Source organism: Klebsiella sp. PCX (assembly GCF_021869705.1).
Taxonomy (GTDB): domain Bacteria; phylum Pseudomonadota; class Gammaproteobacteria; order Enterobacterales; family Enterobacteriaceae; genus Klebsiella; species Klebsiella quasipneumoniae.
Genome location: NZ_CP091527.1, coordinates 57,672 through 173,014, shown reverse-complemented (window position 1 = coordinate 173,014; position 115,343 = coordinate 57,672). Strand labels below are relative to the sequence as shown.

Annotated in this window: 101 protein-coding genes, 7 tRNA genes, 3 rRNA genes and 1 riboswitch (2 of these 112 cut by a window edge); of the genes, 42 read left to right on the top strand and 69 right to left on the bottom strand. The window is 57.9% G+C overall.

The genetic code is table 11. From position 1 onward, the window contains the following. From uvrD to GQR96_RS00790, 6 genes are all read right to left on the bottom strand, one after another. A protein-coding gene (gene uvrD / locus GQR96_RS00815; protein ID WP_004886784.1) for a DNA helicase II crosses the window boundary here: on the bottom strand, positions 1 to 533 show its 5' end (the start). The gene continues 1,630 nt to the left of window position 1, outside the view; only the first 533 of its 2,163 coding nucleotides appear in the window; it begins with the start codon at positions 531 to 533; the stop codon falls past the left edge of the window. 63 nt (positions 534 to 596) lie between these two features. Further along, the gene (yigB, locus tag GQR96_RS00810) at positions 597 to 1,313 is read right to left on the bottom strand and encodes a 5-amino-6-(5-phospho-D-ribitylamino)uracil phosphatase YigB (RefSeq protein ID WP_004886786.1); all 717 of its coding nucleotides are present in this window, start codon (positions 1,311 to 1,313) and stop codon (positions 597 to 599) included. Continuing rightward, positions 1,313 to 2,215 carry a tyrosine recombinase XerC gene (gene xerC / locus GQR96_RS00805; RefSeq protein ID WP_069734377.1) on the bottom strand — a complete coding sequence of 301 codons (903 nt, stop codon included), beginning with the start codon at positions 2,213 to 2,215 and terminating at the stop codon, positions 1,313 to 1,315. The genes yigB and xerC overlap by 1 nt, the downstream gene beginning before the upstream one ends. After that, on the bottom strand, positions 2,212 to 2,919 hold the full coding sequence (locus tag GQR96_RS00800) for a DUF484 domain-containing protein (RefSeq protein ID WP_004886790.1): 708 nt from the start codon (positions 2,917 to 2,919) through the stop codon (positions 2,212 to 2,214). The genes xerC and GQR96_RS00800 overlap by 4 nt, the downstream gene beginning before the upstream one ends. Then, positions 2,916 to 3,740 carry a diaminopimelate epimerase gene (gene dapF / locus GQR96_RS00795; RefSeq protein ID WP_002883394.1) on the bottom strand — a complete coding sequence of 275 codons (825 nt, stop codon included), beginning with the start codon at positions 3,738 to 3,740 and terminating at the stop codon, positions 2,916 to 2,918. Before dapF ends, GQR96_RS00800 begins: the two co-directional genes overlap by 4 nt. A gap of 35 nt (positions 3,741 to 3,775) precedes the next feature. Next, entirely contained in the window at positions 3,776 to 3,979 is a 204-nt protein-coding gene (locus GQR96_RS00790; protein WP_004886794.1) for an LPS translocon maturation chaperone LptM, read from the bottom strand. Positions 3,980 to 4,125: 146 nt separating this feature from the next. On the opposite strand from GQR96_RS00790, the gene cyaY reads away from it, so the two are divergent. Then, a complete protein-coding gene (gene cyaY, locus GQR96_RS00785; RefSeq protein ID WP_004886799.1) occupies positions 4,126 to 4,446 on the top strand; it encodes an iron donor protein CyaY in 321 nt (106 codons plus the stop codon). A gap of 48 nt (positions 4,447 to 4,494) precedes the next feature. Here cyaY and cyaA read toward each other — a convergent pair whose 3' ends face one another. Next, positions 4,495 to 7,047 carry a class I adenylate cyclase gene (gene cyaA / locus GQR96_RS00780; protein ID WP_002883383.1) on the bottom strand — a complete coding sequence of 851 codons (2,553 nt, stop codon included), beginning with the start codon at positions 7,045 to 7,047 and terminating at the stop codon, positions 4,495 to 4,497. Between the two features lie 357 nt (positions 7,048 to 7,404). Between cyaA and hemC the strand changes: the two genes are divergently transcribed. Genes hemC through hemY form a run of 4 tightly spaced genes read left to right on the top strand, consistent with a single transcriptional unit; the run spans position 7,405 to position 11,495 of the window. Then, positions 7,405 to 8,346 carry a hydroxymethylbilane synthase gene (gene hemC, locus GQR96_RS00775; RefSeq protein WP_004886804.1) on the top strand — a complete coding sequence of 314 codons (942 nt, stop codon included), beginning with the start codon at positions 7,405 to 7,407 and terminating at the stop codon, positions 8,344 to 8,346. After that, positions 8,343 to 9,083 (top strand): uroporphyrinogen-III synthase, encoded by a 741-nt coding sequence (gene hemD, locus GQR96_RS00770; protein WP_004886806.1) that lies wholly within the window; start codon positions 8,343 to 8,345, stop codon positions 9,081 to 9,083. Before hemC ends, hemD begins: the two co-directional genes overlap by 4 nt. Before the next feature lie 21 nt (positions 9,084 to 9,104). After that, entirely contained in the window at positions 9,105 to 10,295 is a 1,191-nt protein-coding gene (gene hemX / locus GQR96_RS00765) for a uroporphyrinogen-III C-methyltransferase (protein WP_004886808.1), read from the top strand. A 3-nt stretch (positions 10,296 to 10,298) separates the two neighbouring features. Next, on the top strand, positions 10,299 to 11,495 hold the full coding sequence (hemY, locus tag GQR96_RS00760; RefSeq protein ID WP_004886811.1) for a protoheme IX biogenesis protein HemY: 1,197 nt from the start codon (positions 10,299 to 10,301) through the stop codon (positions 11,493 to 11,495). A gap of 461 nt (positions 11,496 to 11,956) precedes the next feature. On the opposite strand, the gene GQR96_RS00755 is transcribed toward hemY, so the two are convergent. The 19 genes from GQR96_RS00755 to trxA form a co-directional block, all read right to left on the bottom strand. Next, a tRNA-Pro gene (locus GQR96_RS00755) sits at positions 11,957 to 12,033 on the bottom strand. 42 nt (positions 12,034 to 12,075) lie between these two features. Then, a tRNA-Leu gene (locus GQR96_RS00750) sits at positions 12,076 to 12,162 on the bottom strand. Positions 12,163 to 12,185: 23 nt separating this feature from the next. Then, positions 12,186 to 12,261 (bottom strand) — tRNA-His (locus GQR96_RS00745). Between the two features lie 55 nt (positions 12,262 to 12,316). Beyond that, positions 12,317 to 12,393 (bottom strand) — tRNA-Arg (locus GQR96_RS00740). Between the two features lie 102 nt (positions 12,394 to 12,495). Then, the gene (locus tag GQR96_RS00735) at positions 12,496 to 13,881 is read right to left on the bottom strand and encodes a bifunctional threonine/serine APC transporter ThrP (RefSeq protein WP_004886813.1); all 1,386 of its coding nucleotides are present in this window, start codon (positions 13,879 to 13,881) and stop codon (positions 12,496 to 12,498) included. Between the two features lie 205 nt (positions 13,882 to 14,086). Continuing rightward, positions 14,087 to 14,827 (bottom strand): lipopolysaccharide N-acetylmannosaminouronosyltransferase, encoded by a 741-nt coding sequence (gene wecG, locus GQR96_RS00730; protein WP_004886818.1) that lies wholly within the window; start codon positions 14,825 to 14,827, stop codon positions 14,087 to 14,089. A gap of 11 nt (positions 14,828 to 14,838) precedes the next feature. Further along, positions 14,839 to 16,185, bottom strand: coding sequence for an ECA oligosaccharide polymerase (gene wzyE, locus GQR96_RS00725; RefSeq protein WP_017899404.1), 1,347 nt, complete (start codon positions 16,183 to 16,185; stop codon positions 14,839 to 14,841). Further along, a complete protein-coding gene (locus GQR96_RS00720) occupies positions 16,182 to 17,258 on the bottom strand; it encodes a TDP-N-acetylfucosamine:lipid II N-acetylfucosaminyltransferase (protein ID WP_023319444.1) in 1,077 nt (358 codons plus the stop codon). Before GQR96_RS00720 ends, wzyE begins: the two co-directional genes overlap by 4 nt. Beyond that, complete coding sequence (gene wzxE / locus GQR96_RS00715; RefSeq protein ID WP_004886828.1) at positions 17,255 to 18,505, bottom strand: lipid III flippase WzxE; 1,251 nt, start codon at positions 18,503 to 18,505, stop codon at positions 17,255 to 17,257. Before wzxE ends, GQR96_RS00720 begins: the two co-directional genes overlap by 4 nt. A gap of 1 nt (position 18,506) precedes the next feature. Next, complete coding sequence (rffA, locus tag GQR96_RS00710; RefSeq protein ID WP_004886831.1) at positions 18,507 to 19,637, bottom strand: dTDP-4-amino-4,6-dideoxygalactose transaminase; 1,131 nt, start codon at positions 19,635 to 19,637, stop codon at positions 18,507 to 18,509. 4 nt (positions 19,638 to 19,641) lie between these two features. Beyond that, a complete protein-coding gene (rffC, locus tag GQR96_RS00705) occupies positions 19,642 to 20,316 on the bottom strand; it encodes a dTDP-4-amino-4,6-dideoxy-D-galactose acyltransferase (protein ID WP_004886833.1) in 675 nt (224 codons plus the stop codon). After that, positions 20,294 to 21,175: a glucose-1-phosphate thymidylyltransferase RfbA gene (rfbA, locus tag GQR96_RS00700; protein WP_065905175.1), complete on the bottom strand. Its 882-nt coding sequence runs from the start codon at positions 21,173 to 21,175 to the stop codon at positions 20,294 to 20,296. The genes rffC and rfbA overlap by 23 nt, the downstream gene beginning before the upstream one ends. Positions 21,176 to 21,193: 18 nt before the next feature. After that, positions 21,194 to 22,261: a dTDP-glucose 4,6-dehydratase gene (gene rffG / locus GQR96_RS00695; protein WP_049114905.1), complete on the bottom strand. Its 1,068-nt coding sequence runs from the start codon at positions 22,259 to 22,261 to the stop codon at positions 21,194 to 21,196. Beyond that, the gene (wecC, locus tag GQR96_RS00690; RefSeq protein WP_004886842.1) at positions 22,258 to 23,520 is read right to left on the bottom strand and encodes a UDP-N-acetyl-D-mannosamine dehydrogenase; all 1,263 of its coding nucleotides are present in this window, start codon (positions 23,518 to 23,520) and stop codon (positions 22,258 to 22,260) included. Before wecC ends, rffG begins: the two co-directional genes overlap by 4 nt. Further along, complete coding sequence (gene wecB / locus GQR96_RS00685) at positions 23,517 to 24,647, bottom strand: non-hydrolyzing UDP-N-acetylglucosamine 2-epimerase (RefSeq protein ID WP_072061006.1); 1,131 nt, start codon at positions 24,645 to 24,647, stop codon at positions 23,517 to 23,519. Before wecB ends, wecC begins: the two co-directional genes overlap by 4 nt. 56 nt (positions 24,648 to 24,703) lie before the next feature. Continuing rightward, positions 24,704 to 25,750: an ECA polysaccharide chain length modulation protein gene (gene wzzE / locus GQR96_RS00680; RefSeq protein ID WP_004886846.1), complete on the bottom strand. Its 1,047-nt coding sequence runs from the start codon at positions 25,748 to 25,750 to the stop codon at positions 24,704 to 24,706. Between the two features lie 13 nt (positions 25,751 to 25,763). Beyond that, on the bottom strand, positions 25,764 to 26,867 hold the full coding sequence (wecA, locus tag GQR96_RS00675) for a UDP-N-acetylglucosamine--undecaprenyl-phosphate N-acetylglucosaminephosphotransferase (protein WP_004886849.1): 1,104 nt from the start codon (positions 26,865 to 26,867) through the stop codon (positions 25,764 to 25,766). Positions 26,868 to 27,107: 240 nt separating this feature from the next. Next, positions 27,108 to 28,367, bottom strand: coding sequence for a transcription termination factor Rho (gene rho, locus GQR96_RS00670; protein ID WP_002883293.1), 1,260 nt, complete (start codon positions 28,365 to 28,367; stop codon positions 27,108 to 27,110). A 332-nt stretch (positions 28,368 to 28,699) separates the two neighbouring features. After that, positions 28,700 to 29,029, bottom strand: coding sequence for a thioredoxin TrxA (gene trxA / locus GQR96_RS00665; protein WP_002883224.1), 330 nt, complete (start codon positions 29,027 to 29,029; stop codon positions 28,700 to 28,702). Positions 29,030 to 29,371: 342 nt separating this feature from the next. On the opposite strand from trxA, the gene rhlB reads away from it, so the two are divergent. Together rhlB and gppA are read left to right on the top strand one after the other, a co-directional pair. Beyond that, entirely contained in the window at positions 29,372 to 30,637 is a 1,266-nt protein-coding gene (rhlB, locus tag GQR96_RS00660; protein WP_002883222.1) for an ATP-dependent RNA helicase RhlB, read from the top strand. A 117-nt stretch (positions 30,638 to 30,754) separates the two neighbouring features. Then, positions 30,755 to 32,245 (top strand): guanosine-5'-triphosphate,3'-diphosphate diphosphatase, encoded by a 1,491-nt coding sequence (gene gppA, locus GQR96_RS00655; RefSeq protein ID WP_023319439.1) that lies wholly within the window; start codon positions 30,755 to 30,757, stop codon positions 32,243 to 32,245. A gap of 51 nt (positions 32,246 to 32,296) precedes the next feature. Here the strand turns inward: gppA and rep are convergent, their stop codons facing one another. Then, complete coding sequence (gene rep / locus GQR96_RS00650; protein WP_004886858.1) at positions 32,297 to 34,321, bottom strand: DNA helicase Rep; 2,025 nt, start codon at positions 34,319 to 34,321, stop codon at positions 32,297 to 32,299. 112 nt (positions 34,322 to 34,433) lie between these two features. Between rep and ppiC (GQR96_RS00645) the strand changes: the two genes are divergently transcribed. Further along, positions 34,434 to 34,715: a peptidylprolyl isomerase PpiC gene (gene ppiC, locus GQR96_RS00645; protein WP_004886860.1), complete on the top strand. Its 282-nt coding sequence runs from the start codon at positions 34,434 to 34,436 to the stop codon at positions 34,713 to 34,715. Between the two features lie 50 nt (positions 34,716 to 34,765). Next, positions 34,766 to 35,047, top strand: coding sequence for a peptidylprolyl isomerase PpiC (gene ppiC, locus GQR96_RS00640; protein ID WP_004886861.1), 282 nt, complete (start codon positions 34,766 to 34,768; stop codon positions 35,045 to 35,047). 202 nt (positions 35,048 to 35,249) lie between these two features. Here the strand turns inward: ppiC (GQR96_RS00640) and ilvC are convergent, their stop codons facing one another. Further along, positions 35,250 to 36,725 (bottom strand): ketol-acid reductoisomerase, encoded by a 1,476-nt coding sequence (ilvC, locus tag GQR96_RS00635; protein WP_002883178.1) that lies wholly within the window; start codon positions 36,723 to 36,725, stop codon positions 35,250 to 35,252. Between the two features lie 152 nt (positions 36,726 to 36,877). Here ilvC and ilvY point away from each other — a divergent pair, with 152 nt between their 5' ends. Beyond that, positions 36,878 to 37,768 (top strand): HTH-type transcriptional activator IlvY, encoded by an 891-nt coding sequence (gene ilvY, locus GQR96_RS00630; protein ID WP_002883176.1) that lies wholly within the window; start codon positions 36,878 to 36,880, stop codon positions 37,766 to 37,768. On the opposite strand, the gene ilvA is transcribed toward ilvY, so the two are convergent. The 6 genes from ilvA to ilvL all read right to left on the bottom strand — a co-directional run bounded on the left by ilvA (position 37,765) and on the right by ilvL (position 44,308). Continuing rightward, a complete protein-coding gene (gene ilvA, locus GQR96_RS00625; RefSeq protein ID WP_002883174.1) occupies positions 37,765 to 39,309 on the bottom strand; it encodes a threonine ammonia-lyase, biosynthetic in 1,545 nt (514 codons plus the stop codon). The two genes, ilvY and ilvA, sit on opposite strands and share 4 nt — an antisense overlap. Before the next feature lie 2 nt (positions 39,310 to 39,311). After that, positions 39,312 to 41,162 carry a dihydroxy-acid dehydratase gene (gene ilvD, locus GQR96_RS00620; protein ID WP_002883173.1) on the bottom strand — a complete coding sequence of 617 codons (1,851 nt, stop codon included), beginning with the start codon at positions 41,160 to 41,162 and terminating at the stop codon, positions 39,312 to 39,314. A gap of 60 nt (positions 41,163 to 41,222) precedes the next feature. Then, complete coding sequence (ilvE, locus tag GQR96_RS00615) at positions 41,223 to 42,152, bottom strand: branched-chain-amino-acid transaminase (RefSeq protein ID WP_002883171.1); 930 nt, start codon at positions 42,150 to 42,152, stop codon at positions 41,223 to 41,225. A gap of 16 nt (positions 42,153 to 42,168) precedes the next feature. After that, positions 42,169 to 42,426, bottom strand: coding sequence for an acetolactate synthase 2 small subunit (ilvM, locus tag GQR96_RS00610; RefSeq protein WP_004886870.1), 258 nt, complete (start codon positions 42,424 to 42,426; stop codon positions 42,169 to 42,171). Further along, positions 42,423 to 44,069, bottom strand: coding sequence for an acetolactate synthase 2 catalytic subunit (gene ilvG, locus GQR96_RS00605; protein WP_023319437.1), 1,647 nt, complete (start codon positions 44,067 to 44,069; stop codon positions 42,423 to 42,425). Before ilvG ends, ilvM begins: the two co-directional genes overlap by 4 nt. Before the next feature lie 140 nt (positions 44,070 to 44,209). After that, entirely contained in the window at positions 44,210 to 44,308 is a 99-nt protein-coding gene (gene ilvL / locus GQR96_RS00600; RefSeq protein WP_001311244.1) for an ilv operon leader peptide, read from the bottom strand. Between the two features lie 354 nt (positions 44,309 to 44,662). Between ilvL and GQR96_RS00595 the strand changes: the two genes are divergently transcribed. Next, entirely contained in the window at positions 44,663 to 46,183 is a 1,521-nt protein-coding gene (locus GQR96_RS00595; RefSeq protein ID WP_023319436.1) for a YifB family Mg chelatase-like AAA ATPase, read from the top strand. 24 nt (positions 46,184 to 46,207) lie between these two features. Here GQR96_RS00595 and GQR96_RS00590 read toward each other — a convergent pair whose 3' ends face one another. Then, positions 46,208 to 46,546, bottom strand: a complete 339-nt coding sequence (locus GQR96_RS00590; RefSeq protein ID WP_004886877.1) for a MaoP family protein — start codon at positions 46,544 to 46,546, stop codon at positions 46,208 to 46,210. 118 nt (positions 46,547 to 46,664) lie between these two features. Between GQR96_RS00590 and hdfR the strand changes: the two genes are divergently transcribed. Then, entirely contained in the window at positions 46,665 to 47,486 is an 822-nt protein-coding gene (gene hdfR, locus GQR96_RS00585) for an HTH-type transcriptional regulator HdfR (RefSeq protein ID WP_004886879.1), read from the top strand. Between the two features lie 108 nt (positions 47,487 to 47,594). On the opposite strand, the gene GQR96_RS00580 is transcribed toward hdfR, so the two are convergent. The 8 genes from GQR96_RS00580 to btuB form a co-directional block, all read right to left on the bottom strand. Beyond that, a tRNA-Trp gene (locus tag GQR96_RS00580) sits at positions 47,595 to 47,670 on the bottom strand. Positions 47,671 to 47,723: 53 nt separating this feature from the next. Further along, a tRNA-Asp gene (locus GQR96_RS00575) sits at positions 47,724 to 47,800 on the bottom strand. 57 nt (positions 47,801 to 47,857) lie between these two features. Beyond that, positions 47,858 to 47,973: ribosomal RNA gene (rrf, locus tag GQR96_RS00570) — 5S ribosomal RNA — on the bottom strand. A 96-nt stretch (positions 47,974 to 48,069) separates the two neighbouring features. Then, positions 48,070 to 50,971: ribosomal RNA gene (locus tag GQR96_RS00565) — 23S ribosomal RNA — on the bottom strand. A gap of 193 nt (positions 50,972 to 51,164) precedes the next feature. Then, a tRNA-Glu gene (locus GQR96_RS00560) sits at positions 51,165 to 51,240 on the bottom strand. An 85-nt stretch (positions 51,241 to 51,325) separates the two neighbouring features. Beyond that, positions 51,326 to 52,865 (bottom strand): 16S ribosomal RNA (locus GQR96_RS00555). Together the 16S, 23S and 5S rRNA genes with 3 tRNA genes alongside form the textbook arrangement of a ribosomal RNA operon. A gap of 396 nt (positions 52,866 to 53,261) precedes the next feature. After that, complete coding sequence (gene murI / locus GQR96_RS00550; protein WP_023291541.1) at positions 53,262 to 54,113, bottom strand: glutamate racemase; 852 nt, start codon at positions 54,111 to 54,113, stop codon at positions 53,262 to 53,264. Further along, positions 54,058 to 55,896 carry a TonB-dependent vitamin B12 receptor BtuB gene (btuB, locus tag GQR96_RS00545; RefSeq protein ID WP_023319435.1) on the bottom strand — a complete coding sequence of 613 codons (1,839 nt, stop codon included), beginning with the start codon at positions 55,894 to 55,896 and terminating at the stop codon, positions 54,058 to 54,060. The genes murI and btuB overlap by 56 nt, the downstream gene beginning before the upstream one ends. A 64-nt stretch (positions 55,897 to 55,960) precedes the next feature. Beyond that, positions 55,961 to 56,148: riboswitch (cobalamin riboswitch) on the bottom strand. Positions 56,149 to 56,262: 114 nt separating this feature from the next. On the opposite strand from btuB, the gene trmA reads away from it, so the two are divergent. After that, positions 56,263 to 57,363, top strand: coding sequence for a tRNA (uridine(54)-C5)-methyltransferase TrmA (gene trmA, locus GQR96_RS00540; protein WP_004203692.1), 1,101 nt, complete (start codon positions 56,263 to 56,265; stop codon positions 57,361 to 57,363). Between the two features lie 50 nt (positions 57,364 to 57,413). On the opposite strand, the gene GQR96_RS00535 is transcribed toward trmA, so the two are convergent. Both GQR96_RS00535 and fabR read right to left on the bottom strand, forming a co-directional pair. Next, positions 57,414 to 57,773 carry a YijD family membrane protein gene (locus GQR96_RS00535; RefSeq protein WP_004203691.1) on the bottom strand — a complete coding sequence of 120 codons (360 nt, stop codon included), beginning with the start codon at positions 57,771 to 57,773 and terminating at the stop codon, positions 57,414 to 57,416. A 15-nt stretch (positions 57,774 to 57,788) separates the two neighbouring features. Next, a complete protein-coding gene (gene fabR / locus GQR96_RS00530; protein WP_004151856.1) occupies positions 57,789 to 58,424 on the bottom strand; it encodes an HTH-type transcriptional repressor FabR in 636 nt (211 codons plus the stop codon). Between the two features lie 196 nt (positions 58,425 to 58,620). On the opposite strand from fabR, the gene sthA reads away from it, so the two are divergent. After that, positions 58,621 to 60,021 carry a Si-specific NAD(P)(+) transhydrogenase gene (sthA, locus tag GQR96_RS00525; RefSeq protein ID WP_002883016.1) on the top strand — a complete coding sequence of 467 codons (1,401 nt, stop codon included), beginning with the start codon at positions 58,621 to 58,623 and terminating at the stop codon, positions 60,019 to 60,021. Here sthA and oxyR read toward each other — a convergent pair. From oxyR to argC, 4 genes are all read right to left on the bottom strand, one after another. After that, positions 60,004 to 60,921, bottom strand: a complete 918-nt coding sequence (gene oxyR, locus GQR96_RS00520) for a DNA-binding transcriptional regulator OxyR (protein WP_002883015.1) — start codon at positions 60,919 to 60,921, stop codon at positions 60,004 to 60,006. The two genes, sthA and oxyR, sit on opposite strands and share 18 nt — an antisense overlap. A gap of 262 nt (positions 60,922 to 61,183) precedes the next feature. Then, positions 61,184 to 62,557: an argininosuccinate lyase gene (gene argH / locus GQR96_RS00515; protein WP_004203690.1), complete on the bottom strand. Its 1,374-nt coding sequence runs from the start codon at positions 62,555 to 62,557 to the stop codon at positions 61,184 to 61,186. A gap of 99 nt (positions 62,558 to 62,656) precedes the next feature. Then, entirely contained in the window at positions 62,657 to 63,433 is a 777-nt protein-coding gene (gene argB, locus GQR96_RS00510; RefSeq protein WP_087833757.1) for an acetylglutamate kinase, read from the bottom strand. 6 nt (positions 63,434 to 63,439) lie between these two features. Further along, positions 63,440 to 64,444 (bottom strand): N-acetyl-gamma-glutamyl-phosphate reductase, encoded by a 1,005-nt coding sequence (argC, locus tag GQR96_RS00505; RefSeq protein WP_048293960.1) that lies wholly within the window; start codon positions 64,442 to 64,444, stop codon positions 63,440 to 63,442. A 113-nt stretch (positions 64,445 to 64,557) separates the two neighbouring features. Between argC and argE the strand changes: the two genes are divergently transcribed. After that, positions 64,558 to 65,709, top strand: a complete 1,152-nt coding sequence (argE, locus tag GQR96_RS00500; RefSeq protein WP_004203688.1) for an acetylornithine deacetylase — start codon at positions 64,558 to 64,560, stop codon at positions 65,707 to 65,709. Positions 65,710 to 65,967: 258 nt separating this feature from the next. Next, positions 65,968 to 68,619 carry a phosphoenolpyruvate carboxylase gene (ppc, locus tag GQR96_RS00495; protein ID WP_017899812.1) on the top strand — a complete coding sequence of 884 codons (2,652 nt, stop codon included), beginning with the start codon at positions 65,968 to 65,970 and terminating at the stop codon, positions 68,617 to 68,619. 46 nt (positions 68,620 to 68,665) lie between these two features. On the opposite strand, the gene zinT is transcribed toward ppc, so the two are convergent. Then, on the bottom strand, positions 68,666 to 69,316 hold the full coding sequence (gene zinT / locus GQR96_RS00490; protein ID WP_004203686.1) for a metal-binding protein ZinT: 651 nt from the start codon (positions 69,314 to 69,316) through the stop codon (positions 68,666 to 68,668). 69 nt (positions 69,317 to 69,385) lie between these two features. Here zinT and GQR96_RS00485 point away from each other — a divergent pair, with 69 nt between their 5' ends. The 3 genes from GQR96_RS00485 (at position 69,386) to GQR96_RS00475 (ending at position 72,353) form a co-directional block, all read left to right on the top strand. Continuing rightward, complete coding sequence (locus GQR96_RS00485) at positions 69,386 to 70,327, top strand: AraC family transcriptional regulator (RefSeq protein WP_227524530.1); 942 nt, start codon at positions 69,386 to 69,388, stop codon at positions 70,325 to 70,327. Positions 70,328 to 70,532: 205 nt separating this feature from the next. Beyond that, positions 70,533 to 71,195 (top strand): fructose-6-phosphate aldolase, encoded by a 663-nt coding sequence (gene fsa / locus GQR96_RS00480; RefSeq protein ID WP_048293958.1) that lies wholly within the window; start codon positions 70,533 to 70,535, stop codon positions 71,193 to 71,195. Positions 71,196 to 71,249: 54 nt separating this feature from the next. After that, positions 71,250 to 72,353 carry a bifunctional L-1,2-propanediol dehydrogenase/glycerol dehydrogenase gene (locus GQR96_RS00475; protein ID WP_004203683.1) on the top strand — a complete coding sequence of 368 codons (1,104 nt, stop codon included), beginning with the start codon at positions 71,250 to 71,252 and terminating at the stop codon, positions 72,351 to 72,353. Between the two features lie 93 nt (positions 72,354 to 72,446). Here the strand turns inward: GQR96_RS00475 and metF are convergent, their stop codons facing one another. Next, the gene (gene metF / locus GQR96_RS00470; RefSeq protein WP_004203682.1) at positions 72,447 to 73,334 is read right to left on the bottom strand and encodes a methylenetetrahydrofolate reductase; all 888 of its coding nucleotides are present in this window, start codon (positions 73,332 to 73,334) and stop codon (positions 72,447 to 72,449) included. Positions 73,335 to 73,528: 194 nt separating this feature from the next. Next, on the bottom strand, positions 73,529 to 74,470 hold the full coding sequence (locus GQR96_RS00465; protein WP_065904276.1) for a LysR family transcriptional regulator: 942 nt from the start codon (positions 74,468 to 74,470) through the stop codon (positions 73,529 to 73,531). Between the two features lie 91 nt (positions 74,471 to 74,561). On the opposite strand from GQR96_RS00465, the gene GQR96_RS00460 reads away from it, so the two are divergent. Then, positions 74,562 to 74,933: a carboxymuconolactone decarboxylase family protein gene (locus GQR96_RS00460; protein WP_004203680.1), complete on the top strand. Its 372-nt coding sequence runs from the start codon at positions 74,562 to 74,564 to the stop codon at positions 74,931 to 74,933. Positions 74,934 to 74,971: 38 nt separating this feature from the next. On the opposite strand, the gene GQR96_RS00455 is transcribed toward GQR96_RS00460, so the two are convergent. Both GQR96_RS00455 and metB read right to left on the bottom strand, forming a co-directional pair. Beyond that, positions 74,972 to 77,404, bottom strand: a complete 2,433-nt coding sequence (locus tag GQR96_RS00455; RefSeq protein WP_023291529.1) for a bifunctional aspartate kinase/homoserine dehydrogenase II — start codon at positions 77,402 to 77,404, stop codon at positions 74,972 to 74,974. 2 nt (positions 77,405 to 77,406) lie between these two features. Beyond that, entirely contained in the window at positions 77,407 to 78,567 is a 1,161-nt protein-coding gene (gene metB, locus GQR96_RS00450; protein WP_004203678.1) for a cystathionine gamma-synthase, read from the bottom strand. A gap of 267 nt (positions 78,568 to 78,834) precedes the next feature. Between metB and metJ the strand changes: the two genes are divergently transcribed. Continuing rightward, positions 78,835 to 79,152 (top strand): met regulon transcriptional regulator MetJ, encoded by a 318-nt coding sequence (gene metJ / locus GQR96_RS00445; RefSeq protein ID WP_002882924.1) that lies wholly within the window; start codon positions 78,835 to 78,837, stop codon positions 79,150 to 79,152. Positions 79,153 to 79,253: 101 nt separating this feature from the next. Here metJ and rpmE read toward each other — a convergent pair whose 3' ends face one another. Continuing rightward, positions 79,254 to 79,466 carry a 50S ribosomal protein L31 gene (rpmE, locus tag GQR96_RS00440; RefSeq protein WP_002882922.1) on the bottom strand — a complete coding sequence of 71 codons (213 nt, stop codon included), beginning with the start codon at positions 79,464 to 79,466 and terminating at the stop codon, positions 79,254 to 79,256. A 252-nt stretch (positions 79,467 to 79,718) separates the two neighbouring features. Here rpmE and priA point away from each other — a divergent pair, with 252 nt between their 5' ends. The 7 genes from priA (at position 79,719) to rraA (ending at position 87,686) form a co-directional block, all read left to right on the top strand. Beyond that, complete coding sequence (gene priA, locus GQR96_RS00435; RefSeq protein ID WP_004203677.1) at positions 79,719 to 81,914, top strand: primosomal protein N'; 2,196 nt, start codon at positions 79,719 to 79,721, stop codon at positions 81,912 to 81,914. A 150-nt stretch (positions 81,915 to 82,064) separates the two neighbouring features. Beyond that, positions 82,065 to 83,093 carry a DNA-binding transcriptional regulator CytR gene (gene cytR / locus GQR96_RS00430; RefSeq protein ID WP_004203676.1) on the top strand — a complete coding sequence of 343 codons (1,029 nt, stop codon included), beginning with the start codon at positions 82,065 to 82,067 and terminating at the stop codon, positions 83,091 to 83,093. Between the two features lie 93 nt (positions 83,094 to 83,186). Beyond that, positions 83,187 to 84,152 carry a cell division protein FtsN gene (gene ftsN, locus GQR96_RS00425; RefSeq protein WP_004203675.1) on the top strand — a complete coding sequence of 322 codons (966 nt, stop codon included), beginning with the start codon at positions 83,187 to 83,189 and terminating at the stop codon, positions 84,150 to 84,152. A gap of 91 nt (positions 84,153 to 84,243) precedes the next feature. Then, on the top strand, positions 84,244 to 84,774 hold the full coding sequence (gene hslV, locus GQR96_RS00420) for an ATP-dependent protease subunit HslV (RefSeq protein ID WP_002882918.1): 531 nt from the start codon (positions 84,244 to 84,246) through the stop codon (positions 84,772 to 84,774). Positions 84,775 to 84,783: 9 nt separating this feature from the next. Then, positions 84,784 to 86,118 (top strand): HslU--HslV peptidase ATPase subunit, encoded by a 1,335-nt coding sequence (gene hslU / locus GQR96_RS00415; RefSeq protein WP_004203674.1) that lies wholly within the window; start codon positions 84,784 to 84,786, stop codon positions 86,116 to 86,118. Positions 86,119 to 86,187: 69 nt separating this feature from the next. Next, a complete protein-coding gene (gene menA / locus GQR96_RS00410) occupies positions 86,188 to 87,108 on the top strand; it encodes a 1,4-dihydroxy-2-naphthoate polyprenyltransferase (RefSeq protein ID WP_004203673.1) in 921 nt (306 codons plus the stop codon). 92 nt (positions 87,109 to 87,200) lie between these two features. Next, a complete protein-coding gene (rraA, locus tag GQR96_RS00405; RefSeq protein ID WP_002882913.1) occupies positions 87,201 to 87,686 on the top strand; it encodes a ribonuclease E activity regulator RraA in 486 nt (161 codons plus the stop codon). 61 nt (positions 87,687 to 87,747) lie between these two features. On the opposite strand, the gene pfkA is transcribed toward rraA, so the two are convergent. The 3 genes from pfkA to cpxP form a co-directional block, all read right to left on the bottom strand. Continuing rightward, positions 87,748 to 88,710 carry a 6-phosphofructokinase gene (gene pfkA / locus GQR96_RS00400; protein ID WP_002882911.1) on the bottom strand — a complete coding sequence of 321 codons (963 nt, stop codon included), beginning with the start codon at positions 88,708 to 88,710 and terminating at the stop codon, positions 87,748 to 87,750. Positions 88,711 to 88,906: 196 nt separating this feature from the next. After that, positions 88,907 to 89,809, bottom strand: a complete 903-nt coding sequence (fieF, locus tag GQR96_RS00395; protein ID WP_002882907.1) for a CDF family cation-efflux transporter FieF — start codon at positions 89,807 to 89,809, stop codon at positions 88,907 to 88,909. A 159-nt stretch (positions 89,810 to 89,968) separates the two neighbouring features. Continuing rightward, positions 89,969 to 90,472, bottom strand: coding sequence for a cell-envelope stress modulator CpxP (gene cpxP, locus GQR96_RS00390; protein WP_004203672.1), 504 nt, complete (start codon positions 90,470 to 90,472; stop codon positions 89,969 to 89,971). A 149-nt stretch (positions 90,473 to 90,621) separates the two neighbouring features. On the opposite strand from cpxP, the gene cpxR reads away from it, so the two are divergent. Then, entirely contained in the window at positions 90,622 to 91,320 is a 699-nt protein-coding gene (gene cpxR / locus GQR96_RS00385) for an envelope stress response regulator transcription factor CpxR (protein ID WP_004203671.1), read from the top strand. Then, on the top strand, positions 91,317 to 92,690 hold the full coding sequence (gene cpxA, locus GQR96_RS00380) for an envelope stress sensor histidine kinase CpxA (protein ID WP_004203670.1): 1,374 nt from the start codon (positions 91,317 to 91,319) through the stop codon (positions 92,688 to 92,690). Before cpxR ends, cpxA begins: the two co-directional genes overlap by 4 nt. 63 nt (positions 92,691 to 92,753) lie before the next feature. Here cpxA and yiiM read toward each other — a convergent pair whose 3' ends face one another. Both yiiM and sodA read right to left on the bottom strand, forming a co-directional pair. Further along, positions 92,754 to 93,428: a 6-hydroxyaminopurine reductase gene (yiiM, locus tag GQR96_RS00375; protein WP_032455462.1), complete on the bottom strand. Its 675-nt coding sequence runs from the start codon at positions 93,426 to 93,428 to the stop codon at positions 92,754 to 92,756. Positions 93,429 to 93,500: 72 nt separating this feature from the next. Beyond that, complete coding sequence (gene sodA / locus GQR96_RS00370; protein ID WP_004203668.1) at positions 93,501 to 94,121, bottom strand: superoxide dismutase [Mn]; 621 nt, start codon at positions 94,119 to 94,121, stop codon at positions 93,501 to 93,503. Positions 94,122 to 94,410: 289 nt separating this feature from the next. Here sodA and rhaT point away from each other — a divergent pair, with 289 nt between their 5' ends. Beyond that, positions 94,411 to 95,445 (top strand): L-rhamnose/proton symporter RhaT, encoded by a 1,035-nt coding sequence (rhaT, locus tag GQR96_RS00365; RefSeq protein WP_004203667.1) that lies wholly within the window; start codon positions 94,411 to 94,413, stop codon positions 95,443 to 95,445. 32 nt (positions 95,446 to 95,477) lie between these two features. On the opposite strand, the gene rhaR is transcribed toward rhaT, so the two are convergent. Further along, positions 95,478 to 96,323: an HTH-type transcriptional activator RhaR gene (gene rhaR / locus GQR96_RS00360; RefSeq protein ID WP_004203666.1), complete on the bottom strand. Its 846-nt coding sequence runs from the start codon at positions 96,321 to 96,323 to the stop codon at positions 95,478 to 95,480. A gap of 73 nt (positions 96,324 to 96,396) precedes the next feature. Beyond that, positions 96,397 to 97,233, bottom strand: a complete 837-nt coding sequence (rhaS, locus tag GQR96_RS00355) for an HTH-type transcriptional activator RhaS (protein WP_004203665.1) — start codon at positions 97,231 to 97,233, stop codon at positions 96,397 to 96,399. 310 nt (positions 97,234 to 97,543) lie between these two features. Here rhaS (GQR96_RS00355) and rhaB point away from each other — a divergent pair, with 310 nt between their 5' ends. From rhaB to rhaM, 9 genes are all read left to right on the top strand, one after another. Further along, complete coding sequence (rhaB, locus tag GQR96_RS00350; RefSeq protein WP_053810897.1) at positions 97,544 to 99,010, top strand: rhamnulokinase; 1,467 nt, start codon at positions 97,544 to 97,546, stop codon at positions 99,008 to 99,010. Next, positions 99,007 to 100,266, top strand: coding sequence for an L-rhamnose isomerase (locus GQR96_RS00345; RefSeq protein ID WP_004203663.1), 1,260 nt, complete (start codon positions 99,007 to 99,009; stop codon positions 100,264 to 100,266). Before rhaB ends, GQR96_RS00345 begins: the two co-directional genes overlap by 4 nt. A gap of 151 nt (positions 100,267 to 100,417) precedes the next feature. Next, entirely contained in the window at positions 100,418 to 101,248 is an 831-nt protein-coding gene (rhaD, locus tag GQR96_RS00340; protein WP_004203662.1) for a rhamnulose-1-phosphate aldolase, read from the top strand. Between the two features lie 81 nt (positions 101,249 to 101,329). Continuing rightward, entirely contained in the window at positions 101,330 to 102,316 is a 987-nt protein-coding gene (rhaS, locus tag GQR96_RS00335; protein WP_004203661.1) for a rhamnose ABC transporter substrate-binding protein, read from the top strand. A gap of 145 nt (positions 102,317 to 102,461) precedes the next feature. Continuing rightward, the gene (locus GQR96_RS00330) at positions 102,462 to 103,973 is read left to right on the top strand and encodes a sugar ABC transporter ATP-binding protein (RefSeq protein ID WP_004203660.1); all 1,512 of its coding nucleotides are present in this window, start codon (positions 102,462 to 102,464) and stop codon (positions 103,971 to 103,973) included. Further along, positions 103,970 to 104,977 (top strand): ABC transporter permease, encoded by a 1,008-nt coding sequence (locus GQR96_RS00325; protein ID WP_023319423.1) that lies wholly within the window; start codon positions 103,970 to 103,972, stop codon positions 104,975 to 104,977. The genes GQR96_RS00330 and GQR96_RS00325 overlap by 4 nt, the downstream gene beginning before the upstream one ends. Beyond that, positions 104,974 to 105,978 carry an ABC transporter permease gene (locus GQR96_RS00320; protein ID WP_065904277.1) on the top strand — a complete coding sequence of 335 codons (1,005 nt, stop codon included), beginning with the start codon at positions 104,974 to 104,976 and terminating at the stop codon, positions 105,976 to 105,978. The genes GQR96_RS00325 and GQR96_RS00320 overlap by 4 nt, the downstream gene beginning before the upstream one ends. Before the next feature lie 89 nt (positions 105,979 to 106,067). Then, a complete protein-coding gene (gene fucO, locus GQR96_RS00315; protein WP_065904279.1) occupies positions 106,068 to 107,216 on the top strand; it encodes a lactaldehyde reductase in 1,149 nt (382 codons plus the stop codon). Then, positions 107,213 to 107,527 (top strand): L-rhamnose mutarotase, encoded by a 315-nt coding sequence (gene rhaM, locus GQR96_RS00310; RefSeq protein ID WP_017899830.1) that lies wholly within the window; start codon positions 107,213 to 107,215, stop codon positions 107,525 to 107,527. The genes fucO and rhaM overlap by 4 nt, the downstream gene beginning before the upstream one ends. A gap of 121 nt (positions 107,528 to 107,648) precedes the next feature. Here the strand turns inward: rhaM and GQR96_RS00305 are convergent, their stop codons facing one another. The 5 genes from GQR96_RS00305 to GQR96_RS00285 form a co-directional block, all read right to left on the bottom strand. After that, a complete protein-coding gene (locus GQR96_RS00305) occupies positions 107,649 to 108,242 on the bottom strand; it encodes a maltose acetyltransferase domain-containing protein (protein ID WP_017899831.1) in 594 nt (197 codons plus the stop codon). Positions 108,243 to 108,293: 51 nt separating this feature from the next. After that, a complete protein-coding gene (locus GQR96_RS00300; protein ID WP_004203654.1) occupies positions 108,294 to 109,559 on the bottom strand; it encodes an MFS transporter in 1,266 nt (421 codons plus the stop codon). Between the two features lie 41 nt (positions 109,560 to 109,600). Next, entirely contained in the window at positions 109,601 to 111,724 is a 2,124-nt protein-coding gene (locus GQR96_RS00295) for an alpha-galactosidase (protein WP_004203653.1), read from the bottom strand. A 114-nt stretch (positions 111,725 to 111,838) separates the two neighbouring features. Further along, positions 111,839 to 112,834 (bottom strand): substrate-binding domain-containing protein, encoded by a 996-nt coding sequence (locus GQR96_RS00290; RefSeq protein WP_032455457.1) that lies wholly within the window; start codon positions 112,832 to 112,834, stop codon positions 111,839 to 111,841. Positions 112,835 to 112,924: 90 nt separating this feature from the next. Further along, positions 112,925 to 113,473 (bottom strand): helix-turn-helix domain-containing protein, encoded by a 549-nt coding sequence (locus tag GQR96_RS00285; RefSeq protein WP_002882865.1) that lies wholly within the window; start codon positions 113,471 to 113,473, stop codon positions 112,925 to 112,927. A 99-nt stretch (positions 113,474 to 113,572) separates the two neighbouring features. Between GQR96_RS00285 and GQR96_RS00280 the strand changes: the two genes are divergently transcribed. Next, positions 113,573 to 114,232 carry an AzlC family ABC transporter permease gene (locus GQR96_RS00280; RefSeq protein WP_032431168.1) on the top strand — a complete coding sequence of 220 codons (660 nt, stop codon included), beginning with the start codon at positions 113,573 to 113,575 and terminating at the stop codon, positions 114,230 to 114,232. Next, entirely contained in the window at positions 114,232 to 114,555 is a 324-nt protein-coding gene (locus GQR96_RS00275; RefSeq protein WP_032455455.1) for an AzlD domain-containing protein, read from the top strand. The genes GQR96_RS00280 and GQR96_RS00275 overlap by 1 nt, the downstream gene beginning before the upstream one ends. On the opposite strand, the gene GQR96_RS00270 is transcribed toward GQR96_RS00275, so the two are convergent. Beyond that, complete coding sequence (locus GQR96_RS00270; protein ID WP_032455454.1) at positions 114,552 to 115,145, bottom strand: P-loop nucleotide/nucleoside kinase family protein; 594 nt, start codon at positions 115,143 to 115,145, stop codon at positions 114,552 to 114,554. The two genes, GQR96_RS00275 and GQR96_RS00270, sit on opposite strands and share 4 nt — an antisense overlap. Then, positions 115,142 to 115,343, bottom strand: partial view of a PTS sugar transporter subunit IIA gene (locus GQR96_RS00265; RefSeq protein ID WP_004203645.1) — the 3' end only. The gene runs 236 nt beyond the window's last position; 202 of the gene's 438 nt are visible here — the last part of the coding sequence; its start codon lies off the right edge, out of view; its stop codon occupies positions 115,142 to 115,144. Before GQR96_RS00265 ends, GQR96_RS00270 begins: the two co-directional genes overlap by 4 nt.

The window sequence follows — 115,343 nt, the reverse complement described above, 5'->3', positions numbered from 1 at the left end:
TGATAGGCCTGATAGACCTTCTGCCAGGTCTGCTCGACCGGGTTGCCGTAGCTCTGAATATGATGCGGGCGCAGCCCTTCATCTTTCTGGCTGTTGATGTACCACATCGCCTGACGCGGCGGCCACTGCTTCTCATCGAGGTTCATCGCCTTAATCAGACGCTTCAGCAGGCGCAGCTGGTCTTCGCTATCAAGGATTTGGAAATCCTGCGGCAGGTTGGCGTCCAGATGGTGCGCGCGCAGCAGGCGGTGGGCCAGGCCGTGGAAGGTGCCCACCCACATGCCGCCCTGGGTGGTGCCCATCAGCTGGCCGATACGGTGGCGCATCTCTGCCGCCGCTTTGTTGGTAAAGGTCACCGCCATAATAGAATACGGCGAGCAGTTCTCCACGCTCAGCAGCCAGGCGATACGGTGCACCAGAACGCGCGTCTTACCACTGCCCGCCCCTGCCAGAACCAGCATGTTGGTGCGCGAGGCCGCTACGGCTTCACGCTGTTTGTCATTAAGGCTGTCGAGCAGGTAAGAAACGTCCATTGGCACCGCCGGAAGAGAAGGGGTTCCACGAACCCCTGTTAATATATACAGAGTAACTGGTGATTATATCAGCGAGGTCAGAGATGCCAACCGTGAAATTTCAATATGCGGCAGCAGGCGGCTGTCCGCGGTGTGCATCAGGTCCGCGCCTTGCGGTTTGATCCAGCAGGCCTGCATGCCACAGCGCAGCGATCCGGCGACGTCAGTGGTCAGGTCATCGCCGACGTGCAGAATATGCCCGAGCGGTAAGTTCAGGCGCTCCGCCGCCAGATGGTACATGTCGGCAAACGGCTTGGAGCGGCCATCCGGCCCGGCGCGCAGCACAAAGCGGAAATAGTCGCTCAGGCCGAACAACTCTGGTCGGGCGTTGCCGTTGGTAATCGCCACCAGCGGCCACTTCTCCGCCAGCTTCGCCAGCGTATCGTGGGTCTCCTGCGGGACATCGACGCGGCTGCGCCACTGGGCGAAGTGTTCCATCGCCGCATCGGCCCCCGCTTTCGCCTCGTCGGCGGAGAGTCCGGCGTTACGCATGCCTAACTCCAGCGCACGGTGGCGCCAGACGGTCACGTCGTGATAGATCTCAGGCTCGGATGCCAACAGCGTCTGGCGCAGCTGATTAAGCTCATGGGCGTCGAACTGGCTGAGCGACGGATGGTAGCTGCGTACAAAAGCCAGCGACTCGTGCATCGTCCGGTCAATGACCGGGCGGTTATCATAAAGGGTATCGTCCAGGTCAAACGTCAGCGCGGAAATCTGGCCCAGAGGTCGGTAAAAACGCATTATTTCCCCCGTTTTGCGCGCGGATGCGCGGCATCGTACACCGAGGCAAGGTGTTGAAAGTCGAGATGGGTATAGATTTGGGTGGTGGAGAGGTTAGCATGACCCAACAGCTCCTGCACACCGCGCAGATCGCCGCTGGACTCCAGCATATGGGTGGCAAAGGAGTGGCGAAGCTTGTGCGGATTCACATGGCTGTTCAGCCCCTGCTTAATGCCCCACTCGGCGAACCGCTTCTGTACGTTGCGCGCCGAAATGCGCTTGCCCAGTTTCGACAAAAACAGCGCGTCGTCGTCAGTACCGAACAGGCCGCGTAAATCCAGCCAGTGCTCAATCCACATCACGGCGTTGCGACCGATCGGCAAGCGGCGCTCTTTGCTGCCTTTGCCCATCACCCAGACCTCGCCGCTTTCGAGATCGAGATGTTTGATATCAAGGTTGACCAGCTCGGACAAACGCAGCCCCGCGCCGTACATCACCTCCAGCATCGCCCGGTCGCGCACCGCCAGCGGATCGTTGAGATCAATATCCAGCAGCCGATTGACGTCATCGACATCGATATTTTTTGGCAGGTGACGGGGAATTTTCGGCGCGGCAATCCCTTTCGCCGGATTGGCGCTGAGCTCGCCCTGGCCGACCAGCCAGTCAAAGAAACTGCGCAGCGCCGACAGGCGAAGCGCCAGGCTTGCCGGGCCTAATCCCGCGCGGCGACTGCGCACCGCAAAACTTCGCACCTGAGCGGCATCGCACTGCGACCAGCTTTTCAGACCCGCCTCATCCGCCAGGGCAATCAGCGCGTCCAGCTGTCGCTGGTAATTCAGTAACGTGATCGGGCTGAGCTGGCGTTCAACGCCAAGGTGGCGCAGAAAGCGGGCGACGGCGGAGAAGAGAGGAGAATCGGTCATGCGCGTTCAATCCAGCGCTCCAGCAGGCCGGGCAGCATCTGGGCGATCTCCTGCAGCAGTTGCGTCCCCTGTCCTGGCTGATAATGCTGCGCATCGCGGCTGCTAAAGAGCATCACGCCAGGGGCATTATCGCCGCCCAGCAGCGACATCGCCACTGACCCAATGGCTTTCGCCTCCGGCAATACCACCAGCAGCTCCGGACCGTTCAGCGGCCCAAGGTAGTGGCGCGCCTGGCCCAGACGCTGAATACGGATCGGCTCAAACGCCTGCCGGCTTAACGCCAGGTGGGTAAACTTCGAAGGCGCGCCCAGGCGCCAGCTGTCAGGGAACAGGCGCACCGTGGCGCCCGCCAGCCCCAGCTCGCGCGCCCAGCGGTGAAGGCGGTTAAGCATATCGTCGAGGCTCTCCGCCGCCGCCAGCCGCGTTTGCAGCTGCAGCAGGCGCTGGAACAGGCTTTCATTGGCTACCGCCTGCTCCATCAGCAGCGACATATTCTCTTCCAGCACATGGATATGGTTACGCGCCCGCATCATGTGCCACTCCACCAGCGAAATCGTACCGCGCACCGGATGCGGGACGCGGAGATGTTCGACTTGGGCGGCATTACGAATAAAAAATTCAGGATTTTGCAACAGATAGTCCACCACTGCACGATCGTTCAATGCGCTGGCGACCTCCTGCTGTTCTTCCCCGATTGGTTTCATAAATGAATAAATCCATCATAGACATGGGCCGCCGGGCCGGTCATAAACAGCGGCTGGCCCGGGCCTTTCCAGGCGATATCAAGACGACCGCCGGGTAATTCCACACGTACCGTTTCAGCGAGCAACCCCTGCTGGATCCCCACCGCCACCGCGGCGCAAGCGCCGCTGCCACAGGCCTGGGTTTCCCCCGCGCCGCGTTCGTAGACGCGCAGACGAATATGGGACCGGCCGACCACCTGCATAAAACCGATATTCGCGCGCTCCGGAAAACGCTCATGGCTTTCCATCACCGGGCCGAGGGTTTCCACCGCCGCCGTATCCACATCATCCACCTGGATAACGCAGTGCGGGTTCCCCATGGACACCACGCCGCACAATACTGTCTGCTCGGCGGCACGCATGATATAGGTCTTTTCCGCTTTGTTGGCGCGGAACGGCACCTGGGAGGGCTCGAAGTTGGGCTCGCCCATATTCACCCGCACCAGATCGTCTTCCGTTACGCTTAATACCATACGGCCGTTGGCCGTACTCACGCGGATATCACGTTTATTGGTCAGGCCTTTCAGCCGGACGAAGCGCGCGAAACAGCGCGCGCCGTTGCCGCACTGCGACACTTCGCTACCGTCGGCATTAAAGATCCGGTAATGGAAATCCAGATCCGGATCGTAGGGCGGCTCCACCACCAACAGCTGATCGAACCCGACGCCAAGGTGGCGATCCGCCAGGCGGCGAATCAGCTCCGGCGAGAAAAAAACATTCTGCGTTACCGCGTCAACGACCATAAAATCGTTGCCAAGGCCATGCATTTTAGAGAACTGCATCATCTACTCCAGTTGCGCGGAACAGAACGTTATCGTTAGTAATTGACCTGGCTCGGACCACCGGTATCGCCACGATCGTTACGATCCGGCGTTGAGCTCTGAATGCCCGGGTTAACCGGTTTGGTCGGCGGCGGCGCAGTTTTATCAGCCGGCGGGAAATAGAGAGGCCCTTTCAGACCGCAGCCGGTCAGGCTGAAGATCGCAAACAAAACGGCAAGCGTAGGAAAAACGTTTTTCATTGATAGTTGCCCGTGATTCATTCTTTCTGCTTTCTATCATCGCAGGAGAAGACGTAAAAGCAAGCCTTTAGCATCCGACTGCGCGCGCTTTTGTTTCGCGCTATACTGCGACCCATCTTCAAAAATCAAAAAAGCAGAATAAAATTATGAACGACAGTGAATTCCATCGCCTGGCCGATAGCCTGTGGATGACCATCGAAGAACGCCTGGATGACTGGGACGGCGATAGCGACATCGACTGCGAAATCAACGGCGGCGTGCTGACCATTAGCTTTGAAAACGGTAGCAAAATCATTATTAACCGTCAGGAGCCGCTGCACCAGGTGTGGCTGGCCACCAAACAGGGCGGCTACCATTTCGATCTCAAAGGCGACGAGTGGATCTGCGATCGCAGCGGTGAAACCTTCTGGGATCTGCTGGAGCAGGCGGCGAGCCAGCAGGCCGGTGAGACGGTGAGATTCCGTTAATGACATGTTCCCCGGATGACGGCGCATTGCGCCTTTTCCGGGCCAAATCTACGAGTAGCGCTGCTGCAGCACCGGCGAGGCGGTAACGTCCTGGCTGGTGGGGATCGCGGCGGCAATCGCCTGGGTGCGGAAAGGGATCACCTGGGTGCGCCCGTCCACCTCGACAATCTGATAGAACTGCGGCAGGTTGAAGTTGATAAAACTGGAGCCGTAGGTAAAACGATCGTGCGATGACGAATAGAAGCGGCTGACATCGCGCACCAGCTCCTCTTTGCTGCCCTCGCAGTGGTGATAGACCTCAGCGCGGTTGCTCTCATCGAGAATATAGATGTTAAAGCCGCTGTCGTTGTTATCCGCGTCTTCAAAGAAGAACTGGATAATCCCTTCGCTGGCGAATCCGTCCACTACCGCCGGCAGCTTAACGTGATTGGTTTCAACCTGCACCGACAGGCCATGGAGCTTGTTGTGCGAGATAGCGCCGTAGAACTCAATGGCGTTTTCCAGCTTCTGCACCGAAACGTTAAGACGCTCGAAGAACAGTCCCCAGGTCTGGCCGGAGACGCGCAGCGCTTTAAAGCGCCCGGTATCCTGACGGGTACTGGAGAGACGCAGTTCGATGCACTCGGAGATCATCTGCTGTACGCGGGTGCGGATCAGGCCGCGCAGATGCTGGCTATAGCAGAAGACCTCCACGCTGTCCGGCGGCGCGGCATCCTGATGCATTTTACCAAGGATCGTTTTCAGCGCTTCAATCATCGCCTGCTCGCCGTTGAAATGCAGCGTACGCACTTCATTCCACGAGTTGCGATACAGCAGGTCGACGCTGCCGATCAGGCATTTTTGCTCTTCGCCGAAGCTGAAGACATCGAGCTTGCGGAAATCGAAGTGCACCACCTGATTGCGGAAGGCCGCCGTCGGGTCATATTCGAGGTTAACGATAATCGCCAGGTGGCGAATTTCGCACGGGCTGTATAGCGCTTTTGGCGTGGGCGCCGGCAGGCGCAGCGGGAAGTGGTGCGACACATCGGCCACCATCTCCTGCAGCTTCGCCAGATCGACGATGCCGTTGCCCTTAATAAACAGGCGGGTGCGTGAGGTCAGCAGGCCGTTAAACCAGGCCCAGGCCACCAGCTTATTAAGATAACGGTTATATTCCAGCGGCTGATGGCTGATGATCGATTCCATATCCGGCGCGCGGTTATACAGATACCAACCGGTACGGTTGGCGCGACCCGGCGGCACGTGAATAAAGGTCAGATTCGGTTCCGACAGATCCGGCGAAATTTGCGGGTTCACCAGCGTCACTTTGCCCGGCAGCGCTTCAAAGGCCGCATACAGCTTACGCGTCAGCACGCCGATATCCTGCGGACTGGCGGAGACGCTGAGGTTATTGCGCCGTGCGAAACGGATCAGATTACGATAGCTCTGCATCATCGCATCGAGCAGTTCGTTGTGCGCCTTGCGCACTTCATCAATTTTCCAGTTCGCCCGGTTGTCGAGCATCATCAGACGCTTTTCATCCCAGCCCCACGCGTTGACCAGCTGGCTGACGACTTCGCGACGCCAGCCGACGCAGGCGCGCTCGCGGCTGAGTTTTTCGCACACTTTCAGGTAGAAGCAGCGGCGCACCAGGTCGAGACGAGTTTCATCTTCAATGGCCTGCAGGTAGGTGGTCACGCGCTCCAGCATCATGCAGTAGGGGTCGAGTCCGAAGGAGACGATCTCGCCGTCGTGCAGGCGCTGTTTGATATCTTTCGCCAGCAGGCGGTTGTTGGGGTATTCCCAGGAGTAGGCTTCCAGCAGCAGCGTTTTCAGCACCGCTTTATAGGGCGAGTCGATACTCTTATACAGCTGCCACAGGCTGGCGCCGAAGTACTCTTCCGCCGACAGTGAACTGAGGCCGCCGAGATCGAGCCACTCGTTTGGCGTCAGCACGCCCTGGGCATACAGCCCCATGACGTAATCGTCGTAATGCTCTTCTTCATCGCACGGCACCATATTCCACAGAATACGCTTGCCGGCGAGACGCACCGCGGTGCGGTAGAACTCATCGAGCAGTAAAATATGCTGGGTCGAACCGCAGTCTTCGCCGCCGAGGCTGCCGCTTTCGTTATGGCGGAAGCGGTTTTCGTCGATCAGGAAGAAGCTGACTTCCACGCCGAGCGAGGCCGCCCAGCTCTCAAGCAGGCTGCATTTTCGCTGCAGCAGCTGGCGCTCTTCGCTATCCAGCCAGGCCTGGTGACATACCCAGATATCAAGATCGGAAGAACAGCTCTGGCCGACGGAGGAGGTACTACCCATCGAGTAGACGCCGGTGATCGGCAGCTCGCCTTTTGGCGGCTCCTGGGTCTGCATGCCGCGATGCAGTTCCAGTTCTTCAAGATAGTGGCGTTGGGTTTCATCAGGCGTGTAGAGGCAAATGCCACGGGGAACGTTACCGTCAAGGTAACCCGGCATCAGCGGGTGATGATAATGTAATAACGTTGGCAGTAGACTGTAAACCTGCTGGAAAGCGGGTCCCATGGCAGCAAGCGCGCGATCCACGCGCAATTGGTTGATGGCATCCAGTCTCTGTTTCAGTGTCTCAATATAGAGGTACAAGACATATCGCCTGATGTTCAAAAACCCGAGGTACAATAGTACGGAGGATTTCAGTATTTCAACAAAAACCGTCACCATTCGTCGTCGGTGTGGTTGTGATGAGCAGCGGACGGACAAATGGTTTAAAACGTGATCAATTTAACACCTTGCTCATTGACCGTAAAGAAAGATGCGCTACATACAAGTGTAGCACCGTTTATTACCTGTAAATTCCTCACTACGCCTCCGGCAACCGCCACGCGCATGAAAGGTTAAAAAAGAGTGGGCCGGAGCTATCTCCCACATAAACCGTGAAAACTAACATCCGTAAGACAACAATGTTAGGATGGTTAGTGGTCGACAATGACGGTAACAAGCATGTTAGACAAAGTTTTGAAAATTGCCACACGGCAAAGCCCGCTTGCGCTATGGCAGGCGCAATATGTTAAAGCGCGCCTCGAACACGCGCATCCCGGACTGAAGGTCGAGCTGGTGCCGATGGTCACTCGCGGGGATGTCATCCTTGATACTCCGCTGGCAAAGGTGGGTGGCAAGGGCTTATTTGTGAAAGAGTTAGAGCTTGCCATGCTCGAAGGGCGCGCCGATATCGCCGTTCATTCGATGAAAGATGTGCCGGTGGAATTCCCGGAGGGTCTGGGGCTGGTGACTATCTGCGAGCGCGACGATCCGCGCGACGCGTTTGTCTCCAATCACTATGCCTCGATTGATGAACTCCCGGCCGGCAGCGTCGTTGGCACATCAAGTTTACGCCGTCAGTGCCAGCTGGCCGCCACTCGTCCGGACCTGGTGATCCGCTCTCTGCGCGGTAACGTCGGTACCCGGCTGAGTAAGCTGGATAACGGCGAGTATGACGCCATCATCCTCGCCGCCGCCGGCCTGAAGCGCCTGCAGCTCGAGGCGAGAATTCGCCAGCCGCTGTCGCCGGAGCAATCCCTGCCGGCGGTCGGCCAGGGTGCGGTCGGCATCGAATGCCGTCTCGACGATGCATGGACCCAGGGGCTGCTAGCGCCTCTCAACCATACGGAAACGGCAGTGCGCGTGCGCGCCGAGCGGGCGATGAACACTCGTCTCGAAGGCGGCTGCCAGGTGCCGATTGGCAGCTATGCGGAACTCGTCAACGGCGAACTGTGGCTGCGGGCGCTGGTTGGCGCCCCGGATGGTTCGCAGATGGTACGCGGCGAACGGCGCGGGCCAGCAGAGCAGGCCGAAGCGCTCGGCATCTCGCTGGCGGAAGAGCTCCTGGATAACGGCGCGCGCGACATTCTCGCGGCAGTTTATGATGGAGAAGCCCCACGATGAGCATCCTGGTCACTCGTCCATTACCGCAAGGAGAAGCGCTGGTCAGCCGTCTGCGGGCCATGGGACGCGTGGCCTGGGGCTTTCCGCTGATAGAATTTACGCCTGGCCGGGAGCTTCCCGCGCTGGGCGACGCGCTTGCCCGCCTCGGGCCTGACGATCTGCTGTTTGCGCTGTCCCAGCATGCGGTGGAGTTCGCCCATGCCCGCCTGCAGCAACAGGGGCTGCCCTGGCCCACTTCCCCACGCTATTTTGCCATTGGCCGCACGACGGCGCTGGCCCTGCATACGGTCAGCGGGCAGCATATCCATTACCCGTTAGATCGGGAAATTAGCGAAGTCTTGCTACAATTACCTGAATTACAAAACATTGCCGGGAAAAATGCGCTGATCTTACGCGGCAATGGCGGGCGGGAACTCTTAGGCGCGACGCTGACCGAGCGCGGCGCCAGGGTCACATTTTGTGAATGTTATCAACGTAGTGCAAAGCATTACGATGGCGCAGAAGAAGCGATGCGCTGGCAATCTCGCGGGGTCACCACGCTGGTGGTCACCAGCGGCGAGATGCTGCAGCAGCTATGGTCGTTAATACCGCAATGGTATCGCGAACGGTGGCTCCTGCACTGCCGCGTTGTCGTTGTCAGCGAACGTCTGGCCCTTCAGGCCCGGGAGCTGGGCTGGCAGAAGATTCAGGTTGCCGATAGCGCCGACAACGATGCGCTGCTACGCGCATTACAATAACTCTCAACATTGGAAGCCATAATGACGGAACAACAAAATCAATCCGCCGTGGTTGAAGAGACCAGGGAGGCCGTGGAGACCACACCACAGCCAGAGAACACTGATAAGAAGAAGGCTGGCAACAAAACCAGCCTGGCGCTCAGCGCGATCGCTATCGCCATTGCGATAGCCGCCGGTATCGGTCTGTATGGCCTGAACAAACAGCAGGCCTCGCGTCAAAACGAAACCACCTCTGAATTATCAAGCCAGGTCGCGGCGCTGCAAAAAGCGCAGGAGAGCCAAAAAAGCGAACTGGAAGGCATTATCAAACAGCAGGCCGACCAGCTAAACGAAGCCAAACGCCAGCAGGAGACGCTGGCCAAACAGCTGGACGAAGTCCAGCAAAAAGTGGCGGTCATTTCCGGTAGCGACGCCAAAACCTGGCTGCTGGCCCAGGCCGACTTCCTCGTCAAGCTGGCGGGACGTAAGCTGTGGAGCGATCAGGATGTCACCACCGCCGCCGCGCTGCTGAAAAGCGCCGACGCCAGTCTCGCCGACATGAATGACCCGAGCCTGATCGGCGCCCGCCGGGCGATTACCGACGACATCGCCACTCTCTCCGCGGTGAACCAGGTGGACTACGACGGCATGATCCTCAAGGTTAATCAGCTGGCGAACCAAATCGATAACCTGCGGCTGGCGGATAATAACGATGACGATTCGCCGATGGATTCTGATAGCGATGAGCTCTCCAGCTCCATCAGCGAATGGCGCATCAATCTGCAGAAAAGCTGGCAGAATTTTATGGACAGCTTTATCACCGTGCGCCGCCGCGATGAAACGGCGGTCCCGCTGCTGGCGCCGAATCAGGATATCTATCTGCGGGAAAATATTCGCTCTCGCCTGCTGGTCGCCGCGCAGGCGGTGCCGCGCCATCAGGAAGAGACCTGGAAACAGTCGCTGGATAACGTCTCGACCTGGGTACGCGCCTATTACGATACCGATGACGCCACCACTAAAGCCTTTCTTGAAGAGGTGGATAAACTCAGTCAGCAAAGCATTACCATGACGGTGCCGGAGACGCTGCAGAGCCAGGCGTTGCTGGAAAAACTGATGCAGACCCGGGTGCGTAATCTGATGGCGCAGCCTGCCGTTTCCGCGGGCGGCGCGCCCGCACCTGCACCGTCTGCACCTGCTGCACCGGCCGCCCCCGCTGCGCCGCAAGGAGAGTAACGCATGCTGAAAATTCTTTTACTCTTCGCACTGTTGATCGCCGGGATCGTGCTTGGCCCGATGATCGCCGGCCATCAGGGCTACGTCCTGATCCAGACTGATAACTACAATATCGAGACCAGCGTGACCGGGCTGGTGATTATCCTGATCCTCGCCATGGTGGTGCTGTTCGCCATTGAATGGCTGCTGCGCCGCATTTTCCGCACCGGGGCGCATACGCGCGGCTGGTTTGTCGGCCGTAAACGCCGTCGCGCGCGTAAGCAAACCGAGCAGGCGCTGCTTAAGCTGGCGGAAGGTGATTACCAGCAGGTTGAGAAGCTGATGGCGAAAAACGCCGATCACGCCGAACAGCCGGTGGTGAACTATCTGCTGGCGGCGGAAGCGGCCCAGCAGCGCGGCGATGAAGCGCGGGCTAACCAGCATCTGGAGCGCGCCACAGAACTGGCGGGCGATGATCTGATCCCGGTGGAAATCACCCGCGTTCGCCTGCAGCTGGCGCGCAATGAAAATCACGCCGCGCGCCATGGCATCGATAAGCTGCTGGAGATCACCCCGCGTCATCCGGAAGTGCTGCGCCTCGCCGAACAGGCTTATACCCGCACCGGTGCCTGGCAGTCGCTGCTGGATATCATTCCGTCGATGGCGAAAGCTAACGTCGGCGATGAAGAGCACCGCGCCGCGCTGGAACAGCTGGCGTGGGTTGGCCTGATGGACAAAGCGCTGGCCGATGGCGGCAGCGAGGGGCTGCGTGAATGGTGGCGCAACCAGAGCCGTAAAACGCGGGCGCTGGTGCCGCTGCAGGTGGCGATGGCCGAGCGCCTCATCGAGAGCGACGATCACGATACCGCGCAGCAAATTATCATTGATGGTCTGAAGAAACAGTATGACGATCGTCTGGTGATGCCGATCCCGCGCCTGAAGACCAATAACCCGGAACAGCTGGAGAAAGTACTGCGCCAACAGATCAAAGCCGTTGGCGACCGTCCGCTGCTGTGGAGCACCCTGGGCCAGTCGCTGATGCGGCACGGTGAATGGCAGGAGGCCAGCATCGCCTTCCGCGCCGCGCTTAAGCAGCGTCCGGATGCCTTTGATTACGCCTGGCTGGCCGATGCCCTGGATCGCCTGCATCAGCCGGAGGAAGCGGCCACCATGCGCCGCGATGGCCTGCTGCTGACGCTGCAGAATAACCCTCAGCAATAACCTGGTCTGGCTATCGCCTCCTGCGGGGCGATAGCGCTTCTCCCCCGCCTTCGCGTTGACGATCCCCTGAAAGAAAAAAACGCCTGCGCTGAAATCAGGGCAGGCGTTAAAACAGGTCTGTTTGACAACAAATTGGGTGCTTCACTCAACGTAATGTCCATGGTGTTTGATGAGGCATAAATGCGACATCTGTCAGTGGACGATAAGCACCGTAAGAACGGCTCTGCATCATTCCGGAGTTTATGAGGCACGAAGGCGAACATAAGAGATGGAATGAGCATCTACCGGGTTATTATCGCACAGGATCCGGGGAAATTGCATCTACCACAGTGATGAATTGAGAGTTTTCCTGACGCGTATTCTTAAGCAAAGAGAAGATTTTTTATCAGCAAGATCAGGGGAATAAGTCATGGCAGGAAGTAACAGAAAACAAAAAACCCCGCCGAAGCGGGGTTCAAAATTGGTCGGCGAGAGAGGATTCGAACCTCCGACCCACTGGTCCCAAACCAGTTGCGCTACCAAGCTGCGCTACTCGCCGAAATACTGCTTTTTGAATTTTTAGTTCAATTCGTTAAAGTCGTGGTGCGAGGGGGGGGACTTGAACCCCCACGTCCGTAAGAACACTAACACCTGAAGCTAGCGCGTCTACCAATTCCGCCACCTTCGCAAATTCACAACTCTATCAAATAATGGGGTGGCTAATGGGATTCGAACCCACGACAACTGGAATCACAATCCAGGGCTCTACCAACTGAGCTATAGCCACCACTGCAAACCTTTTACGCGGTATTAAAACCACCGCAGCTCCAGCACCGGGTTAATGGTGCGCCCGACAGGATTCGAACCTGAGACCTCTGCCTCCGGAGGGCAGCGCTCTATCCAGCTGAGCTACGGGCGCTTAGCGCCGTTGCGGGGTCGGATAATACGGACTTCCTCCCCCGCTGTCTAGTGCCTTTTTAAAGAAAATTATCGTTTGCTCATGCTTTGTTCGTTTTGACGCTTATTCAGCCGGATTATTGATTTGTCCCTGTCTTCCGAGGCCAAACACCTTATAAATCAGGGTAACGGCAGCAAGGAAAATAATACCGACAAAGAGCGACATCCGGGTTTCATCATTCAGCCCCATCCCGACCAGCACGCAGATCAGGAAAGCCATGGTGAAATAGTTGGCCCACGGAAACAGCAGCGAACGGAACGGATGGCTGGCTATCGCTGCCTGATGTACGCGACGGAAACGCAGCTGACTAATCAGGATCACAAACCACGGCACCATCCCCGGCAGGACGCTGGCGCTATAGACATAGACAAATACCCGCTGGGGATTAGGAATGATGTAATTCAGGCAGGAGCCTACCAGCAGGATCAGAATCGACAGCGCTACGCCGACGGCAGGAACGCCGTTGCGCGATACCTTACCGATCGCCGCCGGCAGCTGACGGTTCTTCGCCAGGGCGTACAGCATACGTCCGCAGCTGTACATCCCGCTGTTGCAGCCGGAAAGCGCCGCCGTCAGCACCACGAAGTTGATAATCCCCGCCGCGGCGGTAATACCGATTTTGGCAAACGTCAGTACGAACGGGCTGCCGTTGGAGCCGATTTGATCCCATGGGAAAATAGTGACGATAACGAAAATCGCGCCGACGTAGAAAATCAGGATCCGCCACAGCACTTTGCCCACCGCGCTGCGTAACGTGACCTGCGGATTTTTCGCTTCACCTGCGGTAATGCCGATGAGCTCCACGCCCTGATATGACGCGACCACGATACACAGCGCCGTCAGGAAGCCCTTCCAGCCGCCGGCAAAGAAACCGCCATGTTCGGTCAGGTTGCCAAAACCGATGGAGTGGCCGCCGTTGCCAAAGCCGAAGAAAATGACGCCCAGGCCCACGACGATCATCACAATAATGGTGGTCACTTTAATCATGGCGAACCAGAACTCGATTTCACCGTACAGCCGGACCGCCGCGAGGTTTGCCAGCGCCACCAGCCCCACGGCAATTAATGCCGGGATCCACTGCGCCATCTCCGGGAACCAGAACTGCACATAGACGCCGATGGCGGTAATCTCCGAGATGCCCACCGCCATCCACATAAACCAGTACGACCACGCGGTCAGGTAGCCGAAGAAGGGGCTCATATAGCGATGCGCATACACCGCGAAAGAGCCGGTGACGGGCTCAAGGAACAGCATTTCGCCCATTGAGCGCATAATGAAAAAGACGAACAGGCCAGCGATAATGTACGCCAGCAGCACGGAAGGTCCAGCCCACTTCAGCGTACTGGCCGCCCCCATAAACAACCCCACGCCAATCGTCCCACCAAGGGCGATCAGTTCAATATGCCGGGCCTCCAGTCCACGCTGGAGCTCCGCTTTTTTCTCAGTCATATATCCTCTTGTGTTTGCCGTATTCCGGGTACTCCCGGTTATTGTTATTAACTGAACTCATAGCCTTGCCGACGCGCAGGTCTCCCCCGCGCGTATAAAGCCTGCGAATGGTTAATTAATTTTGCGGAAATGGCAAATAAAGTATCAGGCGAGTGAAGAGATTACACAGAATATGTATGCAAACTCGCCTGGTTGCAGTGGAATATCAGAGCTTACCGGAATAATGCCAACGTAAATAGCGCAGTAGGCGGAACTGTCTCTTGATGCGGCTCGGCTGTAAAAGCAGACGATAGAACCATTCCAGCCCCAGATCCTGCCAGAACTTCGGCGCCCGATGCACGTGCCCGGTGAAAACATCGTAAGTGCCGCCGACGCCCATATACAGCGCGTGCGGGTACAGACGCCGACAGTCGCGCATAAAGATCTCCTGACGCGGGGACCCCATGGCGACGGTGACGATTTTCGCCCCGCTGTCGCGAATGCGTTCGAATAATGCCTGGCGCTGCTCAGGAGCAAAATAGCCGTCCTGGGTGCCGACGATATTCACCTGCCAGCGCTGGCGCAGGCTGGACGCCGTCTGCGCCAGAACTTCAGGTTTACCGCCGACCAAAAACACCGGTGTGCCTTCAGCGCCGGCGCGCTGCATTAACGCTTCCCAGAGATCGGCCCCTGCCACGCGGGACACCTGGGCTTGCGGATATTTTTTACGCAGCGAACGCACCACGCTGATGCCATCCGCATATTTAAACTCCGCCGCCTCAATCAGTGCCCGCACCTCCGGGTTATCCTCTACGGCCAGCATTTTCTCGGCATTAATCGCCACTAGCGTCCCCTCGCGGAGAACGCCGTCGGCATACAAATAATCCAGAGCGTGCTGCATATCGCGCCAGCCTATGAGCTGCAGCCCTCTTAACAGGTACAACGGCGCGGAAATGGTCCCAGTCATGTCCATCCTTCTCAGACTTGCGGTTGCGAAAGCGGTTTTACGCGCTTATGAATCAGTCCCACGCTATCCAGGAACCAGTACAGCAGTTTCGCCGCCAGCAAGCAGATACCAAAGATCACGAGGAAAAACACCACGCGGGAGCCGAACGAATCCAGGCCCTCGCGCGCCAGCACTATCATGTTGAAGATAGCGCCGAAACAGAAACTGTGCAGGATAGCCGCTTTATAGCGATTGCTCTCCCGGTTGCCCAGCTCATACAGCCAGTCGAACCATTTAATAATCAACCCGACCGCCACGGCGCCCAGCGGCACAAACCAGACGCCGCCCATCACCACCAGCGAGCCAATCAGCGTCGGCGAAATCGCCAGCCCCGAATGGTTGTTTAATACTTCCCAGGTAAAGTAGTTGGCGGTATTGAGCACCATCGTCGGGCGACCGTGCCACATCCAGCTGGGGATAAAGACGTAGAAATCGCGGATCATCGGCGCCAGACCCTGAAAATCGATCTTGTCGTAGTTTTGCAGCAGCAGCGCCAGGTTCTCCCACGGCGAGAAGGTATCGCGTGTGAGATAGAGGAAGGTATAAAACGCTTCGTCGCCGCTGACGTTCATCCCGTAGCGCTTCAGCGCCAGCCAGAACATGCCGACGATGCCCAGCACGCCCGCCGCCGCCAGCATCCACAGGCTGATCCAACCGCGAATAATGCCGATAAACAGGAAGATGGCGAAGGCGATGATGATATTGGCGCGCGTCCCGCCGACGATAGCGTAGGTCAGCAAACCAAAGGCCACCGTGCTGACGAGGAAGAAGATCCACGCCTTATAATCCTGGCGCAGGAAATAGACCACCAGCATCGCCGGAATAAAGAAGTAGAAGAAGCGCTTCAACGCCACGCCGGAGACTTCAGCAGAGAAAATCTGGCTGTAGGAGTTGAGCTTAAACAGCAGGAAACCGTTGTGGGCGAAGAAGATGCCAACGCACAGCAGCGCCAGCCCCATCAAAATGCCCCACGCCAGATGGGTTTCTACCCGGTTCATGGTAAACAGCGGCCGACGCGCAACCTCACGCGATGCCGGACGCAGCCGCGTTTTATAGGTCACGTAGTAAATCGCGTAGAAGCACACCGCGATCAGCAGCGTCTGCAGCAAAATCTCCGGCGGCGCCACGCTGACGTCAAAGCGGAACACCAGAATACTGGTCAGCGGGAAACCGAAGAAGAAAGTCAGCAGAAACAGCAACGAGAAAAAGACGTTGAAGTTGAAGCGTACCCGGCGGAACTCAAACCAGGTGGCGGTAGCGATAAACAGCGTCGACAGCAGCCAGACTACCAGCAGCCCGCTAAATTGCATTAACGTCATGCCTGCCCCTCCGCCGCTAACCGTAGCGCCCGCTGCCAGCCCGTCAGATAGTTCGGCCGGAAGAAAGCGATACCCGACTTATCCACGCTCGCCAGTTGGCGCTGCGCTTCGCGCACCACGCTGACGTCCAGCGCATCGCTGGTGAACAGCACCGGCACATGCTGCTCGGTCATATCCTGCCAGAACGGGTTTTCGCGGTTGAGCACGCAGGGAATGCCCGCCTGAATCAGCAGGCACAGGGTGCCGATCCCCTGCTGACGCGCGAACAGGAAATAGCCCAGATCGCAGCGGCGCAGCAGCGCCAGATAATCATGAAACTCCAGTTTCTCGCTGAGGATCTGCAGATGCTCACCGCTAAACAGCGCCGCCCCCGCCTCACGAACCTCATTGATATAGGCCTCGTTATTCGCCGGATAGCCCATCGGCACGATGACGTTTACCGTATCGCCAAACTGCTGATGAATAGCCTTCAGCGCGGCAATATGTTCATTGCTGCGATCCCCGGAGTTACCCACCAGAATGGTCAGCGTGTCGCCGCGCGGCGCGTTTTCGGCCAGGGTATTCAGCGCCGGATCCATACGGGTCGGGAAATAGAGCAGTTCGCCCGGGACGCGCGGATGACGGTTTGCGAACCAGCTCAGATCGCCGCGGGTGGCGAAAACGCGCCCTACCCGCCCCTGCGCCAGGCGGCGCAGCGGATAGAACAGGCGGAACTTCAGGCTGGTGGCGTTTTCGTACAGATCCGCCCCCCAGATATGCCAGTTAAACTGCGACGGGCGGATACCACCGCCCAACAGCGCCAGCCACAGGCCGGTATTGAACTGGCCGTGGAAGAAAAAGCGCTGCTGGCGGTTGGCTTTGGCTTGCGCAATCACCGCCTGCGCCAGCGACTTCTTCCCCGGATAACAGGTGATGTCCAGCGCCGGATACCCATCACGCACGCTGGCCTCATCACCGACGATCATAAATCTCCTGGCCTGCGGATCGGCGGCCAGTTCGTCGTTAAAGAACCGCAGTACGGTCTGGTTATGATGCGGGATATCTGATCCCAGTACATGTATCAGTGCTGTCATGCCCGTTTACGCCAGAGTAAAAACACGCCACTACAAAGGGCGAAATAAACAATATAAGTGGCCATATACGCCTGCGCCGCGCCAACCGCGCCGTGCGCCGGTATAAGCCAGTGTGAGAATGCGGTCAGCAGTGTGAACTGGCTGATTTCCGTCAGAATATAAAAACGCAGCGACGCTTTGGCGATCACCAGATAGCCATAGACGTAGGCGCCTACTTTTAAAACGTCGCCCACCAGCTGCCAGGCGAACAGGTCACGCATCGCGGTAAAGCGATCGGAAAACAGCAGCCAGATGGCAAAATCGCGCAGCAGCCAGACCGTCAGGCTCGCCGCCGCCACTGCCGGCAGGACGAATTTCAGCGACTTGACTATCTCGCGGGTGATATCCGTTTTGGCGCTCAGCCGCGACAGCGTCGGCAGGAGATAGACGCTGAACGAGGCGGTAATAAACTGCAGATAAGCATCAGAGATGCTGCTCACCCCCTGCCAGATACCGACCGCCTCCCAGCCATAATGCGCCGCCAGCAGATTACGCATCATCACATAAGCCACCGGCAGGGTCACTGAGGTTATCAGCGCCATCAGGGTAAATTTCGATAGCTGTCCCGCCAGACCGTTATCCCAGCGCGGACGCAGGGCGCTCAGCGGGATATTACCCCGCCGCCAGAGCATAATACCCGCCGGAACCACCACCAGCGCCGGAACTAACGCCAGCCCCAGCAGCGCGCCCTGATAGCCGCCCAACACGTAGCAAGCATAGTAAGCCGCCACGCCGATCAGGCTCCCGGCAATCAGCGAGAAGGCGTTACCCGCCGCATCGCGAAAGCCTTTCATCAGCGCCAGCAGGAAGTTCGCCCAGGCGATCCCCATCTGTACCAGCGCCACCAGCCGTACCAGATTCTGATAATGAGTATGGCCGAACAGCCCCTGGCTTATCGGCGCCGCGGCCAGTAAAAACACCAGCGCCAGCAGTGTGGAAAAGCCAAGCACCATCGCCGACGAGGTGCCCACCACCTGCTTCAGGCGCGGGGGATCGTCGTGATGCTGCGCCACCAGCTTCGTGACGCCATTAAATATCCCGGCCCCGGCCAGCACGCCGAGTACGGTGACCAGTTGCCGGAAGTTACCGGCCTGGCCAACGCCCGCGGGCCCAAACGAGACGGCCAGCAGCTTGACGACCAACAGCCCGGCGCCGATTTTGACCAGCGTCGATGCCGCCGTCCACAATGAAGCTTTTGCTAACGACATATCAGGAGAAGTAGCTCAGCAGCGAGTTAATCACCGTCCGCTGGTTCACCACAGACAGATTGTAAAACAGCGGCAGGCGTACCAGGCGCTCGCTCTCCTGGGTGGTATAGCGGTCTTCACCGTGGAATTCGCCGAAGTGTTCGCCTGCCGGACAGCTGTGCAGAGGAATGTAATGGAATACCGCGAGGATCTCCGCCTCTTTCAGCCAGGCGATCAGCCTGCTGCGATCCTCGATATCGCGCAGCTTAATGTAGAACATGTGCGCGTTTTGCCCGCAGTCGGCCGGGATCGTCGGCAGTTCGATACGTCCCGCGCGTGCCAGCGGCAGCAGGGCGTCATAGTAGTTCTGCCACAGCGCCAGGCGCTGTTGGTTGATGCGCTCCGCCGCTTCCAGCTGCGCCCACAGGTAGGCGGCCTGCAGGTCGGACATCAGATAGCTGGAGCCAATGTCCCGCCAGGTATATTTATCCACCAGGCCACGAAAGAACTGGCTGCGGTTGGTGCCTTTTTCGCGAATGATCTCCGCGCGCTCCACCAGCGTGCGATCGTTGATGAGCGTCGCCCCGCCCTCACCGCCAGCGGTATAGTTTTTGGTTTCATGGAAGCTGAAGCAGCCGATATGGCCGATGGTGCCCAGCGCACGCCCCTTGTAGGTGGACATCACCCCCTGCGCGGCATCTTCCACCACGAACAGGTTGTACTTGTCGGCGATGGCCATGATGATATCCATCTCGCAAGCTACGCCGGCGTAATGCACCGGGACGATCGCCCGGGTTTTATCGGTGATAGCGGCTTCGATTAACGTTTCATCGATATTCATCGTATCGCGACGGATATCGACGAAGACGATTTTCGCCCCGCGCAGCACAAAAGCATTGGCGGTGGAGACAAAGGTATAGCTGGGCATAATCACTTCGTCGCCCGGCTGGATATCCAGCAGCAGCGCGGCCATCTCCAGCGAAGCCGTGCAGGAAGGGGTTAGCAGGGCTTTTGCCGTGCCAAAACGCTGCTCCATCCACTGCTGGCAGCGGCGCGTAAAGCCGCCGTCGCCGCACAGCTTGCCGCTGTTCATCGCAGACTGCATGTAATCAAGCTCGGTTCCAACCACCGGCGGCGCGTTAAATGGGATCATGAGGTCACCTGTATAGCCAGTAGGCGGTGCTTTCCACATTAGCACCGCTGAGAATATAACGTTTAAGCGCGGCGGTGTTGCCCATCTGGGTCGCCACCCGCAGTGTAGAAAGTCCGCGCGAAGCGGCCCAGTACCGCGCCGCCTGCATCAGCTGCGCCCCGGCGCCGCGTCCGGCCAGCAGGCCGATACGCGCCTCGGTGGCATTGAGCTGGCGCAGGGAGACAAAGGCGCGAATATCGCCCTCAGGATGGCGGTAAATCAGGCACTGATGATCGAAGGTGCCGCGCACCGCATTTTCAATCCACTGGGCATAGAAGCGGCCGCTGGCATCGGCAGCGTACCAGGGCGCACGAAAGCGGCTCAGGGCAAAGGCCTGCGCCGCCAGCTCGCGCAGTGGCGCAATATCTGCCTCCACGGCGACGTCGGCGCCCGCATCCGCAGGGTTGCCCACCGGTAGCGCCAGATCGACCTCGCCTTCCACCAGCTGAAAACCCAGCTGCTGCAGCGCGTCGAGCCGGACGGTGTCGCTGGCGGCTACCTTCGCCTGCACCCGCGACCACCCCGCCAGCGCCTCAGGCGTCAGCAGCGGCGCACGCTCGTCAAAGTGAACGACGGCGCTGTTAACGGCAAAGAAGCGGTTCTCCCACTCCAGGGGATCAATACTGGCGCGGACGGGCACGGAGCAGATCCAGCAGATATTGGCCGTAGCCGGTTTTTTTCAGCCGCTTCGCCGCGCGTTTGACGCCGTCGTCGTCCAGCCAGCCGTTGCGCCAGCCGATCTCTTCCAGACAGGCGATTTTAAAGCCCTGACGCTTCTCGACGGTCTGCACAAACATGCTGGCCTCGATCAAGCTATCGTGGGTGCCGGTATCCAGCCACGCAAAGCCGCGCCCTAGCAGTTCGACGGTTAATGCGCCATCTTCAAGGTACATCTGGTTGATGGAGGTGATTTCCAGTTCGCCGCGCTCGGATGGCTTGACCCGTTTGGCGTACTCCGCCACCTTGCCATCGTAGAAATAGAGACCGGTGACCGCCCAGTTCGACTTCGGCTGCTTCGGCTTCTCTTCCAGCGACAGCGCGCGGAAGTTGTCATCAAACTCCACCACGCCAAAACGCTCAGGATCCATCACCTGATAGCCAAAAATCGTCGCCCCTTCCGTGCGGGCAGCCACGCTGCGCAGCTTGGGGCTGAAGCTCTGGCCGAAGAAGATGTTGTCGCCTAACACCAGGCACGCCGGTTCACCGTTAAGAAAGGCTTCGCCGATGATAAACGCCTGGGCTAAACCATCCGGCGACGGCTGTACGGCATAGTGCAGCGCAATGCCAAACTCTGAACCATCGCCGAGCAGGCGCTGGAAATCGCGCAGATCGTCCGGCGTGGTGATGATCAGGATCTCACGGATCCCGGCCAGCATTAATACCGACAGCGGGTAGTAGATCATCGGCTTATCGTAGATCGGCAACAGCTGCTTCGACACGCCGCGGGTGATAGGATGCAGTCGCGTTCCGGACCCCCCCGCCAGAATAATACCTTTCATCATTCCCCCCAGAGATGATTAGCCTTGCAGCCCAAGACGCTCGCCCTGATAGCTACCGTCCTGAACCTGGCGCCACCATGTCTCGTTCGCCAGATACCACGCCACGGTCTTACGCATGCCGGAAGTGAAAGTCTCAGCCGGCGTCCAGCCCAGCTCACGGGCAATCTTCGAGGCATCAATGGCATAGCGCAGATCGTGGCCCGGGCGGTCGGCAACAAAGGCGATCAGGTCGCGATAGTGCGCCACGCCCTGCGGCTTATTCGGCGCCAGCGCTTCGAGCAATTCGCAAATGGTTTCCACCACCTCGATGTTTTTACGTTCGTTATGACCGCCGATATTGTAAGTCTCGCCCGGTTCGCCGCGGGTCGCCACCAGATATAGCGCCCTGGCGTGATCTTCCACGTACAGCCAGTCGCGGATCTGCTGTCCATTGCCATACACCGGCAGCGGCTTGCCCGCCAGCGCGTTGAGGATCGTCAGCGGGATCAGCTTCTCGGGGAAGTGATACGGGCCGTAGTTGTTCGAACAGTTGGTGATAAGCGTCGGCAGGCCATAGGTTCGCAGCCAGGCGCGCACCAGGTGGTCGCTGCTGGCTTTCGAGGCCGAATAGGGACTGCTTGGCGCATAGGGCGTGGTCTCGGTAAAGAAATCATCGCTGCCGTGCAGATCGCCATACACTTCATCGGTGGAGATGTGATGGAAGCGAAACGCCGATTTTTGCGTCGTAGCCAGCGTATTCCACCAGCTACGGGCCGCCTCCAGCAGCGTATAGGTGCCCACGATATTGGTTTCAATAAACGCCGCCGGGCCGTCAATCGAACGATCGACATGGCTTTCCGCCGCCAGGTGCATCACTGTATCCGGTTGATACTGAACGAAAATACGATCAAGCTCGCCGCGGTCGCAAATATCCACCTGTTCAAAGGCGAAACGCGCATCCTGCGCCACCGGCGCCAGCGACATTAAATTGCCGGCGTAGGTCAGTTTATCCACCACCACCACGCGATCGGCGGTGTGCTGGATAATCTCCCGCACTACCGCCGAACCAATGAAGCCCGCGCCGCCGGTGACCAGAATGGTTCTCACCGCCACACTCCTTTGGTGTCGATGATATACGCCTGGGTGACGCTATCGCCGCTAACGGCTTTAAATTCATGGTGATCGACCAGCATCACCAGCACATCGGCGCTGGCCAGCGCCGCATCGAGGGTCGCCAGCGTACACAGACCGTCGAGCTTCTTCGGCAGCGCGTGAATGTTGGGCTCAACCACCTGCGTCGTGCCGCTGTGCCAGCGGGCAATCTGCGCGGCAATTTCCATTGCCGGGCTTTCGCGCAGGTCGTCAATATTCGGCTTAAAGGCGAGGCCAAAACAGGCAATGGTCAGTTCGCTGGCCCGTTTGTTGGTGGCATTCAGGCAGTCCGCTACCTGCGCTTTCACCTGTTCGATAACCCATTCCGGCTTGTGGTCGTTAACCTCACGGGCCGTGCGGATCAGACGCGCCTGCTGCGGGTTCTGCGCCACGATAAACCACGGGTCGACGGCGATACAGTGGCCGCCGACGCCCGGACCCGGCTGCAGGATATTCACCCGAGGATGACGGTTCGCCAGGCGGATCAGCTCCCAGACGTTAATGCCCTGGTCAGCGCAAATCAGCGACAGCTCGTTGGCAAAAGCGATGTTGACGTCGCGGAAGCTGTTTTCCGTCAGCTTGCACATCTCAGCGGTGCGCGAGTTGGTCACCACACATTCGCCTTCAAGGAAGATTTTATACAGCTCGCTGGCGCGAGCGGAGCAGACTGGCGACATGCCCCCGATAACGCGGTCGTTTTTAATCAGCTCGACCATCACCTGACCGGGCAATACCCGCTCCGGGCAGTAGGCGATATTCACGTCCGCCGCTTCACCCACCTGCTGGGGGAAGCTAAGATCCGGGCGCATCTCCGCCAGCCACTCAGCCATCTGTTCGGTCGACCCGACCGGCGAGGTGGACTCGAGGATCACCAGCGAGCCTTTCTTTAACGTTGGCGCAATGGATTTTGCCGCCGACTCGACAAACACCATATCCGGCTCGTGGCGATCTTTAAACGGCGTCGGCACGGCAATCAGGTAGGCATCCGCTGCCACCGGGGTGGTGGTGGCGCTTAAATACCCCTGCTCGACCGCGGTCTTCACCACGCTCGCCAGATCCGGCTCCACGATATGAATCTCTCCACGGTTAATGGTCTCCACGGCATGTTGATTGACATCAACGCCGACCACCCGCTTCTGCCGGGAGGCGAACGCGGCAGCGGTTGGCAGCCCGATATAGCCAAGGCCAATCACTGAAATGGTAGAAAAACTCATAGCGTTACCTGATTATTTTTAAGTGCAGACAAAATTCGACGACATGCTTCGCCATCGCCATAAGGATTATGTGCGCGGCTCATCGCCTGGTATGCGGCATCATCCTCCAGCAGACGCGTCACTTCCGCGACGATGCGCTGGCTGTCAGTGCCCACCAGACACACGGTGCCGGCGGCCACCGCTTCCGGACGTTCGGTCATATCGCGCATGACCAGCACCGGTTTCCCCAGGGAAGGCGCCTCTTCCTGAATGCCACCGGAATCGGTCAGGATGAGCCAGGCCCGATCCATCAACCAGACGAACGGCAGGTAGTCCTGCGGTTCAATCAACATCACGTTGTCGATATGGCCGAGAATACGGTTCACCGGTTCGCTGACATTAGGATTCAGGTGAACCGGATAGACAATCTGCACCTCAGGGTGGGTATGGGCTATCTCCGCCAGCGCCTGGCAGATCTGCTCAAAACCGCGGCCGAAGCTTTCCCGCCGATGGCCGGTAACCAGAATCATTTTTTTACCGTGGCTAATGAAAGGGTAGCGCTGCAGCAAGGTCTCCCGTAGCGCTTCATCGCCCAGAACCCGATCGCGCACCCAGAACAGAGCATCGATGACGGTATTACCGGTCACCGTGATGCGACTGTCGGCAATGTTCTCCCGCAGGAGATTCTGCCGCGAGGTTTCCGTAGGGGCGAAGTGGTACGTCGCCAGATGCCCGGTCAACGTACGGTTGCCCTCTTCCGGCCACGGCGAACTTAAATCGCCGGTCCGCAGCCCCGCCTCTACATGGCCCACCGGTATGCGCTGGTAAAACGCCGCCAGGCTCGCCGCCATCGTGGTGGTGGTATCGCCATGCACCAGCACCACGTCGGGTTTAAACGACTCCAGGACCGGCTTCAGCCCCTCAAGAATACGGCAGGTGATCTCGGTGAGCCCCTGCCCCGGCTTCATGATGTTGAGATCGTAGTCCGGGGTGATGGAGAATAGTTTCAACACCTGATCGAGCATCTCCCGATGCTGCGCGGTCACGCATACTTTCGCCTCAAAATGAGGATCCTTTGCCAGCGCATGGACCAGAGGAGCCATCTTGATGGCTTCCGGCCTCGTGCCAAATACAGTTAGTACTTTCACATCGATTCTCTTCGATTAGGCGATGAAGGTCATCTGCCCTTCACCACAGGCCGCAATCACAGGACACGACGACGCGATAACGCCACGCCTGCGCCGATGAGCGCACCCACAATCCCCCACATCACCATCAGAAATACACGGCGCGGGCTATCGCGTTTTACAGGTTCTTCCGGCGTTCGCAAATACCGGTAAGTCTGAAAACGCGGGTCCAACGTTGGACCGACGTTCAACGTGCTCAGCATGGCGCGATTCTGGTCGTAATCGAGGTCATATTCCGGTCCGACGGCCTGCAGGTTTTCCAGTCTGGCCTGCAGCATCGGCCTGCCCAATAAAAATAGCTCTGAATCCGGCAACTGATCGGCAGGAACATCCGTTTCGCTGCGTGAGATGTTATGCTGCTGAGCGACCTTCAGCGCTTGCTCCACGCTGTGGGTCCGGCGGTTGAAAATAGCCTCGGCCACCTCCTCCTGGCGCTTCACCTGCGCCTTCATTTGCACCGTCCGCGCCGCCCAGGCGCCTTTGAGTTCGTCGTTAAGATGGCCGGCCGCCCGCTGGCTGGCGAAAGCCACATACTGGCGCAGCAAATTATTGGCATCCTGCCCAGTCTCGGCAGTCAGTTTGACGCTGTCATTGACGCTCTTGGCCGCATCGCCGGGCATAAACTGGATATTGTTAATCAAATCATCCAGCATCGCCGCATCGGCGCGAGCATTACCCGACTGGCGCTGCTTGTAGTAGTCCGTTTGCAGCCAGAAATCACGCCGGGTGTCCCAGGAGGCCAGCTGCATGATGAACTCTTTATACGCTTCATCCATGGCGGAAGGCTGATCCACCGAGGCCAGGTCGGCTTTGATATCCAGATTGCGTAAGAACTGCTGCTGGGAATAGTACCCCCCCAACATGTTGACAGTAGGCCGATCGGTGATCGCCGTGGCGCTCCACTCCTGGCGAGCAAAGAAGGTGTACACCAACACGATAGCGGCGAAGAGAACAGCGCCGCCGACTATCCAGCCTTTTCCTGCCCATAAAGCGCGAAACAGCCCGCGAATATCCAGCTCGTTCTCAACGTTCACTGCTTGTGCTCCCGGTAATGGTTGAGTCATCACATCCCCAGCTTTACTTGGTTAGTTTCGGATTATTGCCGCTGTGTCGCCGAATTCTGCGTCTGATGCGCTTAACCAGACGCGCCACTTTCCAGGCGCGCTTAATACAGTAGCCATAAAGGAAGAAGGCCACCAAAAAGAGAATTAACATCACCCATTCCGGCACAATGCGGGTATATTCCGCCGCGACGCCAACCAGCGCCAGCAGGGCAGCGGCCAGGGTAATCAGGACGAACGCCTGGCGGGAAGTAAACCCGGCGCGCATGATCAAATGATGAATATGCTGCCGGTCCGGTGAGAAAGGACTCATGCCTTTACGCAGGCGGCGATACATAATCGCCACCATATCCATCAACGGGATAGCGATAATCCACAGCGCAGTGACCGGGCTGATGGGATGCGTTTTACCTTGGGTGGTTTCCAGCAGGATCCAGATGATGGTGAAGCCAATCATGGTGCTGCCGGCGTCACCCATAAAAACTTTATAGCGGCGGCCGAGGGCGCCAAGATTAAGAAGAATATAGGGCAGAATGGCGGCGATCATCGCAAAACACCACATCGCCAGGCTGTACTGGCCATCAAACCAAAGGATGATCCCGGTCGCCGCAAAGGAGACCGATGACAGGCCGCCGAGCAGACCGTCAATCCCATCGACCATATTAAACGCATTGATGGCGGCCCAGACGGCAAACAGAGTAAGGAAGAAGCCGAAGGGCCCCAGCACCAGCTCCCACGAGCCAAAAATAAAGCCCAGACTACTCAGATGCAGATTCCCTGCCATCATCATAATCACGGCGATCGCGGCCTGAATGACCGCGCGAATTTTCACGCTGATGTCGAAGCGATCGTCCAGCGCACCAACCAGCACCAATACCCCCGCACAGGCCAGATACAGCGAGGCGTGAGGAATATAATAATCGGCGATAGCGAAGGTAAAACAGATGCCTGCATAAACTGAGATACCACCGACCAACGGAATCAACCCCTGATGCCGTTTGCGATAGTTTGGTTTATCCACTAGCCCAATCTTTTTTGCCACTTTCCGCGCGACAAAAATAAAGAGGGTCGTGAATAAGAAAATACTGATTAATTCAGTAATAGCAGTGAGTAAATTCACAACGCATGTGCTCTCAGCATAGTTAATCCGGGAAGTATAGCGATGATGCCCCAACTCCAGAAGGGGAAAAGCAGAACATTACAAATTTATTGTATAGATTTTAGTCTGTTAAAGCTGTCTCCGCCTGCTGTCCGGCGCCATTATACGACAACTTTCGTCCCGCTTTCTCTGTCTCTGGATCATACAAATCCCAAAATGAAAACGCCACGCAAAGGCGTGGCGTTTTTGGCTTTTTTTACCTTACGAGCGCTTCATCATATCGAAGAAGTCATCATTCGTCTTAGTCATTGCCAGTTTATTAATGAGGAATTCCATCGCGTCGATCTCACCCATCGGATGGATAATTTTGCGCAGGATCCACATTTTCTGCAGCTCTTCCTGAGTGGTGAGCAGCTCTTCTTTACGCGTACCGGAACGGTTGTAATCGATAGCCGGGAAGACGCGTTTTTCAGCAATCTTACGAGAGAGGTGCAGCTCCATGTTACCGGTGCCTTTAAACTCTTCGTAGATAACTTCATCCATTTTGGAGCCAGTGTCGATCAGCGCCGTGGCGATGATGGTCAGGCTACCGCCCTCTTCAACGTTACGCGCCGCGCCGAAGAAACGCTTCGGACGGTGCAGGGCGTTAGCGTCCACACCACCGGTCAGCACTTTACCGGAAGCCGGGACCACGGTGTTGTAGGCGCGCGCCAGACGGGTAATGGAGTCGAGCAGGATGATAACGTCTTTCTTGTGTTCAACCAGACGTTTCGCTTTCTCGATAACCATCTCAGCAACCTGAACGTGACGGGATGCCGGTTCGTCGAAGGTGGAAGCAACGACTTCACCTTTGACCAGACGCTGCATCTCGGTCACTTCTTCCGGACGTTCGTCGATCAGCAGCACCATCAGCACGCAGTCCGGATGGTTGTAAGCGATGCTCTGCGCGATGTTCTGCAGCAGCATGGTTTTACCGGCTTTCGGCGGCGCGACGATCAGACCACGCTGGCCGCGGCCAATCGGGGAAGCCAGATCCAGTACGCGAGCGGTTAAGTCTTCGGTAGAACCGTTACCACGCTCCATACGCAGACGAGAATTCGCGTGCAGCGGCGTTAAGTTCTCGAACAGGATCTTGTTACGGGCGTTTTCCGGCTTGTCGTAGTTAACTTCGTTAACTTTCAGCAGCGCAAAGTAACGCTCACCCTCTTTCGGAGGACGAATCTTACCGGAAATGGTGTCACCAGTGCGGAGGTTGAAACGGCGGATTTGGCTGGGGGATACGTAGATGTCGTCAGGGCCGGCGAGGTAGGAGCTGTCTGCGGAGCGGAGGAATCCAAATCCATCCTGCAGTATCTCCAGTACGCCGTCGCCAAAGATATCTTCGCCACTCTTCGAATGCTGCTTGAGGATGGCAAAAATAATATCCTGCTTACGCATACGAGCCAGATTTTCCAGCCCCATATTTTCGCCGAGAGTAATCAGCTCAGAAACCGGCGTATTCTTTAATTCGGTAAGATTCATAGTGGTGTGGGTTCTTAAACTCGGGGTAAATCTCGAACTTAATGTTGTGAATGGTATGGCAGGAACTTCCATGCCTGTTAACGGCCTTCATCTCGTGTCTGTACGTTGCCTGGTCACAGGAAAGAACGCAGAACTGAAACGACTAGACGGAATGAGTGAAAAGCCCGGAATTAATAGCTTCACGCGCATTTTTTTGCGGGATGCTTCGGGTAAAACAAGATTCAAACAAGGTATGTTTAAAACGAAGTCTGTGGATTAACTTAGCACGACTCCAGCCGGGCGTCCAGAGTTCCGCAAAAAATAGGAATCCGGACGCCGGAACAGCAATTCGCTTACGCCAGGTTGGCGTCGAGGAACTCTTTCAGCTGACCCTTGGACAGGGCGCCAACTTTGGTGGCCGCCACTTCGCCGTTTTTGAACAGCAGCAGGGTTGGGATGCCGCGAATGCCGTACTTCGGCGCGGTACCCGGGTTCTGGTCGATGTTCAGCTTAGCTACGGTCAGTTTGCCCTGATACTCTTCAGCGATCTCATCCAGAATCGGGGCGATCATTTTGCACGGACCACACCACTCTGCCCAGAAATCGACGAGGGTCAGCCCGTCAGCCTTGAGTACGTCCGTGTCAAAACTGTCGTCAGTCAGGTGAATAATTTTATCGCTCATATTTAACTCCACAGGAATAAGCCTGGTGTGTTGGTGTCGTAGCCATCAACGACGCGCTGCAGCTACGTTATGCACGCTATTCTTCAGGATACCTCAATTCTCTGGTCTGCCAACTGGCGCGATCCATCATGGACCCACCTTTTGACGCCAGGGTTGCCCGAACGCGAACTGCATGCTGCAGATTTATCGCTCCCGACTCGCTTAGTGGTCTAAGCTATCCTGGATTCGTTCAGTTACCGTAGACGTACCTTGAATAATTTCGCACACCGCCAACGAAAGGTTGACGTTATTTCACCGGATACGCTTTCTTAATGCAATAGTTAGCTGATATTCTACCACACTATGAGCAAAACACATTTAACAGAACAGAAGTTTTCCGACTTCGCCCTGCACCCGGCAGTCATTGAAGCCCTTGAAAAGAAAGGGTTTCATAATTGCACACCTATTCAGGCCCTCGCCCTTCCGCTGACGCTGGAAGGCCGCGATGTCGCCGGGCAGGCGCAAACCGGTACCGGTAAAACGATGGCGTTCCTGACGTCGACGTTTCATTATCTTCTCTCTCACCCGGCTATCGCCGATCGCCAGGTAAACCAGCCGCGCGCGCTGATTATGGCGCCGACGCGTGAACTGGCGGTACAGATCCACGCGGACGCTGAACCGCTGGCGCAGGCCACCGGTCTGAAGCTGGGTCTGGCTTACGGCGGCGACGGCTACGATAAGCAGCTAAAAGTGCTGGAAAGCGGCGTCGATATTCTGATCGGCACCACCGGTCGTCTGATCGATTACGCGAAGCAAAACCACATTAACCTCGGCGCCATTCAGGTCGTCGTGCTGGACGAAGCCGATCGCATGTACGATCTCGGCTTTATTAAAGATATCCGCTGGCTATTCCGCCGCATGCCGCCGGCCACTCAGCGTCTGAACATGCTGTTCTCCGCGACCCTTTCCTATCGCGTACGCGAACTGGCGTTCGAACAAATGAACAACGCCGAGTACGTTGAAGTCGAGCCGGAACAGAAAACGGGCCACCGTATTAAAGAAGAGCTCTTCTACCCGTCCAACGAAGAAAAAATGCGCCTGCTGCAGACGCTGCTGGAAGAAGAGTGGCCCGATCGCGCCATCGTCTTCGCCAATACCAAGCATCGTTGTGAAGATATCTGGGGCCATCTCGCCGCCGACGGCCATCGCGTAGGTCTGCTGACCGGCGACGTGGCGCAGAAAAAACGTCTGCGTATTCTCGAAGAATTTACCCGCGGCGACCTCGATATCCTGGTCGCGACTGACGTTGCCGCTCGTGGCTTGCACATTCCGGCCGTGACCCACGTCTTTAACTACGATCTACCAGACGATTGCGAAGATTACGTTCACCGCATTGGCCGTACCGGTCGCGCTGGCGCCAGCGGTCACTCCATCAGCCTCGCCTGCGAAGAGTATGCGCTGAACCTGCCGGCTATCGAAACCTATATTGGCCACTCAATTCCGGTCAGCAAGTACAACCCGGACGCGCTGATGACCGATCTGCCGAAGCCGCTGCGCCTGACCCGTGCTCGCCCAGGCAACGGCCCGCGCCGCAACGGTCCACCGCGCAATCGTCGTCGTTCAGGTTAAGAAATCTATGCTATACGCTCAATCATTCAGAATGTGCCAGGGCGCGCTTCCCCGGCAACCCGCTCAGTTACACGGATTGGGCACAAGCGCCCCGTCGACCAGGGAGCCTTCTGAACGATGAAGAGCATGAGCTCCACCTCGCTGTATGCCGCCATTGATTTGGGCTCCAACAGTTTCCATATGTTGGTGGTGCGCGAGGTGGCTGGCAGTATCCAGACGCTGAGCCGCATTAAGCGCAAAGTCCGTCTTGCCGCCGGCCTGAATAGCGACAACACGCTCTCCGCAGAAGCGATGGAGCGCGGCTGGCAGTGCTTACGCCTGTTTGCCGAACGCCTGCAGGATATTCCGCCGGCGCAAATCCGCGTCGTGGCCACCGCCACGCTGCGTCTTGCCGTCAATGCCGGCGAATTTCTGGCGAAAGCGCAGGAGATCCTCGGCAGTCCGGTACAGGTCATTAGTGGCGAAGAAGAAGCGCGTCTGATTTATCAGGGGGTCGCCCACACCACCGGCGGCGCCGATCAGCGTCTGGTGGTCGATATCGGCGGCGCCAGCACCGAACTGGTGACCGGAACCGGCGCGCAAACGACCTCGCTATTTAGCCTGTCGATGGGCTGTGTGACCTGGCTTGAACGCTATTTCGCCGATCGCAGCCTGACGAAAGAAAATTTCGATCTTGCCGAGGCGGCCGCGCGTGAGGTGCTGCTGCCCGTCGCCGATGTGCTGCGCTATCACGGATGGAAAGTGTGCGTTGGCGCCTCCGGCACCGTTCAGGCTCTGCAAGAAATTATGATGGCGCAGGGGATGGATGAGCGGATCACCCTGACCAAACTCCAGCAGCTTAAACAGCGCGCCATTCAGTGCGGACGCCTGGAAGAGCTGGAGATCGAAGGCTTAACCCTTGAGCGAGCGCTGGTGTTTCCAAGCGGGCTGGCGATCCTTATCGCTATCTTCAGCGAACTGAATATTCAGTGTATGACCCTCGCGGGCGGCGCGTTACGTGAAGGTCTGGTGTACGGCATGCTGCATCTCTCCGTTGAACAGGACATCCGCAGCCGCACTCTGCGTAATATTCAGCGTCGTTTTATGATCGACACCGAACAGGCCCAGCGCGTCGCTGGTCTCGCCAGCCACCTGCTCAGCCAGCTGGACGGCAGCTGGGAGCTGGATCCGCTAAGCCGCGACTTGCTCCTCAGCGCCTGTGCATTGCATGAAATTGGCCTGAGCGTGGATTTTAAGCGCGCGCCGCAGCACGCGGCCTATCTGGTCAATAATCTCGACCTGCCCGGCTTTACCCCGGCGCAGAAGAAGCTGATTGCGACGCTGCTGCTTAACCAGACTAACGCCATCGACCTCTCATCGCTTCATCAGCAGAATGCCGTTCCGCCGCGAGTTGCCGAACATCTTTGTCGCCTGCTGCGACTGGCGATCCTCTTTGCCAGCCGGCGGCGTGACGATTTGCTGCCCGCCATCAATCTTGTGGCCGATGATGAAAAACTGTCCCTGACGCTGCCGGAAAACTGGCTGGATAATCACCCGCTTGGGGCTGAGCTGATCGAACAGGAATGCCAGTGGCAGAGCTATGTGCACTGGGTGCTTGAGGTGAAGTAATACGCTGAACATTGCCGGGCGGCGGCTTCGCCTTACCCGGCCAGCTTATCGCTATCCTTTCTCTTTAGCTTTTGCCAGCATGGCGCGAATGTTCGCCACGTTAGCCTGTCCTTTATGCATTCGCTCTTCAGCGGTAATCACTTTGCGCGCCTGCTCCCAAATCAGATCGTCCTGGGGTAGCTCCAGCAGAAAACGGCTCGGTTCCGGGCGCACCACCTCACCATACTGCCGGCGCTCCTTACAGAGCGTAAAGGTCAGCTCTTTCTGCGCGCGGGTGATGCCCACGTAGGCTAACCGGCGCTCTTCATCGACATTATCTTCATCAATGCTGCTCTGGTGCGGGAGCAATCCCTCTTCCATTCCCACCAGGTAAACATACGGGAACTCCAGCCCTTTTGAGGCATGAAGGGTCATCAGCTGCACCTGATCCAGCTCTTCATCCGATTCACCGCGCTCCATCATGTCGCGCAGCGTAAAGCGGGTGACCACCTGCGTCAGGGTCATTGGCTCATCGATTTCGCTGCCTTCCAGCATCTCGGTCATCCAGGTGAACAGCTGGTTGACGTTTTTCATGCGCATTTCTGCGGCCTTCGGGCTGGGCGAGGTTTCATACAGCCAGGATTCGTAGTCAATTCCGCGGATTAAGTCGCGCACGGCGTTGACCGGCTCGCGTTCGGCCAGCTGCTGGATCTCACGCAGCCAGTGGGTGAAGCGGGTGAGTGATTCATACCCGCGCCCGGTCAGCGTCTGGCTGAGACCCATATCAAAGCTGGCGGTGAACAATCCTTTGTTGCGGCCCATCGCCCACTCACCGAGCTTTTGCAGCGTCGCCGGGCCGATCTCGCGCTTCGGTGTATTCACGATACGCAGGAAGGCGCTGTCGTCGTCCGGGTTGGTAAGCACGCGCAGATAGGCCAGCAGATCTTTAATTTCCGGGCGCGAGAAGAACGACGTGCCGCCGGAGATTTTGTACGGGATGCGGTTCTGCATCAGCATCTTTTCAAAGACCCGCGACTGGTGATTGCCGCGATAAAGGATCGCGTAGTCTTTGTAATTGGTTTTATTGATGAAGTGGTGGGCGATCAGCTCCCCGGCCACGCGCTCCGCTTCATGATCTTCATTGTTGGCGGAGAGCACTTTCAGCTCAGCGCCATATCCCAGCTCAGAGAACAGCCGCTTTTCAAAAACGTGCGGGTTATTGGCGATCAGAATGTTAGCGGCTTTCAGAATACGCCCGGATGAGCGGTAGTTCTGCTCAAGCTTAATCACCTGCAGCGCCGGAAAATCCTGGCTGAGCAGCACCAGGTTCTGCGGCCGCGCGCCGCGCCACGAGTAGATCGACTGGTCATCGTCGCCTACCACGGTAAAACGCGCCCGCTGGCCCACCAGCAGCTTCACCAGCTCATACTGGCTGGTGTTGGTATCCTGATACTCATCCACCAGCAGGTAGCGGATCTTATTCTGCCAGCGTTCGCGCACCTCCTCGTTGCGCTGCAGCAGCAGCGTCGGCAGCAGGATCAGATCGTCAAAATCGAGGACATTGCAGGCCTTCATATGCGCATCGTACAGCCCATAGCAGTGGGCGAAGATGCGATCCCGTTCGCCTTTCGCACCCGCGGCGGCCTGCGCCGGGGTTTTCAGATCGTTTTTCCAGTTGGAGATCGTCGAGATCAACTGCTGGAGCACCACTTTGTCATCTTCGATCAACCCTTCGGTCAGCTCTTTGAGCAGCGCCACCTGGTCAGTATCGTCGAATAAGGAGAAGTTAGACTTCATGCCCAGCGCGGCGTATTCCCGCTTGATGATATCCAGCCCCAGAGTGTGGAAGGTGGAGATCATCAGCCCACGCGCCTCTTTGCGCCCCAGCGTTTGCCCAACGCGCTCTTTCATCTCGCGCGCGGCTTTGTTGGTAAAGGTCACGGCCGCGATATGGCGCGCCTGATAGCCGCAGCCGCGGATCAGGTGGGCGATTTTATTGGTGATCACGCGGGTCTTACCGGAGCCGGCGCCCGCCAGCACCAGGCAAGGTCCGGTTACAAATTCGACGGCTTGTTGTTGGCCAGGGTTTAAACGCATGGGAGTCTTGCTCAATCTTCGAACGGGGTGGCGATTGTAGCAGAAAGCGGAGCCGAGATTTACCGACTGATGGTAAAGTGAAGAAATCGCGATTAACCCGTAGAGCAGAACCATGAAAAAGACCGCAGCAGCCCTGCATATCCTGGTCAAAGAAGAGAAACTGGCCCAGGAGATCCTTGCCAAACTGGAACGCGGCATCAGCTTCGATCATCTGGCAAAGCGCTATTCGAAATGCCCGTCCGGGCGTAACGGCGGCGATCTGGGGGAGTTTCAGCAAGGCGCGATGGTCGGCCCATTCGATCAGGCGGTCTTTAGCTGCCCACTTCTCAAGCCCTACGGTCCGGTAAAAACCAAATTTGGCTACCATATCATTAAGGTGCTTTATCGCCGCTGACGCGTGGTATATTGCGCCCCGATTTATCTCAACCTATTCAAGGCACGATCATGGCAAAAACAGCAGCAGCACTGCATATTCTTGTTAAAGAAGAGAAACTGGCTCTGGATCTTCTGGAGCAGATTAAAAACGGCGCCGACTTCGGTAAGCTGGCGAAGAAGCACTCCATTTGCCCATCAGGCAAACGCGGCGGTGATTTAGGTGAGTTCCGCCAGGGCCAGATGGTGCCGGCGTTCGATAAAGTGGTTTTCTCCTGCCCGGTGCTGGAGCCAACCGGCCCGCTGCATACCCAGTTCGGCTACCACATCATCAAAGTGCTGTACCGGAAATAATAAAAAACCCGGGGATCTTAATCTCCGGGTTTTTGCCTGATGGCGCTTCGCTTATCAGGCCTATTAAACAAATCCATTCCTCTATGGATTTCGGCTTGCCGGAAGGCGGCAAGGAAGTACATCCCCGTGAACATAGATTACTATGTGACTGGGGTGTACGTACCGTAGCCAACGCATCGGCAAGTCGAAAGACGACGAGGAATTAGCCGGCTACCGCGATACGTTTCATATCGGTCATATAACCGCGCAGTTTCTTACCAACCTGCTCAATAGCGTGGCTGCGAATGGCTTCGTTAACATCACGCAGCTGAGCGTTGTCTACCGCGCCTTCGGCAATCGCCGTACCCAGGTCGCCAGTCTGCAGGGTGGTCATGAACTCTTTCAGCAGCGGTACGCAAGCGTAAGAGAACAGGTAGTTACCATATTCAGCGGTATCAGAGATAACCACGTTCATCTCGTACAGACGCTTACGGGCAATAGTATTGGCGATCAGCGGCAGCTCGTGCAGTGATTCGTAGTACGCGGACTCTTCGATGATGCCGGAGGCCACCATGGTTTCGAAGGCCAGCTCAACGCCCGCTTTCACCATCGCGATCATCAGAACGCCTTTATCGAAGTACTCCTGCTCGCCGATTTTACCTTCATACTGCGGCGCGGTTTCGAACGCGGTTTTACCGGTCTCTTCACGCCAGGTCAGCAGTTTCTTATCGTCGTTCGCCCAGTCCGCCATCATACCGGAGGAGAATTCGCCGGAAATGATGTCGTCCATGTGTTTCTGGAACAGCGGCGCCATAATCTCTTTCAGCTGCTCGGAGAGCGCATAAGCGCGCAGTTTCGCCGGGTTAGAGAGGCGATCCATCATCAGGGTGATGCCGCCCTGCTTCAGCGCTTCGGTGATGGTTTCCCAGCCGAACTGAATCAGTTTTTCTGCATACGCCGGATCGGTACCTTCCGCCACCAGCTTGTCGAAGCACAGCAGAGAACCCGCCTGCAGCATGCCGCAGAGGATGGTCTGCTCGCCCATCAGGTCAGATTTCACTTCGGCAACGAAGGAAGATTCCAGCACGCCCGCACGATGGCCGCCGGTCGCCGCCGCCCATGCTTTCGCAATGGCCATGCCTTCGCCTTTCGGGTCGTTTTCCGGATGTACCGCGATAAGCGTCGGTACGCCGAAACCGCGTTTGTACTCTTCACGCACTTCGGTACCCGGGCACTTCGGCGCCACCATCACCACGGTGATGTCTTTACGGATCTGCTCGCCCACTTCCACGATGTTGAAACCGTGGGAGTAGCCCAGCGCCGCGCCGTCTTTCATCAGCGGCTGTACGGAGCGCACAACGTCAGAGTGCTGTTTGTCCGGAGTCAGGTTAACCACCAGGTCCGCCTGCGGGATCAGCTCTTCATAAGTGCCGACTTTGAAGCCGTTTTCGGTCGCTTTACGCCAGGAGGCGCGCTTCTCGGCGATCGCTTCTTTGCGCAGCGCATAGGAGATATCCAGGCCGGAGTCACGCATGTTCAGACCCTGGTTCAGGCCCTGCGCGCCGCAGCCGACGATGACCACTTTTTTACCCTGAAGGTAGCTTGCGCCATCGGCGAATTCGTCGCGCGCCATAAAGCGGCATTTGCCCAGCTGTGCCAGCTGCTGGCGCAGGTTCAGTGTATTAAAGTAGTTAGCCATGTCTGTAACTCCGTGATGTTGTGTCGTGCTTATTGTTCGGTTCGCTTTTGCGAGAATGAACTTACTATATGACAGGAATTTTATTGCGGAAATTGATATATTCACAACGTCACGTTGCATTTTATGAAATACAAAACCGGGGAGAACGCGCCGTGGATTTACGCGATCTGAAAACCTTTCTGCATCTGGCGGAAAGCCGCCATTTTGGCCGCAGCGCGCGGGCCATGCACGTCAGCCCGTCGACGCTTTCGCGCCAGATCCAGCGTCTGGAAGAGGACCTCGGCCAGCCGCTGTTCGTGCGAGATAATCGCACGGTGACCCTTACCGAAGCCGGGGAAGAGTTACGTACCTTTGCCCAACAGACTTTACTGCAGTATCAGCAGCTTCGTCACGTCATCGATCAGCAGGGCCCTTCGCTCTCCGGCGAGCTGCACATCTTCTGCTCCGTCACCGCCGCCTATAGCCATCTGCCGCCGATCCTCGACCGCTTTCGCGCCGCGCACCCCTCGGTGGAGATCAAGCTGTCGACCGGCGACGCCGCCGACGCTATGGAGAAGGTGGTCACCGGCGAAGCCGACCTGGCGATTGCCGGTAAGCCGGAGACTCTGCCAGGGTCGGTGGCGTTTTCGATGCTGGAGAACCTCGCCGTGGTGTTAATTGCACCGGCCCTTCCCTGCCCGGTGCGCAACCAGGTGACCGTCGAGCGCCCCGACTGGTCGACAGTGCCCTTTATCATGGCCGACCAGGGGCCGGTACGTCGGCGCATCGAGCTGTGGTTTCGGCGGCATAAAATCAGCAATCCGTCGATCTACGCCACCGTCGGCGGGCACGAAGCGATGGTGTCGATGGTCGCCCTGGGATGCGGCGTGGCGCTGCTGCCGGAGGTGGTGCTGGAGAACAGTCCGGAGCCGGTACGCAACAGGGTGATGATCCTGGAGCGCAGCGATGAGCAAACGCCGTTTGAGCTGGGCGTTTGCGCACAAAAAAAGCGGCTGCATGAGCCGCTTATTGATGCTTTCTGGAAAATTCTTCCCAACCACTAACCCGCGAGGAAAAAGCGGAATGCCGGGTTATGCGTTTCGTCGTGGCACTCATAGCCCAGCTCATTGAGACGAGTTTCAAAGTCCGGCTCGTGCTCGCCCAGCTCGAAGGCCGCCAAAACCCGACCATAGTCGGTGCCGTGGCTACGGTAGTGGAACAGCGAAATATTCCAGTGGGTGCCGAGGGTGTGCAGGAACTTCAGCAGCGCCCCCGGCGATTCCGGAAACTCGAAGCTGAACAGCCGCTCCTGCAGCGCTTTGGACGGTCGGCCGCCGACCATATAGCGCACATGGAGCTTGGCCATTTCATCATCGGAAAGGTCAACGACGCTGTAGCCGCCATCGTTCAGTAACTGGAGGATCTCTTTCCGCTCCTCCAGCCCACGACTCAGACGTACCCCCACAAAAATACAGGCGTCTTTGGCATCGGCAAAGCGGTAGTTGAACTCCGTCACCGAGCGGCCCCCCAGCAGCTGGCAAAACTTCAGAAAGCTGCCCTTCTCTTCCGGGATCGTCACCGCCAGCAGCGCTTCGCGCTGTTCCCCGAGCTCGCAGCGCTCAGACACGTAGCGCAGACCGTGGAAGTTGACGTTGGCCCCGGACAGGATGTGAGCCAGTCGCTCACCGCGAATATTGTGCTGAGCGATATATTTCTTCATCCCCGCCAGCGCCAGCGCGCCGGAAGGCTCTGCCACCGCCCGCACATCTTCGAACAGATCCTTCATCGCCGCGCAAATAGCGTCGCTGTCGACGGTGATGATGTCGTCCAGATACTCCTGGCACAGACGGAAGGTTTCATCGCCGATGCGTTTGACCGCCACGCCTTCGGCAAACAAGCCGACGCGCGGCAGGTCCACCGGATGACCGGCGTCCAGCGCCGCCTTCAGGCAGGCCGAATCTTCCGCTTCCACCGCGATCACTTTGATCTGCGGCATCAGCTGCTTGATCAGCACCGCCACGCCTGCCGCCAGGCCGCCGCCGCCCACCGGGACGAACACGCGGTCGATGTGGGCATCCTGCTGCAGCAGCTCCAGCGCCAGGGTTCCCTGACCGGCGATGACCATCGGGTGATCGAACGGCGGCACCCAGGTAAAGCCCTGCTGCTGCGCCAGCTCAATCGCCCTCGCCTTCGCTTCGTCAAAGTTGGCGCCATGCAGCAGCACTTCGCCGCCAAAGCCGCGAACGGCATCCACTTTGATGTCGGCGGTCGCTACCGGCATCACGATCAGCGCCTTAACGCCCAGCCTCGATGCGGAGAACGCCACTCCCTGGGCATGATTGCCCGCCGAGGCGGTGATCACCCCGTGGGATTTCTGTTCCGCGGTCAGGCTGGACATCATCGCGTAGGCGCCGCGCAGCTTAAAGCTGTGTACCGGTTGGCGATCTTCGCGCTTCACCAGAATAACGTTATCCAGGCGAGAAGAGAGTTTGTCCATTTTTTGCAGCGGCGTTTTCTGCACCGCTTCATAAACCGGCGCGCGCAGCACTGCTCTCAGGTATTCGGCGCCCTCAGGGGCGCCGGACAGGGGTTGTGAATCCGCCATGATTAGCCACCCAGTTTCGATTTATCGCGAACCGCGCCTTTGTCGGCGCTGGTCGCCAGGCTGGCGTAGGCGCGAAGGGCAAAGGAGACCTGACGCTGGCGATTTTTCGGCGTCCACGCCTGGTCGCCACGCGCTTCCTGGGCTTCACGACGCGCCGCAATTTCCGCATCGCTCAGCTGCAGCTGAATGCTGCGGTTCGGAATATCAATCGCGATCATGTCGCCATCTTCAATGAGCGCGATGTTGCCGCCGCTCGCCGCTTCCGGTGAGACGTGACCGATAGAGAGCCCTGAGGTGCCGCCCGAGAAACGGCCATCGGTGATCAGCGCGCAGGCTTTGCCCAGCCCCATCGACTTCAGGAAGCTGGTGGGGTAAAGCATCTCCTGCATCCCCGGCCCGCCTTTCGGCCCTTCGTAGCGGATCACCACGACGTCGCCTTCAACGACTTTACCGCCGAGGATGGCCTCAACCGCATCGTCCTGGCTCTCATACACTTTCGCCGGACCGGTAAATTTCAGGATGCTGTCGTCCACGCCGGCGGTTTTCACGATACAGCCGTTTTCCGCGAAATTGCCGTACAGCACCGCCAGGCCGCCGTCCTTGCTGTAAGCATGTTCCAGAGAACGGATACAGCCTTCGGCGCGATCGTCATCCAGCGTATCCCAGCGGCAGTCTTGCGAGAACGCCTGGGTGGTACGGATGCCCGCCGGCCCGGCGCGGAACATTTTTTTCACCGCGTCGTCCTGGGTCACCATCACATCGTACTGTTCCAGGGTCTGCGGCAGCGTCAGGCCGAGAACGTTTTTGACCTCGCGATTCAACAGCCCGGCGCGGTCCAGCTCGCCCAGAATGCCCAGCACGCCGCCGGCGCGATGCACATCTTCCATATGGTATTTCTGCGTGCTCGGCGCCACCTTACACAGCTGCGGCACTTTGCGGGAAAGCTTATCGATATCGCTCATGGTGAAGTCGATTTCAGCTTCCTGCGCCGCCGCCAGCAGGTGCAGAACGGTGTTGGTGGAACCGCCCATGGCGATATCCAGCGTCATGGCGTTCTCAAAGGCCGCCTTGCTGGCGATATTGCGCGGCAGCGCGGAAGCGTCATCCTGCTCGTAATAGCGTTTGGTCAGCTCAACGATACGTTTCCCGGCGTTAAGGAACAGCTCCTTACGATCGGCGTGGGTCGCCAGCAGAGAGCCGTTACCCGGCTGCGACAGACCCAGCGCTTCGGTCAGGCAGTTCATGGAGTTGGCGGTGAACATCCCGGAACAGGAGCCGCAGGTCGGACAGGCGGACCGTTCCACCTGATTACTCTGCTCGTCGGACACTTTCGGATCCGCCCCCTGGATCATCGCATCCACCAGGTCGAGCTTGATGATTTTATCTGACAGCTTGGTTTTCCCGGCTTCCATTGGGCCGCCGGACACAAAGATCACCGGAATGTTCAGGCGCAGGGAAGCCATCAGCATCCCCGGGGTGATTTTGTCGCAGTTGGAGATACAGACCATCGCATCCGCACAATGGGCGTTAACCATGTACTCCACCGAGTCGGCGATCAGCTCGCGGGATGGCAGTGAATAGAGCATACCCCCGTGGCCCATGGCGATCCCATCATCCACTGCGATGGTGTTGAATTCTTTGGCCACGCCACCGGCGGCTTCAATCTGCTCGGCAACCAGTTTGCCGAGGTCGCGCAGGTGCACGTGCCCAGGAACAAACTGGGTAAAGGAGTTAACGACGGCGATAATCGGTTTGCCGAAATCGGCATCGGTCATCCCGGTTGCGCGCCACAACGCGCGGGCGCCCGCCATATTGCGGCCATGTGTGGTGGTGGCGGAACGGTACTTAGGCATGCTCTTTTTACTCCCATCTGTGTTTATTAAATGGGACGGTGCGTGCCGTCCCATTTTTAATTACTTACTTACCGGATCCAACCAGCCCCATTTATCTTCTGTTTCACCGGTGAAGAGGCCAAAGAAGGCTTCCTGAATGCGTTTGGTGACCGGACCGCGACGACCTGCGCCGACCTGGATACCATCCACGCTGCGTACCGGGGTGATTTCCGCCGCGGTGCCGGACATGAAGACTTCATCCGCCAGGTACAGGGATTCACGGGACAATACCTGCTCGCGGACTTCAATACCGAGATCTTTCGCCAGCTTGATGATGGCGTCGCGGGTAATGCCCGGCAGCGCGGAAGAGGTAAACGGCGGGGTGAACAGCACGCCGTCCTTCACTTCAAACAGGTTTTCCCCTGCGCCTTCGGAGATATAGCCGTTAACGTCGAGGGCAATACCTTCCTGATAGCCATGGCGACGCGCTTCGCTGCCAACCAGCAGCGAGGAGAGATAGTTGCCGCCGGCTTTCGCCGCCGTCGGTATGGTGTTCGGCGCCGCGCGGTTCCAGGAAGAGACCATGGCATCGATCCCCTGCTCCAGCGCTTCTGCGCCGAGGTAGGCTCCCCACGGGAACGCCGCGATGATCACGTCAGTGTTGTAACCCGGAGGCGGGTTTACCCCCATGCCGACATCGCCAACAAACACCAGCGGGCGGATATAAGCGCTGGTCAGATTATTAGTGCGAATGACTTCGCGGCAGGCTTCCATCAGTTCGTCGACGCTCTGGGAGACCGGGAAACGATAAATTTTGGCTGAGTCATGCAGACGCTGCATATGTTCGCGATGACGGAACACCACCGGGCCTTTGTGCGAGTCGTAGCAACGGATGCCTTCGAATACCGAGGTGCCATAGTGCAGCGCATGGGACATCACATGAACTTTCGCTTCGCCCCACGGAACCATCTCGCCATTGAACCAGATGTAATCAGCTTTTTTCGTCGTCATTTTTCTTCCTTTGCGCTCAGGCGCGGATTTGTTGTGATGTGGGTTGCTGGATCTCGACGCAGGCAACGTCGACCAGTTTACTTAATTGACTAAACAGTAATTCGACGGGCCGCGGGCTGGCAACGGTCAATTCGATATTTATGTTCTGTGCGTCCGCTGCGGTTTCCATGTTCATTGCGCAGATTTGAAAACCACGGTGACGGACAACGCGCAGCACGCGCTCTAAGGTTTCCGGGTTGAAACGTGCCTGTAAAGCGACCTGATGTTGCATCATGATAATTTCTCCAGCATTTCAGAGTTACTGGCGCCGGGCGGCACCAACGGCCAGACATTCTCAAGTTCGTCGATTGAGACATGAAGCAGGTATGGCCCCTGGCTCGAAAGCATGGTGTCGAGTGCCGCTTCAACCTGGTCTTTACGGGTGATGTGTTGGCCAGGAATACCGAAGGCGCTGGCCAGCGTGAGGAAATCAGGGTTATCAGTCAGAGTGGTTTCGCTATAACGTTCCTGGAAAAACAGCTGCTGCCATTGTCGAACCATCCCTAACCGCTGGTTGTCGAGTAATACGATCTTCAGCGGTAACTGCTTGCGTTTTACGGTGCCCAGCTCCTGCACATTCATCATGAAGGAGCCGTCACCAGAGATACAGATCACCGTATCGTTAGGGCGCGCCACCTGGGCGCCAACGGCGGCCGGCAGGCCAAAGCCCATGGTGCCTAAGCCGCTGGAGGTAATGAAGTTTTCCGGGCGGCTATAGGTCATATGCTGAGCCGACCACATCTGATGCTGGCCTACGTCGGTTGTCACCACGCTGTCCGCCGGCTTGCGGTCGGAAAGCTGTTTCAGCAGCAGCGGCGCGTAGATAGCCTCACCGGGATGATCGTAACGCCAGGCGTGGTCGGCACGCAGTGCGGCACTCCGCTCGCGCCAGCCATCGATCGCTAACGGCTGCTGCAGCGCCGGCAGCAAGCGGTTCAGATCGCCGGTCAGACCAATGTGCGCCTGGCGCAGCTTGTTCAGCTCCGCCGGATCGATGTCCATATGGATCACTTTGGCATGCGGCGCGAAGGTGTTGAGCTTGCCGGTCACGCGATCGTCAAAGCGCGCGCCGACGGCAATCAGCAGATCGCACTCCTGTACCGCCAGATTGGCCGCCTTGGTGCCGTGCATTCCCAGCATGCCGAGATAATACGGGTAATCGGCGTCCACCACGCCCAGCCCTTTCAGGGTGCAGGTCGCCGGCATCCGGGTCACTGCGAGGAATTCGCGCAGCGCCGGTACCGCCTGCGCCATGCCGACCCCGCCGCCAACATACAGCATCGGTTGCTGCGATTGAGCCAGCATCTGCAGAGCCTGAGCCACTTCCGCCTGCGGGAATGCCATCTCATCGGCGACCATAGAGAAATGGGGATCGAGATCGCCCTGCGCCATCTGAATATCCTTAGGGATATCAACCAGCACCGGGCCTGGACGGCCTGAGTTTGCCACCTGGAAAGCTTCAGCAATGACCCGCGGCAGCTCGTCCAGAGACTGCACGAGGAAACTGTGCTTAGTACAGGCCAGTGACAAACCGAGAACGTCTACCTCCTGGAACGCATCCGTGCCGATGAAGGGTGCGGCCACCTGGCCGGTGATAGCGACAATGGGGATGGAGTCAAGCAAAGCGTCCGCCAGGCCGGTGATCAGGTTGGTTGCGCCCGGGCCGGAAGTCGCGATACATACCCCGGTTTTACCGGTTGCTCGCGCATAACCAATGGCCGCCATGGCTGCCCCTTGCTCATGCCGGCACAGCAGGTGCTCCACGCCGCCGTCATACAGTGCATCGTAAACCGGCATAATTGCGCCACCCGGATAGCCAAAAACGGTGTCGACCCCCTGTGTCCGCAAAGCATGTACCACCCACTGCGCGCCATTCATAGTTAGTTCCCCGCCATAAATCGGGAGAAACAGAATTTTATGCTAAAAGTCATCATCTGCTCCTCGCTTAGGTTATTTCAGTTATAAAAAAACCCCCGGACCTTTCGGTGCGGGGGTCTTAGTTCGTTAAGGCTTGATTATTAAGCCTTTCCTCGTCCAAGTGCAGCCCCGCACGGTGGGATAATAATCACCACCACGCTAATCACGACCAGGCTAATCACTCGTAGAAGGGCTGTCATTTTCTGTACTTTCTGGCTTCTTGTTCGAAGGAATACCTAAAGAGGTACCACAGACATCACATAAAACACAAGATTTTTTTATATCTCTGTTGCTGAGCAGCCTAACAGTTTCAGCAAAAATAATTGTTTTATATGAAAAAATTCGAAGATGAAAAAAACTCAGTTTTCTCTCGCCTGCCGCGCTCTTTTGCGCCCTCCTTCCCAACGCCGCTCTGTTTTGCGAGCGAACTTCCAGTTTCGGCTAAATGTAACAATATGGCGCGAAAAGTATGGATTTATGGTCCTAACTTCTGACTATTACCGATCCCGTTTTAACACAGGTCAGCCATAATCCTGCCTGGTCCAGGAGGTTTTATGTCGCTCGCCATCGTCTATACCCGCGCGGCGCTCGGTATCGAAGCGCCATTGATTACTGTCGAGGTTCATCTCAGCAACGGTCTGCCCGGTCTGACTATGGTCGGACTGCCGGAGACCACCGTGAAAGAGGCCCGTGACCGGGTTCGCAGCGCCCTGATCAACAGCGGCTACGCTTTCCCTGCGAAGAAAATAACCATTAACCTGGCGCCAGCGGATCTGCCTAAAGAGGGCGGGCGATACGATCTACCTATCGCTCTCGCGCTTCTCGTTGCCTCAGAGCAGCTCAACACGACGCGACTGAATCAATATGAGTTTGTGGGCGAACTCGCCCTCACAGGTGGGTTACGCGGCGTTCCAGGGGCGATCCCCAGCGCAATGGAAGCCATCAAAGCCGGCCGGCGCATCGTCGTCTCCTCTGATAATGCGGCTGAGGTCGGCCTGATCGGCGGCAGCGATTGCCTGGTCGCCGACCATCTGCAGGAGGTGTGTGCTTTTCTCGCGGGGCAGACATCGCTTTCGCCGCCTCTCGCCGAGGCACCCACCGTTGATGAACGCGGCGAAGATCTGCGCGATGTTATCGGCCAGCAGCAGGGCAAGCGAGCGCTGGAGATTGTGGCCGCCGGGGGTCACAACCTGCTCCTGATCGGCCCACCCGGCACCGGGAAAACCATGCTTGCCAGCCGGCTACCCGGTCTCCTGCCGCCATTAAGCAATCAGGAAGCCCTGGAGAGCACGGCCATTCAGAGCCTGGTCAATCTGCATACCGCGAAGACCCGGTGGCGTCAGAGGCCGTTTCGCGCACCTCATCATAGCGCTTCGCTGGCAGCGATGGTGGGCGGCGGCTCGATACCGGTCCCCGGTGAGATTTCCCTGGCCCATAATGGCGTGCTGTTTCTTGATGAGCTGCCGGAGTTTGAGCGGCGTGTACTGGATGCGCTGCGCGAACCCATTGAGTCAGGCAAGATCCATATATCACGCTCGCGCGCCAAAATTGACTATCCGGCGCGCTTTCAGCTTATCGCGGCAATGAACCCAAGCCCGACAGGGCATTATCAGGGCAAACATAATCGTACATCGCCTGAGCAGACATTACGTTATCTGGGACGTCTGTCAGGCCCCTTCCTTGACCGCTTCGATCTCTCCTTAGAGATCCCGCTGCCGCCGCCAGGGATACTGAGCCAGGGCACGCAGGGCGAAGAGTCTAGCGCAACGGTCCGACAACGGGTGCTGGCGGCGCGCGAACGGCAAATGCTCAGACAAAATAAGCTCAATGCCCACCTTGAGAATCGTGAAATGAAGAGCTGCTGCCACTTACGGCGGGAGGACGCTGTCTGGCTGGAACAGACGCTAACGCAGCTGGGGCTCTCTATACGAGCCTGGCAGCGTCTGTTAAAGGTGGCGAGAACCATTGCCGATCTGGCAGAGGCTGAAGAGATTGAACGCCGTCATTTGCAGGAGGCGCTCAGCTATCGGGCGATAGACCGGATGCTAAACCATCTGCAGAAAATGATGGCGTAAAAAAAGGGCTTACGCCCTTTTTTCTTAGTCATCGCTTTCGGTGTAATCGTCAGCGCCTTCCATCTGCGGTTTGCCGCCGGAAAGAGTATGGAAACGCTTCGGCCGCTTGATGCGCGCCATATACTTAATCCATACGCGTTCTGCTTCCGTTACCGGCTCACGCTCACCACGGCACACCGAGACAAACTGTTTTTCATCATCGGTAACAGGTTCGCGTTTACCCAGTTCCAGTTCGTTAAAGGCATAACCATGACGTTCCAGCAGTTGCGCCTCTTTGATGGTGAAATCACCGTGACGGGAGAACCCGCGTGGATAATTTTTATTGTCGAAAAAACGATTAGTCGTCGTAAAGCTTTCCGCCATCCTACACGCTCCTGATTCTTTGGCCGAGCTATTTATGGCGCGGAGTATTAGTTACGCTTGACAGAGCGTCAAACAAAACATTTAAATCATCACGACAAATAATTTTGTGGAGAACGGTGTGGATACGGAATTGCTCAAGACTTTCCTGGAAGTGAGCAGAACTCGTCACTTTGGGCGAGCAGCAGAGGCGCTTTACCTGACGCAGTCAGCGGTCAGCTTTCGTATTCGTCAGCTGGAAAATCAACTTGGTGTGAACCTGTTCACCCGACATCGTAATAACATTCGCCTGACGACCGCCGGAGAAAAGCTCCTGCCCTACGCCGAAACGCTAATGAATACCTGGCAGGCTGCGCGCAAGGAGGTCGCACACTCTTCGCGACATAATGAATTCTCCATCGGGGCCAGCGCCTCGCTGTGGGAATGCATGCTTAACGGCTGGCTCGGCACCCTCTACAGCGCACCTTACAATCTCCAGTTTGAAGCGCGTATCGCGCAGCGGCAGTCGCTGGTTAAACAGCTTCACGAACGCCAGTTGGATCTGCTGATCACCACCGAATCGCCGAAGATGGATGAATTAAGCAGCCAGCTGTTGGGTAATTTTACTCTTGCCCTGTATTGCACATCGCCTGCAAAAAACAGAAATGAATTGAACTACTTGCGCCTTGAATGGGGGCCCGATTTTCAGCAAAACGAAGTGGGTCTGATAGGAAGCGATGATGTTCCGCTGCTCACTACCTCTTCAGCTGAACTGATCTATCAGCAATTATCGCGTCTGAGCGGCTGCTGTTGGCTACCTGTTCGCTGGGCGAAAGAGAAGCATGGGTTACATACGGTCATGGACAGCGCTACGCTGTCCCGCCCACTCTATGCGATCTGGTTACAAAATAGCGATAAGCAGGCGCAGATCCACGAGATCCTGAAAAGCCCTATCCTGGAATAAGCGGTACTCTCCATGGACGGAGAGGAGCAAGGTATTTTGAATAGGGATATTGCAGATGGATAGTAGAGATAAAAAAAATCCTTTGCCTGAGCAAAGGATTCTTATAAATGGCAGGGGCGGAGAGACTCGAACTCCCAACACCCGGTTTTGGAGACCGGTGCTCTACCAATTGAACTACGCCCCTAAAGCTTTCTTACCACTAAGCCTGCTATCTGAGCAGGCTTAATGTTAAATAAGTGGCGGAACGGACGGGACTCGAACCCGCGACCCCCTGCGTGACAGGCAGGTATTCTAACCGACTGAACTACCGCTCCACCGAATTTTTTCGCTTTATGACCACCGGTTGTCACCCCGGCTTACTGCAATTTGATGCCTGGCAGTTCCCTACTCTCACATGGGGAGACCCCACACTACCATCGGCGCTACGGCGTTTCACTTCTGAGTTCGGCATGGGGTCAGGTGGGACCACCGCGCTAGTGCCGCCAGGCAAATTCTGTTTTATCAACACGTCCTGCGGACGCATCGACTAATCTGTATCAGCTGAAAATCTTCTCTCAAATCGCCAAAACATCTTCGGCGTTGTAAGGTTAAGCCTCACGGTTCATTAGTACCGGTTAGCTCAACGCATCGCTGCGCTTACACACCCGGCCTATCAACGTCATCGTCTTTAACGTTCCTTCAGGAGACTTAAAGTCTCAGGGAGAACTCATCTCGGGGCAAGTTTCGTGCTTAGATGCTTTCAGCACTTATCTCTTCCGCATTTAGCTACCGGGCAGTGCCATTGGCATGACAACCCGAACACCAGTGATGCGTCCACTCCGGTCCTCTCGTACTAGGAGCAGCCCCCCTCAATTCTCCAGCGCCCACGGCAGATAGGGACCGAACTGTCTCACGACGTTCTAAACCCAGCTCGCGTACCACTTTAAATGGCGAACAGCCATACCCTTGGGACCTACTTCAGCCCCAGGATGTGATGAGCCGACATCGAGGTGCCAAACACCGCCGTCGATATGAACTCTTGGGCGGTATCAGCCTGTTATCCCCGGAGTACCTTTTATCCGTTGAGCGATGGCCCTTCCATTCAGAACCACCGGATCACTAAGACCTGCTTTCGCACCTGCTCGAGCCGTCACTCTCGCAGTCAAGCTAGCTTATGCCTTTGCACTAACCTCCTGATGTCCGACCAGGATTAGCTAACCTTCGTGCTCCTCCGTTACTCTTTGGGAGGAGACCGCCCCAGTCAAACTACCCACCAGACACTGTCCGCAACCCGGATTACGGGCCCACGTTAGAACACCAGCCATTAAAGGGTGGTATTTCAAGGATGGCTCCATGCAGACTGGCGTCCACACTTCAAAGCCTCCCACCTATCCTACACATCAAGGACCAGTGTTCAGTGTCAAGCTATAGTAAAGGTTCACGGGGTCTTTCCGTCTTGCCGCGGGTACACTGCATCTTCACAGCGAGTTCAATTTCACTGAGTCTCGGGTGGAGACAGCCTGGCCATCATTACGCCATTCGTGCAGGTCGGAACTTACCCGACAAGGAATTTCGCTACCTTAGGACCGTTATAGTTACGGCCGCCGTTTACCGGGGCTTCGATCAAGAGCTTCTCCTTACGGATAACCCCATCAATTAACCTTCCGGCACCGGGCAGGCGTCACACCGTATACGTCCACTTTCGTGTTTGCACAGTGCTGTGTTTTTAATAAACAGTTGCAGCCAGCTGGTATCTTCGACTGGTCTCAGCTCCACCCGCAGGGGCTTCACCTACACACCAGCGTGCCTTCTCCCGAAGTTACGGCACCATTTTGCCTAGTTCCTTCACCCGAGTTCTCTCAAGCGCCTTGGTATTCTCTACCTGACCACCTGTGTCGGTTTGGGGTACGATTTCGTGTTACCTGATGCTTAGAGGCTTTTCCTGGAAGCAGGGCATTTGTTACTTCAGCACCGTAGTGCCTCGTCATCACACCTCAGCCTTGATTATCCGGATTTGCCTGGATAACCAGCCTACATGCTTAAACCGGGACAACCGTCGCCCGGCTAACATAGCCTTCTCCGTCCCCCCTTCGCAGTAACACCAAGTACAGGAATATTAACCTGTTTCCCATCGACTACGCCTTTCGGCCTCGCCTTAGGGGTCGACTCACCCTGCCCCGATTAACGTTGGACAGGAACCCTTGGTCTTCCGGCGAGCGGGCTTTTCACCCGCTTTATCGTTACTTATGTCAGCATTCGCACTTCTGATACCTCCAGCAACCCTCACAGGTCACCTTCGCAGGCTTACAGAACGCTCCCCTACCCAACAACACATAGTGTCGCTGCCGCAGCTTCGGTGCATGGTTTAGCCCCGTTACATCTTCCGCGCAGGCCGACTCGACCAGTGAGCTATTACGCTTTCTTTAAATGATGGCTGCTTCTAAGCCAACATCCTGGCTGTCTGTGCCTTCCCACATCGTTTCCCACTTAACCATGACTTTGGGACCTTAGCTGGCGGTCTGGGTTGTTTCCCTCTTCACGACGGACGTTAGCACCCGCCGTGTGTCTCCCGTGATAACATTCTTCGGTATTCGTAGTTTGCATCGGGTTGGTAAGTCGGGATGACCCCCTAGCCGAAACAGTGCTCTACCCCCGAAGATGAGTTCACGAGGCGCTACCTAAATAGCTTTCGGGGAGAACCAGCTATCTCCCGGTTTGATTGGCCTTTCACCCCCAGCCACAAGTCATCCGCTAATTTTTCAACATTAGTCGGTTCGGTCCTCCAGTTAGTGTTACCCAACCTTCAACCTGCCCATGGCTAGATCACCGGGTTTCGGGTCTATACCCTGCAACTTAACGCCCAGTTAAGACTCGGTTTCCCTGCGGCTCCCCTATACGGTTAACCTTGCTACAGAATATAAGTCGCTGACCCATTATACAAAAGGTACGCAGTCACACCCGAAGGTGCTCCCACTGCTTGTACGTACACGGTTTCAGGTTCTTTTTCACTCCCCTCGCCGGGGTTCTTTTCGCCTTTCCCTCACGGTACTGGTTCACTATCGGTCAGTCAGGAGTATTTAGCCTTGGAGGATGGTCCCCCCATATTCAGACAGGATACCACGTGTCCCGCCCTACTCATCGAGCTCACAGCATGTGCATTTTTGTGTACGGGGCTGTCACCCTGTATCGCGCGCCTTTCCAGACGCTTCCACTAACACACACACTGATTCAGGCTCTGGGCTCCTCCCCGTTCGCTCGCCGCTACTGGGGGAATCTCGGTTGATTTCTTTTCCTCGGGGTACTTAGATGTTTCAGTTCCCCCGGTTCGCCTCATTAACCTATGGATTCAGTTAATGATAGTGTGTCGAAACACACTGGGTTTCCCCATTCGGAAATCGCCGGTTATAACGGTTCATATCACCTCACCGACGCTTATCGCAGATTAGCACGTCCTTCATCGCCTCTGACTGCCAGGGCATCCACCGTGTACGCTTAGTCGCTTAACCTCACAACCCGAAGATGTTTCTTGCGATCCATCATCGTGTTGCGAAAATTTGAGAGACTCACGAACAACTCTCGTTGTTCAGTGTTTCAATTTTCAGCTTGATCCAGATTTTTAAAGAGCAAATATCTCAAACATCACCCGAAGATGAGTTTTGAGATATTAAGGCAGGTGACTTTCACTCACAAACCAGCAAGTGGCGTCCCCTAGGGGATTCGAACCCCTGTTACCGCCGTGAAAGGGCGGTGTCCTGGGCCTCTAGACGAAGGGGACGTATCAGTCTGCTTCGCAAGACGCCTTGCTTTTCACTTTCTATCAGACAATCTGTGTGAGCACTTCAAAGTACGCTTCTTTAAGGTAAGGAGGTGATCCAACCGCAGGTTCCCCTACGGTTACCTTGTTACGACTTCACCCCAGTCATGAATCACAAAGTGGTAAGCGCCCTCCCGAAGGTTAAGCTACCTACTTCTTTTGCAACCCACTCCCATGGTGTGACGGGCGGTGTGTACAAGGCCCGGGAACGTATTCACCGTAGCATTCTGATCTACGATTACTAGCGATTCCGACTTCATGGAGTCGAGTTGCAGACTCCAATCCGGACTACGACATACTTTATGAGGTCCGCTTGCTCTCGCGAGGTCGCTTCTCTTTGTATATGCCATTGTAGCACGTGTGTAGCCCTGGTCGTAAGGGCCATGATGACTTGACGTCATCCCCACCTTCCTCCAGTTTATCACTGGCAGTCTCCTTTGAGTTCCCGGCCTAACCGCTGGCAACAAAGGATAAGGGTTGCGCTCGTTGCGGGACTTAACCCAACATTTCACAACACGAGCTGACGACAGCCATGCAGCACCTGTCTCACAGTTCCCGAAGGCACCAAGCCATCTCTGGCAAGTTCTGTGGATGTCAAGACCAGGTAAGGTTCTTCGCGTTGCATCGAATTAAACCACATGCTCCACCGCTTGTGCGGGCCCCCGTCAATTCATTTGAGTTTTAACCTTGCGGCCGTACTCCCCAGGCGGTCGATTTAACGCGTTAGCTCCGGAAGCCACGCCTCAAGGGCACAACCTCCAAATCGACATCGTTTACGGCGTGGACTACCAGGGTATCTAATCCTGTTTGCTCCCCACGCTTTCGCACCTGAGCGTCAGTCTTTGTCCAGGGGGCCGCCTTCGCCACCGGTATTCCTCCAGATCTCTACGCATTTCACCGCTACACCTGGAATTCTACCCCCCTCTACAAGACTCTAGCCTGCCAGTTTCGAATGCAGTTCCCAGGTTGAGCCCGGGGATTTCACATCCGACTTGACAGACCGCCTGCGTGCGCTTTACGCCCAGTAATTCCGATTAACGCTTGCACCCTCCGTATTACCGCGGCTGCTGGCACGGAGTTAGCCGGTGCTTCTTCTGCGGGTAACGTCAATCGACAAGGTTATTAACCTTATCGCCTTCCTCCCCGCTGAAAGTACTTTACAACCCGAAGGCCTTCTTCATACACGCGGCATGGCTGCATCAGGCTTGCGCCCATTGTGCAATATTCCCCACTGCTGCCTCCCGTAGGAGTCTGGACCGTGTCTCAGTTCCAGTGTGGCTGGTCATCCTCTCAGACCAGCTAGGGATCGTCGCCTAGGTGAGCCGTTACCCCACCTACTAGCTAATCCCATCTGGGCACATCTGATGGCATGAGGCCCGAAGGTCCCCCACTTTGGTCTTGCGACGTTATGCGGTATTAGCTACCGTTTCCAGTAGTTATCCCCCTCCATCAGGCAGTTTCCCAGACATTACTCACCCGTCCGCCGCTCGTCACCCGAGAGCAAGCTCTCTGTGCTACCGCTCGACTTGCATGTGTTAGGCCTGCCGCCAGCGTTCAATCTGAGCCATGATCAAACTCTTCAATTTAAGTTTGATGCTCAAAGAATTAAACTTCGTAATGAATTACGTGTTCACTCTTGAGACTTGGTATTCATTTTTCGTCCGAGGACGTTAAGAATCCATGTCACTTTGAGTGCCCACACAGATTGTCTGATAAATTGTTAAAGAGCAGTTGCAACGCGGCTTTCAGCTCACCGTTGCGAGGTCCCGTATAATACGTTTTCCTCATTCAGAGTCAAGCCCTTATTTTGCTTTTCTCTGTCGGTTTTCAGCGCTGAACTTCATCGCCGAAACCCTGCTGACCCGGCGGCTCGCTTGCCGTTGTTCCGTGTCAGTGGAGGCGCATTATAGGGAGTTCTGAGACGTTGACAAGCCCTGTTTTCAAAAAATTATTCAACCGTCTCTTTTTTGTGCAAAACGCCGTTAAAGCGGTAATTTTTCCAGCGTCGAGAAGCCATAGCGATGCAAAACGGGTAAAAGTTGTTCCGTTTCTGCCGTCAACGCCATGCAGAATGCTTTATTCTCGTCGCTGGACTTCGCATCCGGCGCTTCATGCTCTAACAGCCAGGCGGTGCGACGGGCAATCGCCGCGCCGGAATCAATCAGCCGCGTGCCTTCCGGCAGAACGCGCTGCAGCTCCTCCTGTAAAAGAGGAAAATGGGTGCAGCCCAGCACCACCGTATCCGGCGGCTCCTGCATCCGCAGCCACGGGCGCAGGATACGGCGCAGCTCTTCTAACGGCACAGGCTCGCCGTGCAGCTTCGCTTCCGCCAGCTCCACCAGCTCCGCCGACCCCAGCATCTCAATCCGACATTCATTGGCAAAGCGGTCGATCAGCTCACGGGTATAAGGACGCTTTACGGTACCGCGCGTCGCCAGCAGACCAACAATGCCGTTCGCCGTTAAGCGGGCGGCGGGCTTGATCGCCGGCACCACGCCAACAACGGGGAAGGCGAACTTTTCACGCAGGGCAGGCAGGGAGACGGTACTGGCGGTATTGCAGGCGATCACCGCCAGCGCCAGGGGATAACGCTGCTGGACAGCAGTGACGATTTCCACAACGCGCTCAACGATAAACTCCTCGCTCTTCTCGCCATAGGGGAAGGCAACGTTATCGAAAGCATAGATGTAATGCAGATTCGGCAGCAGCTGCCGAATCTCATTATAAACCGACAACCCACCGACGCCGGAATCAAACACCAGCACGGTGGGACGTGGATCAGAAGGTGTAGCTGCCAGACAAGGTGTATTCCCGTCCTGCAGATTGGTAGCCATAAACTGTCTCGTAATCTTTATCGAACAGGTTGGCTATTTTACCACGAACTGTCAGGTGTGAGGTGACGGGATACGATAAACCGACATCCCAGAGGCTCAACCCACCCATATTGACGGTACGCGAATTGTCGTAATCATAATCGTAGCGCTTGCCGATGTAGTGATACGTCACATCCCAACCCAGATCGTAGACCTGGCCGTTCAGCTCGTATTTCACCTGCTGCTTCGCCCGGCGATAGAGGATCTTGTTAGTTTCATCATCGCGAGGGTCAACATACTGCAGCGTCAGATGGTGCTCCACCGGCCCTGTGGTGACATTTCCCGTCCACTCCAGCCCCTTGATCGTCGCCGACTTGACGTTGTAATAGGCGTTGTTGTCGTAATCGATGAGGTTTTGAATCTCATAGCGATACGCGGAGAGACGCCAGTCGACCGGCCCCGTTAACCCTTCAAGGCCCGCTTCCCATTGCTTCGACTCCTCTGGCTTCAGGTTCGGGTTAGAGGCGATGCCAAAGCGTTCTGCGCCGTACTGCTGCCCGAGGGAGGGGGCGAGGAATCCTGTGCCGTACGAGAGCGTTGTCCGATAACCGTCGATAAATTCCCAGCCTGCCGCCGTCTGCCAGGTACCGTGCCAGCCAAACTGCTCGTCATGATCCTCACGGCCGGAAGCTTCCAGCGTCACGCTGTCAATCTGCTGCTGGCCCGTCAGATAAAGACCGGTGGTATCGCGCTTATACACGTCGGTATTGGTCGTTCCGCTGGATTTCAGCTTCTCCTGTTTCCAGTCTACGCCGCCGCTCACCGCGCCATGGCCCACCACAACATTATTTCCCCACTGGATATAGCGCTGTTCCATATCATCCAGGGTGGTGCCCGCGGCATAGCGGCCAGCGTCGCTGCTGTAGTTGTAATCTTTAATACGCTGATAGTTCGCAATCAGCTGGGAGGAGTAAATTCCGGAGTGGTAGTGCAGACCGGTATCCCAGGATTGGGTATAGGACTGATCTTCATCGTTTCCACCTGCGTAGCCCCAGTTACCCTGGTCATAGTCAGCATTGGCGGAATAACCATAGCCGCGGAAGAATCCCGAGAAGTTATCATCGAACTGATGCTGTACCCCGCCCCACAGCATTTTATTGCGGTAGCCGTCGCGATCGCTGTCGCCGCTATAAGAGGAGTTCGGCTGGACGTTAAATCCTTTGGTGGTCTGATAGGCGCCGGCAGCGGTAACCAGCGTATCGCCAAACCGCTTGTTGAAGGCGCCATCATAGGACTGATAGCCGTTCGTTCCCGCGCCGGCGTTGATCTGCGAACGCTCAGCGTCGGTCATGGTGATAATGTTCACCACCCCGCCGATCGCTCCGGAGCCATACACCGCGGAGCGCGGGCCGCGGATATATTCCACCCGCTGGACCAGAGAGATAGGGATCTGACTGATATCCACGCCGTTGGAGATCCCCGGACGCGCCATCGGCACACCGTCGATCAGCACCAGCACGTGGCGAGCCTCCGTCCCCCGAACATACAGCGAAGCGCTCTGCCCCATGCCGCCGTTGCGGGCAATATCGACCCCGGGAAGACGACGCATGACATCGTTTAAATCTTTGGACTGCCAGCGATCGATGTCATCACGCGTCACTATATCGGTCGGCGCCAGCACGGTATTGACCGGCTGTTGAAAACGGTTTGCTGTCACCACCAACGTATCTGAATTGCTATCCTGCGCCCAGCCGGAAAATGCCGTGACGGATAAGGCCGTCATCAGCGAAGCTTTTTTAATCATTGTAAAAGCATCCGAAACAGAAAAAGGATGCCGCAGGTTTTATCAGTTGCTCGCGACGACAAAACCCAGTGCGACGTATTCCGGCAGGTCTTCGGGCTTGGAGGCTGTTTCAAGAAATAATGACTTCCCACGGCTAACCGCAGTGTCTGCACCGAGTGCGCTCATTTCTCACCTTCCTTACCGCTGCGCGTCAGCCCCAGATTTCCACTGGGTTCCCTTTTAACTCACAGGACCGGTAGGCGAATGCTACAATCAGAATCATATAGATGTCCAGACTGCTAATTATATTTCCCGCGGCATTCGAGGCTGGACATCCCCGGCGCTTTCCCTACAATCCCCGCGTACTTATTTTATTCAGGATACATCATGACCCCCGAACACCTTCCTACCGAACAATACGAAGCGCAGCTGGCAGAAAAAGTCGTCCGTTTGCAAACCATGATGGCGCCTTTTGCCGCGCCGGTTCCGGAAGTGTTTCGTTCGCCGGTCAGCCACTACCGTATGCGCGCCGAGTTCCGTCTATGGCACGATGGCGACGACCTGTACCATATTATTTTCGATCAGCAGACCCGGTCGCGGATTCGCGTTGACAGCTTCCCGGCCGCCAGCGCGCTGATCAATCAGCTGATGACCGCCATGCTGGAGGGCGTACGCAACAATCCCGTGCTGCGCCATAAGCTGTTCCAGATTGACTATCTGACCACCCTCAGCAATCAGGCGGTCGTCTCGCTGCTGTATCATAAAAAACTCGATGATGCCTGGCGTGAGCAAGCGGAGGCGCTGCGTGACGCCCTGCGAGCCCAGGGGCTCAATGTGCATCTGATTGGTCGGGCGACCAAAACTAAAATCGAGCTCGATCAGGATTATATAGATGAACGTCTGCCGGTTGGCGGTCGGGAGATGATCTACCGTCAGGTGGAAAACAGCTTTACCCAACCGAACGCGGCAATGAACATTCAAATGCTGGAGTGGGCGCTGGATGTCACCAAAGGAGCGACCGGCGACCTGCTGGAATTGTACTGCGGCAACGGTAACTTCTCGCTGGCGCTGGCGCGTAATTTCGATCGCGTCCTGGCCACCGAAATCGCCAAACCGTCGGTGGCGGCGGCGCAGTACAACATAGCCGCCAACCATATCGACAACGTGCAGATTATCCGCATGGCGGCGGAAGAGTTTACTCAGGCGATGAACGGCGTGCGTGAGTTTAACCGGCTGCAGGGTATCGATCTGCAAAGCTATCAGTGCGAGACGATTTTCGTTGATCCGCCGCGTAGCGGGCTGGACAGTGAAACGGAAAAAATGGTGCAGGCCTATCCGCGTATTCTGTACATTTCGTGCAACCCGGAAACGCTGTGCCGCAATCTGGAAACGCTAAGCCAGACGCATAATGTTACCCGGCTGGCGCTGTTCGACCAGTTCCCGTATACCCATCACATGGAATGCGGCGTGCTGTTGACCCGGAAATAGGCCAAAAAAAACCGGCAACGTCATATTGCCGGTTTTTTATCACTGGCGGCTTATTCGGCTGCCGTATTTTTGCGGTTACGCATCTTGTAGCCGATCCAGAAGACCATCGCGACGGACAGAACGGCCGGGAAGAAGTTAGAGCCGATATCAGGGTACTCCGCACGCACGACGGTGCTGTACAACAGCACCCCGAGAATAAAAAAGGCGGCGGCGAGGCCCGGTAGCCCAACGGGCATACTGCGATTCTGATAGCGCTGATGCAGACAGTAGACCGTCAGCAGCAGGGATAAGATGGGGAAGACGGAAAACGGAACTATCGAACTGAACAGCGCCGCAAAGGCGCCATTAATAGATAACCCGGCAATCAGCGCCAGCAGCAGCGTACCTTTATCTTGAACTGAGTGTTTCATTGCTCGTCCTTCACGTTATTCGGAATGATGTGACATTTTTTCTTGTTCACGGCGATACCAGTAATACGCGCCTTTAGAGATCATTCTGAGCTGCAGTACCAACCGTTCTTCCAGCTGTCGGCGCTGTTCAGGGCCGACATCCAGCGCTTCCGCGCCAGCGCTAAAAACGATGGTGACCATAGCTTCAGCCTGCGCTTCGGTAAAGGCGCGCGGCATATGGTTTTCGAGTTCTAAATAGTCGGCGAGTTCCGCAATAAAGTGCTGGATCTCGCGTGCGACGGCGGCGCGAAACGCCGCAGAAGTTCCCGAGCGCTCGCGCAGCAGCAGGCGGAAGGCGTTCGGGTTGTTACCGATAAACTCCATAAAGGTCGAGACCGAGGTGCGGATCACGCTGCCGCCTTTGGCAATCCGCTGGCGCGCCTGGCGCATCAGCTGGCGCAGCATCAGTCCGCTCTCATCGACCATCGTCAGGCCTAACTCATCGACATCGCGAAAATGACGATAAAAGGACGTCGGCGCGATCCCTGCTTCCCGCGCCACTTCACGCAAGCTCAGACTGGCGAAACTCCGCTCAGCGCTAAGTTGGCTGAATGCCGCTTCCACCAGCGAACGGCGGGTTTTTTCTTTTTGTTGTGCTCTTACGCCCATCACGATGTATGAATCCTTCCAATAGCCCTGCTGGCACTATACCAGAGATTAAAACTAATCGGTTTGCCCTGGATTGTGAATGATTGTTTACGAGCCGTTTCTGCTTTTATGCCGCAAAAAAGCACAACGATAATTGGGTTAAAGCGCAGCGAATGTTATCATCGTGTTTATTTTATGTATAAAACAGGTGAGTAATGCCATGTCACACTCTTGGGATTATGATGCAATAGTGATTGGTTCCGGTCCTGGCGGCGAAGGCGCCGCCATGGGACTGGTGAAACAGGGAGCACGCGTTGCCGTCATCGAGCGCTACCATAATGTCGGCGGCGGTTGCACCCACTGGGGCACCATCCCGTCGAAAGCCCTCCGCCATGCCGTCAGCCGTATTATCGAGTTTAACCAAAACCCCCTCTACAGCGACCACTCCCGCCTTCTTCGCTCTTCTTTCGCCGACATCCTTAACCATGCCGACAGCGTCATCAACCAGCAGACTCATATGCGCCAGGGATTCTATGAGCGCAACCACTGTGAAATTCTGCAGGGCAATGCCCACTTCGTTGATGAGCATACTCTGGCGCTGGAGTGTCATGACGGCACGGTTGAGACGGTGACCGCGGAGAAATTCGTTATCGCCTGCGGATCTCGCCCCTACCATCCGGCGGATGTCGATTTCCACCACCCGCGCATCTATGACAGCGATTCGATTCTCAGCCTGCAGCATGAGCCGCGCCATGTGATCATTTACGGCGCCGGGGTAATCGGTTGTGAATATGCGTCGATCTTCCGCGGCATGGAGGTGAAGGTCGATCTGATCAACACCCGCGATCGTCTGCTGGCCTTCCTCGATCAGGAGATGTCAGATTCGCTCTCTTATCACTTCTGGAACAGCGGCGTGGTCATTCGCCACAACGAGGAGTATGAGAAAATTGAGGGGGTGGATGACGGGGTGATCATGCACCTGAAGTCCGGCAAAAAACTGAAAGCCGATTGCCTGCTGTACGCCAACGGCCGCACCGGCAATACCGACACTCTGGCGCTGGAAAACATCGGTCTGCAGACCGACAGCCGCGGTCAGCTGAAGGTCAACAGCATGTATCAGACCGCCCTTCCGCACATCTATGCGGTTGGGGATGTCATCGGCTATCCGAGCCTCGCCTCCGCGGCGTACGATCAGGGACGCATTGCCGCCCAGGCGCTGGTGAAAGGCGAAGCCTCAGCGCATCTGATTGAAGATATCCCGACCGGGATCTACACCATTCCGGAAATCAGCTCCGTCGGGAAAACCGAGCAGCAGCTGACGGCGATGAAAGTGCCGTATGAGGTGGGTCGCGCTCAGTTTAAACACCTGGCGCGGGCGCAAATCGTTGGCATGAGCGTGGGAACCCTGAAGATCCTGTTCCATCGGGAGACCAAGGAGATCCTCGGCATTCACTGCTTTGGCGAACGCGCAGCCGAAATCATTCACATCGGCCAGGCGATCATGGAGCAGAAAGGTGGTGGTAACACCATTGAGTACTTCGTCAACACCACCTTTAACTACCCGACCATGGCGGAAGCGTACCGGGTTGCCGCGCTGAACGGCTTAAACCGCCTGTTTTAACGCCTTGTCGAAATGGCCATCCATCGTGCCGCGGATGGCCTCCGCCAGATGTTCGTAGCGGCTGCGCAGCGGTGAGCCCGGACGGTAAACCAGACCGATGGTGCGTCTTGGCTCTGGCTTAATGCACGGCAGGTAGACCACGCCATCGCGTTTTCTTTCCTGAGGCACCGCCAGCGCAGGCAGCAGGGTAATACCGCTGCCTGCCGCTACCATATTGCGCAGCGTTTCCAGGCTGGTCGCGCGGAAGTGGGTATCCTCATCCGCCCCCGCTTCAAAGCAGAAGCCCATCGCCTGATCGCGCAGGCAGTGCCCATCCTCCAGCATCAGCAGCTTTTCACCGGCCAGATCCGACATCGGCACCCGATCGCGGTTTGCCCACGGATGATCCTCATAGATAGCCAGCATCATCGGCTCATCGAACAGCGGCACCTCGATAAAGGCCTCGCTCTCTTTGACCAGCGCCAGGATGGCGCAGTCGAGCTTACCGCTGTCGAGCTGAGCCAGCAGCTGATGGGTCTGCGCTTCGTGCAGATACATTTCCAGCTTCGGGAAGGTCTGATGCAGCATCGGAATGATGTGCGGCAGCAGGTACGGGCCAATTGTCGGGATCAGGCCGATATGCAGCGGCCCGGACATGGTTTCCCCTTGTTGGCTTGCCATCTCCTTGAGCACTTTTACTTCGCGTAACACGGTACGCGCCTGATCCACCAGCAACAGCCCCGCCTGGGTAAACAGAACCTTACGGCTGGTGCGCTCCAGCAGCATGACGCCAAGCTCATCCTCCAGCTTGCGGATCTGTCCGCTGAGCGTCGGTTGGCTCACATGGCATGAGTCAGCCGCCCGCCGGAAGTGGCGGTGTTCGGCGAGCGCTACCAGGTATTCAAGATCGCGAATATTCATTATTCATCCTCCATCGCCACGATAGTCCATGGCGATAGATAGCATAGCAACGAACGATTATCCCTATCAAGTTTTCTGTTCAATAATACACCCATAAAGACGGTGAACCTCTGAAAACCACTGGCCCGTCACACTGTTTCTCTACCCGAACAACTAAAGCCAACGTGAACTTTTGCGGACCTTGCGTCCGCTTTTTTTTTTTGCATAAAAAACCCGGCGTCGCTGGGCTCGGCCGGGTCAGGGGGGGGCAGATATCTAAGGATTAGCTCAGACGGGCCTTCGCCTCGCCGATAGCCTGCGCCACCTGCTGCGGCGAGACGCCGCCTTTTGCCGCGCGTTTATCCAGGCAGGACTGCAGCGACAGGATCGGATAAACATCGTCCGCAATCACCGGGCTGAATTTCTGCAGATCGGCCAGGGCCAGCGCTTCCAGCGGTTTCCCTTGCGCAATGGCTTCCACCACCGCTTCACCGACAATATGGTGCGCCTCGCGGAACGGTACGCCTTTCGCCACCAGATAATCCGCCAGCTCCGTGGCGTTGGCATAGCCCTGCTGCGCCGCTTCCGCACAGCGCGGACGTTTTACCTGGATGCCATCCAGCACCAGGGTCGCCATATGCAGGCAGTCGAGCCAGGTATCCAGGGCGTCGAAAAGCCCCTCTTTATCTTCCTGCATATCTTTGTTGTAGGCCAGCGGCAGCCCTTTCAGGGTCATCATCATGCCGGTCAGCGCGCCCTGCACGCGACCGCATTTGCCACGGATAAGCTCCAGGGCGTCCGGGTTTTTCTTTTGCGGCATCAGCGAGGAGCCTGAGGTTACGCGGTCGGAAAGCTCGACGAAATTCGCCTCGCCGGAGTTAAAGAAAATCAGATCTTCCGCAAAGCGCGACAGATGCACCATGCCGATAGAGGCATCGGAAAGCAACTCCAGAACATGGTCACGGTCGGACACGCTGTCGAGGCTGTTTCGGGTGGCGGAGGCAAAGCCCAGCCACCCGGCCAGCTGCTCGCGGTCGATCTCATACGCCGTTCCCGCCAGCGCGCCGCAGCCCAGCGGGCTAACGTCGAGGCGCTTCAGCGCGTCCTGCAGGCGGCTTTCGTCGCGCGCCAGCATTTCGACATAGGCCAGACACCAGTGCGCGAACGTCACCGGTTGGGCGCGCTGCAGGTGGGTGTACCCCGGCATCACCGCGTCCTGGTTCTGCTGGGCCGTCTCCACCAGCGCGCTCTGCAGCTGGCGGTTCGCCGACAGCAATTCGACAACGGTATCTTTGCACCACAGTTTAAGATCGGTAGCGACCTGGTCGTTACGGCTGCGGCCGGTATGCAGTTTCTTGCCCAACTGGCCCACTTTGTCGATCAGTTTGCCTTCCACCCAGCTGTGAATATCTTCGGCATCGCTGGCGAGGATTTGCTGCGGATTGGCGCGCACCTCTTCCAGTAGCACGTTCAGCGCTTCTTCCAGCTGCTGCTGTTCAGCGGCACTCAGAACGCCGACCGTTACCAGCGCTTTCGACCAGGCGACAGAGCCAACGATATCCTGCTCCGCCAGACGATAGTCGAAGCGCAACGAGTCGTTGAACTGTTTAAACCGTTGATCTGCTGCCTGTGTAAAACGCCCGCCCCAAAGTGCCATAACATGCTTCCTTTATTCGTTAGTTCCGCCGGCGGCATTGTGCCGCTCGGCCTACGGTCTTGTAAGCCCGGCAGACGACGCGCCGCCGGGCATGAAATCTTAAGCCAGAATACGTGTGCCGATCGGCGTGCCGTTAAATAACGCCGGCAGCTGCTCGGCGTGACGCCAGGAGGCGATATCCACCGGACGACCCAGAGCACGTGCGGCGTCAAGGGCCGCATTCACTTTAACAATCATGCCGTCGGTGATAATCCCCTGCTCGATCAGCTGTTCCGCTTTCTCGGCGGTCATCTCGGCAATGCGCTGCCCTTTACCGTCGAGGATACCGCTAACGTCAGACAGCAGGATCAGATCCGCCCCCAGGGTGGCCGCCAGCGCCGTCGCCGCCTGGTCAGCGTTGACGTTCATCAGCTGGCCTTCATCGGTCACGCCGATAGAGCTCACCACCGGCAGGTAACCGCCGGCCAACAGGGTGTTGATCAGTGCCGGGGAGCCCGGCTGCGCCAGCCCGACATGGCCCAGCTCAGCATCCAGCTGCGTCACCTTCACGCTATCGCCATCGCCGAGGAACAGGCCGACAGAGGCCAGACCGTGCTTTTTCGCCCACGCCAGCAGCGTCTTGTTGGCGGTACCCGCCAGCGCGCCGGTGATGATGTCGATTTGCTCAGCCGGCGTAACGCGCAGGCCATTTTTCTTCTGCACCGGCAGGTTGAGCTGCTTCATCAGCTCATCCACCACGCAGCCGCCGCCGTGGACGATAATCAGCGGACGCTGGTGCGCTTCACGGTAGTTAACCAGCGCGGTAAACAGGCGCTCCAGCGCTTCTTCGCTATCGAGTAATACGCCGCCAAGTTTGATAATTAATGGGTTCATCATCACACCTTAAATAAGAGACTGCGTCTCAGCGAAGCCGAAACGAATATTCGCACACTGCACCGCCTGCGCTGCGGCGCCTTTCAGCAGGTTATCCTCTGCCGCGACGACGATGAGATGATCGTCCTGCACGGCAAAACCGATATCACAGAATGGCAGGCCTTCGACGCTTTTCAAAGCGGGCACGCCTTTATCATATAAACGTACCAGTGGTTTATCGGCGTAAGCCTGCTGGTAAACCGCCGCGATCTGCGCATGGCCGACGCCCGGCTTCAGACGGCAGGTAATGGTTTCCAGAATGCCGCGCTTAAAATTACCCAGGTGCGGGGTAAAAATTACCTTTGCCCCGAGGTGGCTGGCAATCTCCGGCTGATGGCGATGGTTAAATATGCCGTACGGCTGCAGGCTGACTTCACAGAAGCTGTTGCCGATCGCGGCTTTGCGTCCCGCGCCGCTCACCCCGCTGGTGGCGTTGATCACTGGCCACTGGTTGAGATCCAGCAGACCGGCATCGATCAGCGGCTTCAGCGACAGCTGCGCCGCCGTTGGGTAGCAGCCAGGCACCGCGATTAACTGCGCTTCTTTAAGCGCATCCGCGCTCCACTCCGCCAGACCATACACCGCCTGTTTGAGCAGGTCGGGATGCTGATGAGTGAAACCATAATATTTTTCGTAGAACGCCCCATCGTTAACGCGGAAGGCACCGGAGAGATCGAACACCACGCAGCCGGCGGCAAGGAACTGCGGCGCCAGATCGTGACTCACTTCGTGCGCGGTGGCGAGAAACACCACGTCCACGCCAGCGCTGAATTCGCTGATATCGGACATCGGCTGCAGCGGCATATCGACAATGCCTTTGAGCTGCGGATGCAGGTCGGAAATTAATTTTCCCGCATCATTGCTTTGCGCGGAGACCGTCAAAGCGGTTATGTTCATATGCGGATGACGATTGATATAGGTCACCAGCTCTGCGCCGGCATAACCACTGGCACCCACAATCAGCGTATTTAACATTGGAAGCGCATCTCCTTACATTCGATGGGTTTTCTTACGCTCAACGATATTGTATTTTTATTCACAATAAATGCATGAATATTGATACTATCACGACCCAAGGTGTGTCAACAATGAAAAACAATTTACCGCCCTTTATCGAGATCTACCGCGCGTTGATCGCCACACCGTCCATCAGCGCGACCGAAGAGGCTCTCGATCAAAGCAATGAGTCTTTAATCAATTTGCTGGCCGGCTGGTTCCGCGATCTCGGCTTCAACGTCGAGGTACAGCCAGTGCCGGATACGCGCCATAAATTCAATCTGCTGGCCAGCACCGGACACGGCGCCGGCGGCCTGCTGCTCGCAGGGCATACCGATACCGTGCCGTTCGATGATGGCCGCTGGACGCGCGACCCGTTCACCCTCACCGAACACGATAACAAGCTCTACGGCCTCGGCACGGCCGATATGAAAGGCTTTTTCGCCTTTATTCTCGACGCCCTGCGCGATGTCGACGTCACCACGCTGAAAAAACCGCTGTATATTCTGGCCACCGCCGACGAAGAGACCAGCATGGCTGGCGCGCGCTATTTTGCCGAAACCACCCAGCTGCGCCCGGACTGCGCCATCATCGGCGAGCCCACCTCCCTGCAGCCAATCCGCGCCCATAAAGGACATATGTCCAACGCGATCCGTATTCAGGGCCAGTCCGGACACTCCAGCGATCCGGCGCGCGGGGTCAACGCGATCGAGCTGATGCACGACGCCATCGGCCGGATTATGCAGCTGCGCGATCTGCTAAAAGAACGCTACCACTTCGAGGCGTTCACGGTCCCTTACCCGACCCTCAACCTCGGCGCCATCCATGGCGGCGATGCCTCAAACCGTATCTGCGCCTGCTGTGAACTGCATATGGACATCCGCCCGCTGCCGGGGATGACCCTCAACGACCTTAATGGTCTGCTGGGCGAGGCGCTGGCCCCGGTCAGCGAACGCTGGCCAGGCCGCCTGACGGTCTCGGAGCTGCATCCGCCGATCCCCGGCTATGAGTGCCCACCGGACCATAAGCTGGTGCAGGTGGTTGAGAAACTGCTTGGCGCCCAGACCGACGTGGTGAACTACTGTACCGAAGCGCCGTTTATCCAGACGCTGTGCCCAACGCTGGTTCTCGGCCCGGGCTCGATCAACCAGGCCCATCAGCCTGACGAGTTTCTGGAGACGCGCTTTATCAAACCGACGCGGGAGCTAATTAGCCAGGTGGTCCACCACTTCTGCTGGCACTAAAATCGCCCTCTTTTTCCGCCCCGTTCTCCCGGGGCGGAACGGTGACGATCGTCACATTTCCATAAGCGATGCTTATCCAGCGCCCCCTGAGTTAAATTTCGCAAATTACGGGTATTTACTCGTTTGCTGAAGCGATTTCGCAGTAATTGACGTGGGGGTATTTACGTGGCTTTATAAAAGACGGGTTGCTTATCCGTTGCTCACGTTCCAGCGCAGCGGATATAACAAAATAAAATGAGATGGGGTGTCTGGGGTAACATGAACGAACAATATTCCGCATTGCGTAGTAATGTCAGTATGCTCGGCAAGGTGCTGGGCGATACCATCAAGGATGCACTGGGAGAAAATATTCTTGATCGTGTCGAAACTATCCGTAAGTTGTCCAAATCTTCACGCGCCGGCAACGAAGCTAACCGCCAGGAGCTGCTGACCACGCTGCAGAATTTGTCTAACGACGAACTGCTGCCGGTAGCCCGTGCCTTCAGCCAGTTCCTGAATCTGGCTAACACCGCTGAGCAGTACCACAGCATTTCGCCGAATGGCGAAGCGGCCAGCAATCCGGAAGTCATTGCGCGTACCCTGAGAAAGCTCAAAGACCAACCCAATCTCAACGAAGAGACCATCAAAAAAGCGGTGGAATCTCTTTCCCTGGAGCTGGTGTTAACCGCCCACCCGACCGAGATCACCCGCCGGACGCTGATCCATAAAATGGTGGAGGTGAACAACTGCCTCAAGCAGCTGGATAACAAAGATATCGCGGACTACGAGCACCACCAGCTGATGCGCCGTCTGCGCCAGCTGATCGCCCAGTCCTGGCATACCGATGAAATCCGTAAGCACCGCCCTTCCCCGGTCGATGAAGCCAAATGGGGCTTCGCGGTGGTGGAAAACAGCCTGTGGGAAGGGGTGCCTAACTACCTGCGCGAGCTGAACGAACAGCTGGAAGCCAACCTTGGCTATCAGCTGCCGGTGGACTTCGTCCCGGTGCGTTTCACCTCGTGGATGGGCGGCGACCGCGACGGCAACCCGAACGTGACCGCCGACATCACCCGCCACGTGCTGCTGCTCAGCCGCTGGAAAGCGACCGATCTATTCCTTAAAGATGTGCAGGTGCTGATCTCCGAGCTGTCGATGGTGGAGTGTACCGACGAATTGCGTGCCCTGGCCGGCGCCGAGGGCGCTCAGGAACCGTACCGTTACTTGATGAAAAAACTGCGCACTCAGCTGATGGAAACCCAGGCCTGGCTGGAAGCGCGCCTGAAAGGTCAGAAGCTGCCGAAACCGGCGGGACTGATCACGCAGAACGAGCAGCTGTGGGAGCCGCTGTACGCCTGTTATAAATCGCTGCAGGCCTGCGGCATGGGTATTATCGCCAACGGCGAGCTGCTCGACACCCTACGCCGCGTGAAGTCTTTCGGCGTACCGCTGGTGCGTATTGATATTCGTCAGGAAAGCACTCGCCATACCGAAGCGCTGGGCGAAATGACCCGTTACCTCGGGATCGGCGATTACGAAAGCTGGTCAGAAGCCGACAAACAGGCTTTCCTGATCCGCGAACTGAATTCCAAACGTCCGCTGCTGCCGCGCCAGTGGGAGCCCAGCGAAGAGACCCGCGAAGTTCTCGACACCTGCAGAGTGATCGCCGAGGCGCCGCGCGGATCGATCGCCGCCTACGTGATCTCGATGGCCAAAACGCCGTCCGACGTGCTGGCGGTTCACCTGCTGCTGAAAGAGGCCGGGATTGGATTCGCCCTGCCGGTGGCTCCGCTGTTCGAAACGCTGGACGACCTGAACAACGCCAACGACGTCATGACCCAGTTGCTGAATATCGACTGGTACCGCGGCTTTATCCAGGGCAAACAGATGGTCATGATCGGCTACTCTGATTCCGCGAAAGACGCAGGGGTGATGGCCGCCTCCTGGGCGCAGTACCAGGCGCAGGATGCGTTGATCAAAACCTGTGAGAAAGCCGGGATCGAACTGACGCTGTTCCACGGTCGCGGTGGCTCCATTGGCCGCGGCGGCGCGCCGGCCCACGCCGCGCTCCTCTCACAGCCGCCGGGAAGCCTGAAAGGCGGCCTGCGCGTTACCGAGCAGGGTGAGATGATCCGCTTTAAGTACGGCCTACCGGAAGTCACCATCAGCAGCCTGTCGCTCTATACCAGCGCGATCCTCGAAGCCAACCTGCTGCCGCCGCCGGAACCCAAACCGCAGTGGCGCGACATCATGGCCGAGCTGTCCGACGTGTCGTGCAAGATGTATCGCGGCTATGTGCGTGAAAACAAAGATTTCGTACCTTACTTCCGCTCCGCCACTCCGGAGCAGGAGTTGGGCAAACTGCCGCTGGGTTCGCGTCCGGCAAAACGTCGCCCGACCGGCGGCGTCGAGTCGCTGCGCGCCATTCCGTGGATCTTCGCCTGGACCCAGAACCGCCTGATGCTTCCGGCCTGGCTGGGCGCTGGCGCTGCGCTGCAGAAGGTAGTCGAAGGCGGAAAACAGAGTGAACTGGAAGCGATGTGTCGCGACTGGCCGTTCTTCTCCACCCGCCTCGGCATGCTGGAGATGGTTTACTCGAAGGCCGACCTGTGGCTGGCGGAGTATTACGATCAGCGCCTGGTGAAACCGGAGCTGTGGGCGCTGGGTACCGAGCTGCGCAAGCTGCTGGCTGCCGATATCAACGTCGTGCTGGCCATCGCCAACGACTCCCATCTGATGGCTGACCTGCCGTGGATCGCCGAGTCTATCCAGCTGCGTAATATCTATACCGACCCGCTGAACGTCCTGCAGGCGGAACTGCTGCACCGTTCACGCCAGGCTGAAGAAGAGGGCAAAGACCCGGATCCGCGCGTTGAACAAGCGCTGATGGTCACCATCGCCGGCGTCGCCGCCGGTATGCGTAACACCGGCTAATCGATGTCTTCCCCCGGCCACCCGGCCGGGGGATTTCTCACCCGTTCTAGTGGTGCAACATCTCATCAACGATCTGTTCTTTATGCAGCGCATACGGATAATAGGTCGGCCAGTTATCCATCTCTTTCAACAACGCTTCCTGTGATTCATTGCCCATGAAAATATGGAAATGCTGCGATTTACGCGGACCAATGATATGGTCGCTGAACTGGACATATTTTGGCGCGTTGGCATCGCCCTGCTGGCACTCGAACAGATAACGTACGCCCTTCTTACCGGAGGCGTAATGCAGAATTTTGTAGCCTGAATAGCGGTATTTGCAGCTGTTGACGGTCTCGCCGACGTGGAACTCAATCACGTCATCTTCAATGCCAATCTGTTCCACATCGGTGGCGTAGCCCTTCTTATAATAGGCGCGATACTCCTCCACGCTCTTGCCGCCGGGCTTTTTCGCCTTCTGCTCCAGCACCGGATCGAGATCGCCGTTGAGCAGATATGGGTTCACCGACTGCCAGACGCCCTCCCAGTCGCTCAGCGCGCGGTCCTGCACATCTTTATCCGCAAAAATGCCTTCGCTGGCCTGACGCTCCACTTCGGTTAGCGCCGGCCCATGGCTATGGTTGCCGTGGGCGAACGCCTGGGCGCTGGCGAGCGCCATGCCGAGTCCCAAGGCCAGCAGGGGGATCTTTCTGGTCATTACTCTCTCCTGAATTTGCTATCAATGGCGACAAATTGTTACGATATAACATAACTCAAATAAGAAGCAATAGCGACAAGCTGGCGCTTTTACCGCTGGAATAATGTCCGGTATGATGAAAAGGGTGATGCACGGGGCGGAACAATGATGGACAACGATATCAATCAACTTATTGATGCATTGCTAAAAAAGCAGACCAGCCTCGGCCGGGTTTATTTCGCCGGCGAGACGCGCTCGCCTGCTGAACCGGTGGTGCAGGTTGATTTTCCCCGTCTGAATATCCTCCTCGATGGGCAATTGCGCGACCAGGCGCTCGGCGATACCGCCCCGCCCCTGGAGACCCATGACGTGCTCTATATTCCTGGCGATAGCTGGAACTGCCCACAGTGGCAGGCGCCCTGCCTGCTGTTAAGCATCCTGTTCGCTAAGCAGCAGCTGGAGTGCTCGCTGCAGCGCTGGAATGGCAAGACGATCGCCGTTGTTGAAAAACTACAGGCGCTGCGTCGCGGGCCGCGCGTCGGTTCCTTTCTGCTGCAGGCGCTCAACGAGATCCGGATGCAGCCGCAGGAGCAGCAAACCGCCCGCAGCATCGTCATCAGCCTGCTCAGCCACTGCCATGATCTTCTCGGCAGCCAGGCGCAAACCTCCTCGCGCAGCCAGGCGCTGTTCGAGGCAATCCGTCAGTACATCGAGGTCCATTACCCGGAGCCGCTGAGCCGGGAATCGGTCGCCCAGGCGTTCTATCTCTCTCCTAACTATCTTTCTCATCTGTTCCAGAAATGTGGGCCAATGGGCTTCAATGAATATCTGAACCACATTCGTCTCGAACAGGCCCGTATGCTGCTGAAGGGCCACGATATGAAAGTGAAAGACATCGCCCACGCCTGCGGCTTCGCCGACAGTAACTACTTCTGCCGCCTGTTCCGCAAAACCACGGAACGCTCGCCGTCTGAATACCGCCGCCAGTACCATAGCCAGCTGACGGAAAAATCATCCCCGGTAAAAAACTAGATTTTTGTGTGTTAAACCTGACTTTTGTGCGCGCTATAGTTTCCTCTCATCCCAGGCAGCGTCGATAAATGTGATCTAAATCATCCTTAATCGCGATGCGTACATTTATCCAGTTTTTGGCAAATTTGTCATCTGGCGATCCTTCAAACGAAAGCCGTATGCTTACCTCAACGACAGCACCGAATTAAGCATTGAGGAAAACACTATGGAACTCTATCTGGATACCGCCAACGTCGCCGAAGTGGAACGCCTGGCCCGCATCTACCCGCTGGCCGGGGTGACCACCAACCCGAGCATTATCGCCGCCGGAAAAACACCGGTCTGGGATGTACTGCCGCGCTTGCAAAAAGCCGTTGGCCCGGAAGGGATTCTGTTTGCGCAGACCATGAGCCGCGATGCGCAGGGCATGGTGGCAGAAGCCAAACGCCTGAGCAACGCCGTGCCGCGCATCGTGGTCAAAATCCCGGTCACCGCCGAAGGCCTCGCCGCTATCAAGCTGCTGAAGAAGGAAGGCATCCCAACCCTTGGCACCGCCGTCTACAGCGCCTCACAGGGTCTGCTGGCCGCGCTGGCCGGCGCAAAGTACGTCGCGCCTTACGTTAACCGCGTCGACGCTCAGGGCGGGGACGGCATCCGCATGGTGCAGGAGCTGCAATCCCTGCTGGAAATGCATGCGCCCGAAAGCAAAGTGCTGGCGGCGAGCTTCAAAACGCCCCGTCAGGCGCTGGATTGCCTGCTGGCTGGCTGCGAAGCCATCACCCTTCCACTAGATGTAGCGCAACAAATGCTCGGCACCCCTGCGGTAGAGTCAGCCATAGAGAAGTTTGAACAGGACTGGAATAACGCCTTTGGCACGCTGAACCTGTAACCGGACCCGCGCGCCGCCTGCGGGCGGCATCACGGTCATCGAGGAGGAATCGTAATGGATCGCATTATTCAATCACCAGGCAAATACATTCAGGGCGCAGGCGCCATCAAGCGCCTTGGCGACTACCTGAAACCGCTGGCCGAACGCTGGCTGGTCGTTGGCGATAAATTCGTGCTGGGATTCGCGGAAGAGATGCTACGCAAAAGCCTGGCCGATGCCGGCCTGGCGGCGGAAATCGCGCCGTTTGGCGGTGAATGTTCGCATAATGAAATCAATCGCCTGCGCGATATCGCCGGCAGTGCGAAATGCACCGCCGTGCTGGGGATCGGCGGTGGTAAAACCCTGGATACCGCGAAAGCGCTGGCCCATTTTATGAAGGTGCCGGTGGCGATCGCCCCTACCATCGCCTCCACCGATGCGCCGTGCAGCGCGCTGTCGGTGATTTACACCGACGAAGGGGAGTTCGACAGCTATCTGATGCTACCGCATAACCCTAACATGGTCATTGTCGATACGCAGATCGTTGCCGGCGCGCCGGCTCGCCTGCTGGCAGCCGGAATTGGCGATGCGCTGGCCACCTGGTTCGAAGCCCGCGCCTGCTCACGCAGCGGCGCCACCACCATGGCGGGCGGGAAATGCACCCAGGCGGCGCTGGCGCTGGCCGAGCTGTGCTACAACACCTTACTCGAAGAGGGTGAAAAAGCGATGCTGGCCGCCGAACAGCACGTGGTCACTCCGGCGCTGGAGCGGGTGGTGGAAGCCAACACCTATCTGAGCGGCGTCGGTTTTGAAAGCGGTGGCCTGGCGGCAGCCCACGCAATTCATAACGGCATGACGGCCATCCCTGACGCTCACCACTATTATCACGGTGAAAAAGTGGCGTTCGGCACCCTGACGCAGCTGGTGCTGGAAAACGCGCCGGTGGAAGAGATCGAGACCGTCGCCGCGCTATGTCACAGCGTTGGGCTGCCGATCACCCTGGCGCAGCTGGATATCAAAGGCGACATCCCGACCAAGATGCGCCTGGTGGCGGAAGCCGCCTGCGCTGAAGGCGAAACCATTCACAATATGCCGGGCGGGGTTAACTCCGACCAGGTCTACGCCGCGCTGCTGGTCGCCGACCAATATGGCCAGCGCTTCCTGCAGGAATGGGAATAATCCAGAGCAAAACAAAACACCCGGCGTCAGCCGGGTGTTTTTTATGTTTATCTGCCGGACGTGTCGCCCACTGGCGGCGGAAACGGCAAGCACTCAGGCCGGACGCACGCCCAGCGTATGGCAGATGGCGTAGCTCATTTCGGCGCGGTTCAGGGTGTAGAAGTGGAAATCTTTTACCCCTTCCCGACTTAAAATCTTCACCATGTCCATAGCGATGTTAGCCCCCACCAGCTGACGGGTTTCGGCATCGTTATCGAGACCTTCGAACATTTTCGACATCCACACCGGGATACGAACGTTGGTCATATCCGCAAACTTTTTCGCCTGTTTAAAGTTGGATACCGGCAGGATACCCGGAATAATTTCCACGTCGATGCCCGCTGAGACGCAGCGATCGCGAAAACGCAGGTAGCTTTCCACATCGAAGAAGAACTGGGTGATCGCGCGGTTGGCGCCTGCCTCGACTTTGCGTTTCAGGTTGAGTAAATCCGCCTGCGCGCTTTTCGCTTCCGGATGCACTTCCGGATACGCGGCAACAGAGATATCGAAATCCCCCACCTCTTTCAGCAGGCTGACCAGATCGGCGGCATACATCTCCGGTTTACCGCTGCCCGGCGGCAGGTCGCCGCGCAGCGCGACGATATGGCGGATGCCGTTGTTCCAGTAATCCTGGGCGATAGTGCGCAGCTCATCGCGAGTCGCATCGATACAGGTCAGGTGCGGCGCCGCTTCCAGACCGGTTCGCTCTTTAATGCCCTTGATGATGCTGTGGGTGCGATCGCGCTCGCCGGAGTTCGCGCCATAGGTCACCGAGACAAACTTCGGTTTCAGACTGCTCAGGCGATCGATGGATTTCCACAGGGTTTGCTCCATTTCACTGGTGCGCGGCGGAAAGAATTCAAAGGACACATTAATCTGGCCCTGGACTTCCGCCAGGCTCTGATTCAGGGCTTCCCGCTGATTGGCGTGAAAAAAGCTCATACCTTACCTCATCAATCGCATGTAATGGCTGTTGTATTGCGAACTTCTATACGTTTAGACGTCCAGATGTAAAAATGACGGAAAAGCGCGCGGGCGTCAATAGAAAAATCTGCGTAAAGAGTGAGGAAAAGGCGGCCAATATGAAAAAAATTCATCTACCGGCGCTTTGCCAGCCGAAAGAGCCCGCTCTGCGGTCAACATGGGGTAGAACGATATTCAGCATGGGACGAGCCAGTCGTCAGGTGCTCATCCAGCAGTGAGAGCCATTGCCGCACGGCTCCTGCCTGGTGAGGCGCATAGATCACCCCAAGGCTTAACGGCATGCTGTCGCCTTCAGCGACAGGACAGAACACCACCCCCTGACGCTGGATTGCGGAAAAGGACGCCGGCAGGAGGATCATGCCTTCCCCACGCGCAATTCGCGCCAGCAGCACATCATGTTCGGCAGGCTCTTCCACATAAGCGGGGGTATAGCCAGCCCGGTCGAAAATGCGTCGCGTATAGTCAAAGAAATCGGGGTTACGCTCACGTTTAAACCAGAACAGCGGCCGGTGATTGAGCGCGCTTAGCGTTAACGCTGATGTGGCGGCTTCCGGCCAGGAGGTTGGCACTGCCGCGATAAGCGGCTCCTGATACGGCAATGGGTGCAGGTGCAGCCCTTCAGTATTGAGCGGCAGCGCAACCAGCGCTGCATCGAGTTTGCCTTTGCGCACCTGCTGAGCCAGCGCCGGTGAAGCGTGGCGGGTGATATGCAACGCGCGGGTATGTTCGCTCAGCGCAGATTCAACAGCGGCGAAAATGCCTTGTTCGAAGGCGGTCGTCACGCCCAGACGCAGAGACGGCGGTGAGTGAACGGAGAGCTCACTCAATGCCGCCAGCGTGCGTTCCTGGAGCGCCAGCATGGGCCGAATCATTGCCAGCACCTCTCTGCCCGCGTCGGTAAGGATCAGGCCTTTGCTATGGCGCTGAAACAGCGTCACCCCCAGCTGCGCTTCCAGATGGCGCATATGGCGACTCAGCGGCGGCTGCGAGATAAATAACCGCTGCGCCGCCCGGCTGATGTTATTTTCCTCCGCCACCACCGCAAAGGCGCGCAGCAGGCGGATATCGAGAGAATGCAATCGCGAAGTTGTCATACTGAAAAGGTATCACGAAAAGGGTATTACTCAAGTCCGGCAAACTTCCCTACCCTTCCTCTCAACGCTTCATCACAGAGAGGAAAAAACGATGTCCAGCGAACGTTATATCACCGGTCAGGAAATGCTTCAGCGCGTGGACGGTCACGGCGGGGAAGCCGTCGTCGACAGCCTGCGGGATATCGCCCCCGACTTCGCCCGCTATCTGATTGAGTTCCCCTTCGGCGATATTTACGCCCGGCCAGGGCTTGATTTGCGCAGCCGGGAAATCGCCACCATCGCCGCGCTCACCGCGCTGGGTAACGCCGAGCCGCAGCTGAAAGTGCATATTGCCGCGGGATTAAATGTTGGTCTGACGCAAGAGGAAATTACGGAAGTGATCATGCAGATGGCGGTCTACGCCGGATTCCCGGCGGCGCTAAACGGCCTGTTTGCCGCTAAAGCGGTTTTTGCGGCGCACTAACAAAAAAGACCAGGCCTGGCCTGGTCTTTTTCTCGGGATTACAGTAGCTGCGCCAGACGGTTAATATCCGACTGGATCGCCCCGGCGGTCACGTCACGCCCGGCGCCGGGCCCGCGGATCACCAACGGATTATCACGATACCAGCGGCTTTCGATAGCAAACACGTTATCGCACGGCAGCAGCGCCGCCAGCGGGTGCTCTTCGCGTACCGCTTCCACGCCGACGCGAGCTTTGCCGTTGGCATCAAAGCGCGCCACGTAGCGGAGCACCAGCCCCATCTCGCGGGCCGCCTCCAGGCGCTGCAGCATCTGCTCGTTCAGCTCTTCGCCATTCTCAAAGAAGTGATCAACCGAACCCTCTTCACAGTGCGCCGGGACCAGTGATTCCACGCGCACCTGATCCGGTTCGATGTCATAGCCCGCTTCCCGCGCGAGGATCACCAGCTTGCGCATCACATCTTTACCGGACAGATCGACGCGCGGATCCGGCTCGGTCAGCCCCTGCTGCCACGCCTGATCCACCAGGTCGGTGAACGGCACGGTGCCATCGAACTGCAGGAACAGCCAGGAGAGCGTTCCCGAGAAGATACCGCTCAGGCCGAGGATGGTATCGCCGCTGTCGATCAGGTCGCGCACCGTATGGTTCACCGGCAAGCCGGCGCCCACGGTGGCGTTATACAGCCAGTGGCGCCCCGTCTTCTCAAACGCGTCGTGGATCTGGCGATACTTATCGCTGCTGCTGGCCCCCGCCAGCTTGTTGGCGCTGATCACGTGGAAGCCATGGCTGGCGAAATCAAGATACTGGTCGGCCAGCTGTTCGCTGGCGGTGACGTCCAGCACCACTAAATCATCGTACGGGTGCGCGCGCATCCACAGGAACAGCGACTCTTCATCCTGCTCCACCGCTTCATCGTTGAAGAAAGCTAGCGCCCGGCTGGCGTCCAGCCCGTCATAGTTCAGCAGACTGCGTTTACTGTCGACCACGCCGGCGAGAACAAACTCAAAGCCGGTGCGCGCCGAGAGCGTGGTTTGTTCACGGGCGAACAGCTCCAGCCAGCGGGAACCGATGTTTCCTTTGCCGAACAGCATCAGGCCAATACGCTTTTCGGCACGAAACAAGGACTGGTGCAGCCCCTGGATCAGGCTTTCCGTCGGCCCGGCGCGCAGTACGGCCACCAGGCTGATTCCTTCTTCCGACTGCCAGGTGAACTCCACTGGCTGCCCTTTCAGCTGCTGCCAGAAACGGTGGCAGTGCAGGGGGTTACGGGTGACGCCAGCGCCCACCATCGCCACCAGCGCCAGCTTCTGACGCAGACGCAGCTCGCCCGGCAGACCTGCTTCATCGAGCAGCTTCAGCGCGCTGTCGGCCACCTCGGAGGTATAGCAAAACTGCAGCAGCTTGCGGTCGGCATGGACGCCAACGGCTAACGGGCGCAGCTGGGCGCGTTTGAGCAGGGCGTCCAGCTCTTTATGCGCCAGTTTGAAATCGTGACCGGCCGGCACCTGGAACTCCACCAGGCAGACGTCGTCATGGCTGGTGACAATCCGGGCGCCAGTACCGGAGGCCAGTACGCGCTCAATGCGCGTGGAACCCTGTTCCGGCGTATAGCTGCAGCGTAACTGCAGATCGATATCGCTGGCGGAAACCGGCTGTAGCGTGCGGGCATGGAGCACCGGCGCGGCCAGACGCGCCAACTCGCTGGCTTCGTCCAGACGCAGCAGCGGCAGCAGACAGGCGTCTTTCACCTTGCGCGGATCCGCGCTGTACACCCCGGCGACGTCGCTCCAGATAGTGACTCGGGAGGCGCCCGCCAGCGCGCCGATCTGGGTGGCAGAGTAGTCAGACCCGTTACGGCCCAGCAGGACGGTTTCACCGGCCTGGTTGCGGGAGATAAAGCCGGTCACCACCAGACGTTTGTTAGGATGCTGCGCCATCAGCTGCTGCAGCAGTGGATAGGATAATCCTTCATCCACCTGCGGCTGCGCGGCACGTTCCGCGCGCAGGAACGCGCGCGCGTCAAGCCAGGCGGCTTCCATTCCCAGCTGGTTGAGAACCGCCGCCATCAGGCGCGCGGACCACACTTCCCCATGGCCGACCACTTCCGCATAGACCGCTTCGGAAACCCCGCCGTCCAGCAGACCAGCCAGACGCTCAAGGTCGTGGATAAAGGCGGCTATCAGCGTATCCGCCGCCGCAGGCTCCACCAGACCGCCAATCAGCTCGGTGTGATAGCGGCGAAGCGACTGCTGAACCTGATGCGCAGCAAGGCGATCGCTCTGGCTAAGCTTAAGCCAGCTGATCAGCTGGTTGGTGGTGCTGCCAGCGGCGGAGACGACCATCATGTCCCCCGCCTGCGAATACTCCTTCATGATCCCCGCGACGCGCAGGTAACATTTCGCATCCGCTAAACTACTCCCACCAAATTTGTGCAGCTGACGACCCTTCGCCCCTGCCTGCGCAATCACACTCATCTTTATTCCTCGTTTGCTGCCCGGAAGCCATTTTCCAGGTCGGCAATTAAATCTTCACCATCTTCAATACCGGTCGAAATACGCAGGAGCGTTTCTGAAATTCCGGCGGCGGCACGCGCTTCAGGCGCCATGCCGGCATGCGTCATCGTTGCCGCATGGGAAATCAGGCTTTCAACGCCCCCCAGCGATTCCGCCAGTGTAAACAGCGACAGCCCGCTCAGGAAACGGCGCAGCGTCTGCTCGTCACCGTCCAGCTCGAAGCTTAACATTGCGCCAAAACCTTTTTGCTGACGCGCCGCAATTTCATGCCCCTGGTTTTCCGGCAGCGACGGATGATACAGCTTTTTCACCAGTGGCTGGGTTTTCAGATACTCGACAATCGCCAGGGCATTACGCTGCGCCACTTCCATGCGTGGAGAAAGCGTCCGCAGCCCGCGCAACAGCAGATAGCTGTCGAAGGCGCTGCCGGTGACGCCAATATTATTCGCCCACCATGCCAGTTCGGTGACAGTCGCCGGATCGTTGGCAATCACCACCCCGGCCACCACATCAGAGTGACCATTAAGGTATTTAGTACAGGAGTGCAACACCAGATCGGCGCCCAGCGCCAGCGGGTTTTGCAGCGCCGGACTCAGGAAGGTGTTATCGACCACGCTGATCGCCCCGGCTTCGCGCGCCAGACCACAGATTTTCGCAATATCCACTACCCGCAGCAATGGATTACTTGGGCTTTCGACCAGCACCAGCTTCGGTTTTTCCGCCAACGCCGCCCGCAGCGCCTGCTCATCGTTTTGATCGACGAACTGAACGCGATAGCAGCCGCGCTTCGCCAGGCTATCGAACAGACGGTAGCTGCCGCCGTAGCAGTCATGCGGCGCCACCAGCAGATCGCCAGGCTTAAGGAACACCGTCGTCACCAGCAGGATCGCCGACATACCGGTATTGGTCAGCACCGCGCCAGCGCCGCCCTCCAGCTCCGCTAAGGCACGCTGCACCACATCACGCGTCGGGTTGCCGCGGCGGGAGTAGTCGTGAGCGCGAGGTTCATTAAAGTCGGTGAAGTTATAGGTACTGGAGAGGTGGATCGGCGGGACAACGCAACCGTACTGCTCGTCGTCATTTAAACCGCTACGCACTGCGATGGTGGCCTGTTTACGCGTCATGTTGGGAAGTTCCTGGGCTGAATCGGTGAAAAGTCAGGCTCCAGAGTAATCATTGTCACAATAGACGTCAATACATCTGGACATCTAAACTTCTTTGCGTATAGATTGAGCAAAGTGCAAATAGCCGTTAAAATTATATGCATTAGCGCACGTCGGCGGCGGCTTATCTCATGTCAGAAAGCCTGCGCTTACGGTAAACTACGCGCAATTATAGCCCGGGCGGAATATTCTGGCCCTTCACTAATAAACAGAGGATTAAGGTATCTCATGGCTGAATGGAGCGGCGAATATATCAGCCCATACGCTGAGCACGGTAAGAAGAGTGAGCAAGTAAAGAAAATTACGGTTTCCATTCCTCTGAAGGTGTTAAAAATCCTCACCGATGAACGTACGCGTCGTCAGGTGAATAACCTGCGTCACGCGACCAACAGCGAGCTGCTGTGCGAAGCGTTCCTGCATGCCTTTACCGGACAACCGTTGCCTAACGATGAAGACCTGCGTAAAGAGCGCAGCGATGAGATCCCGGAAGCGGCGAAAGCGATTATGCGTGAACTGGGTATCGACCCGGATACGTGGGAATACTGAGACAATAAAAAGGGCGGAAGCACTCTTCCGCCCTTTTTCTTTCTCGCCCAGGCAGGCGAGAGACACAAAAAAGCCGCCCTGAGGCGGCTTCTTCTGGCAACTTACTTGCTGCCCGGGATGCTGAAGCGCTTGTTGAAGCGGTCAACACGGCCACCGGTAGCAACATCACGCTGTTTGCCGGTGAAGAACGGGTGGCATTTGCCGCACACGTCGAGGTTCAGGTCATGACCTACAGTGGAGCGGATTTTCATGACATTACCGCAAGAACAGGTAGCAGTAATTTCGTCGTAATTTGGGTGAATACCTTTTTTCATGGGAGAACCTCAGTTAAGGCCGCGTCGCTCTTCCAGCCCTAACGCCAGACACCACGCGATATTAGTAATTTCCCGTCGCCCTCTACGCTGCTGACAGCGTGAAGCACACGGTAATGGTCAATCTTCAATGCGATATAAAGCGCATCAAAGGCGGCGAATCATACAGAATTTGACCAGCATATGCAAACTGATCCGCGCCGCCTTATCGTAATGTGTATACTATCCCGCCAGATTTCAAGTCAGGAAGATGACATGCCCGTCGCCCACGTTGCCCTACCCGTTCCGCTACCGCGCACCTTTGACTATCTGCTGCCTGACGGCATGGCGGTCAAAGCGGGCTGTCGGGTGCGGGTGCCGTTCGGCAAACAGGAGCGGATCGGCATTGTCGCGGCGGTCAGCGAGCGCAGCGAGCTGCCGCTGGACGAGCTAAAACCGGTCGCGGAAGCGCTGGACGACGAACCGGTCTTCTCCGGTACCGTCTGGCGGTTGCTGATGTGGGCGGCTGAGTACTACCATCACCCGATCGGCGATGTGCTGTTCCATGCGTTGCCCATTCTGCTGCGCCAGGGCAAACCCGCCAGCGCTACGCCGCTGTGGTACTGGTTCGCCACCGAGCAGGGGCAGGCCGTCGATCTTAACGGTCTGAAACGCTCGCCGAAGCAGCAGCAGGCGCTGGCGGCGCTGCGCCAGGGCAAAATCTGGCGTCATCAGGTCGGCGAACTGGAATTTAATGAAGCGGCGCTGCAGGCGCTGCGCGGCAAAGGGCTGGCGGAGCTGGCCTGCGAAGCGCCTGCCCTCACCGACTGGCGCAGCGCGTATTCGGTGGCTGGCGAACGCCTGCGTCTTAATACCGAGCAGGCCACCGCCGTCGGCGCGATCCACAGCGCCGCCGATCGCTTCTCCGCCTGGCTGCTGGCGGGTATTACCGGCTCCGGGAAAACGGAAGTGTATTTGAGCGTGCTGGAGAATGTGCTGGCGCAGGGGCGCCAGGCGCTGGTGATGGTGCCAGAGATCGGCCTGACGCCGCAAACCATCGCCCGTTTTCGCCAGCGCTTTAACGCGCCGGTGGAAGTCCTGCACTCCGGGCTCAATGACAGCGAACGTCTCTCGGCCTGGCTGAAGGCGAAAAACGGCGAAGCGGCCATTGTGATCGGCACCCGCTCCTCGCTGTTTACCCCGTTTAAAGACCTCGGCGTCATCGTCATCGACGAAGAGCATGACAGCTCCTACAAGCAGCAGGAGGGCTGGCGCTACCATGCCCGCGACCTGGCGGTATGGCGCGCCCACAGCGAACAGATCCCGATAATTCTCGGCTCGGCGACGCCGGCGCTGGAGACCCTGCATAACGTCCGCCAGGGCAAATACCGCCAGTTAACCTTAAGCAAACGCGCGGGCAATGCGCGCCCTGCCCAGCAGCACGTGCTCGATCTCAAAGGGCAACCGCTGCAGGCAGGTCTGTCTCCCGCGCTGATTGGCCGTATGCGTCAGCATCTGCAGGCGGATAACCAGGTGATCCTGTTTCTTAACCGCCGCGGCTTTGCGCCAGCGCTGCTGTGCCACGACTGCGGCTGGATAGCGGAATGTCCGCGCTGCGACAGCTACTATACGTTGCACCAGGCGCAGCACCATCTGCGCTGCCACCATTGCGACAGTCAGCGCCCTATCCCGCGCCAGTGCCCCTCCTGCGGCTCCACGCACCTGGTGCCGGTGGGTATCGGCACCGAACAGCTGGAGCAGGCCCTGGCGCCGCTGTTTCCTGACGTGCCTATCTCGCGTATCGACCGCGATACCACCAGCCGCAAAGGGGCGCTGGAAGAGCATCTCGCCGCCGTCCATCGCGGTGGGGCGCGTATTTTAATTGGCACCCAGATGCTGGCCAAAGGCCACCACTTCCCGGACGTCACCCTCGTCTCCCTGCTGGACGTCGACGGGGCGCTGTTTTCCGCGGATTTCCGCTCCGCCGAGCGTTTCGCTCAGCTCTATACCCAGGTCTCCGGGCGAGCGGGGCGGGCAGGAAAACAGGGCGAAGTGATTCTGCAAACCCACCATCCGGAACACCCTTTGCTGCAGACCCTGCTGTATAAAGGCTACGACGCTTTCGCCGAACAGGCGCTGGCAGAGCGGCAGACAATGCAGCTACCGCCGTGGACCAGCCATGTGCTGATTCGTGCGGAAGACCATAACAACCAGCAGGCGCCGCTGTTTTTACAACAGCTGCGCAATCTGCTGCAGGCCAGTCCGCTGGCCGACGACAAGCTATGGGTGCTCGGTCCGGTTCCGGCGCTGGCGCCGAAGCGCGGCGGCCGCTGGCGGTGGCAGATATTGCTGCAGCATCCTTCGCGGGTGCGCCTGCAGCATATCGTCAGCGGTACGCTGGCGCTGATCAATACGCTGCCGGAGGCGAAAAAAGTGAAGTGGGTGCTGGATGTCGATCCTATTGAAGGGTAAGCCTTCTCTTGCGAGCCGGATCGAAAAATTCAACAAGCATCACGTTTTTCATGAAAATTCTGTAACTCACTGCCGCGACTATCTGATAAAAAAGATGCAGCAGTTAGCGCGCAAGGGAAATGCCAGCGCCATTCAGCGAGGAGAAACCAGGTGAAGCCCAAAAAACAAGTGGTTGCCGCCACCATGAAAGACGTCGCCTTAAAGGCAAACGTTTCCACGGCAACCGTGTCCCGAGCGTTGATGAACCCTGATAAGGTGTCGCAAGCCACCCGTAACCGGGTCGAGCAGGCGGCGCTGGAAGTCGGCTATTTACCGCAGTCGCTCGGACGCAATATGAAGCGCAACGAATCGCGGACGATCCTCGTGATCGTCCCGGATATCTGCGATCCCTTTTTTAGCGAAGTGATCCGCGGTATTGAAGTCACTGCCGCCGAGCATGGATATCTGGTGTTAATCGGCGATTGCGCCCACCAGAATCAGAAAGAAAAAACCTTTATCGACCTTATCATCACCAAGCAGATTGACGGCATGGTGCTGCTCAGCTCGCGCCTGCCGTTTGACGCCAGCGTGGAAGAGCAGCGCAATTTGCCACCGATGGTCATGTCGAACGAGTTCGCGCCGGAACTGGAGCTGCCCACCGTCCACATCGATAACCTGACGGCGGCCTTTAACGCGGTAAACTACCTTCACGAGCTGGGACACCAGCGTATCGGCTGCATCGCCGGCCCGGAAGATATGCCGCTGTGCCATTATCGCCTGCAGGGTTACGTGCAGGCGCTGCGCCGCAGCGGTATCACCGTTGATCCGCACTATATCGCTCGCGGCAACTTTACCTTCGAAGCTGGCGCCAATGCGCTGGAGCAGCTGCTGTCGCAGCCGGTACCGCCCACGGCGGTCTTTTGCCATAGCGATGTGATGGCGCTGGGCGCCTTATCGCTGGCGAAACGCCGCGGTCTGAAAGTGCCGGACGACCTGTCGATTGTCGGCTTCGATAACATCGCGTTGTCTGAATTTTGCGATCCGCCATTGACCACCGTGTCACAGCCGCGTTTTGATATCGGCCGTGAAGGAATGCTGCTATTACTTGAGCAAATGCAGGGTCATAACGTGAACAGCGGCTCGCGCCTGCTCGATTGCGAACTGATAGTTCGCGGCAGTACGCAAAAAATCAGACGATAACCATCAGGCTTTCGGGCCTGCTCTTCTGGTCAAAGGCCCGCCGCTTAAGTAACATGGCGGGCTGACGAACGAATATAAGACAGCGAAACGATAGTGGCACAACGAGATTATGTACGCCGCAGCCAACCGGCTTCTTCGCGGCGCAAAAAGAGCACCACCCGAAGCTCAAGGAATAAGCAAAGCAGCCTTCCGGCAATTTCACCGGCTATGGTGGCGATCGCGGCGGCTGTGCTGGTGGCCTTTATCGGTGGACTCTATTTCATTACGCACCATAAGAAAGAAGAAGCGGAAGCGATGCAAAATCGCCAGGCCGCCGGCAACGGCTTGCCGCCAAAACCGGAAGAGCGTTGGCGCTATATTAAAGAGCTGGAAAGCCGACAGCCGGGCGTTCGCGCGCCGACCGAACCGACCGCCGGCGGCGAAGTGATGAAACCGGAGCAGCTGACTGACGAACAGCGCCAGCTGCTGGCCCAGATGCAGGCCGATATGCGTCAACAGCCGACTCAGCTGACCGAAGTGCCGTGGAACGAACAAACGCCGGCCCAGCGCCAGCAGACGCTACAGCGCCAGCGTTTAGCGCAGCAACAGCAGCAGGCGCAACAGCAACAGTGGGCGCAAACTCAGCCGCAGACCGTGCAGCAGCCGCCGCGCGTTCAGCAGCCGAAGCCGGTCCAGCAGCAACAGCCGAAGCAGACCGCGTCAAACCAGCAGCCGTACCAGGATCTGCTGCAGACGCCAGCGCATACCAATACCACGCAGCCGCGTACCCAGGCCGCGGCGCCGGTAACTCGGGTGGAAGAAGCGCCGAAAACCACCGCCGAGAAGAAAGACGATCGTAGCTGGATGATCCAGTGCGGCTCCTTTAAAGGCGCCGAGCAGGCCGAAACCGTCCGCGCTCAGCTGGCTTTCGAAGGGTTTGCTTCGCACATCACCACCAACAACGGCTGGAACCGCGTGGTCATTGGCCCGCTGAAAGGCAAAGAAAGCGCCAACGAGATGATCACCCGCCTGAAGATGGCTGGACACGCGAACTGCATTCGTCTCGCCGCCAGGGGTTGAAACCCTCAAAATCCCCCCCATCTATAATTGCATTCGGCCCCGCGGACAGCGCGGGGCCCCTGTTCCGCTTTTGCAACCAAGGGGTCTGCTCGTGACTACAATTGTAAGTGTTCGCCGTAACGGCCATGTTGTTATTGCCGGTGATGGCCAGGCCACGCTGGGCAACACCGTAATGAAGGGCAACGTGAAAAAAGTGCGTCGTCTGTACAACGACAAAGTGATTGCCGGTTTCGCTGGCGGCACCGCCGACGCCTTCACGCTGTTCGAACTGTTTGAACGTAAACTGGAAATGCACCAGGGCCATCTGGTGAAGGCCGCCGTTGAGCTGGCTAAAGACTGGCGAACCGATCGGATGTTGCGCAAGCTGGAAGCGCTGCTGGCCGTCGCGGACGAAAACGCGTCGCTTATCATCACCGGTAACGGTGACGTGGTACAGCCGGAAAACGATTTGATTGCTATCGGCTCCGGCGGTCCTTACGCCCAGGCCGCGGCCCGCGCGCTGCTGGAAAACACCGATATGGGCGCGCGCGATATCGCCGAGAAAGCGTTGGATATTGCAGGTGATATCTGCATCTATACCAACCATTTCCACACCATCGAAGAATTACCTTCTAAAGCGTAAGGATCTCCCATGTCTGAAATGACCCCACGCGAAATTGTCAGCGAACTGGACAAACACATTATCGGCCAGGACGCCGCCAAGCGTTCTGTTGCTATCGCCCTGCGTAACCGCTGGCGCCGGATGCAGCTTAACGAAGAGCTGCGTCATGAAGTCACGCCGAAAAACATTCTGATGATCGGCCCAACCGGCGTCGGTAAAACCGAAATCGCTCGTCGTCTGGCGAAACTGGCCAACGCGCCGTTTATTAAAGTTGAAGCGACGAAGTTCACCGAAGTGGGCTATGTCGGTAAAGAAGTGGATTCTATCATCCGCGATCTGACCGATGCGGCGATCAAAATGGTTCGCATGCAGTCCATCGAAAAGAACCGTTACCGCGCGGAAGAGCTGGCTGAAGAGCGCGTACTTGACGTGCTGATCCCACCGGCGAAGAACAACTGGGGCCAGACTGAGCCGTCGCAGGAACCGTCTGCGGCGCGCCAGGCGTTCCGTAAGAAACTGCGTGAAGGCCAGCTGGACGATAAAGAGATTGAAATCGATCTCGCCGCGGCGCCGATGGGCGTTGAAATCATGTCCCCTCCGGGCATGGAAGAGATGACCAGCCAGCTGCAGTCCATGTTCCAGAACCTCGGCGGCCAGAAGCAGAAACCGCGTAAGCTGAAAATCAAAGACGCGATGAAGCTGCTGATTGAAGAAGAAGCGGCCAAACTGGTCAATCCGGAAGAGCTGAAGCAGGAAGCCATCGACGCTGTAGAGCAGCACGGTATCGTCTTTATCGACGAAATCGACAAAATCTGTAAGCGCGGCGGCAACACCTCCGGCCCGGACGTCTCCCGTGAAGGCGTACAGCGCGACCTGCTGCCGCTGGTGGAAGGCTGCACCGTCTCCACCAAGCACGGGATGGTCAAGACCGACCACATCCTGTTCATCGCCTCCGGCGCGTTCCAGGTGGCCAGCCCGTCCGATCTGATCCCGGAACTGCAGGGGCGTCTGCCGATCCGCGTTGAGCTGAAGGCGCTCACCACCCATGACTTTGAGCGCATCCTGACCGAACCGAACGCCTCCATCACCGTGCAGTACAAGGCGCTGATGGCGACCGAAGGGGTGAATATCGAATTTACCGAAGACGGTATCAAGCGTATCGCTCAGGCCGCATGGCAGGTAAACGAAACCACCGAGAACATCGGCGCGCGCCGTCTGCACACCGTGCTGGAGCGCCTGGTGGAAGATATCTCCTATGATGCCAGCGAGATGAACGGCCAGACCGTCACTATCGATGCCGAATATGTGAGTAAGCACCTGGATGTTCTGGTGGCAGATGAAGATCTGAGCCGTTTTATCCTATAATCCGGTGCAATGCATTTTCATCACTGTTGATGGGGGCTATCGCCCCCATTTTTATTGGCTAGAATAACTATGACTGATATCAGCCGTTCTCAGGCGTGGCTGGAAAGCCTGCGTCCTAAAACGTTACCGCTGGCATTTGCCGCGATTATTGTTGGCACCGTCCTTGCCTGGGAGCAGGGGCATTTTGATCCCTGGGTCGCCCTGCTGGCGCTGATCACCGCCGGCTTGCTGCAAATTCTTTCCAACCTCGCCAATGACTACGGCGACGCGGTCAAGGGGAGCGATAAACCGGACCGCATCGGGCCGCTGCGCGGGATGCAGAAAGGGGTGATTACCCCCCAGCAGATGAAGCGCGCCCTGATTGTCACCGTCGCGCTGATCTGTCTGTTTGGTCTGGCGCTGCTGTGCGTCGCCTGGCAGAGCGTCGGCGATTTCATCGGCTTCCTCGCGCTGGGTGGCTTGTCGATCGTGGCCGCCATCACCTACACGGTGGGCACCCGCCCGTATGGTTATATCGGCCTTGGTGATATTTCGGTACTCGTTTTCTTCGGCTGGCTGAGCGTCCTCGGCAGCTGGTATCTGCAAGCGCATAATGTGGAAGCGGCCATCTTTCTGCCGGCAACGGCCTGCGGTCTGCTGGCGACCGCCGTGCTGAACATCAATAACCTGCGTGATATCGACAGCGACCGGCAGAACGGGAAGAACACCCTAGCCGTGCGCCTGGGGCCGGTGAATGCCCGCCGCTATCATGCCTGCCTGCTGCTCGGCGCCCTGCTGTGTCTGGCGCTGTTTAACCTGCTGGCGCTGCATTCAGCCTGGGGCTGGCTGTTTATTCTCGCTACGCCGCTGCTGGTCAAACAGGCGCGTTACGTCCTGCGCGAATCCGATCCGCTGGCGATGCGGCCGATGCTCGAAAAGACGGTCAAAGGGGCTTTACTGACCAACCTACTGTTTGTTATCGGGATTATTGCCAGTAAGCTGGCGGCTTAACTGACAAATATCAATTAACAATTGATGATTTTGCCAACAATGCGATTCGCGGGATATACTAAAAACTCTCGCAGCAACTGAACGTTAAGCCTATGAAATACGATACTTCCGAGCTTTGTGACATCTACCAGGAAGATGTCAACGTCGTGGAACCGCTGTTCTCTAACTTTGGAGGACGGTCGTCGTTTGGTGGACAGATCATTACGGTAAAATGTTTCGAGGATAACGGGTTGCTCTACGATCTGCTCGAGCAGAATGGCCGTGGTCATATTCTCCTGATCGACGGCGGCGGCTCAGTACGACGCGCGTTAATTGACGCTGACCTGGCGCGTCTGGCCGTACAGAATGAATGGGAAGGGTTGGTGGTCTATGGCGCGGTGCGCCAGGTTGACGACCTTGAGGAACTGGATATCGGCATCCAGGCGCTGGCGGCCATTCCGGTCGGCGCGGCTGGCGAAGGCATCGGCGAAAGCGACGTGCGCGTCAATTTCGGCGGCGTGACCTTCTTCAGCGGCGACCATCTGTATGCCGATAACACCGGGATGATCCTGTCGGAAGACCCGCTGGATATCGAATAAGCCTTGCGCCATAAAAAAGGCCTTCTCCATGAGAAGGCCTTTTGTTTATCCGGCGCGTAACTTAGTACAGTTTCTTCGCGCAATCCAGCCAGTCGTTCTTGAACGGACGCTTCATGTTCTCGATGGCATCGATGATGTCGTGGTGCACCAGCTTCTCGTTCTGGATGCCGACGCAACGGCCGCCATGGCCCTGCAGCAGCAGCTCAATCGCATAGGCGCCCATGCGGGAAGCCAGGATACGGTCGTAAGGAACCGGGGAACCACCGCGCTGAATGTGGCCGAGGACGGTGGCGCGGGTTTCACGGCCGGTCTCTTTCTCGATGTAGCTTGCCAGCTCGTCAACGTCGCACATGTGCTCGGTGATCGCCACGATAGCGTGTTTTTTCCCTTTCGCGATGCCGGCTTTGATTTCAGCCACCAGATCGTCGCGGGTATATTCCACTTCCGGCACCATGATGAACTCACAGCCGCCAGCAATCGCCGCCGCCAGAGTCAGGTCGCCGCAGTAACGGCCCATCACTTCCACCACGGAGATACGCTGGTGCGAAGAGGAGGTGTCGCGCAGACGGTCAATCGCTTCCACCACGGTGCTCAGAGCGGTGAAGAAGCCGATGGTGTAGTCAGTGCCTTTGATATCGTTGTCGATGGTGCCCGGCAGGCCGATGCAAGGGAAGCCCATCTCGGTCAGGCGCATCGCCCCCATATAGGACCCGTCACCACCGATAACCACCAGCGCGTCCAGGCCGCGCTTCTTCATGTTTTCGATAGCCACAGCGCGGATGTGTTCTTCGCGGAATTCCGGGAAGCGAGCGGAGCCCAGGAAGGTGCCGCCGCGGTTGATCATGTCGGAAACGCTGTAACGGTCGAGCTGAACCATACGGTCTTCGTACAAGCCGAGGTAACCGTCATAGATTCCAAAAACTTCCAGACCTTCCGTTAATGCCGCGCGCACAACGCCACGAATTGCTGCGTTCATGCCCGGCGCATCACCGCCACTTGTCAACACACCGATTTTCTTAATCATGACTACCTCTGAACTTAGGAAGCAAAAAATAATTCTGTTGCCTGAAGCGCTCCCTCACCAGGAGTGCACGACGCTAATGACAATAGTATATCAAACGCTTCAAGCTGAATTGATTCAGGTCAGACCAAACGGCGGTAATTTATACAAAAAATGCCGAGCTGACCCACATTTTTACATCGAGTTTACAGACTATAACCTAACGCTCAAAAAAGCCCTGCTGCGCCGCTGGCACCACAGAACTGGGATCCTGATGGATAATGACATCGGATCCCGGGAAACGGCGCAGAATCGCCTGCTCCACCTGGTCTGCAATCACGTGGGCTTGCACCAGCGGGAGGTTATCTTCCATTTCCAAATGAATCTGAATAAAGCGGGTCGGCCCTGACTGCCGCGTTCGTAGATCGTGTGCCCCGCGGATGCCGGGCCATGCGGTCACGATGGTGATAATGTCCTGACGCTCCTCGTCAGGCAAAGCGCGGTCGAGTAACGACTGAACCGCCTCATAGCCCATCCGCAGCGCGCTATATAAAATATAGATGCCAATTCCTAAGGCAAACAACGCATCGGCGCGATGCCAGCCGTACCAGGATAGGCCCAGCGCCACCAGAATGGCGCCGTTCATCATAACATCAGACTGATAATGAAGCATATCCGCCCGCACCGCCTGGCTCTGGGTTTTTCGCACCACCCAGCGCTGGAAAGTCACCAGCGCCAGCGTGCTGACGAGAGCGATCAGCGTCACAACGACCCCGACGCCGGCGGCCTGCAGCGGCTCCGGACGCACCAGGTGCTGAATACCGGTGAGAAACAGGAACAGCGCCGAGCCGGAGATAAACATGCTTTGCGCCAGCGCCGCCAGCGACTCCGCTTTGCCGTGGCCAAAGGTGTGTTCTTCATCAGCTGGTTGCAGCGAATAGCGAACCACCAGCAGGTTGGTCAGCGAGGCGGCAATATCCACCAGCGAATCCACCAGCGCAGCCAGAATACTGACTGAACCGGTATACCACCACGCAAAAATTTTGATCAAAAGTAACGCAGAGGCCATCGCTGTCGCAGCGATAGCGGCGCGGCTGACCAACCGGCCATAAGATTGATTCATATAGGCTCCTTCTCCTGTACTGCGCTTAGTATAACCTGAACTTGTGACGCTCACGGGAAAGGCGAAGAAGTTGATTTGCCGAAAAAAGGGCAAAAAAAACCCCCTCATCATGAGGGGGGAAGACAGGGATGGTGTCTATGGCAAGGAAAACAGGGTTTGTTACTGGGGTTGCAGGGTGTTGCTACTACTCGAAAGCATCATCGCTGAGCCTTTCTGCATCCTTGCAACCTCACGCAACTGATCCATACGTTGCTGGTGCTTAGCATTTAAAACCGCTTGCTGCTCTGGCGTAAGCAGGTGGTACATCTGGTTGCGGACCTTAGCCATCTCGACCTGGCGAGCAACCTGTTCCTGCGCCATCTTTTCTGCCTGAGCGCGCACAGCGTTTTCATCAAAATTTTCTGCGGTGACAAGGCGATGCATTGTCTCCATTTCGCTAACATTAACGGGGAGCCTGTCGTGGCGTGCCCGTTGCATAAGATCCCGTAACTGCTGACGTTGCTGCTCGGTTAAACTTATGCCGTCAAACATATGGCTCTGGCTGCCGCGCTGTCCCCCTTCGTCTCCGGGGAGCCAGTTAACGCTGGTAACGACTTCAGCGGCCTGGCTAATTGCACTTAGCGCCAGCGTTGAGGCCATGACGGCAGCGATAACATTGCGCATCACATACTCCCAAAACGTTTGTGTCGCGATTCAACGAGAGACAGTCTACGATTCAGGCTGCAAACATGCGTCAGGGGGTGTAAAACAACGTAAAGTCATGGATTAGCGGGCCTTGATGACGTAATTTCTGCCTCGGAGGTATTTAAACAATGAATAAAATCCTGTTAGTTGATGATGACCGGGAGCTCACCTCCCTGTTAAAAGAGCTGCTCGATATGGAAGGTTTTAACGTGCTGGTGGCCCATGATGGGGAACAGGCGCTGGCCCTTCTGGACGACAGCATTGATTTATTGCTGCTCGACGTAATGATGCCGAAGAAAAACGGTATCGATACGCTGAAAGAGCTGCGTCAGACACACCAGACACCGGTTATCATGCTAACAGCGCGCGGGAGCGAGCTGGATCGCGTTCTCGGCCTCGAGCTGGGCGCAGATGACTATTTGCCTAAGCCGTTCAACGATCGTGAACTGGTGGCGCGTATACGCGCGATTCTGCGCCGTTCCCACTGGAGCGAACAGCAGCAGACGACCGAAGCCGGTTCGCCGACCCTGGAAGTGGATGCCTTAAGCCTCAATCCGGGCCGTCAGGAAGCCAATTTCGATGGCCAGACGCTGGAGCTCACCGGCACCGAGTTCACCCTGCTCTATCTGTTAGCGCAGCATCTCGGCCAGGTGGTGTCACGCGAACATTTAAGCCAGGAAGTGTTAGGCAAACGCCTGACGCCGTTCGACCGCGCTATCGATATGCATATTTCCAACCTGCGGCGTAAGCTGCCGGAGCGCAAAGATGGCCATCCGTGGTTTAAAACGCTGCGTGGCCGCGGGTATCTGATGGTTTCCGCTTCATGATTGGAAGTTTGACTGCACGCATCTTCGCCATCTTCTGGCTCACGCTGGCGCTGGTGTTGATGCTGGTGCTGATGTTGCCCAAACTGGACTCCCGGCAGATGACCGAGCTGCTGGAAAGCGAGCAGCGTCAAGGCATCATGATCGAGCAGCACGTCGAGGCCGAGCTGGCCAACGATCCGCCAAACGACCTGATGTGGTGGCGTCGTCTGTTTCGCGCCATCGATAAATGGGCGCCTCCTGGGCAACGCCTGCTGCTGGTGACCAGCGAAGGCCGCGTGATCGGCGCAGAACGCAACGAGATGCAGATCATTCGCAACTTTATCGGCCAGGCCGATAACGCCGATCATCCGCAGAAAAAACGCTATGGCCGCCTGGAAATGGTGGGCCCGTTCTCCGTCAGGGATGGGGAGGATAACTATCAGCTGTATCTGATCCGTCCCGCCAGCACCTCACAATCCGACTTTATCAACCTGCTGTTTGACCGGCCGCTGCTGCTGCTGATCGTCACAATGCTGGTTAGCGCCCCGCTGCTGCTGTGGCTGGCGTGGAGCCTGGCGAAACCAGCGCGTAAGCTGAAAAATGCCGCCGACGAGGTCGCCCAGGGCAACCTGCGGCAGCATCCGGAGCTGGAAGCTGGACCGCAGGAGTTTTTAGCCGCCGGCGCCAGCTTTAACCAGATGGTGACGGCCCTGGAGCGGATGATGACCAGCCAGCAACGGCTACTGTCCGATATCTCGCATGAGCTGCGCACGCCGCTTACGCGCCTGCAGTTGGGCACCGCCCTGCTGCGCCGCCGCAGCGGTGAGAGCAAGGAGCTGGAGCGCATCGAGACTGAAGCGCACCGGCTGGACAGCATGATCAACGACCTGCTGGTGATGTCGCGCAATCAGGCGAAAAACGCCCTGGTGAGCGAGACGGTCAAAGCCAATCAGCTGTGGAGCGAAGTGCTGGACAACGCGGCGTTTGAAGCCGAGCAGATGGGTAAATCCTTCACCGTTGAGTATCCTCCGGGCCCGTGGCCGCTGTACGGTAACCCCAATGCGCTGGAAAGCGCGCTGGAGAACATCGTCCGCAACGCCCTGCGCTACTCGCACACGAAGATTTCCGTCAGCTTCTCGGTGGATAAAGACGGGATTACGGTTAACGTCGATGACGACGGCCCGGGAGTCAGTCCGGAGGATCGCGAGCAGATTTTCCGGCCATTCTACCGGACCGACGAGGCGCGCGACCGCGAGTCCGGCGGCACCGGCCTGGGGCTGGCGATTGTCGAAACCGCTATTCAGCAGCACCGTGGCTGGGTGAAGGCCGACGACAGCCCGCTGGGCGGTCTGCGCTTAACCCTCTGGCTGCCGCTGTATAAGCGCACCTGATGCTATCCCGGCTTGCGCTACGCTAAGCCGGGAGCATCCCCGGAAATACTCAATATGGGGGAATTATTTCCCCCATAATCTCCGCGAACTATCCTCGATCTTACCGCTTAAACGGCGCTTCTGCATGGTTCTGCTCCAGCTCACCGACAGGCCCGCGGCCGACAATAAGCGGTGGTACTGATCGTCATCAAACGGCATATGCCAGGCAATCGCCCCGGCCTCATGGACGCTGACCTCACTCAGGCGAGAGACCAGCTCGAGCGGCGCATCGCTGGAGGCTTTCCCCCCGGCGATCACCCGATACAACCAGCCGGTCTTCCCGCTGTTTTGCATCAGCTGAGCCATGTCATTGATCGAAAAATGAAAGTTGAGCTTGAAGCACGGAGAGCGCGGCTGGGTGACCTGGATCAGCGCCTCGCCCCAGCGAAAGATATCGCCAATGTAGACGTTTTGTTCGGTGAGCCCGGTGGTGGAGAGGTTTTCGCCGAACGCCGGGGCGCAGAACCGATCGGCCTGCTGGGGGAATTCACGGATCCAGTCGGCATAGTGTTCGCGCGGATAGTGACACAACGCGCGGTCCGGCCCGCCGTGGATTTTCTTCTCCGCCTGCTCATCCCCTTCGAGACCGAGATCGCCGAGCTGCAACTCGCCGTCAACCTGGATTTTGCCGATCGCGCTGGGACGACTGCCCGTGTAGTCCCTGATTTTGCCAACAAAGACATTCACCGGATAATGCATCTCTGCTCTCCTTGCTACCGATATAAAAAAAGCGAGCCATCAGACTCGCTTCTCTCTTAGCACATTGCAACCTTATTTTTTGGCGGCAAAACGCGCTGCAGCTTCGTCCCAGTTCACCACATCCCAGAAGGCTTTGATGTAGTCCGGGCGACGGTTCTGGAATTTCAGGTAGTAAGCGTGTTCCCACACGTCCAGACCCAGGATCGGGAAGCCAGAAGCGCCGGAAATGGCTTCGCCCATCAGCGGAGAATCCTGGTTAGCGGTGGAGACAACGGCCAGTTTGTCACCTTTCAGGACCAGCCACGCCCAGCCGGAGCCGAAACGGGTAGCAGCGGCTTTTTCAAATTCCGCTTTGAAGTTGTCCACAGAGCCGAAATCGCGCTCGATAGCCGCTTTCAGGTCGCCCTGCAGGGTGGTACCGGTTTTCAGGCCTTTCCAGAACAGGCTGTGGTTCGCGTGGCCGCCGGCGTTGTTACGCAGTACGGTTTTTTTGTCAGCCGGCAGCTGATCCAGCTTGGTGATCAGCTCTTCAGCGGACAGGTTAGCGAACTCCGGCAGGCTTTCCAGCGCGGCGTTGGCATTGTTCACGTAGGTCTGATGGTGTTTGGTGTGATGGATCTCCATCGTCTGCTTGTCGAAGTGCGGTTCCAGAGCATCGTAAGCGTACGGCAGGGATGGCAGGGTATAGCTCATAATCATCTCCATTATTGTCGAGCGGCTCAAGTGTTAACGCCGCGTAAGCAGTTTGTCCATTATAGTTAATTAAATGGTATTGAAAATGCTTATCAATGCCGTATTTTTCATATGGATATAACCAGAAGAAATACCCGCCGTTTTGTGATGTAGAACAACTAATTAAGCCCATGGTTGCCAGAGTTCGCCATCCTGTGGCAACGTCCTGAAGGCGGCCAAAGCGGCTAATTTTTACACTCATCGCATCGGAAGCCGCCGTCTCCGATAAAAAAAGATGAGGATAAAATCAATGAACCACGCGATTACGATGGGTATTTTTTGGCATTTGATAGGGGCCGCCAGTGCCGCCTGTTTCTATGCCCCGTTCAAGAAAGTAAAACACTGGTCGTGGGAAACCATGTGGTCGGTCGGGGGGATCGTCTCCTGGCTGATCCTGCCCTGGGCCATCAGCGCCACGCTGTTACCCGATTTCTGGGCCTACTACCGCTCCTTTAACGCCTCCACGCTGCTGCCGGTCTTTCTGTTCGGCGCCATGTGGGGTATCGGTAATATCAACTATGGCCTGACCATGCGCTATCTCGGCATGTCGATGGGGATTGGCATCGCCATTGGCATCACGCTGATTGTCGGTACGCTGATGACGCCGATTATTAACGGTCAGTTTTCAGTGCTGATGCACACCCAGGGCGGTCAAATGACGCTGCTCGGCGTGCTGGTGGCGGTGGTTGGCGTTGGCATCGTCACCCGCGCGGGCCAGCTGAAAGAGCGCAAAATGGGCATCAAAGCCGAAGAGTTCAATCTGAAGAGAGGGCTTCTGCTGGCAGTGATGTGCGGTATCTTCTCGGCAGGGATGTCGTTCGCGATGAACGCCGCCAAACCGATGCATGATGCCGCCGCGGCGCTCGGCGTCGACCCGTTATATGCGGCGCTGCCAAGCTACGTGGTGATTATGGGCGGCGGGGCGCTGGTTAACCTTGGCTTCTGCTTTATTCGTTTGGCAAAAGTGAAGAGCCTGTCCGTCAAAGCCGATTTCTCGCTGGCCAAACCCCTCATCATCAGCAACCTGCTGCTTTCCGCCCTCGGCGGCCTGATGTGGTATCTCCAGTTCTTCTTCTATGCCTGGGGCCACGCCAGCATTCCGGCGCAGTATGACTATATGAGCTGGATGCTGCACATGAGCTTCTACGTACTGTGCGGCGGTCTGGTGGGTCTGGTGCTGAAGGAGTGGAACAACGCCGGTCGTCGTCCGGTGAGCGTCCTGAGCCTCGGCTGCGTGGTGATCATCATCGCCGCCAACATCGTCGGTCTGGGAATGGCCCGTTAAGCACCGGAGCATTTGCCTGACAAAGACGCGCTTCAGGCGGCGGCGCGACTGCGCTGCCGCCACTGCCCCGGCGACATGCCGATTTCCCGGCTGAACACCACCGAAAAGTAGTTACTGTCCTCAAAGCCGCACTGCATGGCGATATCGCCGATTAAGCGCTCGGTATGCTGCAACAGATACTGCGCATGGCAGATCCGCAGCTGGCGTAAATAGTGATTGATGGTCATCCCGGTTTGCTGGCGAAACTGCTGACGTAGCGCCCGCTCGCTGCCGCCCTCCTGCTCGCAGAAACGCTCCAGGACAAAGGGGCGGCTCAGGCTGGCCGCCAGCGCGGCCAGCAGTTTGTCCAACAGCGCTTCGCGCTGCGTCGCCGCCAGATTATCCGTCGCGTAGCGATGCCGCTGGAGGGTCAGCGCCAGCTGAGCAAACAACAGCTCGGCCATCGCATTCCCCTGCGCATCGTGCCGGGAACACTCATGCTCAAGCTGACTAATCACCTGACGCGCCTGCGCCATACCGGTGCTGCCCATGCGCCAGTGGGGCTTCCACGGGGTGCCGAAGAGGCCAGGGATCGCCCCCGCCCAGTCGAAATTGAGCTGCAGCCGCTCCGGGCAATAGATGATGTTCTGCAGAACCAGATCGTTAACGGAAGCATAGGAGTGTTTATCTTCGGCGCGAATATAGAACAGATCGCCGCGGGTAATGCGCCAGGGACGGTCGTTGAGAACATGCAGCCCGTTGCCCCGCCACACCAGCACCAGCTCGCAGAACTCATGGGTGTGTTCAGCGAAGACGTTTTGCGGATAGCGGTCAGCCACCGCCACCGCCTGCGTGGCGGAAGGGAAAAATTCCTCTTTACGTAGAATCAAACCGGCCACGGCTCACACTCCCAACGCGGATAACGGCGCATTATTCGCGTTTTTGCTCCGCAATACGTTGACTCCTCTCGCGTTACTGAAGAATAGCGTCGCGCCCCTGGCGGATATCGCGCGGCGACCAGGAAAACTCGCGGCGAAAAAGCGTCGAAAAGTGGTTACTGTCGCCGAATCCGCAGCGATAGGCGATATCCGTCACGCTTTCATCGCTGTGGCGCAGCAGGTGCCGGGCTTTCATCAGGCGCACCCGATTAAGATAGCGCTGCGGCGTCAGGCCGGTCTGCTGCTTCAGCTGGCGGTGCAGGGTACGCAGCGACAGCGAAAACTGCGCCGCCACCTCCTCCCAGCAGATCTCCTGGGCAAAATGATCTTCCAGCCAGGCCAGCAGCTGATTCAGCCGCGCATCATTGTTGGTAGCCTCTTCCGCAAGGCTGCTTTTACGCAACAGCACCAGCAGCTGCATAAACAGGATCTCACGGCTGGCGACGGCATGGGTATCCGTTTCGCTCCCCATGGCCTCCATCTGCGCCACGATATGCCGAACCTGCTGCAGGACCGTCTGGTTCACCCGCCAGTGCGATGGGTAGTTCCCCTCCTGCTCCTGGGGCAGCAGCTGGCTGACCCCGGCGAGAAACCGAAACGCATCCGGCGCGCGATAAAGCACGTTGGTCAGACACAGATTGTCCGTGTGCTCGTAAAGATGCCGGTCGTGATCGCGAATAAAGCAGACCGAGCCGCCGCCGATGGTATAGGGCTGGCCATTGAAGACGTGAATGCCCGTACCCTGCTCCACGATGACAATTTCATGAAAATCATGGTGATGTTCAGGAAAGGCCGACTGAGGGAGGCGGGGTTCAATAGCCACCGTCGAGATCCCGGCCTTAAAGAAATCCGTACTGTGCAATATGGTCATGATGCCACCCTCGTAATGAGAAAAATTATCAGTCACCGGCTGATAGTAATGAAGGGTTGGCTATCCGGCCTTCAATTTTTGACCGCGAAATTCGTAAATCCTGCCGCTTTTTCAAGAATCAGCCGGAAAGATGCGGAACTGCGGACCCCATCACATCCTCCTCACCACCGCCCAAAACCGCAATTTGTGATTTTCCTCACGGTCACCTTTGCTTTCTTGCCAGCGGCCAGTTTCGGCTGTCCGTAGCGAGAAGGTGTGAGTCAGCGCCCTTTTTTAGACTGCGGACAATGATTTTAAGAAGGATCGTTCCATGAGTATTCGTCATTGTGTCGCCGTCGATTTAGGCGCCTCCAGCGGGCGGGTCATGCTCGCCAGCTATCAGTCCGGGCCGCGCGCCCTGACGCTGCGTGAAATTCATCGCTTCACCAACAGCCTGCAGAAGGTCGATGGCTTCGACTGCTGGGATCTCGATAGCCTCGAAGGCGAGATCCGCCGCGGGCTGGAGAAAGTGTGTGAGCAGGGCATCCTGATCGACAGCATCGGCATCGATACCTGGGGCGTGGATTATGTCCTGCTGGATAAGCAGGGTCAGCGCGTCGGGCTGCCGGTCTCCTATCGTGACGATCGCACCCAGGGCCTGCTACGTCACGCTGAAGAACAGCTGGGCCGGGCGGAGATCTATCGCCGCAGCGGCATTCAGTTTCTGCCGTTTAACACCCTTTATCAGCTGCGCGCCCTGGTGGAACAGCAGCCGGAGCTGGTCAGTCAGGCCGCCCATGCCCTGCTGATCCCCGACTATTTCAGCTTCCGCCTGACCGGCAATCTGAACTGGGAATATACCAACGCCACCACCACCCAGCTGGTCAACATCCACAGCGATAACTGGGATGAGACGCTGCTGAACTGGACCGGCGCGCCGCGCGAGTGGTTTGGCACCCCGACGCATCCCGGCAATGTGACAGGCCACTGGATCTGCCCGCAAGGCAACCGTATTCCGGTGGTCGCCGTCGCCAGTCACGACACCGCCAGCGCGGTGATCGCCTCCCCGCTGGCCGACGGCCACGCCGCCTATCTCTCCTCCGGCACCTGGTCGCTGATGGGGTTTGAAAGCCTGACCCCTTACACCTGCGACGCGGCGCTGCAGGCCAATATCACCAACGAAGGCGGAGCCGAAGGCCGCTATCGGGTGCTGAAAAATATCATGGGCCTGTGGCTGCTGCAGCGGGTGCTGAAAGAACAAAACGTCAGCGACCTGCAGGGGCTGATCGCCCGCACTGCCGCGCTGCCGGCGTGTCGCTTCATCATTGACTGCAATGACGACCGCTTTATCAACCCGGCCAGTATGAGCGCCGAGATCCAGGCCGCCTGCCGCGGATCCGGCCAGCCGGTTCCTCACAGCGACGCCGAACTGGCGCGCTGCATTTTCGACAGCCTGGCGCTGCTCTACGCCCGGGTGCTTAACGAGCTGGCGGCGCTGCGCGGCCAGCCCTTTAGCCAGCTGCATATCGTCGGCGGCGGCTGCCAGAACGAACTGCTCAACCAGCTGTGCGCCGACGCCTGCGGGATCGCCGTCGTGGCCGGCCCGACAGAGGCCTCCACCCTCGGCAATATCGGCATCCAGTTAATGACCCTCGACGAGCTGGCCAGCGTCGATGAGTTTCGTCAGGTGGTGCGCGGCAACGCATCCCTCACCACCTTTACCCCCAATCCTGATAGTGAAATTGCCCGTTTCGTGGCGCAGTTTCAGCCACAACAGACCAAGGAGCTTTGCGCATGACCACTCAACTTGAACAAGCCTGGGAAATTGCTAAGCAGCGCTACGCCGCCGTCGGCGTGGATGTCGAGGAGGCCCTGCGCCAGCTGGACCGTCTGCCCGTTTCCATGCACTGCTGGCAGGGTGACGACGTCGCCGGGTTCGAAAATCCGGCGGGAAGCCTGACCGGCGGCATCCAGGCCACCGGCAATTACCCGGGCAAAGCGCGCAATGCTCAGGAGCTACGCGCCGACCTTGAGCAGGCGCTGAGCCTGATTCCGGGGCCAAAACGTCTCAACCTGCACGCTATTTATCTGGAAGCCGACGCGCCGGTGGCGCGCAATGAGATAAAGCCGGAGCACTTTAAAAACTGGGTCGAGTGGGCGAAAGCCAACAAACTGGGGCTGGATTTCAACCCCTCCTGCTTCTCGCATCCGCTGAGCGCCGACGGCTTTACCCTGTCGCATGCCAACGATGAGATCCGCCAGTTCTGGATCGACCACTGCAAAGCCAGCCGCCGCGTATCCGCTTATTTTGGCGAACAGCTGGGCACCCCGTCGGTGATGAATATCTGGGTGCCGGACGGCATGAAGGACATTACCGTTGACCGCTTCGCGCCGCGCCAGCGGCTGCTGAACGCGCTGGATGAAGTCATCAGCGAAAAATTCGACCCGGCGCACCACATTGACGCCGTCGAGAGCAAGCTGTTCGGTATCGGCGCCGAAAGCTATACCGTCGGCTCCAACGAGTTCTATATGGGCTATGCCACCAGCCGCCAGACGGCGCTGTGCCTGGATGCCGGCCACTTCCACCCGACGGAGGTCATCTCCGACAAGATCTCCGCCGCCATGCTCTACATCCCGCGCCTGCTGCTGCACGTCAGCCGCCCGGTGCGCTGGGACAGCGACCACGTGGTACTGCTGGATGATGAGACTCAGGCCATCGCCAGCGAAATCATTCGCCATAACCTGTTTGACCGCGTGCACATCGGCCTCGACTTCTTCGATGCCTCCATCAACCGCATCGCGGCCTGGGTGATTGGTACCCGCAATATGAAAAAAGCGCTGCTGCGCGCCCTGCTGGAACCGACCAACCAGCTGCGCCAGCTGGAGAACGACGGCGATTACACCGCCCGCCTGGCGCTGCTCGAAGAGCAAAAATCCCTGCCGTGGCAGGCCATCTGGGAGATGTACTGCCAGCGTCACGACACGCCGGCGGGCAGCCAGTGGCTGGACAACGTGCGGGCTTATGAGAATGCGGTTCTGAGCCAGCGCGGGTAATACACGGGCTTCCCCGGGTCGCGGCTGACGCCTTACCCGGGCTACGAACTGCGCGATGTTGCCAGAGCGCACCGAACCGTTCCCTCTCCCCTGTGGGGAGAGGGTTAGGGTGAGGGGCTACCCCCACCGAATTAACAGGAAAGACAAGACTATGCAGACCATTATCGACGCCTGGTTCGTCCAGGGCATGATCAAAGCCACCTCCGACGCCTGGCTGAAAGGCTGGGACGAGCGCAACGGCGGCAACCTGACGCTGCGTCTGGATGAGGCGGATATCGAACCTTACGCGGCGGATTTCCACGCTAAACCCCGCTATATCGCCCTCAGCCAGCCGATGCCAACCCTGGCCAACCAGCCGTTTATCGTCACCGGTTCCGGCAAATTCTTCCGTAATGTCCAGCTCGACCCGGCCGCTAACCTTGGCGTGGTGAAAGTCGACAGCGACGGCGCGGGATACCATATCCTGTGGGGTCTGACGGAGGATGCGGTGCCGACCTCCGAGCTGCCGGCACACTTCCTGTCGCACAGCGAGCGCATCAAACTGACCGACGGCAAGGACCGGGTGATCATGCACTGTCATGCCACCAATCTGATCGCCCTGACCTACGTCCTGGAGAACCACAGCGATCTGTTCACCCGCAAGCTGTGGGAAGGTAGCACCGAATGTCTGGTGGTCTTCCCGGATGGCGTCGGCATTCTGCCGTGGATGGTGCCAGGCACAGATGAAATCGGCCAGGCGACTGCGGAAACCATGCAAAAACACTCGCTGGTGCTGTGGCCGTTCCACGGCGTCTTCGGCAGCGGCCCAACCCTGGATGAGACCTTCGGCCTGATCGACACTGCCGAGAAGTCCGCCGAAGTGCTGGTGAAAGTCCTGTCCATGGGCGGGATGAAGCAGACCATCACTCGCGAAGAGCTTATCGCTCTTGGCAAACGCTTCAACGTCCAGCCGCTGCAGTCCGCGTTAGATCTTTATCCATAACAACATCGCGCCCCGCTCACCGAGACGGGGCGAAGCCTCACCTGCAAACCCTACAAAACTGACTCATGTGGAGTAAAAGCAATGAAAACAAAGACAAGCTTGATCCTCACCGTTGCCGCCCTGGCGTTGTCCGGTTCCGCCTTAGCAGAAGTTAAAATCGCCCTCGTGGCGAAATCGCTGGGAAATGGCTTCTTCGAAGCCGCCAACGTTGGCGCCCAACAGGCCGCCAAAGAGTTAGGTGATGTCAAAGTGATCTACACCGGCCCGACCACCACCACCGCCGAAGCGCAGATCGATGTGCTGAACGGGTTGATCGCCCAGGGGGTGGATGCGATCGCCATTTCCGCCAACGATCCGGACGCGGTGGTGCCGGTGCTGAAAAAAGCGATGCAGCGCGGCATCAAAGTGGTTTCCTGGGACTCCGGCGTGGCGCCGGCAGGCCGCCAGATCCATCTTAATCCTTCCAATAACGCCTTAATTGGCGAGACCAACGTCAAGCTCGCCGCCGATGCGCTGAAGGCGCTGAACGTGGAGAAGGGGGATGTGGCGGTGTTAAGCGCCACCCCGACCTCCACTAACCAGAATATCTGGATTGAGGAGATGAAAAAGGTGCTGCCGCAGTATCCGTCCGTCAATCTGGTGACCGTAGCCTACGGTGACGATCTGTCGGATAAAAGCTACCGCGAAGCGGTGGGCCTGCTGAAATCATATCCGGATCTGAAAGTCATAGTTTCGCCGTCATCGGTGGGAATTGTTGCCGCCGCGCAGGCGGTGAAGGACCAGGGAAAAATTGGCAAAGTCTATGTCACCGGGCTGGGGCTGCCGTCGGAAATGGCCGGCGCGATCAAGTCTGGCGCCAGCAAAAGCTTCGCCATCTGGAACCCGATTGACCTCGGTTACGCCGCCACCTATCTGGCCGACGATTTAGTCAAAGGCACGGCGACCAAAACCGAAGCCAGTATGGGCAAGCTGGGCAAAGTGAAGCTGGACGCCGAAGGGAATGGCGCGATGGCCGAGCCGTTTGTCTACGATGCGAGCAACATCGATAAGTTCTCGAAAATTTTCTAACCCTTGTTCCCTCACCCCGGCCCTCTCCCAGAGGGAGAGGGGGAACGGCTGGCCCTCTGCGCGATGCGGCCTGCGGGCGCCGTACCATTCCCTTTCCCCTTTGGGGAGAGGGTTAGGGTGAGGGGCGATTTTACGGAGAACTATCATGTCAGCATCAACACCACTGCTGTCGCTGAAGGGGATCACCAAGATTTTTCCCGGTGTGCGCGCCCTTGAGAACGTGCAGCTCGATCTCTGGCCCGGCAAAGTGACCGCCCTCATCGGCGAAAACGGCGCGGGGAAATCCACGCTGGTCAAAGTGATGACCGGTATTTATCAGCCCGAAGAGGGGGAGATCCTCTATAAAGCGATTCCCATTCATCTGCCGACGCCGGAGTCGGCGCACAAGATGGGGATCACCGCCATCCACCAGGAAACCATACTGTTTGACGAACTTTCGGTCAGCGAAAACATTTTCGTCGGCCAGTATCTGTATAAGGGACTGCTCAAAACGCTCGACTGGCCGGCGATGCACCGCCGGGCTGGTGAGATCCTCGCCCGGCTGGAAGTCCAGATCGACCCGCGGGCAACGTTAAAAACGCTCAGCATCGCCCAGCGGCACATGGTGGCGATTGCCCGGGCGCTGGCTTTCGACGCCCAGGCGGTGATCCTCGATGAGCCGACCGCCGCGCTTTCCCAGCATGAAATCCTGGAGTTTTATCACATCGTTGAGCGTCTGAAGCAGGACGGCAAAGCGATCCTGTTTATCTCGCATAAGTTCGATGAAATTTTCGAGCTGGCCGACTATTACACCATCCTGCGCGATGGGGTGTACGTCAGCTCCGGGATGATGAGCGATATTACCGAAGAGCGGATGGTGTCGATGATGGTGGGCCGGGCGATCAGCCAAACCTACCCAAAAGTCGACTGTACCCCAGGGGAAACGGTGCTGGAGGTCAACGATCTTTGTCATCCTACCGAGTTTGCCGATATCAGCTTCAGCCTGCGCAAGGGGGAAATTCTCGGCTTTTACGGCCTGGTGGGCGCCGGACGCACCGAGCTGATGCAGGCGCTCTCCGGCGTAACGCATCCCTCCTCCGGCGAGATCCGACTGAACGGCAGCCCCATGCGCTTTCGCCAACCCGCCGACGCTATCCGCGCGGGCATCGTCTGCGTACCGGAAGAGCGACAGAAACAGGGGGCGATCATCGCCCTGCCTATCGCCCAGAACATCAGTCTGCCGCAGCTGAGCAAGCTCAATCCTAACGGCGTCCTGAACGACGCCCGGGAATGGCGGCTGGCGGACGAGTACGCCTCGCGCCTGCAGGTTAAAGCCTCCAGCTGGCGGCAGCCGGTGGAGACCCTCTCTGGCGGCAACCAGCAGAAAGTGGTGATCGGCAAATGGCTGGCGACCCAGCCCGAGGTGATCATCCTCGATGAGCCGACCAAAGGCATCGATATCGGCTCAAAAGCCGCTGTGCATCAGTTTATGTCCGAGCTGGTCAGCCAGGGGCTGGCGGTGATTATGGTCTCGTCAGAGCTGCCGGAAGTGATGGGCATGGCCGACCGGATTATCGTGATGCATGAAGGGCTGATGGTCGCCGAGTACCGGGCCGGGGAAGCGACGGCGGAAACCATCGTTAGCGCCGCCAGCGGCATCGGCCAGGAGGCAGCATGATGGGACACGCATGGCTGAAGCATCGCGAAGCGCTGCTGGCGCTGGTCATCATTTTGATGATCGGCGCCATTGGCAGCCGGGCGCCGTCGTTCGTTTCACCGGGTAATCTGGTGGAGATGTTTAACGATACCGCCATCCTTATCATTCTCGCCCTCGGACAGATGATGGTGCTGCTCACCAAAGGCATCGATTTGTCGATGGCCGCCAACCTGGCGCTGACCGGGATGATCGTCGCCCTGCTCAATGCCCATAATCCGGGTATTCCGGTGGTAGCGCTGCTGGCGCTGGCAACCCTGCTGGGCCTGCTGATGGGGATGATTAACGGCCTGCTGGTCTGGCGCCTCGGCATTCCCGCCATCGTGGTGACCCTGGGCACCATGAGCATTTATCGCGGCATTATCTTCCTGCTGACCGACGGCGGCTGGGTTAACTCACATCAGATGAGCGCTGATTTTCTCAGTCTGCCGCGCAGCACCCTCCTGGGATTGCCGCTGCTGAGCTGGTGCGCCATCGCCGCGCTGCTGCTGGTGGGTTACTTCCTGCGCTACAGCCGCACCGGCCGGGCCTTGTATACCGCGGGCGGCAACGCGACGGCGGCGTATTACACCGGCATTAACGCCGGGAAAATGCAGTTCGTCAGCTTCTGCCTCTCCGGCGCGCTGGCTGGCTTCTGCGGCTATCTGTGGATCTCGCGCTTCGCCGTCGCCTATGTCGATGTGGCGAACGGCTTTGAGCTGCAGGTGGTCGCCGCCTGCGTGATCGGCGGTATCAGCACCATGGGCGGAAGCGGACGGGTACTGGGCTGCCTGTGCGGCGCGCTGTTCCTCGGGGTCATCAATAATGCCCTGCCGGTGATCGGCATCTCGCCGTTCTGGCAAATGGCGATTTCCGGGGCGGTGATCGTCATGGCGGTGTTGCTTAACGAGCGCGGCAATCGCGGTCACGGGCGGTTAATCCTGCGTAACGCGGCGTTAGCCCGGCAGAAACAAGGGGTGAAATCATGAGCAAGATGATGGTATCTGAAGAGATGAAAAACGCCCCGGCCGCGCCGTCGCCGCTGCGCCGCCTGCTGTGCTGGGAAGGGTTTTTACTGGCGGTGACCCTCGCGGTATTTATCGGCAACGCCCTGGCTTCCCCTTACTTCCTCAATATCTGGAACCTCTCGGACGCGACCTTTACCTTTACCGAGAAGGCGATCGTCGTCCTGCCGATGGCGATGCTGATTATCGCCCGGGAAATCGATCTGTCGGTGGCCTCGACGATGGCGCTCAGCTCAACGGTGATGGGCTTCTGCGCGGCAGCGGGGATGGGCACCCCGCTGCTGGTGGTCATCGGCCTGGGCGTAGGTCTGCTGTGCGGCCTGTTCAACGGCTTGCTGGTGACTCGCTTTAACTTGTCGTCCATTGTGATCACCATCGGCACCATGAGCCTGTATCGCGGCATCACCTATATCCTGCTGGGCGATCAGGCGCTCAACCACTACCCGGAGAGCTTTGCCTGGTTCGGCCAGGGGTACGTGTGGGGGGCGCTCTCTTTTGAGTTTGCGCTGTTTATCCTCCTCGCGGCTGCCTTCACCTTCCTGCTGCATAAAACCAACTTTGGCCGCCGAACCTACGCCATCGGCAATAACCCGACCGGCGCCTGGTACTCCGGGATCAACGTGAAGCGACATAACCTCGCGCTGTTCGCGCTGGTCGGGCTGATGGCCGGGCTGGCGGCGGTCCTGTTGACCTCACGGCTCGGCAGTACCCGCCCCACTTTGGCGATGGGCTGGGAGCTGGCGGTTGTCACCATGGCGGTGCTCGGCGGCGTCAATATTCTTGGCGGTTCCGGCAGCATGCCCGGGGTGATCATCGCCGCCTTTCTGATGGGGCTGGTGACCTTCGGCCTGAGCCTGCTGAACATCCCCGGCATCGTGATGTCGGTGATTATCGGCGCGATGCTGATCGTGGTGATCTCCCTGCCGATTATGGCCCGGCGGATGCTGCAGCGAAGACGATGTTAATTTCCCCCTCGCCCTGGCCCTCTCCCCAAGGGAGAAGGGCGGGATGAGGGGAAACGGATTTCCCAAAATCAACATTAAGGAGAATTATCATGAGTTTTATGTTGGCATTACCTAAAATCAGCCTCCACGGCGCAGGCGCTATCGGTGATATGGTCAAGCTGGTAGCGGGCAAACAGTGGGGCAAGGCGCTGATCGTCACCGACGGTCAACTGGTGAAGCTGGGCCTGCTGGACAGTCTGTTTTCCGCGCTGGATGAACAGCAGATGGCTTATCAGCTGTTTGACGACGTGTTCCCCAACCCCACCGAAGCGCTGGTGCAGCAAGGCTATGCGGCGTACCAGGCGGCCCGCTGCGATTACCTGATCGCCTTCGGCGGCGGCAGCCCGATTGATACCGCCAAAGCGATAAAAATCCTCACCGCCAACCCAGGCCCCTCCACCGCCTACTCCGGCGTCGGCAAAGTGAAAAACGCTGGCGTGCCGCTGGTGGCCATCAACACCACCGCCGGCACGGCGGCGGAGATGACCAGCAACGCCGTGATTATCGATAGCGAGCGTCAGGTAAAAGAGGTGATTATCGACCCGAACCTGATCCCGGATATCGCCGTCGACGACGCCAGCGTGATGCTCGACATCCCACCAGCCGTTACCGCCGCCACCGGCATGGACGCCCTGACCCACGCCATCGAGGCCTTTGTCTCCGTTGGCGCCCATCCCCTGACCGACGCCAACGCCCTCGAGGCCATCCGCCTGATCAACCTGTGGCTGCCAAAAGCGGTAGAGGAGGGACACGATCTGCAGGCCCGCGAACAGATGGCCTTTGGCCAGTATCTGGCGGGCATGGCGTTCAACAGCGCCGGTCTCGGGCTGGTACACGCCCTGGCCCATCAGCCTGGCGCCACCCACAACCTGCCGCACGGGGTGTGCAACGCCATCCTGCTGCCGATCATCGAAAACTTTAACCGCCCGAACGCGGTGGCGCGCTTTGCCCGCGTGGCGCAGGCGATGGGCGTCGATACCCGCGGCATGAGCGATGAAGCCGCCAGCATGGAGGCCATCAACGCCATTCGCGCGCTGAGCAAACGCGTAGGGATCCCCCAGGGCTTCAGCCAGCTTGGCGTCAGCAAAGCCGATATCGAAGGCTGGCTGGACAAAGCGCTGGCCGACCCGTGCGCGCCGTGTAACCCGCGCCCCGCCAGCCGCGATGAGGTACGCGAGCTCTATCTGGAGGCATTATGATCCGCAAAGCCTTTGTGATGCAGGTGAACCCTGACGCGCACGAGGAGTATGCACGTCGCCACAACCCCATCTGGCCGGAGCTGGAGGCGGTGCTGAAAACGCACGGCGCGCACCACTACGCCATTTATCTCGATAAAGAGCGCAACCTGCTGTTCGCCACGGTGGAGATTGAGTCGGAAGCCCGCTGGGAGGCGGTCGCCAGCACGGAAGTGTGCCAGCGCTGGTGGAAATACATGCGCGAGGTGATGCCCAGCAACCCGGACAACAGCCCGCTGAGCGCGGAGCTCAAAGAAGTGTTTTATCTGGCGTGAAACCCGCGACGCCGGAGAGTACTTTCCCCGGCCTCCCCCCATGCGGGCTGGAGGCCGGTTCAACGGCGATAATGCAAAACAGGGGACACGATCCTTTACGCTCCCCTGTTTCTCTCGTCCATCATCCGGGGAAAAGTGCGTATTTGTCTTTATCCGCATCGGTAATTTCTCTTAATACCCGGCAAGGTACGCCAGCGGCAACCACATTCGCCGGTATAGAGCGATTTACCACACTGCCCGCGCCTATGACTGAATTCTGGCCAATCGTTACCCCGGGATTAATAATCACCCCCGTGCCTAACCAGACCCCATCTTCAATCACTACCGGTAATGAAAACTGTTGATGCGTATGGCGCAGCGCGGGGTGGATGGGATGCCCGGCGGTGGAGATAGTGACATTTGGCGCAAACATGACGTTATTGCCGATGATAATGTCCGCATCGTCGACCAGCGTGAGGTTAAAATTGGCATAAAAATTATCACCAATCGTCGTATGGATCCCATAGGCAATATTGATCGGCGGCTCTATCCAGCATTGTTCGCCGACTTTCGCGAACATGCGCTGAATAATATCGTTGCGCAATTCCTGATTAAACGGATGCGAATGATTATATTCATAGGCCCGCGCTTTACCCATCAGCCGCTGCTCCGGCAAGCCATATCCTGCATCCAGGTAAAGCTCACCGCTGTTCATACGTTTTTTCATATCCATCATGACATCTTCCTTCTCTGTCAGGCACCACCCTGTGCCACGGAATGTTGATAATTAAACGGTCATCGCATTATCGCGCAGCGGCTCACTTTTCGCCTTGCCCGCTAACGTAAACGCGGATATTAAGGTGACCGTCAGGGCTATTCCGCCGAGGATCATATAGGTCTCCTGGAAGCCGATCCGATCATACATATTGCCGGCGAAGGCGGAGAGGAAGATCGCCGCCACCTGTTTGGCGAACTGGAAGCCCACCAGATAAATGGTCGCCGACAGCCGGACATCAAACACGCCGGTGATGTATTTAAAGGCGCCCACCAGCAGGAACGGCACTTCCAGCGCATGGAGCATCTTCAGCGCCACCACTTCCGCGGCGGTGGTGGCGAAGGAAGAGCCAATCATTCTGGCCGCCATCACCATCCCGGCGATCAGCAGGGTATTCTTCGCTCCGATGCGGTTAATAATCCACGGCGAGCTGAACATAATGATGGCGTTACATATTTCTCCCGCGGTGGTGGCGAAACCAAAGGCACGGGTGCCTGCTTCCGGGGTCGCAAAGAACGATTTGAAGAAGGTGGCGAACTGCTGATCGAAAACGTCATACACGCAGGCTACGCCGATAACATACAGAATAAACATCCACATCTTCCGCTGACGGAACATGCGCACCGCCGTTTTTAAATCGATCGCCGGGCGATTGGCGCCGAGCGAGTCCATTACCTGCGCGGACTGACTGGCCTGCGGTTTGGCGATAGCCACCAGCACCACCAGCAGCAGCGCGGCGGCCGACCCCATCCAGAACACCCATTCGGGATTAATGCTGAACAGCATGCCGGCGGTGGTGGCGCACAGCGCCCATCCCAGACAACCAAAGGTGCGCGCCTTGCCGTATTCAAACCCGCTGTTGCGGCTTACCCGTTCGATATAGGCCTCCATCGCGCCGGCGCCTGCGGAGAATACAAAGCCGATATAGGCGCCGCCGCTCAGCGCCCCGAGCCAGATGTTGGTTTTCAGCAGCGGCGCGAAAACATAGAGGAAGAAGGGAGCAATCAGCACCAGCAGAACGGTCACGATCCACATCAGATGTTTTTTCAGCCCCAGCTTGTCTGAGATCACCCCGAGAACCGGCTGGAAACAGATGGCGAACAGCGACAGGCTGGAGAAAACGAGGCCGGTTTCAGTTTTATTCAGGCCGATAACATCCGACAGCCAGATCGGCAGAAACGGAAAGCAGGTGGCCATGATGAAGAAGTAGAGAAAGAAGAACAGCCCGAAAATCCAGAAGTTGGGGTTGTTTTTGTGGGTACAGACGGTCGGGTTCATTATATTTTCCTCAAGAAGGGCCGCGACGCGGCCCGATACCATCACACGCGTTGCAGGCCAATCAGAATGGCGCTTTCCGGGTCGAGGATGGGCAGCGCCAGCCCCGCCTGCTGTAGCCACTCACCGCTCACCGTCTGCGGCGTCGTCATCCATGCCGGCAGCTTCCGCATGGTGTGGCCGCCCTCGCCGGTGATCTGAATGTTCGGATGATCGAGGAGCGTCACCTGATAGCGGGCGCTCGCCTCCAGCCCCGCCAGGCGCAGCGGCGCCATCAGGGTGTAGTCCGGCATCGCCAGCTGGCTGACGAGGAAAATCGCCTGCGCTTTATCCGGGCTGACGACGCCATGAGCAAGGGTGGTGGCGTCCGGCATATCCATCCGCCACTGCACGCCGTGATGGATCACGTCGCGCCACTGCTTATGCAGAGCCGCGTATTTCCTATACCCGGCGCGCTCTTCTTCATCGGCGCTCACTGGATCCAGCTCAAGCCCCATATGACCGAACAGCGCCGTCAGGCCGCGGAAGGCGATACTGTGCTGGCGGAAGGTGGCATGACAGTGGCGATTACCGATATGCGCGCCCATCACCTCCGGCGGGAAGAAGTAGCTCATGCCGCGCTGGATGGTGTTGCGCTCAAGGGCGTCATTGTTGTCAGAAGCCCAGAAGCGATGGCTGCGCTTGAGGACTTCATAATCGATACGACCGCCGCCGGAGGAGCAGGATTCAAATTCAATATGCGGGAAGCGGGCCACCAGCGTATCCAGCAGGCGGTAGAACTGGCGAGTCTGCGCATCGGCGGCGGCTTTGCCGTTATGGCCCGGCTGCACCAGCTCACGGTTCATATCCCATTTCACGTAGTCCACCGCGTGTTCGCCCAGCAGCCAGCTCATCCGCTCCAGCAGATAATCAAAGGCTTCCGGAATATTCAGGTTCAGGACAAACTGATGACGCCCGGGAAGCGGCGTATAGCCCGGAAGCGCCAGCACCCAATCAGGGTGTGCCCGATACAGATCGGAATCCGGGTTAATCATCTCAGGCTCCACCCAGATACCGAACTCCATCCCCAGCGATTTCACGTGGTTGATAACCGGCGTCAGGCCGTGGGGGTATTTTTTCTCATCGAGATACCAGTCGCCGAGCGCCGCCCAGTCGTCGTTGCGTCCTTTAAACCAGCCGTCGTCAATGATAAAACGCTCCACGCCCAGGGCCGCCGCTTCATCCGCCATGCGCATGATGTAGTCCGGATCGTGGTCGAAATAGATCCCCTCCCAGGTGTTGAGATGCACCGGGCGCGGCTTGTTGCCCGGGAAGCGAATAATCCGTTCGCGCAGATAACGATGGAACTGCTGGCTCATGCCGTTCAGCCCGTTCGCCGAGTAGCTGGCATACAGGTAAGGCGTCCACAAGGTTTCCCCTTCTGCCAGCGCCATTTCGCCCGGCAGATAGAGCGCCTCGGCCTGCAGATAGCGGCGGCCATCGGTTTTCACCTCCGCCCGCAGGCGATGATTACCGCTCCAGGCCAGATGCACGCCCCAGACTTCACCCTGCATCTCGCTAAAGGCGTGGCTGCCGGTGATCAGGGCCGGGAAATGTTCGTGAGAGGTGCGCCCGCGGCGATTCTCCAGCACAAAGCTGTCGTGCTCCAGGGTCAGGCGGTGAGGCTGAAACTCGCGGATCCAGCGGCCATGGAAAGCCATTACCTCACGAGCGCGTTCGGCGACCGGCAGCGTGACCGCCAGGCGATCCACCTGCCATGGGCTGACGCGCAGATTGGTCACGCCATGGCGCACGCTCAACACACCGCTGGCATCCAATGCGATCTCGCTGTACAAACGCAGGCCGGCATGCGGGTCTTCGCTGACCAGGGTTAGCGTCTGGCCCTCGTGCCGCACTTTGCTGGTGGCGAAAATCGGCGAGGCATCCAGCCCCTGGCGATGGCCTTCAATGCCCGGCGCGCCAAACAGACCATGGCCCAGTTCCGCCATTAAAGTGACCGGGGAATCGACATCGAGGCGGCCATTGGCGACCGGTCGCGTCAGGCTGTCGGCATCCTGCGGCGAAAAGTGGCTTAAATGCGGCCCCCAGTAGATAATTTCGGCGAAAGGGCGGGCTTTGATCACCACGTCAACCGTTGCGCTTTGCAGGCGTATAATCGAATCTGACATTAGACATCTCCATATCAAGGAATGTCTTACTGTTGATCCGAAACGTTTCGGACGCCAACCAAAACGTTTCGGATCCGTGATCGAGTTCAGGAAATTAATCTGTGGAGAGAATTATCAGGCGGTTTCGCCGGGAATGAATTCGGGCTGCCAGAGCACCTGAAGCGAGGTCAGATCTTCGCCGGCAATTAAGCGGCGGACCATCGTGGCTATCTGGCGGCCCACCCCCTGTCGGGTGGATTGAACCACCGCGCCCACCGGGGTGTCGATGATGCTATCCTGCGGCAAACCGTCGTAGACCACCAGTGAGACGCGATCGGCGCCGGTAAGACGTCCGAGCTGAGCCAGGGCCATCGCCGCGCCGTCGCCATGGGTATTGCAGTCGGTGACAATCGCCGTTGGCGGTTCAGGCAAGCGCAGCAGCTCCATCGTTGTCTGAAACCCGCCGCGGCGGGTGGGCGGCACGCTGCGCAGCCAGGTTTCCGCCAGGCCCGCTTCGCGCAGCGCTTCCAGGTAACCGTTGCGGCGTTGGGTAATAAACGCCTGATTATTATTTTCGCTCAGCAGCGCGATGCGCCGGTGCCCCTGGCTAATCAGATGACGGGTGGCGCGATACGTGCCCGCCTGGTTATCGAAATCAAACCAGGCGTAGGGCTGCGGCAGGCGGCTACGGCCCAGCGCGAGAAAAGGAAAGCCGGAAGAGAGCAGCTGAATCAGGCGCGGGTCGTCATCCAGGGTATGCGCGACGATCAACGCATCGACGCGACGGCTCTGCACCATGCGCATATAGCCGTGTTTATCGGCCTGTTCATCATCGGCGATCAGCAGTAAATCAATCTCATAGCGCGCCAGCTCGTGGCTGATTTCTCCCACCATTTCGAGAAAGACGTTGTTATTCAGCGGCGCGGGGCGCACGGGGAAAACGAGGCCAACGGCGTCGATTTTGCCCATTTTCAGGCGACGCGCGAACGTGTTTGGCCGATATCCGCGACGCTGCGCTTCAGCCTCCACGCGAGCACGGGTCTCCTGCGACACATCATCATAGCCGTTTAACGCGCGGCTGACGGTCGTTACCGAGATCCCAAGTTCTTTAGCAATGGCTTTCAGCGACATAGGTATGCCTGTCTTCGCGGAAGAATGCGGCTAGTGTCCCGCAATACGGCTATGGCGTCCAGCGAGAGCGCGACGCCCGCCGGTGCGATGTCAGTTTTGCTCAGCGATCAGCAGGGCCTGCGTATCCGGCTCCAGGGCCTGAAACACATGCTCCTGATCCGCCGGATAGCAGATATAGTCGCCCTCGCCGAGCTCTTCCGGCGCCGACGTCAGCCCTACCCGCGCCCGCCCCTGGGTCACGATAATATGTTCCACCGAGCCTGGCGGATGCGGATGCGAAATGCGGTCGGCGCCGGGCTGGGTGAGCAGCAAATAGATGTCCCGACGCGCGCCGGGTGGACAGGCGGCCAGCAAAATAGCCTGATAGTTCGCCTGCTCCGCCACCACTTTTGTCCCCTCGCCGCGACGGATCACCTGCGTTTTGTTCACCTGCGGCTCAAGCAGCCTGGCAAATGGAATATCCAGCGCTACGCAGAGCGACCACAGCGTTTCCAGACTCGGATTACCGTTGCCGGACTCCAGTTGCGATAGCGTGGATTTTGCGATACCCGCCCGACGCGCGACTTCCGCCAGCGAAAGCCCGGTCCGCGCCCGCTCCCGCACCAGACTTTTGGCGATAACGCTGATTGGCTGTGTCATACCCGCCCCTTGTTTTTTATATCGAACGATTTGTTCGCCTTGAAAAACGATCATTATGTGTTCATTATAATGGAAATTCGTTCGATATGGCTAAGTGATATGAAACAAACTCTCTCCAGTCTCAGCGGAGACACGATAAAAGCGATTGTTTTAGTTTGCCTCGCCGTCGGGGTGGTAGGCATGTCCTATGGGTCGCTGGCGGTGGCTTACGGCTTTCCCTTATGGGTGCCGCTCGTACTTTCGGTGTCCGTGCTGGCGGGCGCCTCTGAATTTATGTTTATCGGTATTGTCGCCAGCGGCGGTAGCCCGCTGGCCGCCGCCGCCGCCGGCCTGTTAGTCAACGCGCGCCATATCCCTTTCGGGGTGACCGTGCGCGAACTGGTTGGTCGGCGCGCCTTAAGCTTTATCGGGTGCCACATTATGAACGACGAGAGCGTGGTCTTTGGCTTGTCGCAGCCCACCCCCGCGCAGCGCAAAGCGGCCTACTGGCTGTGCGGCGCCGGCGTAGCGCTGATCTGGCCTTTGGGTACGCTCACCGGCGCCGCCGTCGGCAAACTGCTGCCGGCGCCGGAAACCATCGGGCTTGACGCGGTCTTCCCGGCAATCCTGCTGGCGCTGGTGATCCCGGCCTTTAAAAACCGTACCACGCTGATCCGCGCCGTCAGCGGCGCCGCGCTGGCGCTTGCTGCCGTGCCGTTTGCGCCTACCGGGCTGCCGGTGCTGCTCTCGTTGTTTGGTTTACTGTCGAGGAAAAAATAATGGGCAATATGACGCTGTTTATCGCCGGTATCGCCATCCTGTCGCTGGGAACCTATCTGATGCGTCTTGGCGGCGCGAAGCTTGGTAATCGGCTGGCATTTTCCGAGCGCTCGCAGGCGCTGCTTTCCGATGCGGCGACGGTGCTGCTTTTTTCCGTCGCCCTGGCCACCACTTTCTATGAAGGCCCGCATTTCGCCGGCATGGCGCGCGTTCTGGGCGTGGCTGTCGCTGTGTTTCTCGCCTGGCGCAAGGTGCCGCTGATCGGCGTGATTATCGCCGCGGCGGTGGTGACGGCGCTGCTGCGGCTGGCGGGTATGTCCTAGGACGGGTAGGCGTAATTCGCCAAACCGGTGCGTTGTCCGCTAATTGTGCCTTCGAGCCAGTGAATAACCGCCGTTATCTCCAGCGGGCGCTGCTGGTCTATCGTCAAAAGGGGCCCTAAAGACATGGGCTGCGCGCGCCCGGCCAGCTGGGCCAGCTCCGGCAGATACTCTTCGCCGGGGTGGCCCGGCGGCCGCGTCGCCAGCCGCGAGGCATAGCGCGCGACCGCCAGCTCGGGGGAGATATGGTTCCAGATCTCAATCACCTGCTCCACGCCCGCCTGCCGCAGCAATTTTTGCAAGGTCTCCCGGGGCTGAAAGCCGAACCAGGCGTCGATCAACCAGACCATACTGGCAGGCGACGCGGCGACAATCGACCAGATCACCTCATACGCCGCACAGCCCAGCTGGCGATTCATTGGCCGGTCGACCGGGGCCAGACGCGCCATAAACGGCTCTTTGATGCCGTCGATCGTCAATACCGGCAGGCTGAAGGTCTCCGCCAGCAAACGGGTGATGGTACTCTTCCCCGAGGCCGGAATGCCGTTGATTAAAATAGCCGTTTTGCAGACTGGGGTCAGATGTCTGTTCATAGTAATGCGACAACCTCCTCCCGGCTGCGGGCCATCCGCAGTTTGGCCATCGTGTCATTGTTATCCAGCAGCGCGACGATGGAGCGGATCCCCTCCTCGATATGCGCATTGCTATCACGGGCGCCAAACATAATGACAATGTCGGCTTTTTCACTGTCCGCAAAGGGAATCGGCTTTTCCAGCAGCACCAGGCTAAAG

Coding starts and splice junctions, on each gene's coding strand:
- GQR96_RS00330 (WP_004203660.1), top strand. CDS start 102,462: ATGTCAGCATCAACACCACTGCTGTCGCTGAAGGGGATCACCAAGATT.
- sthA (WP_002883016.1), top strand. CDS start 58,621: ATGTCACACTCTTGGGATTATGATGCAATAGTGATTGGTTCCGGTCCT.
- wecG (WP_004886818.1), bottom strand. CDS start 14,827: ATGACTGGGACCATTTCCGCGCCGTTGTACCTGTTAAGAGGGCTGCAG.
- ppiC (WP_004886861.1), top strand. CDS start 34,766: ATGGCAAAAACAGCAGCAGCACTGCATATTCTTGTTAAAGAAGAGAAA.
- hemD (WP_004886806.1), top strand. CDS start 8,343: ATGAGCATCCTGGTCACTCGTCCATTACCGCAAGGAGAAGCGCTGGTC.
- metJ (WP_002882924.1), top strand. CDS start 78,835: ATGGCTGAATGGAGCGGCGAATATATCAGCCCATACGCTGAGCACGGT.
- GQR96_RS00275 (WP_032455455.1), top strand. CDS start 114,232: ATGGGCAATATGACGCTGTTTATCGCCGGTATCGCCATCCTGTCGCTG.
- trmA (WP_004203692.1), top strand. CDS start 56,263: ATGACCCCCGAACACCTTCCTACCGAACAATACGAAGCGCAGCTGGCA.
- ppiC (WP_004886860.1), top strand. CDS start 34,434: ATGAAAAAGACCGCAGCAGCCCTGCATATCCTGGTCAAAGAAGAGAAA.
- GQR96_RS00460 (WP_004203680.1), top strand. CDS start 74,562: ATGTCCAGCGAACGTTATATCACCGGTCAGGAAATGCTTCAGCGCGTG.
- priA (WP_004203677.1), top strand. CDS start 79,719: ATGCCCGTCGCCCACGTTGCCCTACCCGTTCCGCTACCGCGCACCTTT.
- gppA (WP_023319439.1), top strand. CDS start 30,755: ATGAAGAGCATGAGCTCCACCTCGCTGTATGCCGCCATTGATTTGGGC.
- GQR96_RS00270 (WP_032455454.1), bottom strand. CDS start 115,145: ATGAACAGACATCTGACCCCAGTCTGCAAAACGGCTATTTTAATCAAC.
- trxA (WP_002883224.1), bottom strand. CDS start 29,029: ATGAGCGATAAAATTATTCACCTGACTGACGACAGTTTTGACACGGAC.
- fieF (WP_002882907.1), bottom strand. CDS start 89,809: ATGAATCAATCTTATGGCCGGTTGGTCAGCCGCGCCGCTATCGCTGCG.
- menA (WP_004203673.1), top strand. CDS start 86,188: ATGACTGATATCAGCCGTTCTCAGGCGTGGCTGGAAAGCCTGCGTCCT.
- rho (WP_002883293.1), bottom strand. CDS start 28,367: ATGAATCTTACCGAATTAAAGAATACGCCGGTTTCTGAGCTGATTACT.
- GQR96_RS00320 (WP_065904277.1), top strand. CDS start 104,974: ATGAGCAAGATGATGGTATCTGAAGAGATGAAAAACGCCCCGGCCGCG.
- argE (WP_004203688.1), top strand. CDS start 64,558: ATGAAAAACAATTTACCGCCCTTTATCGAGATCTACCGCGCGTTGATC.
- cyaY (WP_004886799.1), top strand. CDS start 4,126: ATGAACGACAGTGAATTCCATCGCCTGGCCGATAGCCTGTGGATGACC.
- hslU (WP_004203674.1), top strand. CDS start 84,784: ATGTCTGAAATGACCCCACGCGAAATTGTCAGCGAACTGGACAAACAC.
- ilvM (WP_004886870.1), bottom strand. CDS start 42,426: ATGATGCAACATCAGGTCGCTTTACAGGCACGTTTCAACCCGGAAACC.
- rhaD (WP_004203662.1), top strand. CDS start 100,418: ATGCAGACCATTATCGACGCCTGGTTCGTCCAGGGCATGATCAAAGCC.
- rhaM (WP_017899830.1), top strand. CDS start 107,213: ATGATCCGCAAAGCCTTTGTGATGCAGGTGAACCCTGACGCGCACGAG.
- ilvC (WP_002883178.1), bottom strand. CDS start 36,725: ATGGCTAACTACTTTAATACACTGAACCTGCGCCAGCAGCTGGCACAG.
- GQR96_RS00800 (WP_004886790.1), bottom strand. CDS start 2,919: ATGAAACCAATCGGGGAAGAACAGCAGGAGGTCGCCAGCGCATTGAAC.
- argH (WP_004203690.1), bottom strand. CDS start 62,557: ATGGCACTTTGGGGCGGGCGTTTTACACAGGCAGCAGATCAACGGTTT.
- GQR96_RS00535 (WP_004203691.1), bottom strand. CDS start 57,773: ATGAAACACTCAGTTCAAGATAAAGGTACGCTGCTGCTGGCGCTGATT.
- sodA (WP_004203668.1), bottom strand. CDS start 94,121: ATGAGCTATACCCTGCCATCCCTGCCGTACGCTTACGATGCTCTGGAA.
- rep (WP_004886858.1), bottom strand. CDS start 34,321: ATGCGTTTAAACCCTGGCCAACAACAAGCCGTCGAATTTGTAACCGGA.
- metB (WP_004203678.1), bottom strand. CDS start 78,567: ATGACGCGTAAACAGGCCACCATCGCAGTGCGTAGCGGTTTAAATGAC.
- GQR96_RS00305 (WP_017899831.1), bottom strand. CDS start 108,242: ATGATGGATATGAAAAAACGTATGAACAGCGGTGAGCTTTACCTGGAT.
- ilvG (WP_023319437.1), bottom strand. CDS start 44,069: ATGAATGGCGCGCAGTGGGTGGTACATGCTTTGCGGACACAGGGGGTC.
- GQR96_RS00735 (WP_004886813.1), bottom strand. CDS start 13,881: ATGACTGAGAAAAAAGCGGAGCTCCAGCGTGGACTGGAGGCCCGGCAT.
- oxyR (WP_002883015.1), bottom strand. CDS start 60,921: ATGAATATTCGCGATCTTGAATACCTGGTAGCGCTCGCCGAACACCGC.
- btuB (WP_023319435.1), bottom strand. CDS start 55,896: ATGATTAAAAAAGCTTCGCTGATGACGGCCTTATCCGTCACGGCATTT.
- GQR96_RS00325 (WP_023319423.1), top strand. CDS start 103,970: ATGATGGGACACGCATGGCTGAAGCATCGCGAAGCGCTGCTGGCGCTG.
- GQR96_RS00295 (WP_004203653.1), bottom strand. CDS start 111,724: ATGTCAGATTCGATTATACGCCTGCAAAGCGCAACGGTTGACGTGGTG.
- fucO (WP_065904279.1), top strand. CDS start 106,068: ATGAGTTTTATGTTGGCATTACCTAAAATCAGCCTCCACGGCGCAGGC.
- xerC (WP_069734377.1), bottom strand. CDS start 2,215: ATGACCGATTCTCCTCTCTTCTCCGCCGTCGCCCGCTTTCTGCGCCAC.
- wzzE (WP_004886846.1), bottom strand. CDS start 25,750: ATGACTCAACCATTACCGGGAGCACAAGCAGTGAACGTTGAGAACGAG.
- GQR96_RS00595 (WP_023319436.1), top strand. CDS start 44,663: ATGTCGCTCGCCATCGTCTATACCCGCGCGGCGCTCGGTATCGAAGCG.
- ilvD (WP_002883173.1), bottom strand. CDS start 41,162: ATGCCTAAGTACCGTTCCGCCACCACCACACATGGCCGCAATATGGCG.
- fsa (WP_048293958.1), top strand. CDS start 70,533: ATGGAACTCTATCTGGATACCGCCAACGTCGCCGAAGTGGAACGCCTG.
- dapF (WP_002883394.1), bottom strand. CDS start 3,740: ATGCAGTTCTCTAAAATGCATGGCCTTGGCAACGATTTTATGGTCGTT.
- hemX (WP_004886808.1), top strand. CDS start 9,105: ATGACGGAACAACAAAATCAATCCGCCGTGGTTGAAGAGACCAGGGAG.
- rraA (WP_002882913.1), top strand. CDS start 87,201: ATGAAATACGATACTTCCGAGCTTTGTGACATCTACCAGGAAGATGTC.
- argC (WP_048293960.1), bottom strand. CDS start 64,444: ATGTTAAATACGCTGATTGTGGGTGCCAGTGGTTATGCCGGCGCAGAG.
- rffA (WP_004886831.1), bottom strand. CDS start 19,637: ATGATCCCATTTAACGCGCCGCCGGTGGTTGGAACCGAGCTTGATTAC.
- rhaS (WP_004203665.1), bottom strand. CDS start 97,233: ATGACCATATTGCACAGTACGGATTTCTTTAAGGCCGGGATCTCGACG.
- GQR96_RS00455 (WP_023291529.1), bottom strand. CDS start 77,404: ATGAGTGTGATTGCGCAGGCAGGGGCGAAGGGTCGTCAGCTGCACAAA.
- cpxP (WP_004203672.1), bottom strand. CDS start 90,472: ATGCGCAATGTTATCGCTGCCGTCATGGCCTCAACGCTGGCGCTAAGT.
- GQR96_RS00285 (WP_002882865.1), bottom strand. CDS start 113,473: ATGACACAGCCAATCAGCGTTATCGCCAAAAGTCTGGTGCGGGAGCGG.
- GQR96_RS00345 (WP_004203663.1), top strand. CDS start 99,007: ATGACCACTCAACTTGAACAAGCCTGGGAAATTGCTAAGCAGCGCTAC.
- pfkA (WP_002882911.1), bottom strand. CDS start 88,710: ATGATTAAGAAAATCGGTGTGTTGACAAGTGGCGGTGATGCGCCGGGC.
- GQR96_RS00790 (WP_004886794.1), bottom strand. CDS start 3,979: ATGAAAAACGTTTTTCCTACGCTTGCCGTTTTGTTTGCGATCTTCAGC.
- GQR96_RS00300 (WP_004203654.1), bottom strand. CDS start 109,559: ATGAACCCGACCGTCTGTACCCACAAAAACAACCCCAACTTCTGGATT.
- cpxA (WP_004203670.1), top strand. CDS start 91,317: ATGATTGGAAGTTTGACTGCACGCATCTTCGCCATCTTCTGGCTCACG.
- GQR96_RS00290 (WP_032455457.1), bottom strand. CDS start 112,834: ATGTCGCTGAAAGCCATTGCTAAAGAACTTGGGATCTCGGTAACGACC.
- wzxE (WP_004886828.1), bottom strand. CDS start 18,505: ATGTCGTTAGCAAAAGCTTCATTGTGGACGGCGGCATCGACGCTGGTC.
- GQR96_RS00475 (WP_004203683.1), top strand. CDS start 71,250: ATGGATCGCATTATTCAATCACCAGGCAAATACATTCAGGGCGCAGGC.
- ilvL (WP_001311244.1), bottom strand. CDS start 44,308: ATGACAGCCCTTCTACGAGTGATTAGCCTGGTCGTGATTAGCGTGGTG.
- rhaT (WP_004203667.1), top strand. CDS start 94,411: ATGAACCACGCGATTACGATGGGTATTTTTTGGCATTTGATAGGGGCC.
- wzyE (WP_017899404.1), bottom strand. CDS start 16,185: ATGACGTTAATGCAATTTAGCGGGCTGCTGGTAGTCTGGCTGCTGTCG.
- ilvE (WP_002883171.1), bottom strand. CDS start 42,152: ATGACGACGAAAAAAGCTGATTACATCTGGTTCAATGGCGAGATGGTT.
- argB (WP_087833757.1), bottom strand. CDS start 63,433: ATGATGAACCCATTAATTATCAAACTTGGCGGCGTATTACTCGATAGC.
- rhlB (WP_002883222.1), top strand. CDS start 29,372: ATGAGCAAAACACATTTAACAGAACAGAAGTTTTCCGACTTCGCCCTG.
- yigB (WP_004886786.1), bottom strand. CDS start 1,313: ATGCGTTTTTACCGACCTCTGGGCCAGATTTCCGCGCTGACGTTTGAC.
- ilvA (WP_002883174.1), bottom strand. CDS start 39,309: ATGGCGGATTCACAACCCCTGTCCGGCGCCCCTGAGGGCGCCGAATAC.
- ppc (WP_017899812.1), top strand. CDS start 65,968: ATGAACGAACAATATTCCGCATTGCGTAGTAATGTCAGTATGCTCGGC.
- rfbA (WP_065905175.1), bottom strand. CDS start 21,175: ATGAAAGGTATTATTCTGGCGGGGGGGTCCGGAACGCGACTGCATCCT.
- wecC (WP_004886842.1), bottom strand. CDS start 23,520: ATGAGTTTTTCTACCATTTCAGTGATTGGCCTTGGCTATATCGGGCTG.
- hemY (WP_004886811.1), top strand. CDS start 10,299: ATGCTGAAAATTCTTTTACTCTTCGCACTGTTGATCGCCGGGATCGTG.
- metF (WP_004203682.1), bottom strand. CDS start 73,334: ATGAGCTTTTTTCACGCCAATCAGCGGGAAGCCCTGAATCAGAGCCTG.
- yiiM (WP_032455462.1), bottom strand. CDS start 93,428: ATGCATTATCCGGTGAATGTCTTTGTTGGCAAAATCAGGGACTACACG.
- GQR96_RS00720 (WP_023319444.1), bottom strand. CDS start 17,258: ATGACAGCACTGATACATGTACTGGGATCAGATATCCCGCATCATAAC.
- hemC (WP_004886804.1), top strand. CDS start 7,405: ATGTTAGACAAAGTTTTGAAAATTGCCACACGGCAAAGCCCGCTTGCG.
- zinT (WP_004203686.1), bottom strand. CDS start 69,316: ATGACCAGAAAGATCCCCCTGCTGGCCTTGGGACTCGGCATGGCGCTC.
- rhaB (WP_053810897.1), top strand. CDS start 97,544: ATGAGTATTCGTCATTGTGTCGCCGTCGATTTAGGCGCCTCCAGCGGG.
- GQR96_RS00465 (WP_065904276.1), bottom strand. CDS start 74,470: ATGACAACTTCGCGATTGCATTCTCTCGATATCCGCCTGCTGCGCGCC.
- rhaS (WP_004203661.1), top strand. CDS start 101,330: ATGAAAACAAAGACAAGCTTGATCCTCACCGTTGCCGCCCTGGCGTTG.
- rpmE (WP_002882922.1), bottom strand. CDS start 79,466: ATGAAAAAAGGTATTCACCCAAATTACGACGAAATTACTGCTACCTGT.
- GQR96_RS00590 (WP_004886877.1), bottom strand. CDS start 46,546: ATGGCGGAAAGCTTTACGACGACTAATCGTTTTTTCGACAATAAAAAT.
- cpxR (WP_004203671.1), top strand. CDS start 90,622: ATGAATAAAATCCTGTTAGTTGATGATGACCGGGAGCTCACCTCCCTG.
- GQR96_RS00280 (WP_032431168.1), top strand. CDS start 113,573: ATGAAACAAACTCTCTCCAGTCTCAGCGGAGACACGATAAAAGCGATT.
- murI (WP_023291541.1), bottom strand. CDS start 54,113: ATGGCTACCAATCTGCAGGACGGGAATACACCTTGTCTGGCAGCTACA.